The sequence below is a fragment of the Sphingomonas pollutisoli genome (genome assembly GCF_029167165.1).
In the GTDB taxonomy this organism is placed as follows: domain Bacteria; phylum Pseudomonadota; class Alphaproteobacteria; order Sphingomonadales; family Sphingomonadaceae; genus Sphingomonas; species Sphingomonas pollutisoli.
The window spans coordinates 57,502-172,844 of the sequence record NZ_JARFNJ010000007.1 but is presented as its reverse complement, the minus strand read 5'-3'; the positions used below and the strand labels follow the sequence as shown (position 1 = coordinate 172,844).

Here is a 115,343-nt window from a genome sequence, read left to right as displayed (position 1 = left end):
GGGCGAGAACACGCCAGAGGCGATCGCCGACAGCGCTTGGCTCAATTCGCGCGAGGCTTCGATCGTCTCGCGCGGATCATATCCGCCGGCGCGTTTGGCGGCGACCTCCTCGGCGGTGAGGCCGAAGATCATGATGTTCTCGTCGCCGACATGATCCTTGATCTCGATGTTGGCGCCATCGAGCGTGCCGATCGTCAACGCGCCGTTGAGCGCGAACTTCATGTTGCCGGTGCCCGAGGCTTCCATGCCCGCGGTCGAAATCTGTTCGGAGAGATCGGCGGCGGGCATCATCACTTCGGCGAGGCTGACGTTGTAATTGGGCACGAACACGACCTTGAGCAGCCCCTGCACCGCCGGATCGTGGTTGATGACGCGCGCGACGTCGTTCGCCAGCTTGATGATGAGCTTGGCATTGGCATAGCTCGGCGCGGCCTTGCCGCCGAACAGTTTCACGCGCGGCTGCCAGTCCTTCTCCGGATGCGAGCGGATCTGGTCGTAGAGCGCGACCGCCTCGATGATGTTGAGGAGCTGGCGCTTGTATTCGTGGATGCGCTTGATCTGGATGTCGAACAGCGCGTTGGGGTCGATCTTCAACCCCATCCGCTCGCGCAGCAGGTTGGAGAGCGCGGCCTTCTTGGCGATCTTGACCGCCTTGAACTTCGCCTGGAACGCCGTGTCGTCGGCGACGGCGTCGAGCGCGGCGAGCTGCTCGGTATCGTCGAGGAAGGCGTCGCCGATCGTCTCGCGCAGCAGCCCGGTCAGTTCGGGATTGCATTGCTGGAGCCAGCGGCGCGGGGTGACGCCGTTGGTCTTGTTGTTGATCCGCTCCGGGAACATGCGGTGCAGATCGGCGAAGACGGTCTGCTTCATCAGCTCGGTATGGAGCGCGGCGACGCCGTTGACGCTGTGCGACCCGGCGAAGGCGAGGTTGGCCATGCGCACGCGCCGCTCGCCGGTTTCGTCGATCAGCGAGATCGCGGCGATGGCGCGGCCGTCCATGCCCTTTTCGCGCCGCGCCTCGCCCAGCAGCCGGGCGTTGATCGCATAGACGAGCTGCATGTGGCGCGGCAGCAGGCGCTCGAACAGCGGCACCGGCCATGTCTCCAGCGCCTCGGGGAGCAGCGTGTGGTTGGTGTAGCCGAAGGTCGGCTGGGTCACCGCCCATGCCTCGTCGAACGACAGATCGTGCTCGTCGATCAGCAGGCGCATCATCTCGGCGATCGAGACCGCCGGGTGCGTGTCGTTGAGCTGGATCGCGGCCTTTTCCGGCAGCGTGCGGATATCGCCGAAATATTGGATGTGGCGGCGGATGATGTCCTGCAACGACGCCGAGGAGAAGAAATATTCCTGCCGCAGCCGCAGTTCCTGCCCGGCGGGGTTCGAATCGGCCGGGTAGAGCACGCGCGCGAGACTGTCCGCCTTGTTGCTCTCGGCGAGCGCGCCGAGATGATCGCCGGCGTTGAACCGGTCGAGCAGGATCGGATCGATCGGCGTCGCGGTCCACAGCCGCAGCGTGTTGACGCGCTCGGCACGCCAGCCGACCACCGGCGTGTCATAAGCGGTCGCGATCAGCCGCTCGCCGGGTTTCCACACGCGCGCGTCGCCATCTTCGACGCCGGGTTCCACGGTGCCGCCGAAGCCGATCTCGTAGCTCGATTCGCGGCGTTCGAACTCCCACGGATTGCCGTGGGCCAGCCAGGTCTCGGGCAGCTCGATCTGCCAGCCGTCGTGGATCTCCTGCCGGAACATGCCGTTCACGTAGCGGATGCCGTATCCGTAGGCGGGCACGTCGACCGTCGCCATCGATTCCATAAAGCATGCCGCGAGCCGGCCGAGGCCGCCGTTGCCGAGCGCGGCGTCGGGCTCCAGCTCGCGGATCAGATCGAGCTGGACACCCAGCGACGCCAGCGCCTGCCGCATCTCCTCCATCAGCCCCAGGTTCGAGACCGCGTCGCGCATCAGCCGGCCGATCAGGAACTCGAGGCTGAGATAATAGACGCGCTTGCCGCCCTGTTCGTACGTCTCCTGCGTCGAGGCGATCCAGCGGTCGATGATGCGGTCGCGGATCACGTTGATGACGGCGGCGAGCCAGTCGTGCGGCTTGGCGGCGACCGCGTTCTTGCCGATGCGATAGGTGAGCCGTTCGACGATCTCGGCGGCGAGCACCTCCGGATCGGTGGCGCGCGGCGCCGGCTTGGGAAGCGTGGACACGGCCTTGATCATCGAAAACCCCCGAGGACAACCCGAAATGAGCCTATCGCGGCGGATGCGCTTTGTAGAGAGCCAATTCGCGCGGCTGCGTAACGATTTCGCTCACGCGGGCGATGGCGACCGCGACGCCGCCGCCGTTTAGCCTTTGTTTGTCAATTTCTGCGACACGGCCCGGGCATGTCGGAATTGCTTACACATGCCACCGGGGCGACGCGACGATGATCAGGCTGTTCAAGCACTACATCCCCAACGCCGTGCTGCTGCTCGGGCTGCTCGACATCGCGCTGCTCGTGATCGCGGGCGAGGCCGGGTATGTGCTGCGCATCCATCAGCTCGGCAGCATCGTCGATCCGATCCAGCATCGCGTCCCGCAGCTCGCGACCTTCGCCCTGTGCGTCGAGGTCGCGATGATGGCCACCGGGGTCTATAGCGCGCAGTCGCTGCAATCACTGCGCTTCGCGCTGGCGCGGCTGGTGGTGGCGGTTTCGCTGGCGGTGATCCTGCTCAGCGTGGTGTTCTTCCTCGTGCCCGGCGCGACCTTCTGGCGATCCAACCTGCTCTATTCGATGGGCATCAGCGTGCTGCTGCTGATGGCGATGCGGATGCTGCTCGGCAAGGCGCTGGGCGGACAGATCTTCAAGCGGCGGATCGTCGTGCTCGGCGCGGGCGCGCGCGCGGCGCGGCTCAAGGCGCTGGCGGCGGCACCGGGCGCCGGCTTCGTCGTGGTCGGCTATGTCGCGATGAGCGAGGCCGCGCCGCGCGCCATTCCCGAGGCGATCGCGCGCGAGGCGATCTACAACCTGGCCGATCATGTCGTGCTGCTGAACGCGAGCGAGGTGGTGCTGGCGCTGGAGGAACGGCGCAACGCGCTCCCGCTCAAGGATCTGCTGCGCATCAAGACGACCGGCGTCCACGTCAACGAGATTTCGACCTTCCTCGAACGCGAGACCGGGCGGGTCGATCTGCAGAGCGTCAACCCGAGCTGGCTGATCTTCTCCGACGGCTTCTCGTCGGGCCGGATGTTCTCGAGCATGTTCAAGCGGTTGTTCGACATCTGCGCGAGCGCGACGTTGCTCGCGTTGATGGCGCCGGTGATCCTGCTCACCGCGATCGCGGTCAAGCTGGAGAGCCGGGGGCCGGCCTTCTACCGGCAACGCCGGGTCGGGCTGTTCGGAGTCGGGTTCGATTGCATCAAGCTGCGGTCGATGCGGCAGGATGCCGAACTCGCCGGGCAGGCGGTATGGGCGGAGAAGGACGATCCGCGCATCACCCGCGTCGGCCGCTTCATCCGCAAATGCCGGATCGACGAACTGCCGCAGACCTGGAGCGTGCTGAAGGGCGAGATGAGCTTCGTCGGCCCGCGCCCGGAACGGCCGCAGTTCGTCGAGGATCTCGAACAGCAACTGCCCTATTATGCCGAGCGGCACATGGTGAAGCCCGGCATCACCGGCTGGGCGCAGATCAACTATCCCTATGGTGCCTCGATCGAGGATTCGCGCCACAAGCTCGAATACGACCTGTATTACGCGAAGAACTATTCGCCCTTCCTCGATCTGCTCATCATCCTTCAGACGATCCGCGTCGTGCTTTTCCCCGAAGGCGCGCGGTAGGCCGATGTCGGCTGACCCATCCGACTTGCACCTGGAGCGTTCGGCGGGTCACGCTCCGGACGCGCGCGCGCGCACCCGATGATCGCGGGCGTGATCCTGTGGGGCCATGCGCTCGCCGCGCTGCTGTTCGCGGGCGTGGCGCTGTCGCTGCTGCGCGAACGGCCATCGGGGCTGCCGCGGCTGACCATGATGGCCGCGTTGGGCGGGACGGCCTTGTGGGGGCTGGCGGTGGCGGGCATCGGCGGCGCGGAGGTGGTGACGCGCCTCGCCGAGAGCGGCCGCGACCTCGCCTGGCTCGCATTCATGTTCGCGCTGGTGCGGCGCGGCCCCGCCGACGCGCGGCGGCGCGCGGTTTCGCTGATCTATGGCGCGGTGATGCTCGTCGTGGTGGCGGGGGGCGCGCTCGCCGTCGCGCAGGCGGCGATCGGCCGGGATGCCGCGGCCGATCTCGGCGCGGCGCGGGCGCTGTTCCGCGCGGTGGCGGCGATCGGCGCGCTGGTGCTGGTCCAGCATCTTCATGGCGCGGTGGTGCCGCGCGCGCGCGCCGGCGTGCGGCTGGTGGTGATCGCGCTGGCGGCGATGTGGGGCGTCGATCTGATGCTCGCCGCGACCGCTTATGCGGCGGGCGGCGCGCCGCAGCCCCTCCTCGCCGCGCGCGGCATCGTCATGGCGCTGACCGCGCCGATCCTCGCGGTGGCGGTGCAGCGTGGCGGCGACTGGACATTGCACCTGTCGCGCACGGTCGCGTGGCAGACGCTCTCGGCCGCGGCGACGATCCTCTATGCCGTCGCGATGCTGCTCGCGATCAGCGCGATCGCCACGCTGGGCGGAGACCATGCGCGGCTGCTCCAGACCGCGTTCGTGTTCGGCACCACCGCCGCCGGGCTGACCATGCTTTCCTCGCCGCGCGTGAAGGCGTGGACCAAGATCAAGCTCGCCAAACACGTCTTCGCGCACCGATATGATTACCGCGCCGAATGGATGCGCTTCACCGACACGCTCGGCCAGCCCGAGGGCGCAACGCCGCTCGCCGAGCGGATCGTCAAGGCGGTGGCGGATCTGACCGATTCGCCCGCCGGACTGCTGCTGGTACCCGAGGGCGCGGGGCTCGGCATCGGCGCAGGCTGGCGCTGGGCGCATCCGCCCGCGCAGGGAAGCGACGAGATGCTCGCCGCATATCTCGCCGCCAGCGGCCGGATCATCGAACTCGATGCGGTGCGCGGCGAGGGCAATAATCCGGCCGAGCGGGCGAGCGTGCCGGCGTGGATGCTCGCCAGCGACGCCTGGGCGCTGGTGCCGCTGGTGCATCTGGGCAAGCTCGCCGGCGCGATCCTGCTCGCGCGCCCGCCGATCGACCGCGCGCTCGACTGGGAAGATTTCGATCTGCTCCGCGTCGCCGGGCGGCAGGTGGCGAGCTATCTCGCCGAGGCGCGCGCGCAGGAGGCGCTGGCCGAGGCCGAGCGGTTCGACGAGTTCAACCGCCGCTTCGCCTTCATCCTGCACGACATCAAGAATCTGGTCAGCCAGCTCACGCTCACCGCGCGCAATGCCGAGCGGCACGCGGAGAACCCCGCCTTCCGCGCCGACATGATCGCCACGCTCAAGGATTCGGCGGGGCGGATGAACGACCTGCTCGCGCGGCTGTCGCAGCACCATTCGGGCCGCGCCGAGGAACCGAGCGTGGTCGATCTCGCCGACGTCGCCGAACGCGTGATCCGCCAGCGCCGCCGCCAGCATCCGATCACGCTCACCTGCGCGCCGCACGCGACCGCGCTCGCCGATCCGGCGCGGCTGGAGCAATTGCTCGCGCATCTGCTCCAGAACGCGATCGAGGCGAGCGGGCCGGACCAGCCGGTCGAGATTTCCGTCGCCGGCGGGGCGCGCCCGACGCTCATCGTCGCCGACAGCGGCTGCGGCATGTCGCCCGCGTTCGTGCGCGAGCAATTGTTCAAGCCGTTCGTGTCGTCCAAGCCGGGCGGGTTCGGCATCGGCGCGTTCGAGGCGCGCCAGCTCGCCGAGGCGATGGGCGGCGGCGTCGCCGTCACCAGCCGCGAGGGCGCGGGAACGCGCTTCGTGGTGACCCTCGCCCCCGCCCCCAACATGCCCGTGGAGCAGGCCGCATGACCGACAAGCCCAGGACGCTGCCCAAATTGCTCATCGTCGAGGACGATCCGGGGCTGCAACGCCAGTTGCGCTGGGCCTATGATGGCTATGAGGTGATCGTCGCCAGCGACCGCGCGAGCGCGATCGACGCGGTGCGCGCCGAGGAGCCGGCGGTCGTCACGCTCGATCTCGGGCTGCCGCCCGATCCCGACGGCGTGGCCGAGGGGTTCGCGACGCTCGCCGAGATTGTCGCGCTCAAGCCCGACACCAAGGTGATCGTCGCATCGGGCCACGGCGCGCGCGATTCGGCGCGGCAGGCGATCGCCGACGGGGCGTGGGATTTCTACCAGAAGCCGATCGACATCGACGCGCTCGGGCTGATCGTCGCCCGCGCCTTCCACGTTCACGCGCTGGAGGCGGAGAACCGCCGCCTCGCCGACCGCGCGAGCGGCACCACACTCGGCGGCATGATTACCGCCGCGCCGGAGATGCTCAAGGTGACGCGCACGATCGAGCGCGTCGCGGGCGCCGACGTGTCGGTGATGCTGCTGGGCGCGAGCGGTACCGGCAAGGAACTGCTCGCGCGCGGGCTGCACGACACCAGCCGGCGCGCGCGCGGCACCTTCGTGGCGATCAACTGCGCCGCCATTCCCGAGACGCTGCTCGAGAGCGAATTGTTCGGGCACGAGAAAGGCGCGTTCACCGGCGCGATCAAGACCACCGAGGGCAAGATCGAGCAGGCGAGCGGCGGGACGCTGTTTCTCGACGAGATCGGCGACGTGCCGCTGCCGTTGCAGGTCAAGCTGCTGCGCTTCCTGCAGGAACGCGTGATCGAGCGGATCGGCGGGCGCAAGCCGATCGCGGTCGATACGCGGATCGTCTGCGCGACGCATCGCGACATCGACACGATGGTGGCGGACGGCTCTTTCCGCGAGGATCTGTACTATCGTCTCGCCGAGATCGTCGTGCGCATCCCGACGCTTGCCGAGCGCAGCGGGGATGCCAGCCTGCTCGCCAGCCATTTCCTCAAGAAATACGCGCGCACGATGCACTCCGCCGTGACCGGCCTCGCCCCCGACGCGCGCGCCGCGATCGACGCCTGGGGATGGCCGGGCAACGTCCGCGAGCTGGAGAACCGGGTGAAGCGCGCGGTCATCATGGCGGAGGGCAAGCTCGTCACCGCCGCCGATCTCGATCTCGCCGGCGACGCGGAGGCGGCGCCGCTCAACCTGCGCGCCGCGCGCGAGGGCGCCGACCGCAAGACCATCCGCCAGGCGCTGGCCCGCGCGGAGGGCAATATCTCGAACACCGCCAAGCTGCTCGGCATCAGCCGGCCGACGCTGTACGACCTCCTGAAGAGCTACGATCTCCATGCCTGAGCGCCGCGCATCGTTTCGGATCGCGCGCCGCGCGCTGGTGGCGGGTGGCGCGCTGGCCGCCGTCGCGGGCGCCTGTGTCTTCGCGCTGGGGACGATCGCCCCGGCGCGCGCCGATGCGAAACACGCGCGCGGCGAGCTGGCCCAGAGCCTGACGCTGCTCGATGCCGGCAATTACAGCGCGGCGCGGCTGCACGCACAACGCGCGATCAAGGCCGATCCGGACTGGGGCCTCGCGCATGCGGTGCTGGCGCGCGCCTATCTCGCGCTCGGTGACGGCACGTCGGCGGAGGGTGAGCTCGACCGCGCGCGCGACGACGGCTTCGACCACGACCGCGCCCACCAGCTCTACGCCCATGCCGCCTTGCTCGAAGGCGATCCCGACCGCGCGCTGGCCGAGGCGGCGAAGGCGCAGCCGCGCTTCGCGGGCTATGCGCTGCGCGTCGCCGCGCTCGCGCTCGCCGCCAAGGGGCACGGGCCGGAGGGCGAGGCGCTGCTCGACCGGCTGCTCGACGTGAACCCGAACGATGGCGCGGCCTGGGCCGATCTCGGCCGCATCCGCTTCGCGGCGGGCAATGTCGCGGGCGCGATCGACGCCGCCGCGCGCGCGATCAAGGCCAGCCCGAACGATCTCGCCGCGCTGACGCTGCGCGGCGAACTGGTGCGCGCGCAATATGGGCTGGTCGCGGCCTTGCCGTGGTTCGAGGCGGCGCTGGCGCGCGACGCGTATTATTACGACGCGCTGATCGACTATGCCGCGACGCTCGGCGACATCGGGCGCTACCGGGACATGCTGGCGGCGACGCGCAAGGCGCTCGATGCGCGGCCGAACGACGCGCGCGCTTATTATCTCCAGGCGGTGCTGGCAGCGCGCGCGGGACACTATGACCTCGCGCGCACGGTGCTGGCGCGGGCGACGGGGACGCTCGGCGACGTGCCGGGGGTGCGGTTGCTGGGCGGGATGCTCGCCTATCAGGCGGGCGCGTATCAGCAGGCGATCGACCAGTGGAGCGCGCTCGCGAGCCAGCAGCCGATGAACCTCACCGCCAAGCGGCTGCTCGGGCTGGCGACGCTGCGCGCCGGGGACGCGCGCGGGGCGCTCACCGCGCTGCGCCCGGCGGCGCTGCGCGGCGATGCCGACAGCTATACGTTGACGCTGGCGGCGCGCGCGTTCGAACAATCGGGCGAACGGGATTGGGCGGCGCCGTATCTCGACCGATCGTTCTGGCCGGCGCGCCCGGGCGCGGCGCCGTTCGGGACCGACGACGCCCCGGCCGCGCTCACCGCCGCCGCCGCCGCGCAGCCGGACGAGCCGGTCGCGCGGCTGAGCGCGGTGCGCGGGTTGCTGGAGACGGGCGACCAGAAGGGCGCGCTCGGCGAGGCGCAGGCGATCACGCGCATCCTGCCCGGCGCGCCCGCCGCCTGGCTCGCGCTCGGCGATACGCTCGCCGCGATGGGTCGCGGCGTCGACGCGGCGCGCGCCTATACCCGCGCCGCCGACATCCGCTTCGACGAACCGACGATGCTGCGCATGGTCGACGCGCTCGAGCGCGCCGGGCAGCGCCCCGCCGCGCTCGATGCGCTCACCAAATTCCTGTCGCAAAACCCGCAGAGCATCGCCGGGCGCCGGATCGCCGCGCATTGGCAGATCGCCGCCGGGCGCTATGACGACGCGATCGAGACGCTGGAGCGCCTGCGCGGGGAACTGGGCAATCGCGACGCGGCGCTGCTCGCGGAACTGGCGGTCGCTTATACCGGCGACGGCGATGCCGAGACCGGGCGCAGCTATGCCAGGGCCGCCTATGCGCTCGCGCCGATGAACCCGGCCGCGACCGACGCTTATGGCTGGGCGCTGTACCAGCTCGGCAAGACTGCGCTGGCGCTGCAACTGTTCCAGAAGGCGGTGGCGATCGCGCCGGGCGACGCGACGCTGCACTGGCATCTCGGGCAGGCGCTCGGCGATCTCGGCCGAAACGGCGAGGCGGCGGCGCAGATCCGCGCCGCGCTCGCCGATCCGGGGTTCGGCGACCGGGCGGCCGCGATGGCGGCGTTGCGGCTGTTAGGCACCTAGTTCCCCCGAGTTCGCGGGGGAGCGTAAGCCCTCACAACCGTTCGTGCTAAGCTTGTCGAAGCACGTGTCCCAAGCGTCGCATTCCGGGCACGTGCTTCGACTTCGCTCAGCACGAACGATGGAAAAGATCGATCCGGCGCGATAGGAGCGATCGCATGACAGACCCGATCGAGCGGATCGCCGCCGCGTTGGAGCGGATCGCGCCGCCCCGCCCCACCCCCGCCGACCCGCTCGCGCAGCCGGCCTATGTGTGGCGCGGCGACACGCTCGCGGCGGCGCGCGCGTTCGCGCCGGTGCCGCTCGACCGTATCTTCGGGCTGGCGACGCAGAAGCAGGCGCTGCTCGACACGCTCCACCGGCTGGCACAGGGCGCGGCCGCGCATGACGTGCTGCTGTGGGGCGCGCGCGGCACCGGCAAGTCGGCGCTGGTCAAGAGCTGCACCGGCGCGGTGCAGGCGGATGGCGCGAACCTCGCGCTGATCGAGGTGATCGGCGCGGGGCTGGAAACGATGCCCGCGCTGTTCGCCTTCATCGCGCCCGTGCCGCGCGCGTTCGCGATCTTCATCGACGATCTCGGCTTCGACGCGGCGAGCGACGCACGCGCGCTGCGCTCGATGCTCGATGGCGGCGCGGAGGCGCGGCCCGCCAACGCGCGGCTGTTCGTCACCTCGAACCGCCGGCATCTGGTGCCGCGCAACATCGAGGAGCAGGAGAATGCGATCAACCCGCGCGATTCGGTCGACGACAATCTCGCGCTCGCCGACCGGTTCGGGCTGAGCCTCGGCTTCCATGTGATCGACCAGGATACGTATCTCGGCATCGTCGAAGGCTATGCGCGGGCGCTCGACCTGCCCTTCGACGCGCAGGAGGCGGTCGGCTGGGCGACGCGGCGCGGCAGCCGGTCGGGCCGGGTGGCGTGGCATTATATCGTCGATCTCGCCGGGCGGCACGGCAAGGCGGTCGCGTAAAGCGCCTCGGCGAAGCACACGCTCATACGCACAATACCGGGCGAAAGACCCATCCGTTCGTGCCGAGCGAAGTCGAGGCACCTGCGCAGGCGCCTCGACTTCGCTCGGCACGAACGGATGCGGCTTCGGTTTAACGGAACAACGCCAGCGGCACCGCCTCGCCCATCGCCTTGTAACCCGCCGGATTGGGATGGAGATGATCGCCCGAATCGAACGCAGGCGCGAGCCGCGAGGGATCGGCGGGGTCGCGCGTTACGCGATCGAAATCGACCACCGCGTCGAAATGGCCGGGCGCGCGGATCCACGCGTTGATCGCCTGCCGGTCGGCTTCGCTGCCGGCGTCGGGGTGGTAATAGCCGCTGCCCATGTCGGGGGTGATCGTCGCACCATAGACCTTGAGCCCGCGCGCATGCCCCCGCGCCACGATCTGCGCATAGCCGGCGGTGAGCTGGGTGACGAACGCCTTGCGCTCGGCAGGGGTCTTGGCTTGGAGACGGGTCAGCACGCCGAGATCGTTGATCCCCTCCAGCACCAGCACGTAGCGCACGCCCGGCTGTGCCAGCACGTCGCGATCGAGCCGCGCCAGCGCGTTGGGTCCGAGCCCGTCGAGCAGCACGCGGTTGCCGCCGATTCCTTGGTTGAGCACCGCCGCGCCGCCGCCGAGCCGGCGCGCGAGCACGTCGGGCCAGCGATCATTGCCGTTGGTGGTGGCGCCGTGCCCGTCGGTGATCGAATCGCCGAGCGTGACGATGCCGTTCGCCGGCGCGCAGCGCTCGACCTCGACGCCGGAGAGCATGTACCAATGATCGACCGGGGTCGCGCCGGTCAGCGTGGCCGCCGCGATCTGGTCACCCGCCGCGACATAGGATGTCGCGCGCGAGCCAGGGTGCGCGGTCTGGCTGGCGGGGTCGCCGCGCGCGCGCAGCGAGATGGCGAGGTCGTCGAACGCCTTCACATCGAGCGTCACGGGGTCGGAGAGCCAGTCGGCGCCGGGCGGGATGGTGATGCCCGCCGCGCCCGCGAAGGTCAGCATACGGCGGCTGGCCACGTCGATCCGGTCGCTGCGGTTGTCGGCGGAGCGCGCCAGCCCGGCGCCGAGGATCACCAGCGGCGTGCGGCCGAAGGCGTTGGAGAAGCGCACGCGCAGCTTGCCCGCGCCGAGCGTCGGGCGGACGATCTGGCGCAGCGTCGCGCCGTTCATCCCCGCCGCCGGCATCGCGTTGGCGGCATCGGGGCTCATCTGCGCCGAGGCCCAGGCGGCCTGCCACGAACAGGCCGGCGCGGCCTGCGCGCCCGGCGCGATGCCGGCGCCGCCCAGCGCCAGCAACAACGCCGTGAAGATGGTTCGCATGCCGCGGTCCTCTCTAGAAAAAAGGGGGCCGGCCGTGATGGCCGACCCCCGCAGGTCTACACTGGGGAGTGTATCTCTCAAAACTTGCCGCGGATGCCGAACAGGATCTGACGGCCCGGATAATAGACGCTGTAGGTCGCGTTATCGTAGCCGAAGGTCGTGCGGATCGGCGCGTTGGTGATGTTGAGCACGTCGAGCGTGAGCCGCGCCGCGTTGTTGAAGAACGGAAGCTGGTAGCCCGCCGACAGATCGAACTGGCCGCGCGCATCCGAGTTGAGCGACGCCGGCAGGCCGCTTTGCGGGCCGTTGGCGGCGATCAGCTTGTCGGTCCACACATAGTTCAGGCTGAGCGAGACGCCGTGGCCTTCGTAGAAGCCCTGCAGGTTGTAGCTCCACGGCGCGACGCCGGGGGCGACGAGCCCGCTGTCCGACGACTGCGAGATGTGCGTGCCGTTGACCGAATAGCCCAGACCCTTGACCAGGAAATCGAGCGGCTGGACCCAGGTCGCCTCGACGCCGCGGATACGCAGGTTCTGGAGGTTGACCGGCTGGCCGACCACGACCGTCGCGACATCCGGGCCGCCGCGCAGCATGATCGCCTGCTGCTGGGTGACGGTGAGATTGTCGAAGGCGAGGCCGAGCGACGTGAACGGAACGGTGTTCTGCTGCGTAACGGTGAAGCCCGAAATATCCTTCTGGAACAGATCGAAGCCGATATAGCCGATGCCACCGGTGTAATATTCGCCGCCGAAATCGATGTTGTTCGAATAATAGGGCTTCAGATTGGGGTTGCCCGCAGTGCCGATCTGCGCCGACGGATCGGAGAAGGTGAGGCCGGGCAGCAGCGAACCCGGATCGGCGCGCGTCATCGAGCGCGACGCGGCGAGCCGGACCTTGAGGTTATGCAGCACGTCGTAGCTCAGGTTGAACGACGGCAGGAAGTCGTCATACGACGCGTTCTGCGCGACATCGACGATGCCGTTGACGGTCGAGGTCGGGCCGGCGACGCGCTGGTCGGTGTGGAAGTAGCGGATGCCGGCGTTGATGCGCAGGTCGCGGTCGGCGAGCTGGAACACGCCGTTGGTCTCGACGTAGCCGCCATAGGTCTTCTCGTCGATCAGACCGGTCGCGCCGCCAGTGACCGCGCCGATCGCCTCGGGCGCGCTAGCGAGATACGACTGATAGTTCGTCGCCTGCTCGAGCGCGGCGACGTTGGGCTGGATGAACTGCGTGTAGCCGACGCTCGACCCGGCGAGATGGCCGAAGTTGCTGATGTTCATGCCCTGCAAATACTGGCCGAGCGCGCTGTTCGGCACCGATCCGCTCAACCCGTCGCAGGTCGCGCCGCAGACCGAGGTCTGGAACGCGGCGCTGTTGTCGAAGGCGCGGATGTCGCGATAGTTGGTGTCGTAGGCGAAGCCGCCCTTCAGGTTGAGGTTGGCATCGCCCCAGGTCAGATCGAGATGCGCGCCCTTGGTGTTGGTCTTGCGGCGCACGGTCTGGACGTTGACGCGGTACCAGCGCCAGCCGAGGTTGGGATCGTTGAGATCGCGGTTGGTGGTGATGATCGGCTGCGGATTGCCGCTGGTGTTGTCGAAATAGACGTCGAGGCCCGATTGCGCCGGCGTCTGGAAATCGAACTGCGGCTGTTCGCGGAAGAAGTCGCTCTTGCTGTAGTTGAGCGACAGATCGACGCGCAGGTTGCCGGTCGGCTTCCACGTCATGCTCGGGTTGATGTTCCAGAACGTCGTCGTCTGGTTGAAGATGTCCTGCTCGAGGAAGAAGGACGAGTTGGCGAACGTGCCCTTGGTGACGACGTTGTTGCCATCGACGCTGAGGCCGATCGGCACCATGCCGCCGGTCGAGGTCGGCGAGGTGCCCGGCCCCGAGTTGCGGACGTACCAGTTCATCGCCGAATGGATGTAATCGCGCTTGGACTTCGCCCAGATGCCATCGAGCGCGAAATGCAGGTCGTCGCTCGGGCGCCATTCCAGCGAGCCGACCACCGAGATGCGCGAGCGCGTGCCGTCGGTCAGCGCGTTGCGGCCGAGGCGCGGGATGGTGGCGGTGCGAAGCTGATCGAGCGTCAGGCCGGACGTCGCGGCGAGATCGACCGGGGCGCCGGGGACGAGACCGTGGCCGGCGTTGTTCGGCACGACCGACGCATAGGAGAAGCCGTTGTTGCCGAGATCGGCGATCGGCTTGCCGTTCGCATCGAAACGCGGGACGTTGCCGTCGGCCCAGCCGATCGTCTCGAAGCCGTCCACCCGCGTCTTGGTGCGGACGCCCGACACGCCGACCAGCACGCCCCAGGTATCGCCGGTGTGGCTCGCGACGATCGCGCCGCGCGGGCTCACGCGCATGTTGCTGTCGGTATATTGGCCCTGCGCGACGACGGTGACGTGGTCGCCGGGGTTATCGAACGGGCGCGCGTTGTGCAGGTTGACCGTACCGGCGATGCCGCCCTCGATCTGCGAGGCGTCGGCGCTCTTCGACACGTCGAGGCGGGTGAACAGTTCGGACGGGAAGAAATCGAGATCGACTTCGCGGTTGGTGCTGCCGCCGTTGGTGCCGCCGTCCGACGCGACCGCGATCTGGCTGCCGTTGAGCAGCACCTTGGAGAAGCTCGGGCCGAGCCCGCGGATCGCGACCTGCGTACCCTCGCCGCTGATGTCGCGGTTGAGGCGGACGCCGGGAATGCGGTTCAGCGTTTCGGCGAGGTTGGTCGCGGGCAGCTTGCCGATATCCTCGGCGAAGATCGAATCGCCGAAGCCGACCGAGTTCCGCTTGGCGTTGGTGGCGCTGCGCAAGCTGGCGCGGATGCCGGTGACGACGATGTCCTGCGCGGCATCGTCGGGGACGGCGGCGGCGGGCTGGCTCGTCGCGGCATCGGTCGGCGTGGTCTGCGCCGGTGTCTCGACGGGCGTGGTGACCGGCGTAGCGGCCGTCTGGGCCGAGGCAGCGGATGCGACCAGCGCGCCGAGCGCGGCGGCGTTCATCAGGCCGAACCGAACGGCCGTGCTGCGAGCAATGACTTTCATAAATCCCCTCAAAGCCCCGGTTAACCACCGGGCTACTTGATGATGCGCTGGTAGCGCTATCGGCGGGCGATTATGGGTCTGGCCAATTTGTGTCAAGTGACTTGCTGTTCACAAACCCTTGGCGCACCGAAATTTTCGTCGTGCCTTTCTGCCGCTTGGCCGCACAGTAAGCATGACGACGCCGCGAATGCGGCCAGGCCGGTTAGCGTCACCACGTCTCAGCTAAACGTGCATGTGCGGCCTTACCGCTCATGCTGACCGATTTCCGCCAGCCGAACTGCGGCGGGCTAAGCGTGGCTTTCGGCGAGCGTCGCGGCGGCGTAGCGCGGCACGAGCAGGTGGATGACCGCGAGCGCGATCAGATAGGCGCAGGCGGCGACGAGGAAGATCGGCTGATAGCTGCCGACGGTCGCGAGGATCGTGCCCGCGAACTTCGCCATCAGCATGCCGCCGAGCGCGCCGGACAGCCCGCCCAGCCCGATCACCGACCCCGAGCGCCCGCGCGGGAACAGATCGCCCGGCAGCGCGAAGACATTGGCCGAGAAGCCCTGATGCGCGGCGCAGGCGAGTCCGATCAGCAGCACCGCCCACCACATATTCGGCACGTGGGTGGCAAAGGCGATCGGCAAGGCGAACAAGGCGCACACGAACATCGCGGTCTTGCGCGCGCGCCCGACGTGCCAGCCGCGCAGCAACAGCCGCGACGACAGCCAGCCGCCCGCGATCGAGCCGATATCGGCGAGCACATACACCGCGACCAGCGGCGGCCCGAAATCGAGCATCTTCACATGATACTGGCGGTTGAAGAAATCGGGCAGCCAGAACAGGAAGGTCCACCACACCGGATCGATGAGGAACCGGCCGAGCATATAGGCCCAGGTCTGACGCATGCCGAGCAAGGTGCGCCACGGGATCGGCCGCGCCGCCTCGGCCGGCTCATGCTCGATCCACGCCAGTTCCTCGGCCGAGACGCGCTTGTGGTCGCGCGGGCGGCGATAGAAGCCGAGCCACGCGACCAGCCACAGCACCGTCAGCGCGCCGGTGGCGATGAACGCCATCCGCCAGCCGAAGGTCAGTGCGATCACCGGCACGATCAGCGGCGTGACGATCGCGCCGACGTTCGAGCCGGCGTTGAAGATGCCGATCGCGAGCGCGCGTTCGGACTTGGGGAACCATTCGTTGGTCGCGGAGATCGCCGCCGGGAACGCCCCCGCCTCGCCGATCGCGAGCGGAACGCGCGCGATCAGCATGCCCGCCGTCGAGGTGAACAGCGCGTGCGCGACGTGGCCGACCGTCCACAGCACCACCGCGACCGTATAGCCGATCCGCGCGCCGAACCGATCGACCAGCCGCCCGAACAGCACATAGGCAAGGCCGTACGCGCCCTGGAACCAGATCGCGAGATCGGCATAGCCCTGCTCGCTCCAGCCATATTCGGCCTGGAGCGAGGGCTTGAGCACCGGCAGCACGAGCCGGTCGATGTAGCTCAGCACCACCGCCGCGAACAGCAGTGCGCAGATCACCCAGCGGATGCGGCCGCGTGGCTTTCGCGGCGGGGCGGCGGACTCGCTCACCAGTTGAACATGGTGCCGTCTTCGAGCCGGTTCACCGGCAGGAAGGCGCGGTTGTATTCATAGCCCTTGGCGAGTTCCTCGTCGATATCGACACCGAGGCCGGGCGCGTCGCCCGGATGCATCGCGCCGTCCGCGAAGGTGTAGGCGTGCGGGAAGACCGCGTCGGTCTCGGGCGTGTGGCGCATATATTCCTGCACGCCGAAATTGGGCACCGACAGATCGAAGTGGAGCGCCGCCGCCATGCACACCGGCGACAGATCGGTCGCACCGTGGCAGCCGGTTTTCACCTGATAGAGATCGGCGAGCGCGGCGATGCGGCGCAGATGGGTGATGCCGCCAGCATGCACCACGGTCGCGCGGATATAGTCGATCAACTGGTTCTGGATGAGATCCTTGGCATCCCAGATCGAGTTGAAGATCTCGCCGACCGCGAGCGGGCTGGTGGTGTGCTGGCGGATCAGCTTGAAGGCTTCCTGATTTTCAGCCGGGGTCGCATCCTCGAGCCAGAACGGGCGGTATGGCTCGAGATCCTTGCCGAGCCGCCCCGCCTCGATCGGCGTCAGGCGGTGGTGGATGTCGTGGAGCAGATGCACGTCCCAGCCCAGCGCCTCGCGCGCGGCCTTGAACAGCTCCGGCACGACGCGCATGTACTTCGACGTGTTCCAGACGTTCTCGGTCGGCAGATCGGCGTCGGCCGGCTCGTAGAAATATTTGTCCTTCGACACGCCGTAGGTCGAGGCCATGCCCGGCACGCCGCACTGGATGCGGATCGCCTTATAACCCTGTTCCTGATATTCGAGCGCGACCTTGACGGTGTCCTCGATCGTGGTGCCGTTGGCATGGCCATAGACCATCACGCTCTCGCGGCTCGCGCCGCCGAGCAACTGATAGACCGGTAGGCCGGCGATCTTGCCCTTGATGTCCCACAAGGCGGTGTCGACGGCGGCGATCGCGCTCATCGTCACCGGGCCGCGCCGCCAATAGGCGCCCTTGTAGAGATACTGCCAGATATCCTCGATCCGGTGCGCGTCGCGGCCGATCAGGCACGGAATGACGTGATCGGTCAGATAGCTCGCGACCGACAGTTCGCGGCCGTTGAGCGTCGCGTCGCCGACGCCGGTGGTGCCGTCGTCACACGTGATCTTGAGCGTGACGAAGTTGCGGCCCGGCGAGGTGATGATGACTTTGGCGGATACGATCTTTGGCATGGGGCTCCTCAAGCGATTTCGAGAGTGACGGTTTTGAGATCGACGGAGTTCGGCCCCGCCATGATGTCGAACAGACCCGGTTCGACGACTTCGCGCATGTCCGCGTTCCACAGCCGGAAAGCTTCCGGGCCAAGTTCGAAGCGGAGCGTGCGGCGCTCGCCGGGCGCGAGCGTGACGCGTTCGAACCCCTTGAGCTCGCGCACCGGGCGCGTGACCGATGAGACCCGATCGCGGATGTAGAGCTGCACGACCTCGTCGCCCGCGCGGGCGCCGGTGTTGCGGACATCGACCTCGACCGTGACGGTCCCTTCGCGGGCGATGCGCGGCGCCGACAGACGCGGCGCGCCGATCTCGAAGCTCGTGTAGCTGAGGCCGAAGCCGAACGGGAACAGCGGCGCGGTGTCGGTGAAGAGATAGCCGCGCAGCGCGGTCGGCTTGTGATCGTAATAGAGCGGCACCTGGCCGACGTCGCGCACCACCGTCACCGGCAGCTTGGCGCCGGGGTTGATCGTGCCGAACACCGCCTCGGCGATGGCGGTGCCGCCCTCCTGCCCGGCGTACCAGCATTCGAGCAGCGCATTGGCCTGCGCGACGACCGCCGGCCAGGACGGCGGGCGGCCGTTGATCGCGATCACCACCACCGGCTTGCCGGTCGCCTTCATCGCGGCGAACAGTGCATTCTGCTCACCCAGCAGATCGAGATCGGTGCGGTCGCCGAGATGGTTGGCGGCATAGCCTTCGCGGCTGGTTTGTTCGGTGTCGCCGATCGCGAGCAGGATGACGTCGGCGGTCTTCGCCACTTCGACCGCTTCGGCGATCAGCGTGCGGTTGCGTGCGGGATCGGCGAGTTGCACGTCGTTCGCGGAGCGATCCTCACTGCGGGTGATGAACACGCCCTGCGCATGAACGACCTCCGCCTTGCCGGCGAGATGCGCGGTGACCCCGCCGAGCAGCGAGACGGTCGCCTTCGGCGTCGAGGAATAGCCGCCGAGCCGGGCGATGGCCGCGTTCGGGCCGATCACGGCCACGCGCTTGAGCGCCTTGGCGTCGAGCGGCAGCGTGCCGTCGTTGACGAGCAGCGCGATGCTCTTGCGCGCCGCCTCCAGCGCGATCGCGCGCGCCTCGGCATTGCCGGTGAGGCGGGCGGCGGCGCGCGGATCGAGCGGGGGCGCCTCGAACAGGCCGGCGCGAAACTTCATCGTCAGCATCCGCCGGCATGCCGCATCGACACTGGCGAGCGGCACCTTGCCGGCGCGGACCAGATCGGCGAGCGCGCCATAGGTCTTGCCGTCGGGCAGGTCGCAATCGACGCCGGCGTCGAGCGCGATCCGCGCCGCCTCCCCGGCATCGGCGGCGACGTGATGCAGCGTCGCCAGTTCGCCGATCGCGGCATAATCGCTGACGATCGCGCCGTCGAAACCCCATTCGCCGCGCAGCACATCGGTGAGCAGCCAGCGGTTGCCGTGGCTCGGCACGCCGTCGATCTCGTTATACGACGGCATCACCGCGCCGACGCCGGTGCGCGACACCACCGCGCGGAACGGCGGGAAGAACGCGGCGCGCAACTCACGCTCACCGAGCAGCGCGGGCGCGATATTGTCGCCGGCTTGCGGCTGGCCGTGGCCGGTCATGTGCTTGAGCGTGGCGTGGACCTTGTCGGGGCCGAGCTCGCGGCCTTGGCCCTGCAACCCGGTAACGGCGGCGACGCCCATCTCGCCGCATAGATAGGGGTCTTCGCCGAACGTCTCCTCGATCCGGCCCCAGCGCGGATCGCGCGCGATGTCGACCACCGGGGACAGCACCAAGGTCGAGCCGTGCGCGCGCACCTCGCGCGCGATCACGCTGTTCGCGCGTTGGACGAGATCGCGATCGAACGTGCCGGCAAGCGCGATCGCCTGCGGGAAGCTGGTCGCGTCGGGCGCCATATAGCCGTGCAGCGCCTCTTCGTGGAACAGGATCGGGATGCCGAGCCGGGTGCGGGTCCGCGCCCACGCCTGCGCGGCATTGACGAAGGCGATCGTGTTGGCGGGGGTGCGCCAACGCCCGGTGACATCGGCGCCGGTGTTGGTCGCGGTGGCGGCGCCGGCGAGATCGGACGGGCGGGTGATCTGGCCGATACCGGCGGGGTGGAGCGCGTCGGCGCGCGCGGCGTCGAACCCGCCCTCGGGCGTCATCACCGCGCGCTTGCGGGTGGAGAGCACATCGAGCTGCGCGACCTTTTCGTCGAGCGTCATCCGCGCCATCAGATCGCGCACGCGCAGATCGATCGGCGCGCGCGCATCCTTATAGACCGGCGGCGCGGCACGAGTCGCGGCGGGCAGCAGCGTCAGCATCGACACGCCCGCGCTCCAGCGCAGGAAATCGCGACGGCTGTTCACAGCCTTGCGCACCACGACATGACCATCTCCCCAGAATTGGTCAGATCATATGCAGAGACTGCGCGCAAATTGAAAGCGCGTTCTGACGACGGCGCCCGCGCCGCTTCATCGCCGCCCGCCCCGCCGGGATCCCCTGCCCGCATCACCGAACCTCTCCTGTTTTTCTGCTAAAACGCGGCATTGCTGTGCCGCCGTCGTGGTGATAGCGATATCACTCACGATACCGGGCGCCGTTGTCAATGGCGTGAACCGCAGGAGAGGCATGTGAAACTCGTAAGGACGCTGTGTGCGGGGATCGCCCTTTTTGGTATGACCACTGGGGCGGCGCAGGCCGAGGATGGCTATGATCTGTGGCTGCGCTACGGCCAGCCCGGCGCGGCGGCGATTTCGGTTCCACACGCTTCACCGACGCTGGACGCGGCGGCCGCCGAATTGCGGCGCGGGCTGCCGCGCGCCGCCCGCCCGATCGTGTTGGAGCGCGCGAGCGCGCCCGAGGTCGCCGCGCTCGGGCTCAAGCTCGGCGCGCTCGGCGACGAAGGCTATGCGGTGCGGCAGGTTCGGCTCGGCGGCCGCGCCGTCACGCTCGTCACCGGCAACAGCGACGTCGCGATCCTGTACGGCGCGTTCGCGCTGATCCGCCACGCCCACACCGGCGGCATCATCGAGAGCGCCTCGCTCACCTCGACGCCGCGGATCAAGCTGCGCATGCTCGATCATTGGGACAATCTCGATGGCTCGGTCGAGCGCGGCTATGCCGGGCAATCGCTGTGGGACTGGTGGACGCTGCCCGATTTCCGCGACCCGCGCTATGTCGATTATGCGCGCGCCAATGCCTCGATCGGCATCAACGGCACGGTGCTCAACAACGTCAACGCCAAGCCCGACAGCCTGACCGCGCCGTATATCGCCAAGGCGGCGGCGCTCGCTGACATCTTCCGCCCCTATGGCATCAAGGTCTATCTGTCGGCGCGCTTTTCAGCACCGATCGAGATCGGCGGGCTGAAGACCGCCGATCCGCTCGACCCGCAGGTCGCGGCGTGGTGGAAGGCCAAGGCGGACGAAATCTACCGCGCGATCCCCGATTTCGGCGGTTTTCTCGTTAAGGCCAACAGCGAGGGCCAGCCGGGACCGCGCGATTACCACCGCAGCCACGCCGACGGCGCCAACATGATGGCGGCGGCGGTCGCGCCGCACGGCGGCATCGTGATGTGGCGCGCGTTCGTCTATGCCGAGACCAACGCCGAGGACCGCGCGAAGCAGGCGTATAGCGAGTTCAAGCCGCTCGACGGCACCTTCGCCAGCAACGTCATCCTGCAAGTGAAGAACGGCGCGATCGATTTCCAGCCGCGCGAACCGTTCCATCCGCTGTTCGGCGCGATGCCGAAGACGCCGCTGATGATGGAATTCCAGATCACCAAGGAATATCTCGGCTTCGCGACGCACCTCGCCTATCTCGCGCCGCTGTTCAAGGAGACGCTCGACGCCGATACGTTCGAGCGCGGCCCCGGCTCGACCGTCGCGCGCGTGATCGACGGCTCGATCGAGGGGCATAAGCTCACCGGCATCGCTGGCGTCGCCAATATCGGGCGTGACCGCGACTGGTCGGGATCGACCTTCAACCAGGCAAACTGGTATGCATTCGGGCGGCTGGCGTGGGATCCGTCGCTGTCGTCGGAGGGGATAGCGCGCGAATGGGCCGAGCAGACGCTCGGCACCGATCCCAAAGTCGTCGATACCAGCGTGGCGATGATGCAGGGCTCGCGCGAGGCGGTGGTCGATTACATGACGCCACTCGGTCTTGCCCACCAGATGAGCACCTCGGGCCATTACGGGCCGGCGCCGTGGATCGCCGACCTCAAGCGCCCCGAATGGAACCCGGTCTATTACAACCGCGCCGACGCGAAGGGCATCGGCTTCGACCGCACCGCGACGGGCAGCGACGCGGTCGCGCAATATGCGCCGCCGGTCGCGAAGATCTTCGCCGATCCCAAGCTGACCCCTGAGCGCGACCTGCTATGGTTCCATCACGTCGCCTGGGACCGCAAGATGGCATCGGGCCGCACGCTCTGGGCCGAGATGATCGCGCATTACGATCGCGGCATCGATTACGTCACCGGCATGCGCGCCCGCTGGGACGGGCTGAAGCCGCTGGTCGATGCCGAGCGCTGGCAGAAGACCGCGACCTATCTCGCCATCCAGGAGCGCGAGGCGCGCTGGTGGCGCGACGCGAGCCTCGCCTACTGGATGTCGCTCAACCACCTGCCGCTGCCGGCGGGCGAGGCCGCGCCCGAGCACGATCTCGACTGGTACAAGCGGCAGACGTTCCCCTTCGCCCCCGGGCAGGGCAAATGATCGCCTGTCCGGAAATGGTAAGCTCTGCCGCGTCGCGATAGTTTCGGGTAAAGACCTGCGACATTCCCGAGCTTGCACATTGTTCGCGGGTGCGTAATCTGGTCTGCGAAAGGTATTGCATTGAAGGAACCCCGCGGCCCCCGTCGCCAGCGCAACGTGCCGACGATCAACGATGTCGCGGCGCAGGCCGGCGTATCACCGATGACGGTGAGCCGGGTTATCAACCATGAGGCGAACGTCCGCGACGAGACCCGCCGCCGGGTCGAGGAAGCGATCGCCGCGCTCAACTATCGCCCCAGCGCGGCGGCGCGCACGCTGGCGGGCGGCGACGAGATCCGCATCGGCCTGCTCCATTCGAACCCGAGCTTCGCGTATCTGAGTGCGTTCCTGGTCGGCAGTCTCGATCAGGCGAGCCGCAGCAACGTGCAGATCGTCGTCGAGAAGTGCGACGACGACCGAAGCGAGCAGGCTGCGATCGACCATCTGCTGCGCGGCCATGTCGACGGCATCGTGCTGCCGCCGCCGCTCAGCGACTCGCCATCGGTCCTCAAGGCGCTCGCCGCGACCGACCTTCCGGTGGTGGCGGTGGCGACGGGGCATGCGCCCGAATGGGCGATGTCGGTCAGCATCGACGATCGTCAGGCCGCCTATGACATGACGCGCCATCTCGGGGCGCTCGGCCACCGCCGGATCGGCTTCATCACCGGCAACCCGAATTTGACCGCGAGCGCCGAGCGGCTCGAAGGCTATCGCGCCGCGCTCGCCGACCTGAAGCTGGCCGAAGCGCCCGAACTGATCGCCGAGGGGCTGTTCACCTATCGCTCGGGTCTCGACGCCGCCGATCAACTGCTCGAACTCGCCGATCCGCCCTCGGCGATCTTCGCGTCGAACGACGACATGGCGGCGGCGGCGGTGGCGATCGCGCATCGGCGCGGGCTCGACGTGCCGGGCGACCTCACGGTCTGCGGGTTCGACGATACCGCGCTCGCCACGACGATCTGGCCCGAGCTGACCACGATCCGCCAGCCGGTCATCGATATGTCGCGCATGGCGATCGACATGCTGGTGCGCGAGATCCGCGCGCGCAAGGCGAACGAGGGGAACGCTTCGGGCGCGCATCTGGTCGCGGAGTATGAATTGATCCGGCGCCAGTCGGATGCCGCGCCGCGCCGCCGCCCGGCCGCCCGGCGCGGCTCCGGCGGGGCGCTGCCCTCCCGCGCGCACGAGCCGCTGTAAGCGCCGTCCGAGCCGCCGCCCTCGCGGCGTTGCCCGCACGCCAAAAGAAAACCGCCGCTCCGGGGCGATCCCGGAACGGCGGCTCTTGAAACCAGGTCTTGAGCGCGGCCCGGCACCGGCGAGACGCTTTCGCATCCCCCGGCGCCGGCGTGCGGCCTATCCCTCCATCGCTTCCAGCTCGCGGCCGCGCGTTTCCCGAACCATCTTCTGGACGAAGAAGAACGAGATCGCCGCGAACACGGCATAGCCGGTGTAGGTCAGCGCGAGGCCCGGCGACTTGGCGAGCGTCGGGAAGCTGACCGAGATCGCCGCGTTCGCGATCCACTGCGCGAAGCCCGCCACCGCGAGGCCTGAACCGCGAATCTGGTTCGGGAACATCTCGCCGAGCATCACCCACATGATCGGGCCCCAGCTCATGTTGAACGCGATCGTGTAGAGGTTGGCCGCGACCAGCGCGATCACGCCGTTGTGGCCGGGCAGCGTGACCGCGCCGTCGGCGCCGGTCACCGCGGTCGAGAACGCCCAGGCGACCGTGGCGAGCGTCACGGTCATCCCGGCCGATCCGATCAGCAGCAGCGGCTTGCGGCCGATCTTGTCGACCAGCGCCATCGCGGCGAGGCACGCGCCGATCGAGAGCACGCCCGAGAGGATGTTGGTCATCAGCGCGTCGTTCTCGGAGAAGCCGACCGCTTCCCACAAAGTCGCGCCGTAATAGAAGACGACGTTGATGCCGACGAGCTGCTGGAACACCGCGAGGCCGATGCCCGCCCACAGGATCGGGCGGATCTTGCCGGTGGTCTTGTCGATCAGATCGGAGAGTTTGGGCTTGTGGTGATCGGCGGCGAGGCTGGCGCGGATCTCCGAAACCTTGCGATCCGCCTCGGTGCTGCCGAGCAGCCGGGTGAGCACGCCGCGCGCATCCTCATCGCGCCCTTTGGCGACAAGGAAGCGCGGGCTTTCGGGGATGAAGAACAGCGCGACGAGATAGATCGCGGCGGGGATCGCCTGCAGCCAGAACATCCAGCGCCACGCCGAGAAGCCGAACCAGAAATCGGCGGTCGAGCCGCCGGCGAAGCGCGCCAGCGCGAAATTGGCGACGAACGCGCCGGTGAGGCCGGTGATGATCATCACCTGCTGCACGCTCGACAGCCGGCCGCGGATCGCCGCCGGCGTGACTTCCGAGATGTACACGGGCGAGATGACGCTCGCCGCGCCGACGCCGAGGCCGCCCATGATGCGCGCGAGGATGAACACGAGCGAACTGCCGGCGGCGCCGGCGAGCAACGCGCTGACGAGGAACAGCACGGCGGCGAGCATCATCACGCTGCGCCGCCCGATCCGGTCGGCCAGACGCCCGGCGGTGAACGCGCCGATCGACGACCCGATCAGGATCGCGCCGACGTTGATGCCGAGGCCGAGCTTGCCGAGATCGAACGCGGCCTCCAGCCCCTTCTGCGTGCCGTTGATGACGCCCGAATCATAGCCGAACATGAAGCCGCCGATCGTGGCGACCGCCACGATCGTGGCGATAAAGCCCATATTGAGCTTTTGCTCAGGGTTTAATCCCACCGAACCTGTCACACCCTGCTCCTTGTTGCGCCGCTATCGGCGTTCGTCCCACCCAATATCGTGTCGTGCTTATCCGATCAGCGCCAGCCGGCGTCGATGAAATAATCATGGCCGGTACACATACGCGCGTCGTCCGATGCGAGGAACAGCGCGAGCGCCGCGACATCGGCGGGCTGGATGCGCCCGTCGAGGCACTGCGCGGCGACGATCTCGGCCTCGCCCTCGGGCGTGTACCATTTCTCCTGGCGCGGTGTCTGGACGTTGCCGGGCACGATCGTCGAGACGCGGATGTTGTCGCGGCCGAAATCGCGCGCCATCGCGCGGGTCATGCCTTCGATGCCGGCCTTGGCGGTTTCGTACAGCATCAGTTCGGGCAGGCCGAGATGCCAACTGATCGACCCGAAATTGAGGATCACGCCGCCGCCATTGGCGCGCATGCCGGGGACGACCGCCTGCGCGGCGAACAGCAGGTGGCGCAGGTTGGTCGCCATCCGCTCGTCCCAATATTCGGGCGTGATCGCGTCGATCGTGTGGCGATCGTCGCTGGCGGCGTTGTTGATGAGCACGTCGATGCCGCCGAACTCGGCGATGATCGATTCGATCGTGGTCTTGAGCAACGCCAGATCGCGCAGGTCGCACGGCTTGAAGACCGCACCCTCGAACCGCGCGGCATGGGCCACGCCCGCCTCCGCATTGATGTCGAGGAAGGCGACGCGTGCGCCGGCGCGCGCGAACGCCTCGACGAGTCCGGCGCCGATGCCGGTCGCGCCGCCGGTCACCAGCACGCGCTTGCCCTTGAGGCTCGGATAGACGGCGCGATCTTCCGCGGGCAGGAGTGCGATGCTCACGCTGCGCCGCCGAGCAAACCGCGCGACGCGAGGTTGGCGATGAACGCGCCGATGCCGGTCTGCCACGGCGCGGCGTCACGCGAATAGACCACGCGGTTGACCAACTCGCCCAGCCGATCGCTTTCGATCCGCACGGTGTCACCCACCTTGTGGGTGAAGCCGCGGCCCGGCTCGTCGCGGTCCTGAACCGGCGCGAACAAGGTGCCGAGGAACAGCACGAAGCCGTCGGGATATTGATGCTCGCTCAGCGTCTGCCTGACGAGGTCGAGCGGATCGCGGCTGATCTCCGCCATGTTGCTCGCGCCTTCGAGGCGGTAATTGTCCTCGCCCTCGATGGTGAGGCGCACCTCGGCCTTGCGCACGTCGTCGATCGTGAAGCCGTCATCGAACAGCCGCACGAACGGCCCGAGGGAGCACGAGGCGTTATTGTCCTTGGCCTTGCCGAGCAGCAGCGCCGAGCGTCCTTCGAAATCGCGCAGATTGACGTCGTTGCCGAGGCACGCGCCAACTGCCTTGCCCTTGCTGTCGACGAGCAGCGCGATTTCCGGCTCGGGATTGTTCCAGCTCGAATCGGAGCGGATGCCGATCTCCACGCCCGTCCCGACGGTGGAGAGCACCGGCGCCTTGGTGAACACTTCGGCGTCCGGCCCGATCGCGACTTCGAGATATTGCGACCACAGGCCCGCTTCGACCAGCGCCGCCTTGAGTTCGGCGGCCTCGTCCGAGCCGGGCTTGACCGAGCGGATCGAGCCGCCGACGCGCGCCTCGAGGCTGTCGCGGATCGCACCGGCGGCGGCCCAGTCGCCGCGCGCGCGCTCTTCGATGACGCGCTCGACCGCCGACACCGCGAAGGTGACGCCGCACGCCTTGACGCATTGCAGATCGATCGGGCTGATGACCGTCACGTCGGACTGATCGAGCGCGCCGAGCGACACGCCGCCCGCGCCGGAGAAATCACCCGCCTCGACCAGCGCGGACACGGTCGGCGCGACCCGCGACATATCGAAAAGCTCGCCGCCGATGAGCAGCACCGGACTCGGGCCTTGCGCGGTCTGCACGCGGCCGAGGAAACGGCCCGCCTGCCAGTCGCTCGGCAGGCTGTTCTGAATTGCGGTTCCGCCCCTCATATCCACTCCGGTAGTCTATTGAATTTGATAGCGCTACCAGCACGGCAGGGCCAGCGCTGTCAATAGGACAGACCAATGGGGTGCGCCAGAACGCAGGTAAGTTATGCGCAAGCGAAATTCACCGGGCCGGAAAAGCCGGGTGAGCGCCGCCGCCGGAGCCCCCTCACCGCGCGAAATAGCCCGCGTTCACAAGATCTTCGAACAGGCCGGGCTGCTCGGGGCGCCAGCCCAGAATGTCGCGCGTGCGGGCGCTCGACGCGGCGATATCGGCGCCAGCGAACATCGCGAGCCAGCCGAAATGATCGGCGGCCTGCTCGGGTGTGACGGACACCACCGGCATGCCGAGCCCCTGCCCGATCGCCTCGGCGATCGCGCGGAAGGGCACCCCCTCCTCGGCGACCGCGTGATAGGTCTCGCCGCCCGCGCCGCGCTCCAGCGCGAGGCGGTACAGGCGCGCGGCATCGCCGCGATGTGTCGCCGCCCAGCGATTCGCCCCGTCGCCGACATAGGCGGCGATGCCTTTGCGCCGCGCGATTTCGATCAGGAACGGCACGAAGCCATGATCCCCCGCCCCATGCGTCGTCGGCGCCAGCCGCACGGTCGATGCCCGCGCGCCAGCCGCCGCGGCCGCCGCCGCCGCGGCTTCCGAACGGCGCGGGAGAGTCTCGGGCGAGCGGTCTTGTTCGGTCGCGAGCCGGCCGGCCGCGAGCATCGCCAGCCCCGAGGTGACGAGCATCGGGCGCGCCGATGCGGCCAGCACCGCGCCCATCGCCTCGATCGCACGCGCATCCTCGGCGGCGTTGGCGGCATATCGGGAGAAATCGTGGTTGAACGCGGTGTGGATCACGCCATCCGCCGCCGCCGCGCCGCGCCTCAAGCTGTCGAGATCGTCGAGCCCGCCACGGTGGACCTTCGCGCCCGCCCTTTCCAGCGCGGCCGCGCTCGCATCCGATCGCGCGAGGCCGAGCACCTCATGCCCCGCATCGAGGAGATCCCGCACCACCGCGCTGCCGACGAACCCCGTGGCACCCGTTACGAAAACACGCATCGCCAATCCTTCCTGATCGATGCGGCCTCTATCGGGGCTGCCGCTATCGGGTTAAATATGGGAGCATATCGGGGTATAATGGGTAACAGCATGGCGACGCGGACCGATGACAACCGGCTCGGCACCTATTTGCGGGACCGCCGCACGCGGCTCGATCCGGCGGTGCTGGGCTTCCCGCCGGGGCGGCGGCGGACGCCGGGCTTGCGCCGCGAGGAGGTCGCGCAGCGCGCGCATATCAGCGCCACCTGGTACACCTGGCTCGAACAGGGGCGCGGCGGCGCGCCGTCCGCCGACGTGCTCAACCGCATCGCGCGCGCGCTGATGCTGACCGACGTCGAGCGCGAGCATATCTTCCTGCTCGCGCTCGGCCGCCCGCCCGAGGTGCGGTATCAATCGGGCGACGGCGTCACGCCGCGCCTGCAACGCGTGCTCGACGCGTTCGGCAATTGTCCCGCGCTGGTCAAGACGCTGACCTGGGACGTGGTGGCGTGGAACCGCGCCGCCGCGCTGGTGCTGACCGATTACGGCGCGCTGCCGCCCGATCGGCGCAATATCCTGCGGTTCCTGTTCTGCGATCCGCGCGTGCGCGCCGCGCAACACGATTGGGAGAGCGTCGCGCGCTTCGTGGTCGCCGCCTTCCGCGCCGACGTGACGCGCGCCGGCGCCGCCGCGCAAGCGAGCGCGCTGATCGAGGAACTGTGCGCGACCAGCGCGGAGTTCGCGCGGCTGTGGGCGGACAATGACGTTCGGCAGTACGGCGGCGGCCTGAAGCAATTGCGGCACCCGGTGCTGGGGCCGATCGCGTTCGAATATTCGGCGTTCGCCGTTGACGGCCGCCCCGATCTCGGGCTGATCGTTTACAATCCCGCCACCGCCGAGGATGCGGCGCGCATCGACGCGATGCTCCACCCCGAACGCGGCGAGGCGCCGGGAATTTTCACGCGGTAGGTGGCGGCGGCGGCGGCGCGGTGGCAAGACACCCCCGATGCGCCGCCTGCTGCCCCTCGCTGTGTTGCTCGCCGCCGGCGGGTGCGATTCGCGGCCCGATGCGGGCGCGGTGGTGGTCAGCGCGATCGGCGGCGCCCCCGCGCTCGCCGATCCGGCGCGGGGCGCGCTCGCCACGCCCGGCCGGCTGCTGCTCGATTCGGCCGCGCAGGGGCTGGTGCGCTTCGATGCGGCCGGGCAGATCGAACCCGGCCTCGCCGAACGCTGGACCGTGCTCGACGATGGCCGCAGCTACATCTTCCGCATCCGCGAGGCGACGTGGAGCGACGGCAAGCCCGTAACCGCCGCCGAAGTGGTCGCGATCCTCAAACGCCAGCTCTCGCCCGCGTCGCGCAACCCGTTGCGCCCGTTCCTCACCGCGATCCACGAGATCGTCGAGATGACGCCCGAGGTGATCGAGGTGCGGCTGAGCCGCCCGCGCCCCGATCTGCTCAAACTGTTCGCGCAGCCCGAACTCGCCATCCTGCGGGCGCGGCCGCCCGGCGGGAGCGGGCCTTTCCGCGCCGGCGGTATCGGGCGCGACGGGGTGATGCTGCGCCCGGCGTCCGATCCGCGCCACGCCGACGACGACGATGCGGCCACGCCGTCGCCGCAAGCCTCGGTACGGCTGATCGGCGAGCGCGCGGCGAAGGCGATCCTGCGGTTCCAGCACCGCGACGCGGATCTCGTCGCGGGCGGCGGCTTCGCCGACTGGCCATTGCTCGCGCACGCGTCGATCGCGCCCGCCGCGGTGCGGGTCGATCCGGCGGCGGGCGTGTTCGGGCTGGCCATCGCCGACCGCACCGGCTTCCTCGCCGATCCCGGCAACCGCGCCGCGATCGCGCAGGTGATCGACCGCGATGCGATCGTCGCCGCGTTCGCGCCCGGCTGGGCGGCGACGCTGAGCATCCTGCCCGAACAGCTCGATTCCGCCGCCCCGCCCGCCGTGCCGACGTGGCAGCAGGCCGGCGCGATCAACCTCTCGCCGGCGGAACGGGTGCGGCAGTGGCGCCAGATGCACCCGCTGCCGCTGTACCTGCGCGTCGCGCTGCCCGCCGGGCCGGGCGCGACGATCCTCTACGGCCATGTCGCCGCCGCGCTGGTGCGGATCGGCATCGTGCCGCAGCGCGTGGGGCTGGCCGAATCCGCCGATCTGCGGCTGGTCGATGCGGTCGCGCCGTATGACAGCGCGCGCTGGTATCTGGCGACGGCGTGCCAGCCGTGCGGCGAGGCCGCGCGCAGCGCGCTCGACGCCGCGCGCGACGCGCCGACGCTCGCCGAGCGCGCGCGGCATATCGCGGACGCGGACGCAGCCCTTGCCGCCGACGTCGCGTTCGTGCCGATCGCGCGTCCGCTGCGTTGGTCGCTGGTGTCGGCGCGGCTCAAGGCGTGGACCGGGAACCCGCGCGCATGGCATCCGTTGAATCGGCTTCGCAGTGACACCAATTGAGGTGACATGACCCAGGCCACCCGCATCAAGCCCGAACCGCTCCACGGCTTCGCCTCCGGCTATGTCGGCCGTGACGCCGCGGCGGTGCGCAAACGCATCGAGGCGATGGAGCGGCTGCTCGAAGGGCTGTTCGTGATCCCCGGCATCAACCGGCGGATCGGCCTCGACGTGATCCTCGACCTGATACCGATCGGCGGAGACGCGGTCGGCGCGGCGATGGGCGCGTGGATGGTGTGGGAGGCGCGCAACCTCGGCATGTCCAAAGTGCAGATCGCGCGGATGCTGGGCAATGTCGGGGTCGATTTCGCGCTCGGGCTCATCCCGTTCGTCGGCGCGATTCCCGACGCGCTGTTCCGATCGAACACGCGCAATTTGCGGATCATCCACAAGCATCTCGACAAACATCACCCCGCGAGCGCGGTCGTCGAGCAGCGGTGACCGTCGCCCCGGCGCAGGCCGGGGCCGTTGCATGATCTGGCGGTCCGATCGCCCAAAACCCAGCGGCCCCGGCCTGCGCCGGGGCGACGTGTCTAGCGGCGGCCGCGCCAGATTTTCAGCGGCGTGCTCGCCGGAATCCCGCCCGAGTTCGGCTTGCACCGCTCGTACGCGAAGCTCTTGTCGAGGCACAGCCAGAGTTCGTCGAGCCAGCCCTTGCGGTTGGCGGTCACGCGGATCGCGCTCGCGGGCAGCCCCGGATTGACGGCCGCGAACGCCGCCGCGAAATCGCCCGCGGTGAGCGGCCGGCGCGAGAGCGCGTCCATGTCGGGGTAGCGCAGTTTTCCGTACAGCCCGGTCGAGCGTTTGAAATACTCCGCCGGCGTGGTCGGCATGCAGGTGCCGTGCTTGGCCCATTCGTGCTGGAGCAACTGCGCCGACGGGGTCGCGCACAGATGCTGCTTGATGAGCGCCGACGGCAGGATCGGTGTCGCCTGGCAATATTGCGGCCACTCCGCCCCTACCCCGTCGGGCCACAACCCATGCAGCGTGAAGCCGAAGCGATTGCCGCCGCCGCATTCCATCTGCGCGCCCGCGTCGCGGCGGTGCGCCTGGCAATATTCGGGCGCCCAGGTGAGCGCGAGCGTGTAGCCGCCGATCGGCAGGGTGCGCACCGGCTCCATGGCGGAGGGGAGTTCGGGGCGCGGACTCGGCACGAACGCGGGGATCGCGCATTGCAGCGCCTGTGCCTGCGCGACGCCGGGCAGCGCGATCGCGAGCAGCGGCAGGATGTACGACAGTTTCATGTGGCGTTCCCCCTCGTATCCGTGACCGCCATCGCCCTCAAAGCGCGGCGAAATCAAGCCCGATGTCGGCGGCGGGCGCGGATTGGGTGATGCGGCCTACGCTGACATAGGTGACGCCGCTTTCCGCGATCGCACGGATCGTGTCGAGCCGGACCCCGCCCGAGGCCTCGGTCGGCACGCGCCCGCCGACCAGGGCGACGGCCTCGCGCAGCATGTCGGGCGGCATGTTGTCGAGCAGCAGGTGCGTCGCGCCCGCCTCGAGCGCCGGCGCGATCTGCGCGAGCGTGTCGACCTCGGCGATGATGCTGGCGATCCCCGCCGCCTTCGCGCGCCGCACCGCCTCGCCGATGTCGCCAGCGACCGCGACGTGATTGTCCTTGATCATCGCAGAATCCCACAGCCCCATGCGGTGATTGGTCGCGCCGCCCATGCGGGTCGCATATTTCTCGAGCACGCGAAGACCAGGGATGGTCTTGCGCGTATCGAGCAGGGTCGCGCCGGTGCCGGCGATCGCATCGACATAGGCGCGGGTCAGCGTGGCGATGCCCGACAGATGCTGGACGGTGTTGAGCGCGGAGCGTTCGGCGGTGAGCATCGCGCGGGCCGCGCCTTCGAGCCGCAGCAGCTCGGTGCCGGGCGCGACCGAATCGCCGTCCTCGACCAGCCGGGTGATCGCCACCGCCGGATCGAGTGACCGGAAGAACGCCTCGGCGATGCCGAGACCCGCGACGACGATCGCGTCGCGGCTGTCCATCACGCCGGTGAAGCGCGCCTCCGCCGGGATCACCGCCGCCGCGGTGATATCCCCGGCGTCGCCGAGATCCTCGGCGAGCGTCGCCGCGACGAACGCATCCAGATCGAAACGGTCGAGGTGAAAGGCCATGCGGGCATCCGGCTGGTTGAACGATGCCCGCCCCTTGCCAGATCGCGCCGCGCACGAACAGCGCGCTTACAGCTCCTGCACGGTCGGGCGGAACAGAATTTCGTTGACGTCCATGTCCTCGGGCTGGCTGATCGCGAACGCGACGACGCGCGCGAAGCTGTCGGCCGAGATCGCGTTCTTCTCGTAGAAGTCGTTCATCCCCGCCGCGATATCCGGCTCGGTGATGCTCTGCGCCAGTTCGGAGGAGACCGCGCCCGGCGAAACGATCGTCGTGCGGATATTGTACGGCTTCACTTCCATCCGCAGCCCTTCGGACAGCATCCGCACCGCCGCCTTGGTCGCGGCATAGACCGCGCTGCCGGGGCGAACCTTGTGCCCGGCCACCGACGACACGTTGATGATATGGCCGCTCTTCTGCGCGGTCATATGTGGGAGCGCGGCGGCGATGCCGTACAGCGTGCCCTTGAGGTTGACGTCGATCATCCGGTCCCAATCGGCGATCTTGCGGCGTTCGAGCGGCGAATGCGGCATCAGCCCGGCATTGTTGATGAGCACATCGATACGGCCGTGGAGCGCGACCGCGCGATCGACCAGCGCCTGCACCTGCACCGCATCGGTCACGTCGGTCTCGACGGCGGCATCGTCGCCCAGCCCGAGGTCTGCGGCGAGCGCCTGGAGCCGATCGAGCCGCCGCGCGCCGAGCACGAGCTTCGCGCCCGCCGCCGCCAGATGGCGCGCGGCCGCTTCGCCCAAGCCGCTGCTCGCGCCGGTGATGACGATGATCTTGCCTGCGATATTCTCGGTCATGATGATCTCCTGTGCTGTGCGGATACGGTCAGTTGCCGGTCCTCGCCATCAACTGGGCTGGGTAGCGCTCGCCTTCGACGTCGATTTCGGCCAGCGCGGCGCGAATATCGGCAAGCTCGCCGTCGTCGAGCGTGACGGTGAGCGCGCCGAGATTTTCCTCGAGCCGGTGGCGCTTGGTGGTGCCGGGGATCGGCACGATCCACGGGCGTTGCGCGAGCAGCCACGCGAGCGCGATCTGCGCCGGTGTCGCCTGCTTGGCGTCGGCGATCGTCCTGATCCGGTCGATCAGCGCCTGGTTCTTCGCCATCGCCTCGGGGGTGAAGCGCGGCAGCAGCTTGCGGAAATCGCCTTCGGTCAGTTCGGTCCCGAGCGCGCCGGTGAGGAAGCCCCGGCCGAGCGGGCTATACGGCACGAAGCCGATGCCGAGTTCCGCGCACACATCGAGGATGCCGTTGGTCTCGGGCTCGCGCGTCCACAGCGAATATTCGTTCTGGAGCGCGGCGACTGGCTGGACCGCATGCGCGCGGCGCACCGTCGCCACGCCGGGTTCGGAAAGGCCGAAATGCTTGACCTTGCCTTCGGCAATCAGGTCTTTGACCGTACCCGCGACATCCTCGATCGGGACGGCGGTATCGACACGGTGCTGGTAGAACAGGTCGATCACCTCGACGCCAAGCCGCTTCAGCGAGGCGTCGCACACCGCGCGGATATGGTCGGGCTGGCTGTTGAGGCCGCCGGACACGCCCTGATCGGCGTTGAAGCCGAACTTGGTGGCGATCACCACCCGGTCGCGCACCGGGCGCAGCGCCTCGCCGACAACCTGCTCGTTGGTGAACGGGCCATAGATTTCGGCGGTGTCGAAGAAGGTGACGCCGAGATCGACCGCGGTGCGGAGCAGCGCGATCGCCTCATCCTTGCCGGGCGCGTGACCATAGCTGGACGTGAGCCCCATACAGCCGAAGCCGAGCGCCGAAACCTCGAGTCCGCTGTCGCCGAGCGTGCGTGTTTGCATGTGCGATCCTCCTGTGTGCCGATGACGCGCGCCATCGGTGGGTGGGAGATAGGGTCGAAGACGGCGGCGGATTAGGCCGTGAATGTGGGATGAGCCTATGCCGTACATTCATGAATGGCGACCACATTGATGCAAGCGGAGGCCGTTCGGGCGGAAGACTCCCGGTTCAGCCCACGGGGGCGAGCAACCGCACCGCGAGCGCGAGCCGGCTCGCGTCGCCACGCGCGACAGGCTCGGACGGCAACAGCCGCCCGGCACGATCGAGCGCCGCGACGACATCGCCGCGCGACACGCCGCGCGCGCACAGCAATTCGCCCAGATAGCGCACCCGGAACGGCGCGGCGCGGCCGCACGCCTGCGCGAGCACCTCGAGCCAATAGGCATCGAGATCGCAATCGGCATAGACTTCGCAGCCGGCGGCCTCGGCCATCAATTCGTCCAGGACTTGCTGCGGATGCTGCCCCCGCTCGGACAGCATCGTGCGGCTGATACCGTGGAGATGCTCGGCCTCGGGCGACCAGTCCCAATATCGCCACTCGGCGGCCGGGCGGATCAGCCAGCTTCGCGTGGTGCCATCGACCTTCGCCAGCGCGACCTCGATCGGATAGGATTCCCCCGCTTCGGGCAGGCACGACGCCGCGAAGTCGATGATCGCCACCGGCCGCGCTTCGGTGCGGGAGAGAGACTGAGTCGCCAAGATCACCTCCTGATGACAGTTTGGCGACACTCTCGGGACTTGTCACGCGCGGCGTGCGCGGTGCGGCGAGATCAGCCGATACCGAGCGACAGCAGCAGATCGTTGCTGATCGCGGGCGTGAGCGGCAGTTTCATCTTGGCGCGATAGCCGAGGATCGCGGCGCGCGTGGTCGCGCCGATCACTCCATCGGGATCGCCCGAATCGAACCCGGCGGCATCGAGCGCGGCCTGAACGCGGAATTCGGTCGAATGTTCGACCGGCGGTGCGCCGATCACGAACGGCCAGATCTTCGCGAACCATTTCCTGCGCCCGGCCAGCCCGACGAGCCCGCCGTTGACGAGCCTCGTCACCAGTTCGATGTCATTGTGATCGGCGGCGACATTGCAATGCTTGTCGTCCCATTCGGCGAGCGCGGGCTTGAGCGCGTGATCGCCCGACGCGACGAGATCGGGGTGGCCGACGAAATCGACGCCACAGCGCTTTCCGAAATCGGCATAGCTGGCGCGGCCCGTCGTCTGGAGAATGCCGCGCCCGCGATACGTCCAGCCGTCCTTCGAGGCCGGCGGCCCGTTGCCCATGCGATTGCCATAGACGAGGCTGAACAGAGCGACGCCGTGATCGCGCTTGCACTGCTCCGCCATCTCGACGCAGGCGGCGCGATTGGTGAAATATTTGTGCCAATTGCCCGAATCCCACATATCGCCGAGGTTCTTGGCGGAATAGTCGCCGCTTTCGACCAGGATGGTCAGCCCGCCGGTCTCATGCAGCACCTGCGCCATGAAATGCGCAAGTCTTAGCGGCGTGGTGATGCCGCTCTTGGCGAGCAGCGCATCGCCCTGTTGGAACGCCTGTTTATATGCATCCTTCGCGCTTGGCGCGAAACGCGAAACGATATCGCTCGCCCGAACGGCAGCGGCCACGCTCATCGACAGCCTCCCCCACAGTGACTGTCCCGCGTCTTCTGCCGATCAATCGCTGTAGGCAAGCCTTATTGTCGCCGATGTGACGATGACCTTGGCGAGATCTTCTCCCCTCCCCGGAAGGAGGGGAGCGTGTAGCATTATTGGGAGACTTTGAGCGGCCCCAGATCGCCCAGCCCGACCGTGCCCGAGGCCATCGCCAGCATCGCGTCGAGGCTCTTCTTGGCGCGCAGCCGCAGCCCTTCCTCGATCTCGACGCGCGGGGTGAGGTCGCGCAGCGCGATATACAGTTTCTCGAGCGTGTTGAGCGCCATGTACGGACAGATGTTGCAGTTGCAATTGCCGTCGGCACCCGGCGCGCCGATGAAGGTCTTGGCGGGCGCGGCCTTTTGCATCTGGTGGATGATGTGCGGCTCGGTCGCGACGATCAGCGTGTCGCCGGGCATCGAATCGGCGAAGGCGAGGATGCCGCTGGTCGATCCGACATAATCGGCGTGATCGAGGATATAGGGCGGGCATTCGGGATGCGCGGCGATCGGCGCGCCGGGGTGCTCGATCTGGAGCTTGAGCAGCTCGGTCTCGCTGAACGCCTCGTGGACGATGCACACGCCCGGCCACAGCAGCATGTCGCGCCCGGTCTTGCGCGCGAGATAGCCGCCGAGATTCTTGTCGGGGCCGAAGATGATCTTCTGCTCGGGCGGAATCTGGCTGAGGATCTTCTCCGCCGACGACGAGGTGACGATCACGTCGGAGAGCGCCTTCACCTCGGTCGAGCAGTTGATGTAGGTCAGCGCGATGTGATCGGGGTGCGCGGCGCGGAACGCGGCGAACTGCTCGGGCGGGCAGCTATCCTCGAGGCTGCACCCGGCATCCATGTCGGGCAGCACGACGATCTTCTCGGGGGAGAGGATCTTGGCGGTCTCGGCCATGAAGCGCACGCCGCAGAAGGCGATCACGTCGGCGTCCGTCGCCTGTGCCTTGCGCGACAGATCGAGACTGTCGCCGACGAAATCGGCGAGATCCTGGATCTCGGGCTTCTGATAATAATGCGCGAGGATGACGGCGTTGCGCTCCTTGCGCAGTCGGTCGATCTCGGCGCGCAGGTCGAGTCCTTGCAGGTCTTGAGTCTGGACGGTCATGCGCAAAGTCTCCCTCGCGCGCCCAGATAGGGAGTCGCGCGGCGGTTGTCAGCCGCGATCGCTCACCGCCCCTCGGCGAGAATCTCCTCGATCGATCGGCTGCGGTCCCATTGTTCGGTGTTGCGGCCGCCCTCGCCCTCGAACTGGACGACGACGTGCGCATCGACGCCCGCGATGGTCAACGGGCGCTGGTACAGATCGGCGATCTCGCGCCGGGCATTCTCGCGCGCGCGCACCATGTTCTTCGCGCTCCCCGCCTCGCCCCGCACGACCTGCGCGGCGCGCGACGAGGCGCGCTGGCGCAGCCGCGCCATCGCGCCGCGCGTGACGATGAGGCCGGTCGCCTGATCGACCGTCGCGCGGCCTTCGTCGACGTTGACGCTGTCGACGCGCACGTCGGGCGGGGTCACGATCAGCGTCTTGGTCTTGGCGTTCCAGAAGAAATGGCCGCGATCGAGCTTGGCGAGGTCGACGAAATAATCCGCCTCGAACGGCGCCTTGAACACCAGCCCCGAGGGCAGGATGCCACCCCAGCCCGTATCGGAGGCGGTCGCCTGCACCGTGCCGGTCAGGCGGCTGACGCGCAGATCGGTCGCGCCGGCGAGCCGCGCATCGACCACCTTGGAGACGACCAGCCCGTCGCTCTCGCGCTCGACCGTGTAGCGCACCGTATAGCGCTGATAGGCAAGATAGCCGCCGACCCCGAGCGCGATCACCACCGCCAGCACGACCGCGCCGGCCAGCGCGGGGATCAGCCAGGCGGCGGGGCGCGGCGATTCAACCGGCATAGGACCAGGTTTCGGAATCCTCGGTCACCAGCCCGCGCGCGCGCAGATCGATCAGATGCGCGAGCACCGAGCGGCCGGCGGCGGGGAACAGCCTGGGATCGAGCCCGGCGTACATCCGCTCGACCATGTCGGGCACCGGGCGCGACCCCTCGCGCAGTAGCCGGAGGATTTGCCCTTCGCGCTGCTTGCGGTGACCCATCATGCCGCGCACCAGCCGGCGCGGGTTTTCGATCGGGTCGCCGTGGGCGGGGTAATAGATACGGTCCTCGCGGTGCATCAGCCGGTCGAGGCTCGCCATATACGCGGCCATGTCGCCATCGGGCGGCGCGACGACGCTGGTCGACCAGCCCATCACATGATCGCCGGTGAACAGCGCGCCGGTCTCCTCCAGCGCGAAACACAGGTGGTTGGAGGTGTGGCCGGGGGTATGGACCGCGCGCAGCGTCCAGCCCTGCCCCGCCACCGCCTCGCCATCGGCGAGGATGCGGTCGGGCGCGTAATCGGGGTCGAACCCCGCTTCTAGGCGCGGCCCCGTATCGGCGACGACGAGCGGCGCGCAGCCGACGATCGGCGCGCCGGTCAGCGCGGCGAGCGGACGCGAGGCCGGGCTGTGATCGCGGTGGGTGTGGGTGATAACGATCGCTGTGACGGGCCGTCCGGCGATGGCGGCGACGATCGCGTCGAGATGCTCGGGCAGGTCGGGGCCGGGATCGATCACGGCGAGATCGGTGGTGCCGACCAGATAGGTCTGCGTGCCGGTATAGGTGAAGGGCGACGGGTTGGGCGCGAGCACCCGCGCGACGCGCGGCTCTAGCGCTTGCGAAGTGCCGGTGTGCTGCGCGTCCATGCCGGTCGATGTGGCGGCGCCGGACGCGGAACGCAAGTCCGCGCCCGGCGTGCCGGTCAATCGGCGCGGGCGATATCCGATTCCATCTCGGCGATCGAACCTTCGATCGACCGCAACGCGTCGCGGCGGGCATCGTCGGGCATGTGCGTGTTGCCCATGATGGTGACGCGCGCCCGGCGCAATCCGACGAGCGCGGAGCGATAGGCGTTGCGCTGGATCACCGCGCTCTTCGCGGCCAGTTCCGCGCCGCGCGCCGCCGCGCGCTCGATTCGGTCGGTGCAGATCGTGATGCTGCGCTTGCCGTCATGCTCTTCCCGGATGACGGTCGGCTTGTCAGGGCCGCCGCAGTTGGCGGAGATCACGCGCGGCACGTTGGCGGCGACATCGCCGATGCCGTGCCAATCCCGATCCGAAAGCGCGACCGGCGGTACGGGCGGCACGGGCCGCACCGGCGCGGCGGGGGACAATGGCGACACCGGCGGCACGACCGGCGCGATCGGCACGTCGGAAGACGCTGGCGGAACGACCGGCACATCCGACGAGGCCGGCGGAACAATTCGCACCTCCGCCGACGCTTGGGGAGCGACCGGCACGTTTGACGACTCCGGGGCGAGCGCGGCGATCGCCGGCATCGCAGGCATCCGGTCAAGCGAGGCGATATCGATCCCCGTCACCGTCTTCACCCGCGTTCGGACATGCTCGGCGGCCTGCGTGCCCGAGGCGGTCAGCCCCAGAGCGGCGGCGCCGAGCAGCGCGATGGTCGCGGCGCCGCCGGCCAGGCGGACGCGGGAAATGCGGCGGGTGGTCAGCATCCTCAGTCTCCCTTTCAGATCATCGATGGTGTGGAGGTGGCAGGCCGCCGAGACCGCGCCGCCATGCGCCGCTTTCAGGATCGCGCAGGCATAGGTGTGGCGGGTGATCGCGGGGCGGCCGGCGAGCACGCGCGCATCGTTCGCCACCTCCTGATCGCTGCGGAACGCGCGGAAGGCGTACCAGGCGAGCGGGTTGAACCAGTGCAGCGCGAGCACCGCCAGCGCGACCCAGTTGGAGATCAGATCGCCGCGCGCGTGGTGGCCGAGTTCGTGCGCCAGCGCGAGATCGCGCTCGGCGGGATCGTACAAGGCCCCGAAATCGGTCGGGAAGGCGACGTAGCGGCGCCGGATGCCGAAGGCGAGCGGCCCTCGCGCCGCCGGTGTCTCGATCACGTCCACGCCGTCACGCTCTTCGAGCGGCCGGGCAGCGGCGAGCAGATCCTTGCAGAAGCGGCGGTGCGCCAGAACATGCCAGCCGGCGAAACCGAGCGCGCCGACCAGCCACGCGGTCGCCAGTACCGGCACGATCGCCTCCCAGCCGATCGACTGCGCCGCGACCCGTGCCGGTGCCGCAAGCAAGACGGTGACCGGCTCGCCCGCCTGCGCGACCGGCAGGATCGCGGCGTGGCGCACGCTCTCGGACACGGTCCGGGGCAGCGGTGGCAGGCACAGCCGCAACACCGGCAGCGCCCACAGCGCATAAGCGACATCCGGCCCGAACGCGCGGCGCACCGGCCCGCGGATCGCCATCACCAACGCCATCAGCACGGCGGAGCCGGCGAGCGCCTCGAGTGCCCAGCCGATCATGGCTTGAGCGCCTTGAGCAGCGCCTCGATCTCGGTGATGTCCTGCGCGGACAGCGCATCCCGCTCGGCGAGATGCGCGACCAGCGGCGTGAGCCTCCCACCGAACAGCCGGTCGATCAGCCGCCGCGATTCGCCCGCGACATAGTCTTCGCGCGCGACCAGCGGGCGGTAGAGATAGCGCCGGCCATCGGCCTCGTGCGCGATCACGTTCTTGGCGAGCAGCCGGCCGAGCAGCGTCTTGACGGTGTTGGCGGACCAGTCGCGCCCCGGCGCGATCCGTTCGGCCACATCCTGCGCGGTGAGCGGGCTATCGTCCCACAGCACCTCCATCACCGCATGTTCGGCATCGCTGATCCGTTCGGCCACGACTCGCTCCCGTAATGACTACACGTGTAATCGCACTGACTACGTGTGTAGTCAAGATCGGCGGCGTGCCGTCGCGGCGAATCCTGCGCGCGTCTCTTGACCAGTGCTGCACCGCACCCCTATCCGCCGGATGTTGGAGGGACACGCATGCAGAAGCTCTACCCGAACGCCGCCGCCGCTTTAGAGGGGCTGCTTCAGGACGGCATGACGATCTGCGCGGGCGGCTTCGGCCTCTGCGGCATCCCCGAACGGCTGATCGACGCGATCCGCGACGCGGGCACCAAGGATCTCACCATCGCCAGCAACAACGCCGGCATCGACGGCGAGGGCCTGGGCAAGCTGCTGCGCACCCGCCAGGTCAAGAAGATGATCTCCTCCTATGTCGGCGAGAACAAGGAGTTCGAGCGGCAGTATCTTTCGGGCGAGCTCGAGGTGGAATTCTGCCCGCAGGGCACGCTCGCCGAGCGCTGCCGCGCGGGCGGTGCGGGCATTCCCGGCTTCTACACCAAGACCGGCGTCGGCACGCTCGTCGCCGAGGGCAAGGAAGTGAAGAGCTTCGACGGCGAGGACTATATCCTCGAGCGCGGAATCCGCGCCGATCTCGCGATCATCAAGGGCTGGAAGGCCGACAGCACCGGCAATCTGATCTTCCGCAAGACCGCGCGCAACTTCAACCAGCCAATGGCGACCGCGGGCAAGGTGTGCGTCGCCGAGGTCGAGGAGATCGTGCCGGTCGGCAGCCTCGGCGCCGATTCGATCCACCTGCCCGGCATCTACGTGCAGCGGCTGATCGTCGGCAGCCCCTATGACAAGAAGATCGAATTCCGCACCGTCCGGGAACGCGCTGCGTGAAGCGACTCCTCGCCCTCACGGGGTCGCTGGCGGCACTGGCGCTGTTGCAGGGCTGCGCCGCGGCGATCCCGATGGCGGCCGATATCATGGGGCGGCGCCATTATGACGCGCGCCTCAACGGACGGATCGAGACCGACACCGATCTCGCCGCCTATGCCAGCGCCGCCGCGAGCGCGCCGCCGGTGATCCCCGCCGCCTTCGCCGGCCCGGAGACCGCGCCCGCGCCGATCCACGCGGCGATGCTCCAGCCCGGCGGCGGCACCGACATCGCGCTCCAGCAGGCGTCCGCACAGGACGACGAGGCGCCCGCCGCGTCGCGCACCTATGTCGCGCCGCGCAGGCGCAAGCGCGGGGCCACGCCGCCGCCGCCACCGCCGCGTTCCGCGACGGCGGTGCCGGCGGGGATGCAGTATCTCTACGGCTCGGGCGAGGCGGCGGCGCAATATCTGCAGACCTATATCGCGCTCGAAAACTATCTGCTCGGCGTCACCTCGGATCGCGCGATCGGGCATATCGTCCATTCGGTCGTGCTCGCGCCCGGCGCGACGCTCCAGAATCCGAGCTTCCTGCCATGCGACCAGAAGCCGATGGCGGTCGTGTTCGATATCGACGAGACGGTGGTGTTCAACCTCGGCTTCGAACAGGCGAGCCTCGCCGCGGGCGGCGGCTACAGCGCGGCACGCTGGGAAGCGTGGGAACGCTCGGGCAGCAAGGCGGTGTCACTCGCGCCCGGCGTCGCGGAAGCGATCAAGGTCGCGCGCGACGCGCATGTCGAAGTGATCTTCAACAGCAACCGCTCGGGCGCGAACGCGGACAAGACCGCCGCGATGCTCAACGGCCTCGGCGTCGGCCCGGTCGCTTATGGCACCAACCTGTGGCTGAAAGGCGACAGCGGCAGCACCGGCAACGGCAAGGACGCGCGCCGGCAGGACATTTCGGTGCATTATTGCGTGATCGCGATGGTCGGCGATCAGCTCGGCGATTTCAGCGACCTGTTCAACGCTGGCGACATCACCCTGTCGGAACGGCGCCAGCTCACGGCGGGCCGCGAAATCTATCTGCTCTGGGGGCATGGCTGGTTCATGCTGCCCAATCCGGCGTATGGCACCGCCGTCAACGGCACGCAGGCGGACATCTTCCCCGCCGACAAACGCTGGACACCCGGCGCGGCACCGCCCCCCGACCCCGCTCCCACGGAGAAATAACATGGCCTGGACCCGTGACGACATGGCGGCGCGCGCCGCGCGCGAGCTGCAGGACGGCTTCTACGTCAATCTCGGCATCGGCATCCCGACGCTGGTCGCGAACCATATCCCCGAGGGCGTCGAGGTGACGCTCCAGTCGGAAAACGGCATGCTTGGCATCGGCCCTTTCCCCTATGCGGGCGAGGAGGACGCCGATCTCATCAACGCGGGCAAGCAGACGATCAGCGAACTGCCGCAAAGCGCCTATTTCTCGTCGTCGGACAGTTTCGCGATGATTCGCGGCGGGCATATCGATCTGACCGTGCTCGGCGCGATGGAGGTCGCCGAGAATGGCGACATCGCCAACTGGATGATCCCCGGCAAGATGATCAAGGGCATGGGCGGGGCGATGGATCTCGTCGCCGGCGTCAAGAAGATCATCGTCGTGATGGAGCATACAGCCAAGAACGGCGACCCCAAGTTCATCCCGGCCTGCACGCTGCCGCTGACCGGCAAGAACGTCGTCGACATGATCGTCACCGATCTGTGCGTGTTCCGCCGGCCCGACCATGACAGCCCGTTCGAGCTGATCGAACTCGCCCCCGGCGTGACCGCCGACGAGGTCGCCGCCAAGACCACCGCGCATTACACCAGCGCCATCGCGTGATCCTGCGCATCGCCGCGATCGGCCTGTTGGCGGTCGCGGTCGGGCTGGTGGCGGTGCTCAGGCTGCTCTCGCCACCGGGTCAGCTCAGCCTGCTCGACGGCGCGATGGGCGGCGGCTGGGGCACCGCTCGGCCCGGCGTCGCGGTGCCGTTCGGCGGCCACGGCCAGACGCTCGACGTGTGGCGGCCCGCATATCCGGCGCACGCGAAGCTGCCGGTGGTGATCTTCTTCTATGGCGGCGGCTGGGCGGCGGGATCGCGCGACGGCTATCGCTTCGCGGCGCGGGCGTTCGCCAGACGGGGGTTCGTCGTGGTGGTGCCCGATTACCGCAAGGTGCCGGCGGTGCGCTTCCCCGCCTTCGTCGAGGATGGCGCCGAGGCGGTGAAATGGACGCACGATCATATCGCGGCCTACGGCGGCGATCCCGATCGGATCGCGCTGGCGGGGCATTCGGCCGGGTCGCACATCATCGCGCTGCTCGCGCTCGATCGGCGCTATCTGGCGGCGCAAAAGCTGCCACCGAACACGATCAAGGCGGTGGTCGGCCTGTCGGGACCGTATGATTTCTATCCGTGGACCTCGCCGCGCGCGATCGCGGCGTTCAAGGGAACCGCCGATCCACGGACCACGCAGCCGATCGCCTACGCGCGCGCCGATGCACCGCCGATGCTGCTCGTCACCTCGTCCGGCGATACCGAGGTCGAGCCGCGCAATGCGATCAGCCTCGCGCAGCGACTCGATACGCTCGGCGCGCCGGTGACCTTGCGCAGCTACCCGAGGCTCAGCCATGAGGAGGTGGTGATGGCGCTGTCGGTGCCGTTCCGGCGCAAGGCGGCGGTGCTCGCGGACAGCGCGGCCTTTCTGCACGGGGTGATCGGGCGGTAAGGCCATGCCGGCGACCTGAACAGGGGGGAACTTCGAGATGCGCGTGCTGCTCACGGGATCGTCAGGCTGGCTCGGCCGCTTCCTCGCGCCGCGCCTGCGCGAAGCCGGGCACAGCGTCACCGGGCTGGACGTCGCGCCGGGCATCGACACCGACGTGATCGGCAGCGTCGCCGACCGCGCGTGCGTCGAGCGATTGTTCGCGGAGCATTGCTTCGACGCGGTGATCCACGGCGGCGCGCTCCACAAGCCAGACATCGTCCGCTATCCGCGTCAGGCGTTCATCGACGTCAACGTCAGCGGGACGCTCCACCTGCTCGAAGCGGCGGTGGCGCATGGCGCGAGCCGCTTCGTCTTCATCTCGACCACGTCGCTGATGATCTCCGCCGCGATCCGCGCGGGCACCGCGAACGAAGCGGTGTGGATAGACGAAAGCCTCGCCCCGCTCGAACCCCGCAACATCTACGGCATCACCAAGCTCGCCGCCGAGCAGATGTGTCGGCTGATCCATGACGAGCATCGCCTGCCCGTAGTGATCCTGCGCACCGGGCGCTTCTTTCCCGAGGATGACGACACGCACCGCGCGCCCGACGGCGAGAACATGAAGGCGAACGAACTGCTTCACCGCCGCCTCACCGTGGAGGATGCGGCGGACGCGCATCTGCTTGCGCTGGAGCGCGCGCCCGAGATCGGCTTCGGCACTTTCATCCTGTCGGCGCCCACGCCGTTCACACGTGCCGATTGCGCCGCGCTGAAGACGGACGCGGCGGCGGTGATCGCCCGCATCTTCCCCGATGCCCCGGCGCTGTATGCCGCACGCGGCTGGTCGCTGCCCGAGCGGATCGACCGTGTGTACGATGCCGGCCTTGCCGAGCGCGTGCTCGGCTTTCGCTGCCGCACCGGCTTCGCCGAGCAACTCGCCGCGCTGCGCGACCAGGCGCCCTCGCCGGTCACGCACGATCCGGCGTATCTCTCGCCCAAGGAGGCGGGTTGACCGCGGATTTCCGACTTGCGCAATGAACATGCAGTCTGAGGTTGCGATCGCGCATCAAAGCGTTAAAGCGCGCGCATGTCGAACCCGCAAACGCTGTACGAGAAAATCTGGAACGCGCATGTCGTCGAAAAGCGCGACGACGGGACGTGCCTCATCTATATCGATCGTCACCTCGTCCATGAGGTGACCAGCCCGCAGGCCTTCGCGGGCTTGCGCGCCAACGGCCGCACGGTGCGACGCCCCGATCTCACGCTCGCGGTGCCCGACCACAACCTGCCGACCACGCCGCGCGTCGATGCCACCGGCCACCGCCTGCCGATCACCGACCCGGAGAGCGCGCAGCAGCTCGACGCGCTCGAGCGCAACACGCGCGACTTCGGCGTCGATTATATCGACGCGGTCGCGCCCGAGCAGGGCATCGTCCATGTCGTCGGCCCCGAACAGGGCTTCACCCTGCCCGGCACGACGCTGGTATGCGGCGACAGCCACACCTCGGCGCATGGCGCGCTCGGCGCGCTCGCGTTCGGGATCGGCACCTCCGAGGTCGAGCATGTGCTCGCCACGCAGACCTTGCTGCTCAGCCCGTCGAAGACGTTCGAGGTGCGGATCGAGGGCAAGCTCGGTGTGGGCGTTACGCCGAAGGACGTGATCCTCCACGTCATCGGGCGGATCGGCACCGCCGGCGGCACCGGCCATGTCATCGAATATACCGGCTCGACGATCCGCGACATGTCGATCGAGGGCCGGTTGACGATCGCCAACATGTCGATCGAGGGCGGCGCGCGCGCCGGGCTGATCGCGCCCGACGAGACGACGTTCGCCTATCTCAAAGGTCGGCCGATGGCGCCGAAGGGCGCGGCATGGGATGCGGCGGTCGCCTATTGGCGCACGCTGCCGACCGATCCGGGCGCGCGCTACGACCGCACCATCCTGATCGACGCCACGCAGATCGCGCCGTCGCTGACCTGGGGCACCTCGCCCGAGGACGTCGTGCCGATCACCGGCGTGGTGCCCGATCCCGAGAGTTTCGCCGATCCGTCGAAGCGGGTCGCGGCGCAAAAATCGCTCGACTATATGGGCCTCGCCCCCGGCACGCCGATCGCCGAGGTGCCGGTCCAGCATGTCTTCATCGGCAGTTGCACCAACAGTCGCATCGAGGATCTGCGCGCCGCCGCCGCGATCGCGGGCGGCCGCCATGTCGCCGCGGGCGTGCGCGCGCTGGTCGTGCCCGGCTCGGGCCTGGTCAAGCGCCAGGCCGAGGCCGAGGGGCTCGATCGCATCTTCCGCGACGCCGGCTTCGAATGGCGCGAGCCGGGCTGTTCGATGTGCCTGGCGATGAACCCGGACAAGGTGCCGCCCGGCGAACGCTGCGCTTCCACTTCGAATCGGAATTTCGTAGGACGGCAGGGGCCGGGTGCGCGGACGCATCTGGTTTCACCGGCGATGGCGGCTGCGGCCGCGATCAACGGCCGGTTGAGTGACGTCCGCGAGTTCGATTTGGGGGTACAGGCATGAAGCGCGCACTTATCTTGCTGATCATGGGCACCATCGTCAGCGGCGTCGCGGCGTATGCCGCGACGGCGCGCCCGAACCTGACGCTGACCAGCGGCGAACGCTGACGCGCCGGCGGCGTCGGCGTCAAGCAGGCAGACACTTTCGTTCCTTGAAGGCACTCGTCCGATGAAGCCCGTCACCCAAGTCTCCGGCCGCGCCTATCCGTGGGGCGCGAAGAACATCGACACCGACGTCATCATCCCCGCGCACTGGCTGAAGACGGTCACGCGCGAGGGGCTGGGCAAAGGCGCGTTCGAGACGGTGCGCGCGGAGCCGGGCAACATCTTCGACGATCCGCGCTATGCCGGCGCGCCGGTGCTGATCGCGGGCGACAATTTCGGCTGCGGATCGAGCCGCGAACATGCCGCCTGGGCGCTCGCCGACATGGGGATCGCCGCAGTGATCGCGCCGAGCTTCTCGGACATCTTTTCCGGCAATGCGTTCAAGAACGGCATCGTCACCGTCGTGCTGCCGCAGGATGCGGTCGATCGGCTGGTCGAGGTGGCGAAGACCGACAGCGTCTCGGTCGATCTCGAAACCATGACCGTCACCACGCCCTTCCAGGACCGCTTCGCGTTCGAGCTCGATCCGTTCCGCCGCCAGTGCCTGATGGAAGGTCTCGACGAGGTCGGGCTGACGCTGGCGCGCGATGCCGCGATCGCAAGCTATGAAACTGCGGTGGCGCACGATCGCCCGTTCATGGCAGGCGAACGCTTCCACGCGAGCGCGGCGGCATAAACCAACCGTTCGTGTCGAGCGCAGTCGAGACACCTGCGCGCCGGGGATGTTCCTCGACGTCGCTCGGGACGAACGGATCGGCGGCCTAACGCCCAGTTGCGCCACCCCATCGCCTTCCCTATCTCGGTCAGGAGATTTTGCGGCCCGAGGGGAGAGCCAGATGACCACATTCGACGAGCGCGAGCGGGCGTTCGAGGCGAAGTTCGCACGCGACGAGGAGATGGCGTTCCGCATCGTCGCGCGGCGCAACCGCCTGCTCGGCTATTGGGCGGCGGAGCTGATGAAGCTGACCAAGGCCGAGGCCGACGCGTATGCCACCTCGGTCGTGCATGCAGACTTCGAGGAAGCGGGTGACGACGATGTCGTGCGCAAGCTGCTCGGCGACCTGACCGCCGCGGATATCGCGTGCGACGAGGCGATGGTGCGCCGCGCGATCGACGAGCATACCGTCGAGGCGCGCCGCCAGTTGATGGCCTCCGAATAATGCCGATGGCCGCCCATGAGATCGAGGCGCTGATCGTCGCGGCGATCCCCGATGCGCAGGTCGTGATGACCGACCTCGCCGGGGATGGCGACCATTGGGCCGCGCGCGTCACCAGCGAGACGTTCCGCGGCCTGCCGCGCCTCAAGCAGCAGCGTGCCGTCTATGCCGCGCTCGGTGAACGCATGGGCGGCGTTCTCCACGCGCTCCAGCTTACCACCGCCGTACCAGAGTGAAGGATATCCAGATGACCACCGAAACCAGTGGCGAGACCCAGGCTCGCCTCGCCGAGATGGTCGGCAAGAGCGACGTGCTCCTGTTCATGAAGGGCAGCCCGCTCTTCCCGCAGTGCGGCTTTTCGAGCCGCGCCGTGGCGATCCTCAACCATGTCGGCGTCGAGTTCGACAGCGTCGACGTGCTGCAGGACCAGGCCGTGCGCCAGGGCATCAAGGCGTTCTCGGACTGGCCGACGATCCCCCAGCTCTACGTGAAGGGCGAATTCGTCGGCGGTTCGGACATCATGATGGAGATGTACGAGAGCGGCGAGCTCACCCAGTTGCTGACCGACGCGGGGCTGGTGAAAGCCGCCTGATCGGGATCGACCGTCCGCATCGCGGGAAAGCCGGGTGCGGACGGGCCGACGCGAGATCGGGGGCAGCATCGGCCCGTCCTGCTGAAGCGTTTCCGCTCGGCTGATTAGTGTATTGCAGGGCGCGTGCCAATTGGCGCGAGATCGCGGATTTGCTCGCACGGCCTGGTTAACGCGGCGCGCCGGATCGCGGCGGTGTAAAGCTTCCCGACAGGTCCAATGACGTTCGGGCGAACCGATACGTCGCGGCTTTTCCCCATCCGCTCGCCCGAGCGGCAGACGTTTGAGAGACGTGCCATGACCCATCCGCGCACCGGCGGCCGCATTCTCGTCGATCAACTGCTCGCGCAGGGATGCGACCGGATCTTCACCGTCCCCGGCGAGAGCTTCCTCGCGGTGCTCGACGCGCTGCACGACACGCCCGTGATCGACCTCGTCGTCTGCCGGCAGGAGGGCGGCGTAAGCTTCATGGCCTGCGCCGACGGCACGCTGACCGGGCGGCCGGGGATCGCCTTCGTGACGCGCGGGCCGGGCGCGACCAACGCCTCGATCGGCGTCCATGCCGCGATGCAGGACAGTCAGCCGATGATCCTGTTCATCGGCGACGTCGATCGCGGCACGCGCGACCGCGAGGCGTTTCAGGAAATCAACTTCGAGGCGATGTTCGCGCCCGTCGCCAAATGGGCCGCGCGGATCGACGACGCCCGCCGCATCCCCGAATATGTCGCGCGCGCCTATGCCACCGCGATCAGCGGGCGGCCGGGGCCGGTGGTGCTGGCGCTGCCCGAGGACATGCTCAAGGATGTGGTCGAGGTAGTCGATCGGCCGCGCGTCACGCGGGTGACGCAGGCGGCCGATCCGATCCAGATGGCGGCGCTCGGCGGCGCGCTGGGCGGCGCCGAGCGGCCGATGCTGCTCATCGGAGGCGCCGGGTGGGACGATGCGGCGGCGCGCGACATCGCGCAATGGGCCGAGCGCAGCGGCGTGCCGGTCGCATCGGCGTTCCGGCGGCAGGATGCGCTGCCCAACACGTGCCCGGTCTGGGCTGGCAATCTCGGCTATGGCCCCAATCCGAAGCTCGTCGCGCGCATCCGCGCGGCCGATCTGCTGGTGGTGGTCGGCGCGCGGCTGGGCGAGGCAACCACCGATGGCTATACTGTGCTCACGCCCGAGCATCCCGGCCAGACGCTCGTCCACGTGCATCCCGATCCCGAGGAACTCGGCAGCGTCTATCGCGCCGATCTGGCGATCTGCGCGGACATGGCGTCGTTCGCGGATGGGCTGCTGTCGATCGACCTGCCGCCGCGCACCGCCGGCGCCGAAGCGCACGTCGAGTATCTCGCCTGGTCCACCCCCGCCCCGCGCCCCGGCCTCGCGCTGGATCTCGGCCCGTGCGTCGCGGCGATGCGCGCGCGGCTGCCCGCGGACACGATCATCTGCAACGGCGCGGGCAATTATTCGGGCTGGTGGCACCGCTACTGGCGCTACGAACTCCACAGCCAGCTTGCTCCGACCTGCGGCGCAATGGGCTATGGCGTTCCCGCCGCAACCGCCGCCGCCCTCCGCCACCCCGACCGGCAGGTCGTCGCGCTCGCGGGTGACGGCTGCTTCCTGATGAACGGTCAGGAACTCGCGACGGCCGTGGCGCACGGCGCCGATATGCTGGTGCTGGTGATCGACAATGCGGGCTACGGCACGATCCGCATGCATCAGGAGCGCGACTATCCCGGCCGGGTGAGCGGGACGCGGCTGCACAACCCCGATTTCGCCGCGCTCGCCCGCGCGTACGGCTGCTGGGCGGAGACGGTGGAGACCACCGAGGCGTTCGCGCCCGCGCTCGAACGCGCACTCGCGCATAGCGGTGTAAAACTGCTCCACCTCAAGACCGAGATGCGCGCGATCAGCGCGGGTGCGATGCTCGCGGGCGACGCCTAATGAAAACGCCGCCCCGGTCCCCCGGGGCGGCGTGTCTCTCCTAACGCTTTCGCGGCCTCAAATGTCGTCGCCGAGCGCGCCCTTGATCTTGCCCTTGACCTGCTCGCCCTTGCCTTTCAGCTCCTGCGCGGCACCTTCGTCGCGCGTGGCGGGGTCGTCGCTCTGCTGCTTGACCTTGCCGATCGCCTCGTTGATGTTGCCTTTGATCTTGTCGCCGAGTTCGCCCATGATCTGTCTCCTGCGTGGGTGAAAAGCGCGTCGTTGGCCGACGCTTACCACTCCCGCAGTATCAACGGACCAAGGCGGTCATGGTTCCGAAACAGTAACTTAGATCATATGCGGCGCGCGTGTCCGGCGGATCAGATCAGCCCGGACAGCGGGCTCGACGGATCGGCATAGCGCCGCTTGCCCATCCGCCCGGCGAGATAGGCGAGCCGCCCCGCCTCGACGCCCGCCTTCATCGCGGCGGCCATCATGATCGGGTCTTTCGCCTCGGCGATCGCGGTGTTCATCAGCACCCCGTCGCAGCCCAGCTCCATCGCCGCCGCCGCGTCCGACGCGGTGCCGACGCCGGCATCGACCAGCACCGGCACGCCCGCGCCTTCGACGATCAGCCGGATCGTCACCTGGTTCTGGATGCCCAGCCCCGAGCCGATCGGCGCGCCGAGCGGCATGATCGCGACCGCGCCGGCATTCTCGAGCCGCTTCGCCGCGATCGGATCATCGACGCAATAGACCATCGGCAGGAAGCCTTCCTTGGCGAGCACCTCGGTCGCCCGCAACGTCTCGACCATATCGGGATACAGCGTCTTCGCCTCGCCCAGCACCTCGAGCTTGACCAGATCCCAGCCGCCCGCCTCGCGCGCCAGCCGCAGCGTGCGGATCGCACTTTCCGCATCGAAGCAGCCGGCGGTATTGGGGAGGTACGTCACCTTCTTCGGGTCGATATAGTCGGTCAGCATCGGCGCGTTCGGGTCGGAGACGTTGACGCGCCGCACCGCGACGGTGACGATCTCGGCGCCCGATGCCTCGAGCGCGGCGGCGTTCTGCGCGAAATCCTTATACTTGCCGGTGCCGACGATCAGCCGCGAGCGGAAGGTGCGGCCCGCCACGCTCCATGTATCCTGCGCGACCGCGCGGGCATGGTCGCCGCCGCCCACGAAATGCACGATCTCCAGCTCGTCGCCATCCTCCACCAGCACATCCTTGAGCGTCGAGCGCGGTACCACCGACAGATTGCGCTCAACCGCGACCTTTTCGGGCGCGAGGCCGAGATCGGCGGCCAGATCGGCCAGCGTCAGCCCGGCACGCACGCGGCGATGCTCGCCATTGACCTGAATCGAGAGAGTTCCGTCTGTATGCATATATCGAATCCTGCGTTACGGTGGCGCGCCGCGCCCTGTGCCGTTCGTGTCGAGCGAAGTCGAGCCGTGTGCGCGGGTCTCTCGACTTCGCTCCGCACGAACGGATAAGGATGGTCGTCACGATATAGGCGTGCGCGCCGTGCCCGCAATTGAAAGCGTCCGATGCCCGACACCATCTTCGTCCTCAACGGCCCCAATCTCAACCTGCTCGGCACGCGCGAGCCGGACATTTATGGCCACGACACGCTCGACGACATCGCCGGCATGCTCGAGGATCGCGCCCGCGAGCTCGACCTGACGATCGACGTGCGGCAATCCAATCACGAGGGGCATCTGGTCGATTGGCTGCACGAGGCGCAAGCGGTGGGCGCCAGGGCGGTGCTGCTCAACGCCGGCGCGTTCACCCATACGTCGGTCGCGGTGCATGATGCGATCAAGGGGATCAGGACGCCGGTGATCGAGGTCCACCTCTCGAACCCGCACACGCGCGAGACATTTCGGCATCACAGCTACGTCGGAATGGCCGCGAAGGGCACCATAGCGGGGTTCGGTGCGTATTCGTATATGCTGGCGCTTGAAGCCGCCGCGCGCTTCTGACAGGACGCGCCACCGAATTCAGGGCAAGAACAGGATAACAGGGGTCGTATGACCGATAGCACAGAAACCTCCGGCGCGATGCGGATCGATGTCGATCTGGTCCGCCAGCTCGCCGAGATGCTCGACGCGACCGATCTCACCGAGATTGAGGTCGAGGACGGCGACCGCAAGATCCGCATCGCGCGCAAGGCGCCGCCCGTCGCGGCCGCGCCGATGCATTATGCCGCGCCGGCGGCCGCCGCACCCGCTGCCGCCGCCACCGCAGCGGCCGAGATCGTCGCGTCGCCCGCGCCGAGCGCGGCCAACGCGGTCAAGTCGCCGATGGTCGGCACGGCCTATCTCTCCGCCGAGCCGGGCGCCAAGCCGTTCGTCGGCATCGGCGACCGCGTCGCGGCGGGCGAGACGCTGCTGATCGTCGAGGCGATGAAGGTGATGAACCCGATCGTCGCGCCCTCCGCCGGCACGGTGAAGGCGATCCTGGTCGAGAATGGCCAGCCGGTCGAGTTCGATCAGCCGCTCGTCGTGGTGGAATGAACCACCCCACCGCCGTTCGTGCCGAGCGTGTCGAAGCACATATTCTGACGCCTGCCGTTTTCGCTGCACGCCCTTCGACAGGCTCAGGGCGAACGGCTGGCCTTTTCATGGTCTCGATCAACAATGGCTGAAATCAAGAAGCTCCTGATCGCCAATCGCGGCGAGATCGCGCTCCGCATCCACCGCGCCTGCCACGAAATGGGCATTCAGACGGTGGCGGTGCATTCGACCGCCGATGCCGATGCGATGCACGTGCGGCTCGCCGATCAGGCGATCTGCATCGGGCCGCCGGCGGCGGGCGAGAGCTATCTCAACATCCCCAACATCATCTCGGCGGCGGAGATTTCGGGCGCGGACGCGATCCACCCCGGCTACGGCTTCCTCTCGGAGAACGCCAAGTTCGCCGAGATCGTCGAGGCGCACGGGCTGATCTTCGTCGGTCCGAAGCCCGAACATATCCGCACGATGGGCGACAAGGTGGAGGCAAAGCGCACCGCCGGCGCGCTCGGGCTGCCGCTGGTGCCCGGCTCCGACGGCGCGGTCAGCGACATCGCCGAGGCGCGCGAGATCGCAGCGCGGATCGGCTATCCGGTCATCATCAAGGCCGCGTCGGGCGGCGGCGGGCGCGGCATGAAGGTGTGCGCGTCCGAGGACGAGCTCGAAACGCTGATGCAGCAGGCCGGCAGCGAGGCGAAGGCCGCGTTCGGCGACGCCACCGTCTATCTCGAAAAATATCTCGGCAACCCGCGCCACATCGAGTTCCAGGTGTTCGGCGACGGCAAGGGCGAGGCGATCCACCTCGGCGAGCGCGACTGCTCGCTCCAGCGCCGCCACCAGAAGGTGCTGGAGGAAGCCCCCTCGCCCGTGCTCGGCCCCGAGGATCGCGCGCGGATGGGCGGGATCGTCGCGAAGGCGATGGCGGACATGGGCTATCGCGGCGCGGGCACGATCGAGTTCCTGTGGGAAGACGGCGAGTTCTACTTCATCGAGATGAACACGCGGCTCCAGGTCGAGCATCCCGTCACCGAAGCGATCACCGGCATGGATCTGGTGCGCGAGCAGATCCGTATCGCCGAGGGGCATCCCTTGTCGGTGCGGCAGGAGGAGCTGGAGTTCCGCGGCCACGCGATCGAATGCCGCATCAACGCCGAAGACCCGCGCACCTTCGCCCCGTCGCCGGGGCGGGTGGACTATTTCCACGCGCCGGGCGGCATGCACGTCCGCGTCGATAGCGGACTGTACGCCGGCTATCGCATCCCGCCCTATTACGATTCGATGATCGCCAAGCTGATCGTCTATGGGCGCACGCGCGAGGGCTGTATCCTGCGGCTGCGGCGCGCGCTTGAGGAGTTCGTGATCGACGGCGTCAAGACGACGATCCCGCTCCATCAGGCGCTGCTCGACGATCCCGAATTCCGCGCGGGGGATTATACGATCAAGTGGCTCGAAGACTGGCTCGCGCGGCCCGAGAATCAGGACTGACGGACACGGATGAGCTCGGGTTGATAAGCCCGGCTTATCTGCCCCCCGCCACGCTTTGCTTGGCGCCCGCGCGCGATGCGGGCACAAGCGGCGCGGCATAGGGGGCGACCATGACCGATCTGATCCTGCACGAATATGCGCCATCGGGGAATTGCTACAAGATCCGGCTGACCGCCGCGCATCTCGGCGTTCCGCTCGGGCGGCGCGATTATGACATCCTCACGGGCGAGACGCGCTCCGAAACGTTCCTGCGCGACGTCAACGCCAATGGGCGCATCCCCGTCCTCCAGATCGGCGACCGCTTCCTGCCGGAAAGCAATGCGGCGTGCGTGTGGCTCGCCCACGGTTCGGCGCTGATCCCCGAGGACCGCTTCGACCACGCCGACATGCTGCGCTGGATGTTCTGGGAACAGTATAACCATGAACCCAACGTCGCGACGCTGCGCTTCTGGCGCGCGATGATCGGCGAGGCCAACCTCACCGACGCACAGCGCGCGCAGATTCCCGCCCGGACGGCGGCGGCGGAAGCGGCACTGACGCTGATGGAGGATCACCTCGCCCGCGCCGACTGGTTCGCCGGCGGCCGCTTCACGCTCGCCGATATCGCGCTCTACGCCTATACGCATGTCGCGAGCGAGGGCGGGTTCGATCTCGCACGCTGGCCCGCCGTATCGGCATGGCTGGCGCGAGTCGCGGCGCAGCCGGGGCATGTCGCCATCACCGCGTAACGCGGCTGTCATCCCGCCCGACTCAAGGTGTAACAAAACCCGGCCATAGCACGGTCTCAGCCGATATCCGGGCCGGGGAATGCGCATGGACGCCGTCACCAAGATTGCGATGGATCTGCTGCCGGGAGACGGCTCGGTCACGGACCTGTTCGATTTCGCGAACTCCACGCCGGCGATCCCCGAGCGCACTCCGCCCGAACGGCTCCGCTACCGCACGATCTGGATTTCGGACATCCATCTCGGCACGCGCGGCTGCAACGCGGAGATGCTGATCGACTTCCTCGACCATGTCGACAGCGACACGATGTATCTGGTCGGCGACATCATCGACGGCTGGCGGCTGAAGAAGAAGTTCTACTGGCCCGCCGCGCACAACGACGTGGTGTGGCGCATCCTGAAACGCGCCAAGCGCGGCACCGACGTCATCTACATCCCCGGCAACCATGACGAGGTGATGCGCCAGTTCAGCGGACTGAGCTTCGGCGGCGTCTCGATCCGCCGCAAAGCGATCCACACCACCGCCGACGGGCGCCGCCTGCTGGTGCTCCACGGCGACGAATTCGACGCGATCACGCTCGCGCACAGATGGCTGGCGCATGTCGGCGATGTCGCATATGAAACCTTGATGGCCCTGAACCGGCTGGTGAACGCCTATCGCCGCCGTTTCAACCTGCCATATTGGTCGCTCTCGAAACATGCGAAGGCGAAGGTGAAGAACGCGGTCGAATTCATCTCGAATTACGAGCAGGTGATCGCGGAAGCGGCGGGCGCGCGCGGTGTCGACGGCGTCGTGTGCGGGCATATCCACACCGCCGAAATCCGTTATATCGGCGGCGTTGAATATTATAACGATGGCGACTGGGTGGAGGGCTGCACGGCCTTGGTCGAGCATTTCGACGGTCGCATGGAGGTGTTGCACTGGGCCGACGAAATTGCCGCCCGCAAGCCGCCCGAGGCGGTGACCGAGGCGCCCGCGGAGATCGAGATGATGGCGGCCTGAGCGCGGTGCGGATCGCGATCGCCACGGACGCATGGAGCCCGCAGGTCAACGGGGTCGTCCGCACGCTGCAATCCGTTCGCGCCGAACTTGAGCGCCAGGGGCATCAGGTGCTCGTCGTCTCGCCCGATCTGTTCTATTCGCTGCCCTGCCCGACCTATCCCGAAATCCGCCTCGCGCTCGCCAGCACCGGCGGCGTCGGCAAGATGCTCGCCGATTTCAACCCGCACGCCATCCACCTCGCCACCGAAGGACCGGTGTGCCTCGCCGCGCGGCGCTGGTGCCTGACGCAGAATTTTCCGTTCACCACCGCCTATCACACCCAATTCCCCGACTATGTCTCGGCGCGAACGGGCGTGAACCCCGAATGGGTCTGGCGCTACATCCGCTGGTTCCATGCCCCCGCCCAGGCGATTCTCGCCTCAACGCGCTCGATCGAGGCGACGCTCAAGGATCACGATCTCACGCGGGTGCGCGAATGGGGGCGCGGCGTCGATCTGTCGCTGTTCTCGGCCACCGCGCCCGACGCCGAACTGCGCGCGCTGCCCGGCCCGGTGATGCTCTACGTCGGGCGGGTCGCAATCGAGAAGAATATCGAGGCGTTCCTGACCGCGTCGCACCCCGGCACCAAGGTCATCGTCGGCGACGGCCCGGCGCGCGCCGCGCTCGAAGCGCGGTTTCCCGATGCGAGGTTCCTCGGCGCACGCTTCGGCGCGGAGCTCGCCGCCGCCTATGCCGCCGCCGACGTCTTCGTCTTTCCGAGCCGCACCGACACGTTCGGGCTGGTGATGATCGAGGCGATGGCATGCGGCACGCCGGTCGCCGCCTATCCGGTGACGGGGCCGCTCGACGTGCTCAAACCCGGCGTCGGCGTGATGGACGAGGATCTCGACACCGCGATCGCGCAGGCGCTGACGCTCGACCGCGCGGCCTGCGCCGCCTACGGCCAGAGCTTCACCTGGGAGGCGAGCGCGCGGCAATTCCTCAAGGCGCTCGCCCCGGTCGGGCTGGACGACGCGGCGATCGCGGCCTGATTACGCGCCCGTCGCACGGCGCTTGCCCCGGCGGGGCATAAGCATTAAGTCATATGCATTACTGCGGCCGCTCCGAAAGGGGCGGCCCTTTCCGTTTTTGAAGGAGTATTTCGTGGCCCAGCCGCTTATGCCGCACGCGACCGCGTCCTGGCTCGTCGACAACACCTCGCTTTCGTTCGAGCAGATCGCCGAGTTCTGCGGGCTGCACATCCTCGAGATCCAGGCGATCGCCGACGATACCGCCGCGACCAAGCTGACCGGCCGCGATCCGGTGCGCGCGCACGAACTGACCCAGGAAGAGATCGACAAGGGCCAGGCGAACCCCGATTATCGCCTGCAGATCCTCAAAGGCCCCGAGCAGGTCCGCCGCACCAAGGGGCCGCGCTACACGCCGGTTTCGAAGCGTTCGGACAAGCCCGACGGCATCGCCTGGATCATCCGCAACCATCCCGAGATTTCGGACGGCGCGATCGGCAATCTGATCGGCACCACCCGCACCACGATCGCCGCGATCCGCGACCGCAGCCACTGGAACATCGCCAACATCACGCCGAAGGATCCGGTCACGCTGGGCCTGACCACGCAGCGCGAGCTCGACGCGGCGGTGGCGAAGGCGGCCAAGGCGGCCGGTATCGAGGCGCCGGTCGATACCCGGCTGGAGGGTGACCGCGAGGCGCTCATCACCGAACTGCGCGCGCAGCGCGAGCAGGCCGCGCGCGGCGAGAACGGCGAGAGCGGCGGCATCACGCCGTCCGAGCCGACCGCCGAGACGCTGTTCCGCCGGTAATCGCCCGCCTCCGCCGAATTATCTTCCTCCCGTTCGTGCTGAGCTTGTCGAAGCACGTGCCAGGCAATGCAGCACCTGGGGCGCGTGCTTCGACAAGCTCGGCACGAACGGCGCAGGGAGTGTTCAACGATAGCACTGCAAGGGTCGCCGGCAAGCGACCGGGATTTTTGTACCGTCCGGTCTGGTAAGCCGTCCCGCGCCTCCCCACATCCGGCGCATGACAGCTTATTCGCTTCTCGATCTCGTGCCCGTCGTTCAGGGCGGTTCCGTCGCGCAAAGCCTCGCCAACGCCGCCGATCTGGCGCGGACGGCCGAGCGACTCGGCTTCACGCGCTATTGGACCGCCGAGCATCACGGCATGCCCGGCATCGCCAGCGCGGCCACCTCGGTGGTGATCGGACACGTCGCCGCGGCGACCTCGACGATCCGGGTCGGCGCCGGCGGCATCATGCTGCCCAACCACGCGCCGCTGGCGATCGCCGAACAGTTCGGCACGCTCGACGCGCTGTTCCCCGGCCGGATCGATCTTGGCCTCGGCCGCGCGCCCGGCTCCGACCAGCGCGTCGCGCGCGCGATGCGCCGCACCCTGGCGAGCGACGCCAACGCCTTCCCGCGCGACGTGCTCGAATTGCAGAGCTATTTCGCCGACGACGGCCAGACCGGCATCACCGCGACGCCGGGCGCGGGTGCCGACGTGTCGCTATGGATTCTCGGATCGAGCACGTTCGGCGCGCAACTCGCGGCGATGCTCGGCCTGCCCTATGCCTTCGCATCGCATTTCGCGCCGGATTCGCTGATGGAGGCGATCGCGATCTATCGGCGCGACTTCAAGCCGTCGGCGGCGCTCGCCAAGCCCCATCTGATGGCCGGTTTCAACGTGATCGCCGCCGAAACCGATGACGAGGCGGAATATCTCGCCTCCTCCCAGCAGCAGGCGTTCATCGCGCTGCGCACCGGCACGCCCGGCCGGCTGCCGCCGCCGATCCACGGCTATCGCGCCGGGCTCGGCGCGCAGGGCAATGCGATGCTCGACCACGTGCTGCAATGCTCGGCGATCGGCGGCCCTGCCAAGGTCGCCGAGGGGATCGCGGCGTTCATCGCCCGCACCGGCGTCGACGAGATCATGGTGACGAGCATGATGTACGATCACGAAGCGCGCAAACGCAGCCTCGAGATCGCGGCCGGGGCGATGCAGGCGCTCGGCAAAGAGGCTGTCGCGGCCTGAATCCTTCAAGCTGACGACCGTTCGCCCTGAGCCTGTCGAAGGGCGCACCCCAGGCGGTGGCGCGCGGGGTACGTGCTTCGACTTCGCTCAGCACGAACGGGGAAAAGGTGGCGGCCCGTTCGTGCCGAGCGCAGTCGAGGCACCGTGAACCACCGTCCTTCGACTTCACCCGGACGAACGGGACTTAGTTCGCGGCGGGCAGCCTCAGCCGCACCAACAATCCGCCGAGATCCTCGCTCTCCTCCAGCGCGACGGTGCCGCCGTAGATTTCCGCCACGTCGCGCACGATCCCCATACCGAGCCCGGTGCCGGGCTTGCCGCTGTCGAGCCGCACGCCGCGATCGAAGATGCGCGCGCGCTGCTCCTCGGGGATGCCCATGCCGTCGTCTTCGATCAGGAACTCGACGAAGCCGGCCTGCGCGCCCACCGTCACGAAGACGCTGCCGCCGCCATATTTGGCGGCGTTCTCGACGAGGTTGCCGAGCATCTCGTCGAGATCCTGCCGCTCGACATGCACCTGCAAGTCCTTCGGGCCGGCGATGTCGATGCGCACATGGCGGTACAGCCGCGCGACCGCACGCTCGACCGATTCGAGGCTCGGCCACACATCGGCGCGGCTGTGCGCCGATCCGCGCCGGCCGACCGCGCGGGCGCGGGCGAGGTGATGATCGACCTGCCGCCGCATCGTCCGCGCCTCACGAATCACCGTCTCGCCGAGATCGTCGGCCTGCGCGGTCGCGGCGTTCATGATGACGGTGAGCGGGGTCTTGAGCGCGTGCGCGAGATTGCCGGCGTGGCGGCGCGCTTCCTCGGCCTGTTTCTCGTTATGCTCGATCAGCGCGTTCAGTTCCTCGACCATTGGCGCGACCTCGATCGGCATCGCGCGTTCGATCTGGCGCGCCTTGCCCGCGCGCATCCGCGCGATCTCCTCGCGAACCTTGCGCAGCGGCCACAGCCCGTAGAAGGTCTGGAGCGCCGCCATCACGATCAGCCCGAAGCCGAGGAGCGCGAAGCTCTTGAGCATCGTGCTGCGCAGGATCTTGATCTGCGCGTCCAGGCCGGCGCGGCTCTGCGCGACCTGGAAGCGCCAGCGCACCGGCGATCCGGGTAGTTTGATATCGCGCTCGACGATGCGCAGCCGCTCGTCGGGGAATTGATCGCTGTCGTAGACGTGGACGCCGAGATCGTTGTGCTGCCCGCCATAAGCCAGCCGCCGGTCCCACAGCGAGCGCGACGGGAACGCCTCCTGCCCCGGTGCGCTCACCTGCCAGTAAAGCCCCGAGCCGGGTTCGAGAAAGCGCTGGTCCGCCGCCTCGCGGGTGAACATCACCTCGCCGTCGGGGCCGATCTCGGACGAGACGATCTGCGCCTTGAGCACATATTCGAGCTGGTCGTCGAAATTCTGCGTGATCGCGGTTTTGAGCACGCGATCAAGCGCGAACCCGCCGGCGGTGAGCAGGATGAGGATCCAGGCCGCCGCGATGACGATCATGCGCCGGCTGAGCGATCCGGTGGTGCGCACGCGGGGAACGGGCGCGGAGATGTCAGGCGCGGTGTCTTCAGTCATGCGAACCGGATCCTCCCCCGCCAGGGGGAGGGCTGCGGCGCCTCTCGACCGTTCCGTAGCCCTCCCCCTCCGTCACGCTGCGCGTGCCACCTCCCCCTGGCGGGGGGGGATGTGGGGAACGCCTTAGCCATTGGGTTCTTCGAGGCTGTAGCCGAGCCCGCGGATGGTGGTGATGACATCCTGCCCGAGCTTCTTGCGGATGCGCGTGACGAACACCTCGATCGTGTTCGAATCGCGATCGAAATCCTGATCGTAGATATGCTCGATCAGTTCGGTGCGGCTCACTACCTTGCCCTTGTGGTGGAGCAGATAGCTGAGCAGCTTGTATTCCTGCGCGGTCAGCTTGACCGGCTCGCCCGCGAGCGTGACCTTGCCGCTGCGCGTGTCCAGCCGCACGTCGCCCGCGATCAGCTCGGACGAGGCGTTTCCGCTCGCGCGGCGGATCAGCGCGCGCAGCCGCGCGATCAGCTCCTCGGACTGGAACGGCTTGGCGACATAATCGTCGGCGCCCGCATCGAGCCCGGCGACCTTGTCCGACCAGCTATCGCGCGCGGTGAGGACGAGGACGGGCATCACCTTGCCCTCCTTGCGCCAGCGGTCGAGCACGGTCAGCCCGTCGATCTCGGGCAGGCCGAGATCGAGCACGACCGCGTCGTAATTCTCGGTCGAGCCGAGGAAATGCCCTTCCTCGCCATCCGTGGCGAGGTCGATCGCGTAACCGGCGCCCTCGAGCGTGTTCTTGAGCTGCTGGCCCAGATTGGGTTCGTCCTCGACGATCAGCACGCGCATCTTAGTCCCCTTTTGGAAATCAGCGGATTTAGGCTCAGTGGCCGGTACGGCCGATGATCTGGCCGGAGCGGCCATCGACATCGACCCAGATGACGACGCCATCGCGCAGGAACTTGAGCGTGTAAATCCCGCTGTCCCCCTCGAAATCGAAGCCGAGATACTGGCTGCCGCGCATCGCCGGCAGCACCCTTGCCTCGATTTCGCGTAACGGGAGGATGCGGCCCTGCTGGCGCTGGCGCCACGCCTGTTGCTGGTCGCGCTGCTGCTCGGGCGCGGGCGCCGCGAGGGCGGCGGCCGGCGCGGCGAGCAACAGGGGCAATGCAAAGGCGGCGAGCATCTTCATAAGGTGTTGCATAGTGGCCGGGCCTTGAACAGCCTGTGAATGCCGCAGCGCGGCAGCGGCAACGCTGAGCTCGCGCTGCGGCCGGCCGGCGGGTCGGCTAAGCCGAACCCGTCCGGCGACGCGGGATTACTCCCGCGTCGGTCACCCACCCCCACCGTTCGCCCCGACCGAAATCGAGGGGCGATCCGGAGTGCAGGCGCCTCGACTTCGCTCGGCACGAACGGGTGGGGAAATGCGTGGAGAGAAGGCTCGACGCGGCAAAGCCGCGTCGGACGGCGCTATAGCGCCGCCGGCCGAGCGTGCGCGAAGCCCTCGCTTTAGCTGCGCTAAAGCGTTAGGGCGCGCACGCTATGGCAGCACCTATCCTCGCATATGAAAATCTCGGCGTCATCCAGGGGTCGGGCTGGTTGTTTCGTGGCCTCGACATCAACGTCGGCCCGCGCGACCGGCTCGCGCTGATCGGGCGCAACGGCGCGGGCAAGACCACGCTGCTCAAGCTGCTCGCCGGCGTGATCGACAGCGACGAGGGGCGCCGCAGCGTCGTGCCGGGTACGCGCGTCGTGATGCTCGAACAGGAACCGGACCTGCGCACCTTCCCAACGCTGCGCGACTACGTGCAGGGCGGCGACGATGCGCCGCAGCCCTATGAGGCCGATGCGATCGCCGACCAGCTCGGCATCGACCTGTCGCGCGAATCCGCCTCGGCCTCGGGCGGCGAGCGCCGCCGCGCCGCGATCGTGCGCGCGCTGGCGATGGACCCGGACGTGCTGCTGCTCGACGAGCCGACCAACCATCTCGACATCGCCGCGATCGACTGGCTCGAGGAATGGCTCAACCGCTTCCGTGGCGCCTTCGTCGTCATCAGCCATGACCGTACCTTCCTGACACGCCTCACCAAACAGACCCTGTGGCTCGATCGCGGCGCGATGCGACGCGCCGAGATCGGCTTCGGCGGGTTCGAGGCGTGGACCGAACAGGTCTATGCCGAGGAGGAGCGCAACGCGCAGCGGCTCGACGCCAAATTGAAGATCGAGGAGCATTGGCTGTTGCGCGGCGTGACCGGGCGGCGACGGCGCAACCAGGGCCGACTCACCAAGCTGCACGAGATGCGTGCCGAGCGCGCGGCGATGGTCGGCCCGCAAGGCTCGGCCAACCTCACGATCGGCACCGATGACGCGCGCAGCAAGGTGGTGATCGACGCGAAGCACATCTCCAAGAGCTTCGGCCCGCGCAAGATCATCGACGATCTCACGCTGCGCATCACGCGCAAGGACCGGATCGGCATCGTCGGCGCAAACGGTGCGGGCAAATCGACCCTCATCAAGCTGCTCACCGGCACGCTCGCGCCAGACAGGGGCGAGATCAAGTTCGCGCAGACGATCGAAGCGATCGTGATCGACCAGCAGCGCACGAAAATGGAGCCGCAGAAGACCGTGCGCGAGGTGCTCGCCGACGGCGGCGATTGGGTCGATGTCCAGGGCGTGCGCAAGCACGTCATCGGCTACCTCAAGGACTTCCTGTTCGACGGCCATATGATCGACGCCAAGATCGGCACGCTCTCCGGCGGCGAACGCTCGCGGTTGCTGCTGGCACGCGAATTCGCGCGACCGTCGAACCTGCTGGTGCTCGACGAGCCGACCAACGATCTCGACCTCGAGACGCTCGATCTGTTGCAGGACGTGATCGGCGATTTCGACGGTACCGTGCTGATCGTCAGCCACGACCGCGACTTTCTCGATCGCACCGTGACGGTGACGCTCGGGCTCGACGGATCGGGGAAGGTCGATGTCGTCGCGGGCGGCTATGAGGATTGGGAGAGGCAGCGCCGGGCGAAGGCGGGTGGCGGCAAGCGCGAGAACCCGCGCAAGGTGCAGCCGACCGCGCCGCCGGTCGCCGCGCCCAAGGTCAAGCTGACCTACAAGGATCAGCGCGATTACGAACTGCTGCCCAAGCGGATCGAGGAACTGGAAGCGCAGATCGCGCGCGACGAGGCGCTGCTCGCCGATCCCGCGCTCTACGCGAAGGATTTCGCGCGGTTCGAGGCGCTGACCAAAGCGGTGGCGAAAGCGCGCGACGACAAGGACGCGGCGGAAATGCGCTGGCTCGAACTGGCGGAGATGGTCGAGGGGTAACGGGTTCGCAGGGGACTGGCGCTCCTCCGTTCGCACTGAGCGAAGTCGAAGTGCGTGCGCCAGGCGCCTCGTCCGGGGCCACGTGCTTCGACTTCGCTCAGCACAAACGGTAGGTTTGGCGCAGGGCCACCTTTCTCCTCAGGAATATGGATTGCGCAGCGTGACAAAGGCGCTACGCTCGACGGCATCCCATCCAAATCGAGGTGCCGATGCTCAACCGCCGTTCCCTGCTCGCGACCGCAACCGCCGCCGGGCTTGCCGCCCCGTTTGGACGCGAAGCTTTCGCCGCGGCGCTGACGCCGGTCGCGATGCCGGCGCCCGGCCTCTACGATACCAATGAGGACGCCTATTGGGCGTCCTTGCGCAAGCAGTTCCTGATGCCGGCCGATCTCGTCAACCTCAACAACGGCACGGTCGGTTCCTCGCCGCGCCCGGTGCTCAAGGCGGTGTTCGACAGCTATGAGCAGACCGAGCAGATGATGCAGGCGGCGCCGGAGGATTATCCGATCTGGGGCTATGGCCCGTGGCCCGAGTTCCGCAAACCCTTCGCCGACCTGATGGGCGCGCGGGTCGATCAGATCGCGATGGTGCGCAATTGCACCGAGGCGAACAGCTTCGTCGGCAACGGCTTCGAGATGAAGCCGGGCGACGAGGTGCTGATGTCCGACGAGGAACATGGCAGCGGCATCGCGCCGTGGGAGCTACGCGCCAAGCGCTACGGCATCGTCATCAAGACCTTCGCGATGCCCAAGCCGCCCAAAAGCACCGACGAGATCCTCAACCGAATCAACGACGCGATCACCCCGCGCACCCGGATCATCTTCGTCAGCCATATCAGCACCAGCACCGGCGTGGTGCTGCCGGCCAAGCAGATCTCGGCGCTGGCGCGCTCGAAGGGCATCGTCTCGGCGTTCGATGGCGCACACGCGGCGGGGATGATGAAGGTCGATCTCAACGACATCGGCTGCGATCTCTACACCGGATCGATGCACAAATGGCTGTTCGCGCCCAAGGGCACGGGGTTCCTGTATCTGCGCGACGACAGCATCATCAACCGCGTCTGGCCAACGACGGTGACGCATTCGTGGGATGACCTGTCGCTCAAGGCGGGGCGCTATCAGCAGTTCGGATCGTCCAACATCCCGACCATGATGGGGCTGAACGCGTCGATCGCACTCGCGCAAGGCATCGGCATCGACCGGATCGAGAAGCGCCATCGCCAGATGGCCGATTACCTCCACGCCGAGATGGTCAAGCGCGGCGCGGAAAGCTGGACCTCGCCCGATCCGACGCTGCGCTGCGCGATCACCACCGTCAACGTGCCGCCGGTCTCGCGCATGGAACTCGAAACGTGGCTGTGGAACAACCACAAGATCCGCATCCGCGGCGGCGAGCCGAGCAAGCTGCGGCTCTCGACGCCCTATTATCTGTCCAAGGCCGATCTCGACCGCTTCCTCGACCGCTTCGATGCGTTTCGGAAGATGAAGGGGATCGCGTGATCTATCCTCGTTCATGTCGAGCGAGGTCGAGACACCTGTCGTCGCGCTCGCGGCCACCCCTCGACTTCGCTCGGGATGAACGGGGAGGTGGTGTTTCGCCTCTCTCGCCAAGATGGAGGTGCGCTGATCTGGCCGCGGCTTCACCCACCCCCCGTTCATCCTGAGCGAAGTCGAAGGACGTGCCCGGAGCGCAGCGCTTAGGGCACGTGCTTCGACAGGCTCAGCACGAACGGGGTGGGCGAAGCGGCCGAGCGATGTATTCCGGAAGATGAAGAGACTCGCCCGATCCCCACCCGTTCGTGTCGAGCGCAGTCGAGACACCTCCCGCAGCGCTTGCGGAACATCCCTCGACTTCGCTCGGGACGAACGGGGCGGTGGTATTGCACCTTCTTCGCCGAGATGAAGGAATCACTTGATCCGGCCGCCCCCCCCACGCCGTTCGTCCTGAGCGAAGTCGAAGGACGGGCCCGGAGCGCAACGCTTGGGGCGCGTGCTTCGACAAGCTCAGCACGAACGGGGCGGGCACATCCCTGCGTTATTTCGCCTCCTTCGCCGCCGCCGCCGCCGCGTTGGCGGCGAGGATATAGGCCGAGGTCGTGCTGACGGTATATTCGTTCTCGAACCACAGGAACGGCCAGTCGGTCTTCACCTCGGGGAAGTCGGGCTTGATGACGATCACGCCGGGCGTCATCCCGCCGGGGATGAAGCTATAGTCGGCGCGGTTGTGGCCGTAGCCGATCAGCCGCGATTGCGTGCCGACCGTCGAGACCAGCGACAGGTTGTTGGCGGGGTGCCGGCCGAGCATGTAATCGAGCGCGCGCAGCGAATATTCCGGCCCGACGATCTCGGGGAAGGCGGTGTGGAGCATGTACATCGTGCTGCCGAACGTCGCCACGTCGTGCGACCCGGCCCAGGTTCCCAGGCTCACCGGCACGCCGAACGGGTTCTTGGCCATGTCGGCGTCGATCTTCGCCTTGGCCGCCTGCACCAGCGGCACCAGCTTGGCGCGATAGTCGGCGTCCATGAACGGAATCGCCCGCACCGCCGCGCTGCCGATGAAAGCGAAGCGCTCGCTGATCGTCGGCAGCAGCGCCTTCAGCTTGGCGGTGTAGGTCGGGTCGCCCTTGGTGGTGATGACCAGTTCGACCGTCGCCGCGACGTTCGCGACATCGGGGAAGCGCGAGGCGAAGCTGTTCTCGCGCCCCTCGCTGCTGTCAACGAGCCGCGGCTGTTGCTTGGCCCATAGCGCCTTGGCGGTGGCGAGCGCCTCGGCCGACATCTGGGGGTCGAGCGTGGCGAGCGCGCGGCTCGCCCCGGCCAGCGCGCCGACGACATAGAGGTTGGTCGCCGGGATGTCGGTGGTGAACGCCCAGCGGTCGTCGGGCTTGCCCGAGGTCGCGCCGGTATCGCCGAGCGGCCCGAGCTTGGGATCGTAGAGCTTGCCGTCGGTCTGCGAACCGGCATCGCCGAGATGGGCGTATTGCCGCAGCGTCGGATCGATGATGCCGACGATGGCGTGCCCGAATACCTTGTACTGCGCGAGCAGTTGCAGCGTGCCGTGGCGGATTTGCTGGAGCGAATCCTCGATCCCGTCGGGCTTGCGGATTTCGACCGCGCGCGCCGCCTCGTCGACGCTGGTCTGGTCCCACTTCAGCCCGAACAGCTCGTGCGCCCAGACGAGGTCGCGCACCACCCAGGCATTGTCGGGGGTCTGGATGTCGTAATCGCCGGCATCCTGCCAGCCGCCGACCGCGAGGCCGGGGATATGCTCGCCCGCCTTGAACGGTGAATCGAGGTTCGGCCCCATCCGGTAGCCGTCGAAATGGACGTGGTTGGCGGGCGCCTGCCGTGCGTCGTCGAGATGGGAGGGCGACTGCCAAACGCGATACTGCTCGCGCACACCGACATGGTCCATCTGCTCGGCGAGGAAGGTGTCGAGCGAGGTCTGCCAGACATGGTCATATACGTCGGGCGAGATGCGGAACGGGTTGGTAGTGTTGCCCGCATAGGTGATCGCGTAAATGCCGGGATCGCGCACACTCGAGAAGTCGAACGCGGCATAGTCATAGCGCAGGAAGCGGCCGCGCGGCTGCGTCTTGGCGCGCAGCACGACCTGACGGCTGCCGTCGGGCGCGAGCTTGACCAGTTCGGCCTCGCCTGGCGCCTTGAAGGCGGGATCGAGCTCGATCAGCGCGACTTTGTCGCGCGCGGGCGTATAGCCGGCCTGGTTGAACGAGACGACCGGCGCGCGCGTCCAGCCCTTGATGACGTTGGGGCGGACATGCCAGACGACGGCATTCTCCTTCGCCCCTTCCGCGATCAGCGAACGCACCACGAACCAGCCGTTCTGCGCACGCGCCCGCGCGTCGTACAGCGACAGCGCGCCGGCATCCGAGGTGATCGAGACGCGCGTGAGCGGGTCTTCGGGCGCGAGCGTGATCGATGTGCCGCCAGTGGCGAGCGGCAGCGGATCGCCCGATCCGTCGAGCGCCATTTCGCCCGTCGGGTGGCGCGGGAACAGGCCGGGGGCGGCATCTATCAGATAGGTCTTGCCGAAATAGGCGGTGGGCAGGAAATCGAGGTTGAACTCGGCCTTGCCGGCGAGCGCGTGCGGCAACGGCTGATCGAGATCGACTGCGATGCGGAAGCCAGTGCCCTCGGCGGTGACCTTCACGCGATAGGCGAGGTTCTGATCCTTGTACGCCGAGCGCACGACGATCTGATTGGGCTCGCTGCCGCGCTCGCGGCTGATGAAGGCGGGGACCGGCGCCCATTGCTCGGGGGTGCGGTCGAGCCGGACCGCGCCGTCGGTGGCGATGCGGTCGCCGTGGAGGACGAGCTGGATGCCGGCATTTTTCTCGTCGAAGAAGATCGGGCTGAACTGGTTCTGGTCGATGATGACGCTGAGGCCCTGCGTCTCGAGCGTATCGTTGGGGCCGGTCTTGAGCGACTGCGCCGAGGCGGCGTGGAGGGTGGCGACCAGACTGACGGTCGCAAGTAGCTTGGCACATACACGGTAACGCATCGACGCCTCTCCTGTTAGCGTTATCATCTTTGCCCCACATTTCGCGTCTGGAACGATCGCGCGATTATTGCGGGGATACGGACGACCCGGCTAACGCCATGTGACCGCTACCTTTCTTGTGGACGAAAGGCGGGCGGCGGGCAACAGGATTTGTCGTTCAAATCAATATCATCGCCGCCACGAGGGGCGGCCCGGCGTTGCTGCGCTCAGATCAACCCTTCGGCCTCGCGCCGGCGCCGCGCCGCGCCGATCTCGAACAGCCCCCAGCCCGCGAGCGCGAGCGGGAAGACCCAGCCCCAAACATGCTCCCACCAAGCGAATGACTGGCGCGACAGCGGCTTCGGCCCCGGCAGCCCGACCTTGCGCATATAATCGTCGGTCACCGGCGCGTAGACATATTCGCGCAGCGTTTCGTAATAAACGACGTAGCCGTCATCCTTGCGATACCAATACGGCGCGCCGAGGATGCTCGTCTCGACGATCGAATAGCCGAAACGCAGCCGCTCGACCGTGAGCGGGGCGCGCTCCGCCAGCGCCGGCGCGTGCCCCTGTTTGGGCAAATGCACGCCATATTGGTCGAGCGCTTCGACATAGCCTTTCGGTGCGGCCGACACCGGGATGCTGGCGCCGGGCAACACCAGCGCGCGGCTGCCGATCACCACCGGACGGTCGGTGACCATCAGCACGATCGCCGCGTAGAGCACGATGACGCCGAGAATCGCGCTGCGGATATGCTGGTCGCGCGCGACTATCGGGTCGGCGTGCGCCATGGGTCAGTCGTCCATCGTCAGCACGATCTTGCCGATATGGTCGCCCGCCTCCATCCGGCGATGCGCGGCGGCGGCTTCGGCGAGCGGGAAGCTGCGGTCCATCACGGGGCGCAGCTTGCCGGCCTCGACATGCGGCCATACGGTCCGGTGCAGCTCGTCGGCGACGAGCGACTTGAACGCGGTGTCGCGCGAGCGCAGCGTCGATCCGGTCAGCGTCAGCCGGCGGCGCATGATCTCGAAGATCGGGATTTCGGCGGTGGCGCCGCGCTGCACCGCGATCGAGACGTGGCGGCCATCATCGGCGAGGCATTTGAGGTTGCGCGGCAGGTAATCGCCACCGACCATGTCGAGCACCGCCGCCACCCCGGCGCCGCCGGTGATCGCGCGGACCTGCTCGACGAAATCCTGCGTGGCGTAATTGATCGCATGATCCGCGCCGAGCGCCAGCGCCGCCGCGCGTTTCGCATCGTTGCCGACGGTGACGATGATCGTCAGCCCGAACAGCTTGGCGAGCGAGATCGCCATCGTGCCGATGCCGCTGGTGCCACCATGCACCAGCACCGTATCGCCTTCGATCGCATAGGCGCGCTCGAACAAATTGGTCCACACGGTGAACAAAGTCTCGGGCAGCGCCGCCGCCTCCGCCATCGACAGCGACTCGGGCACCGGGAGGCACTGCCCGGCCGGCACGCTCGCATAGTCGGCATAGCCGCCGCCGGCGAGGAGCGCGCAGACCGGCTGGCCGAGCAGTTCGGACCCGACCCCCTCGCCCGTGGCGACGATCGTGCCGGAGATTTCGAGACCGGGAATCGAGGGCGCGCCACGCGGCGGCGGATAACCGCCCTTGCGCTGGAGCACGTCGGGGCGGTTGACGCCCGCCGCCGCCACGCGCACCAGCACCTCGCCCGCGCCGCACGCGGGAACCGGCCGCTCGACGACGCGGAGCACCTCGGGCCCGCCGGGCGCGTCCGGGTCGATCGCCCGCATCGTCACTGGTATCGCATCCGTCGCCACGCCCGTCCCCCGCCGGGGGATTGGCGCCCCGTCGCCGGCCTTATTGACATCGCCCGCGCATCGGTCAACGATCCGCACATGGACTTCGACGAGATTCTCGCGAAAAACCCGGCCGATCCGCTATCCCAATTGGTGCGGCAGGATCTCGAGCGCCTCTCGCTCGACGAACTCGCCGCGCGGATCACGGTGCTCGAAAGCGAAATCACGCGCAGCCGACAGCAGATCGAACGCGCCAGCAAGCACCGCGCCATCGCCGACGATCTCTTTCGGAGATGACCGCGCCCGCCAGACCGGGCGGCGAACGCGAAACAGGGCGGGCAGGCGCATTTCAAGTGCTTGATGCGAACCCCTCGCCTTCCAACATAGTCGGAAAGGGCCGCGCGTCTGCTTGCGGCCCGCATGGAGTACCATAATGCCCTCTTTCGCCTCCGCGCTGGAAACCACGCTCCACAAGGCGCTTGAAGCCGCGTCGTCGCGGCGCCACGAATATGCCACGCTCGAGCATCTGCTGCTTGCCCTGGTCGATGACGAGCACGCCTCGAAGGTGATGGCGTCATGCGGGGTCGAGCTCGGCGAACTCAAGACCACCGTCGCGCACTATCTCGATACCGAACTCGAAGCGCTCAAGGTCGACACCGCGACCGATCCGTCGCCGACCAGCGGCTTCCAGCGCGTCGTGCAGCGCGCGATCCTGCACGTCCAGTCGTCCGGCCGGGACGAGGTGACGGGCGCCAACGTGCTCGTCGCCCTGTTCTCCGAACGCGAGAGCTATGCCGTCTATTTCCTCCAGCAGCAGGACATGAGCCGTCTCGATGCCGTCAGCTTCATCTCGCATGGCGTCGGCAAAGGCGGCGCCGCCCCCGAGCCGCGCGAAGTGAAGGGCGCCGAGGAGGAAAAGCCCAAGGCCGAGGCCAAGGGCAAGGCGGAGAGCGCGCTGAAGCAGTTCACCGTCGATCTCAACGAGAAGGCGAAGAGCGGCAAGGTCGATCCGCTGATCGGGCGCGGCCCCGAGGTCGATCGCACGGTGCAGATCCTGTGCCGCCGCTCGAAGAACAACCCGCTCTATGTGGGCGATCCCGGCGTCGGCAAGACCGCGATCGCCGAGGGCCTGGCGCGCAAGATCGTCGAGGGCGACGTGCCCGAGGTGCTGCTGCCGGCGGTGATCTATTCGCTCGACATGGGCGCTTTGCTCGCGGGCACGCGCTATCGCGGCGATTTCGAGGAGCGGCTGAAGGCGGTCGTCAACGAACTCGAGAAGCTGCCGCATGCGGTGCTGTTCATCGACGAGATCCACACCGTCATCGGCGCGGGCGCGACCAGCGGCGGCGCGATGGACGCGTCGAACCTGCTCAAGCCGGCTTTGTCGGGCGGCACGATCCGCTGTATCGGCTCGACCACCTACAAGGAGTTCCGCAACCACTTCGAGAAGGATCGCGCGCTGCTGCGCCGGTTCCAGAAGATCGACGTCAACGAGCCGACGATCGAGGATACGATCAAGATCCTCGCCGGGCTGCGCTCCGCGTTCGAGGACCATCATAAGGTCAAATACACGCCCGACGCGATCAAATCGGCGGTGGAGCTCAGCGCGCGCTACATCAACGACCGCAAGCTGCCCGACAAGGCGATCGACGTGATCGACGAAGTCGGCGCGATGCAGATGCTGGTGCCGCTCGGCAAGCGCAAGAAGACGATCACCAGCCGCGAAATCGAAGCCGTGATCGCGACGATGGCGCGCATCCCGCCGAAATCGGTCTCGACCGACGACACCAAGGCGCTCGAATCGCTCGAAATCGATCTGAAGCGGGTGGTGTTCGGCCAGAATGAGGCGATCGAGAAGCTCGCCTCGGCGATCAAGCTCAGCCGTGCGGGCCTGCGCGATCCCGAAAAGCCGATCGGCAACTATCTGTTCACCGGCCCGACCGGCGTCGGCAAGACCGAAGTCGCCAAGCAGCTCGCCACGATCATGGGCATCCCGCTCCAGCGCTTCGACATGAGCGAATATATGGAGCGGCATTCGGTCTCGCGGCTGATCGGCGCGCCTCCGGGCTATGTCGGCTTCGATCAGGGCGGCCTGCTCACCGACGCGGTCGATCAGCAACCGCATTGCGTGTTGCTGCTCGACGAGATCGAGAAGGCGCATCCCGACCTGTTCAACATCCTGTTGCAGGTGATGGACAACGGGCGCCTGACCGACCAGCATGGCAAGACGGTCGATTTCCGCAACGTCATCCTCATCATGACGACCAATGCGGGCGCCTCCGACATGGCGCGCGAGACATTGGGCTTCGGCAATCTCACCCGCGAGGGCGAGGACGAGCAGGCGGTGCAGAAGATGTTCAGCCCCGAGTTCCGCAACCGGCTCGATGCGATCGTGCCGTTCGGATACCTTCCGACCGAGGTGGTCGCGCGGGTGGTGGACAAGTTCATCCTCCAGCTCGAACTGCAGCTCGCCGATCGCGGCGTCCACATCAACCTCGACGACGAGGCGAAGACGTGGCTCACCGCCAAGGGCTATGACAGGCTCTACGGCGCGCGCCCGATGGGCCGTTTGATCCAGGAGAAGATCAAGCAGCCGCTCGCCGAGGAACTGCTGTTCGGCAAGCTGGTGCACGGCGGCGAGGTCAGCGTGAAGATGAAGGACGGCGCGCTCGCCTTCGAGATCGTGCCGGCCGCGCCGAAGAAGCCGAAGAAGGGCAAGTCGGCGCCGAAGGCGGTGACCCCGACGGAGTGAACATGGACGGGCCCGGTCGCGAGACCGGGCCTGTTTTCTGCGGTCCCACGTCAACCCAAGCCGTTCGTGGATCGTACTCTAATCCAAACCGCTCGTGCCGAGCGAAGTCGAGGCACCTGCGTTCCGGACTCGCCCCTCGACTTCGCTCGGGGCGAACGGAGAGTTACTTCCGGGACATCTCCCGCACCATCAGCGCTTCGAGCCGCTTGGGATCGACCGCGCGCACCACCTCGGCCTTTTGCTCGCCCAGGCCCGGCTGATAGCCGTCGCGCCATGACTGCATATCGCCATAGCCGGCCGAGAAGACGGTGTCGTAATCCACGAACAACGTCTCCCGTTCGGTCACGATCGACGGATCGAGCCACACCGCCGCCGCCGTCTCATCCCACAGCGGAAAACCCGGCTCCATCCCCGCGATGAATTTCGCCACGTCGGGCGGCGCCACCTTCGCCAGCCGCGCGAGCAGCGCCGCGCTGAGCTCGGTCGCGGTCGAGGGATCGACCGGCACCGCGACGATCTTCCGCCACGGCGCGCGCGCGACGATGCTCGCCGCCTCGGGATCGAAGCGCGCATTGAACTCGCGGCGCGGCGTGTTGGTATATTCGCGCGCGAAATCGCTCGCCGAGGTGCCGGTCAGCACCTGATGCGGGTTGAGGCTGCCGCCCATATAAACCAATTCCTTGGCCAGCCCCGCGAACGCCGGATCGAGCCGCTGCGCCAGCGCCAGGTTGGTGAACGGCCCCGCCGCCAGGATCGTCACCTCGCCGGGGTAACGATGCACCATGCGGATCAGGAAATTGGCGGCGATCTCGTCGGCCGCCTTGTGCGTGGGGTTGCCGCCGCGCAGATCGACCGGATCGTTCGGGCCGAAATAGGCGGGCGTGCTTTGCTGGGTCGGCTCGACCCAATGCTTCATCCACGCGCCCTTCCAGGTGAGCTTGCCGTACAGCGTCTCCCACCGCTCCGTCGCCGCCTCGGTGTTGATGAGCGGAAAGGTCGCGCCCTGCACCACCGGCACGTCGGTGCGGTGCGCGATCTCAAGCCCGCGCAGCGCCATCGCGGTCGCGCGATTCGCCCAGACATTGCCGGAGACGGTGGTGAGGCCGAGCACTTCGACATCAGGATCTTCGAGCAGCATCAGGTGCATCAGCCCGAAACCCTCGTCGTCGATGATGACCTTGCGCTTGGGCGTATCGGCGTGCGCGGAGCCGATGGCGAAGAGCAACGCCAGCGCCACACATACCAGTTCCCCCGCGAAAGCGGGGGTCCAGAGCCACGAACGCTGGCGCTGTTTGGCCCTGGGCTCCCGCGTTCGCGGGAGAACAGACACTGGAGGCATCACTGCGCCGCCACGAACGCATCGATCCGCGCGAGGTGCGCCGCCACCGCCTCCGCCGGCAGGAACGATCCGGTGAAGCTGTTGCGCGCCAGCGTTGCCAATGCGGCGCGGTCCAGACCGCGTCCGCCCGCGATCGCGCGGTAATTGTCAGCGACATAGCCGCCGAAATACGCGGGATCGTCCGAGTTGACGGTGGCCTTGAGGCCAAGCGCGAGCATCCGGTCGATCGGGTGGGCTGCGATCTCGGGCACGACGCACAATTTGAGGTTGGAGAGCGGGCAAACCGTCAAAGTCATCCCCTCCGCCGCGAGCCGCGCGACCAGCGCATCGTCTTCGAGCGCGCGGTTGCCGTGGTCGATGCGATCGACATTGAGCAGATCGAGCGCCTCCCAGACATAGGCGGGCGGCCCTTCCTCGCCGGCGTGCGCGACCAGCTTGAGGCCCTTCGCGCGCGCTGCGGCGAAGACGCGCGCGAACTTCTCGGGCGGGTGGCCAACCTCGGACGAATCGAGCCCCACCGCCGCGATCCGATCAAGCCACGGCCCGGCCTCGGCGAGCGTCGCGAATGCCTCCTCCTCGCTCAGGTGGCGCAGAAAGCTCATGATGAGGCTGCTGGTGATGCCGTGCTTCGCCTCGGCCTCGGCCATGCCCGCGAGCAGCCCTTCGATCACCGTCGCGAACGCGACGCCGCGCGCGGTGTGCGTCTGCGGATCGAACATGATCTCCGCGTGGAGGACGCCATCGGCGGCGGCGCGATCGAAATAGGCGGCGGCGAGATCGTGGAAATCTTGAGCCGTGCGCAGCACGTCCGCCCCAGCATAATAGATGTCGAGGAAATCCTGAAGGTTGCCGAACGCATAGGCCGCGCGAACCTCCTCGACCGACGCATACGGGATCGTCACCCCGTTGCGCTTGGCGAGCGCGACCATCAACTCGGGTTCGAGACTGCCCTCGATATGGAGGTGGAGTTCGGCCTTGGGCAAGCCGGTGATGAAGGTGTCGAGATCGGTCATGCGGGCAGCTTAGGGTCGCTGCGGTGCGGCATCAAATGCAATGATTGTGCGACGGCGTTGCGCAAAACCATGTCCCTCTCCCTGTGGGAGAGGGAGGGAGCCGGCGTAGCCGGCGGAAGGGTGAGGGCAGGATCACCCTCACCCTTCCCACCGCTGCGCGGCGGCCCCTTCCCTCTCCCAAGGGGAGAGGGATTCACGCGGAACGACTCCACGCGCAGTTCCCCATCACATAGGTCCGCGCGATCGCACGATCATCGCCGAGGATCTGGAGCGCGAACAGCCGCTCCGCCAGCCCCACCCCCGCCGTGCGGCGCGCGAGCAGCGGGGTCGCGGCGCAGTCGAGCACGACGAAATCGGCTTCCTGCCCGATCTCCAACGCGCCGACGCGATCGGCGATGTGGAGCAGCGCTGCACTCCCCGCCGTCGCCAGATACAGCGCGCGAAACGGATCGAGCGGGTAATCGCGCGCCAAAGCCGCCTGATAGGCAAGGCCCGCCGTGTGAAGCATCGAGAAGGTCGTCCCCGCCCCGACATCGGTGCCAAGGCCCAGCGTAACGCCATGGGCGTCGGCCTGCCCGAAATCGAAAAAGCCCGAGCCGAGGAACAGGTTCGAACTCGGGCACACCGCGATCCCCGCGCCGGTCTGGGCCAGCCGTGTGCAGGCTCGGTCGGAGAGGTGAACGCCATGCGCGAACACCGAACGCGGCGTCACCAGCCCGAAGCGATCATAAGCGTCGAGATAATGATAGGCATCGGGGAAGCGCGCGGCGACCGCCTCGCATTCGCGCACATTCTCGGCGAGGTGCGTGTGCAACAACACGTCCGGGTGGGCGGCGAGCAGATCGCCCGCGACGTGCAACTGCGCGTCCGACGACGTGAGCGCGAACCTTGGCGTCACCGCATAGCCGAGCCGCCCGCGCCCGCGCCAGCGCGCGATCAGCGCTTCGCTCTCGGCGCGCGCGGTCTCTGGCGTGTCGGCGAGACCCGTTGGCCCGAGGTCCATCAGCACCTTGCCCGAGACGATCCGCATCCGTCGCGCCAGCGCCGCCGCGAACAGCGCATCGACCGACTGTTCGTGGACGGTCGGGAACACCAAGGCGCTGGTCGTGCCGTTGCGCAGCAGCTCAGTGAGAAACGCATCGGCCACGGCGTCGGCGTGGGCGCGATCGGCGAAGGCCGTCTCGGCGGGGAAGATGTGGCGAGTCAGCCAGTCGAGCAACTGCTCACCGTGCGACGCGATCCGGTCCATCTGCGGATAATGGACGTGCGCGTCGATGAACCCCGGCACGATCAGTCCGGGGAGCGACTCGACAACGATACCGGCGAAGCGTTCGGCGAGCGCGGCGTACGCTCCGCGCGCGACGACAATCCCGTCCTCGACGAGGAGCAGCCCGTCGGGCTCGTGGCGCACGGCATCCACATCGTGGCGCGGATCGCGCGGCACCGACAGCAGTTCGCCGCGAAAGGCTTTGAGCGTCATCTCAACTGCCGCGATAGGTCGAATAGCTATAGGGCGAGACGAGCAGTGGCACATGATAATGGCCGCCCGCAGCGACGCCGAAGTCGATCGCGATCACGTCGAGGAACGGCGGATCGGCAAGCGTCACCCCCTGCCCCCGGAAATAGGCGGCGGTCGCAAATTCGAGACGGTAGCGGCCGGCATCGACGGCGGGGAGGCCGGGGCAGCGGCCATCGGCGTTGGTTTCGCCGGTGAACAGCACGCCGCCGCCCGCGCCGAGCAGCCGCAGCGCGACGCCGGCGGCGGGGCGACCGTGCGCGGTATCGAGCACGTGCGTCGACAGGCTGGTCATGCGGTGGGCCTTTCGGGCGGCCATTCGCCGAGGAACTCGGCTTCCTCATAAGCGATCAGATCGGCGACGAGTTGCTCCCGATCATCGAGGAACAGTTGATCGGCGACCCCCTTCACCACGCGCGGCAGCGCGGTCTGGAGGCCCGAGAGCGCGGATGCGGACAGACCTAGGCTGATGAGCGCGGAATAGTTGAACGCGAACAGGCCGTGGAGCGCGTCGGCATCGGCGGCGTCGCGCGGCAGCAGTTCGAAGCCGGGCCCGAGATAGGGATGCGCGTCGATCAGCGCGTTCTCGGCACCCGGCGCGGGCGCGAAGCGATCCGCCCAGCGCGCGATCTTGTCCGCCACCAGCCGCAGTTCGGGGCGCAGGCCGGGATCGCTGACGAGACCGGTCGAGAGCACGACGAAATCGAAATCGTGGCTGCCGTGCGGCGTCGTCACGCGGACCACGCCGCCTTCCTCCGCCACCGACAGCCACGGCGCGCCGAGATGGAGTTCGAAACCCGGCCATGCGGCGGCCCGCGTGAACGTGTCGTTGGTCGGCGGCTGGTTATGCCCGAGGAAGCTCGCCATCACCGCATATTTCTCGGCGTCCGAAAGCGCCGGATAGCGGCCGGTGAAGCCCACCCGCTCCATGAAGCGGATCGGGTTGATCCGCGGCAGCGCCCCGCGCCGGATGAACACATGCGCTGCGGCCACGCCCATCGTCAGCGCGGCATTGGCATTGTCGAACGCCGATGCGCCGCCGCCGAGGATGCCGATGCGCTTGCCGGCGAGCGCGGCGTAATCGATCGGCTCGCTGGTGTGCGCGTAGCGGCCGCGCGGCAGGGCGTCGCGGATCATCGCGGGCGTGTGCCATTCGCCGCCACCCTGGATGCCGGTCGCCAGCACGACCTTCCTTGTGAGGAGCGGCGCGCCTTCGGCGAGGTGGAGGCGGTGCAATCCGCCGCCGAGCGGCTCGATCGTCGCGAGCCGGCACGCGTTGCGCACCGGCAGCGCGAGCACGCGGCGATACCAGCGCAGATACGCCATCCAGTCGCCACGCGCGATCTTGTCGACCGCCGCCCAGCCCGCCGCGCCGTGCTGCGCCTCCCACCATGCCCGGTAGGTGAGCGCGGGCACGCCGAAGTCGATCGGGTTGAGCCCCTTGGGGGTACGCAGCGTCAGCATCCGCGCATAGGTTTCCCACGGGCCTTCGAGGCCGGGCGGATTCTCGTCGAGCACGAGGATGTTCGAGACCCGCTCGCGCAACAGCCCGAATGCGGCGGCAAGCCCGCTCTGGCCGCCGCCGACGATCACCACGTCATAGACATGGCCGTCGGGATGCGTGCGCGGGCGCGTCCAGTCGGCGCCGCCGTGGCCGATGAGCGCGAGCTGGCGCGCGAGATCGGCCTCGAGCGCGGCGAGGGTCACGCTTCGTCTTCCATCCGCAGCAGCACGATCTTGCCGATCTCGGCGATGGCGGTGGCGATTTCGGTCTCGCGATCATGCGCGAGCCGGCGCTCCATCGCGGCGAGGATGCCGGCCTTGTCGGTCAGCCGCACGCAGATCACGAAGGGGAAGTCGAATTTCTCGCGATAGGCGGCGTTGAGCGCGTGGAAAAGCTCGAACTCGCCGGGCGTGAGCCGGTCGAGCCCCGCCGACGCCTGCTCGGCCGCCGAAGCCTCGCTCAGCGTGCCGTCGATCGCGGTCCTGCCGGCAAGCTCGGGGTGCGCGCGGATCAGCGCCACCTTCTCGGCTCGGGTGGCATCGTACACCACTTCCATCAGGTCATGGTAGCGGTTGCCGGTCGAGGGCCGCGCATCGGCGCGCGCCTCCACCCAAGGGCTATGTTCGAAGAGCGGCTCATGATGGGTGCTCAATGTGTGCTCCCCTCCAGGCTGACATGCGCCGAAACGACCTTCCAGCCATCGGCGAACTTGACCCACGCCTGCGTCTGGCGACCGCGCCGGTCGCTGTTCTCGCGGAAGAATTCGGCGTCGGCGGTGGCGAAGCTGTCGCCATAGACGGTGATCGCGACCCGCCCGAGCCTGCGCTGCGGCGAGCCGCCCCGGCCTTTGCGGAATTCGCGGATCTCGTCGATGCCGTACAGCACCTCGCCGACACCATAGCGGTTGGTGGTCGGCGCGTCGTGGAACAGTGCGTCCATCGTCGGCACGTCGTCGGCCATCAGCGCGCGTTCATAGGCGTGGAACGCTTCGGTCACTTCGGCGAGCAGAGCCGGATCATCGATTTTCATACGGGTGAACCTCCAGCCAGTGACGGGCGATGTCGATGCGGCGCGCGACCCAGGCGTCGCCGCTCGCGAGGACATGATCGAGGAAGCGCGCCAGCGCCCGCGCGCGGCCCGGCCGCCCGGCGACGCGCGCATGCAGCCCGACCGACATCATCCGCCCACCTTCCTCACGAAGCTGGTCGAACGTGTCGCGCAAATAGCGGAAGAACTGCTCGCCCTCGGTGAAGCCGTTCAAGGCGACGATCTTCATGTCGTTGACGTCGAGCGTATAGGGCACGATCAGTTGCGGCGCGCCGAAGCGGGTGTCGTAATAGGGCAGGTCGTCGGCGTAGCTGTCGGCATCATAGACGAAGCCGCCTTCCTCGACGATCAGCCGCGCGGTGTTGGGCGAAGTGCGGCCCTGATACCAACCGAGAGGGCGGCTGCCGGTCAGCCGCGTATGCAGCGCGATCGCCTCGGCGATGTGGGCGCGTTCGGTGGCTTCGGGCACGTCCTGATAATCGATCCAGCGCAGCCCGTGGCTGGCGATTTCCCAATCCGCAGCTAGCATCGCTTCGATGGCCTGTGGGTTCATCTCCAGCGCCTTGGCGACGCCGAACACGGTGACGGGCAGGTTGCGCGCGGTGAACAGCCGGTGCAGCCGCCAGAACCCGGCGCGGCTGCCATATTCGTAGAGGCTCTCCATCGCCATCGCGCGCGCGGGGTGGCTGGCCGCACCGACCATTTCGGAGAGGAATTTCTCGGATCCAGCATCGCCGTTGAGCACGCTGTTCTCGGCGCCCTCCTCGTAATTGACGACGAACTGGACGGCGACGCGCGCGCCGCCGGGCCAGCGCGGATCGGGCGGGGTGGCGCCATAGCCGATCAGATCGCGCGGGGCGGTCATGCCCCGCCCGCCCGCATCCGTTCGGGCCGAGCGCAGTCGAGGCCCCGATGTGGCGTATGTCCCTCGACTTCGCTCGGGACGAACGGACGTAGCGCCCTCACGCCTCCCAAGCCTCAAGCGCTGCCGTCACCGCCGCCCCCGCCGGCAGCACGAACCCCTCCGCGCGCAGGCACGCCTCGAGCGCGCCCAAGGTAATCAGCACCTTATGCTTCATCGCATTGTAGCCCATCGCACCGATCCGCCAGATTCGGCCGGCTAGCGGGCCGAAGGCGGTGCCGATCTCGATCTCGAAATGGTCGCGCATCGCCGCGCGGACGCGTTCGCCGTCAACGCTCTCGGGGATGTAGACGCCCGTCACGTTGGTCATGCGGAAGCGGTCGTCGCCGAACACGGTGAGCCCCATCGCGCGCAGCCCCGCCGTCACCGCCCGGCCCGCAGCGGCGTGGCGGGCATAGCGCGCCTCGAGCCCCTCGCCGAGCGCAACGCGCGCGCATTCGCGTGCCGCATACAGCATCGAGGTCGCCTCGGTGTGGTGGTTGAGCCGCTTTTCGGACCAGTAATCCATAATCATCGCGAGATCGAAATAGTTCGAGCCGATGCGCGGACCGTTGCCATCCACCATATCCGCCGCGCGAATGCCCGCCTCGGTATGGCGGCGCGCGAAGATGTGCTCGGCGGCGGCATCGGAGATCGTGATCGGCGCCGAGCCGGACGGGCCGCCGAGGCATTTCTGCAAACCGCCGGTGACGATATCCGCCCCCCAGTGATCGGTGGCGATCGCCATCCCGCCGAGCGTCGCGGTGGCGTCGACATAGAGCAGCGCCCCCGCCGCGTGGCACAGCGCGCCCAGCCCATCGAGCGGTTGCGCCATCGTGGTCGAGGTGTCGCCGTGGACGGTCGCGACCAGTTTCGGCGCGGTGCGCGCGATCGCGGCGGCGATCGCGTCGAGCGGAACGGTCTCACCCCAGGGTGCATCGACCGTCTCGATGCGTGCGCCGATGCGGCCGAGGATCTCCTGGAGCAGCAGCCCGAACCGGCCGAAATCGACCACGAGCACGGTATCGCCCGGCGCGACGAGGCTGACCAGCGCCGCCTCGATCCCCGCGCGCGCGGTGCCGTCGATCAGCATCGTCCAGCGGTTCTGCGTCCCGAAGATCGGGCGATAGAGCGCCATCACCTGGTTCATATAGCCGGTCATCTCGGGATCGAACTGGCCGAGCAGATCCGCCGACATCGCGCGCAGCACGCGCGGATGCGCGTTGACCGGGCCAGGCCCCATCAGCAGCCGCTGCGGCGGGTCGATCTCGCCGAACAGGAGGGGGTCGAGGGTCACGCGGCATCTCCGAGGCGTTCGATGAAGCCGAGCATCACCCGCAACGCGATCTCGGCGTCGGCGGGGTCGACATGCTCGGCGGGGTTGTGGCTGATGCCGCCCCTGCAACGGACGAACAGCATCGCGGTCGGGCACAGCGCCGCCATCACCATCGCGTCATGCCCCGCACCCGAGACGAGCCGGCGCATCGGCTGGCCGGCAGCGGCGGTGGCCGCATCGAGCAGGTCCATCAACGCGGGATCGCACGGACTGGCGGGGAGATCGTGGATATGATCGACGTCGAAGTCGAGGCCGCGTGCATCCGCGATGGCGGCGATCGCATCCAGAATCGCTTCGGCGGCGCGGTCCCGCCGCGCGGGATCGCCTGAGCGGATATCGATCGTGAAGCGCACCGTGCCCGGGATCACGTTGGCGGCGCCGGGCAGCGCCTCGATCCTGCCCACGGTCGCGACGAGATCGGAGGCGTCGGCGCGGGCGATGCGCTCGATCGCGAGCATCATTTCGGCCGCACCGGCGAGCGCGTCGCGGCGCAGCGGCATCGACGCCGTGCCGGCGTGGCCGGCGACGCCGATCACGCTCGCCTGCAAACGAAGCTGCGCGGCGATGCCGGTGACCGTGCCGACCGCGAGCCCCTCGGCTTCGAGGACCGGGCCTTGCTCGATATGGGCTTCGAGATAGGCGAGCGCTTCCGGGATGCGTGCCTCTCCGAACGCCGTCACCCCAGCGGAAGCTGGGGTCTTTTGCGGCGCGGACGCGCCCTCCCCCGGGAGACCCCAGCTTGCGCTGGGGTGACGGTTTGCGGCGAGGGCATCCTCGTCCCCGTTCGTGCTGAGCGAAGTCGAAGCACGGGCCGCGAGCGCTGCGCCTGGGATCTGTGCTTCGACTTCGCTCAGCACGAACGGCGGGAGGGTGGCCAGCGCCTCGGCCAGCGTCACTCCATCCGCATCCGCCACCTCCAGCGCGGCCACATCCAGCGTCCCCGCCACCGCCCGGCTGGTCAGCATCGCGGCGGGGAAGCGCGAGCCTTCCTCGTCACCGAACGCGATCACCTCGATCGGGAAGCGCATGCGTCGCCCGGCGGCGTGCAGCGCCGCGACCGCCTCGATCCCCAGCAGGATGCCGAGCGGCCCGTCGTAGCGCCCGCCATCGCGCACGCTGTCGAGGTGGCTGCCGATCAGCAACGCCGGCGCCTGCACGTCGGTGCCCGCATAGTGGCCGATCAGATTGGCGGCGGGGTCGCGGCGCACCGTCATGCCAGCGTCCGCCATCCAGCCGGCGAGTGCGTCCTGCGCGGCGGCGTAAGCGGGCGTCAGATAGCCGCGATACAGCCCGTCCGGCATGTCGCTGTATGGTGCGCCCCCCAGCGCGTCGCAGCGCGCCACCGCGCGTGCGCCGCCTACCATGCCACCACCCCGCCGTCGCTGCGCGGATCGGTCGCACCCTCGAGCGCGCCGTCGCCGTGGCGGACGATCGCGCCGGCATGGCCCATCATCGCGGTCAGCGCGCCGACGCGCTCGACATCGTGCCCCGCCGCCGCGAGCGCCGCGTAGAGCGTGTCGTCGAAACCGTCTTCCAGCTTGAGCGTGGTCGATTGCTCGCCCCAGGTGCGCCCGAGCAGCCAGCGCGGGGCGCGGATCGCGGCCTGCACATCCACACCGTAGCGTGCATAGCGCGTGAACAGCGCGGCCTGGGTCTGCGGCTGGCCCTCGCCGCCCATGGTGCCATAGGCCATCACCCGGCCATCGTCGAAGCGCGCGAGTGCCGGGTTGAGCGTGTGGAACGGCTTGCGGCCGGGCTTCAATGCGTTCCAGCCACCCTCGGCAAGCCGGAACGAACTGCCGCGATTCTGCCAGGTGATGCCGGTCTGCGGCAGCACCAGCCCCGATCCGAACTCGAAATAGGTCGATTGGATGCAACTCACCACGCGCCCCTCGGCATCGGCGGCGCCGAACCAGCAGGTATCGCCCCACTGCGGCGGCTGCGGCCATGACAGCGCATGCGCGGGGTCGATATCGGCGGCCAGCGCGTCGAGCGCGTCGGCGTCGTCCAGCAGCGCCTGCGGCTCGCCCTGCATCCAGTCGGGATCGCCGCAATGCTGGTCGCGCCATCGGAACGCCCGCTTGGTCGCCTCGACCAGCGCGTGAACATGGTCGAACCCGTCGGCCTCGGTCGCCTCCAGCCGGTCGAACAGCGCGAGGATCAGCAGCGAGGCGATCCCCTGCGTCGGCGGCGCGGTGTTGTAGAGCGTCGCGCCGGCGATCTTCACCGACAGCGGCGCGGGGGCCGTCGCACGGTGCGCCGCCAGATCGGCGCGCGACACCGGGCTGCCGAGCGCGGCGAGATCGTCGGCGATCCGCTCGGCAAGCGCGCCATGGTAGAAGTCGTCGAGGCCATCCGCCGCCAGCGTGCGCAGTGTCTCGGCGAGCAGCGGCTGGGTGAAGATATCGCCTTGGGCGAGCGGGCGCCCCGCGGGCTCGAACACGCTGGCATAGGCGCCGGGCTGGGCGCGCAGTTCGGCACCCTTGGCGGCGGCAATGGCGGCACCGCCCGCCGTCACCGCGACGCCCGCCTCGGCATGGCCGATCGCGTCGCGCAGCAGCCGCGCGAGCGGCAGCGTGCCGCCGCTCGCCGCCAGCGCCGCTGCCCAGCCCGAGACCGTGCCCGCCACGGTGTTCGCCGCGAGGCCCCCACGCGTCGGCACCGCCGCCAGTCCGGCATAGAGCGACAGATCGGCGCGCGCCGCCGCCGCGCCGCAGCCATGCACCGTATGGACGCAGCCACCCGGTTCGGCGATCAGCCAGAAGCCGTCACCGCCGAGTCCGGTCATGTGCGGATAGACCACCGCCAGGCAGGCCGCGACCGCGACGCACGCCTCGACCGCGCTGCCGCCGTCGCGCAGCACCGCCACCCCCGCCTCGGCGGCGAGATGGTGTGGCGCGGTGACGACGCCGCGCGTGCCGGTGACGGTCGTGAGGCTCATGCCCCCGCGCTCATCCACACGAACCGCACCACGAACAGCGCGGCGAGCACGAACAGGAACCAGTCGCTCCGCCGGATCGTGCCGCGCAGCAGCTTCAGCGCGGCGTGCGCGGTGATCCCGAAGGCAAGCCCGTTGGCGATCGAGAAGGTGAGCGGGATCATCGCCACGGTCAGGAACGCCGGGATCGCCGAGAGCGGGTCTTCCCACTCGACCTCGGTCAGCGGCAGCAGCATCAGCCCGCCGACGATGATGAGCGCGGGCGCGGTCGCCGCGAGCGGCACGATCTGCGCGTAGGGCGCGACGAACATCGTCGCGAAGAACAACAGCCCGGTAACGACCGCCGTCAAGCCGGTGCGCCCGCCCGCCTGCACCCCCGCCGCGCTCTCGACATAGGAGGTGACGGTGCTGGTTCCCGCCATCGATCCGACGATCGTCGCAGTCGCGTCGGCGATGAGGATGCGGTTGAGGCCGGGGATGCGCCCGGCGGCATCCATCAGCCCGGCGCGCTTGGTGACGGCGACGAGCGTGCCGATATTGTCGAACAGATCGACGAACAGGAACACGAACACGATCTCGAACACCCCGCCCGAGAGCTTGAAAACGCCGGGCAGATCGAGCTTGAACGCGGTGCCGGTCAGCGCCGACAGGCTGTACGGATCGGGCTTGAACGCGACCAGCCCGGCCAGCCAGCCGAGGATCGTCGTGCCGACGATGCCGATCAGCATCGCGCCGCGCACCCCCCATACGCTGAGCGCGCCGATCAGCAGCAGCCCGAACAGCGCCACCGCCGCAGCCGGCTCGCGCAGGTTGCCGAGCGCGACGAAGGTCGCCGGATTGGCGACGACGATGCCGGCGTCCTTCAGCCCGATGAAGCCGATGAACAGACCGATGCCACCCGCGACGGCGGCGAACAGATAGGTCGGGATCACCGCGACGATCAACTGGCGGACCCCGGTCAGCGTCAGCACCAGGAAACAGACGCCCGAGATGAACACGCAGCCGAGCGCGACCGGCCAGGGCACGTGCATCTGCTGGACGACGGTGAAACTGAAATAGGCGTTGAGCCCCATGCCCGGCGCGAGCCCGAGCGGGGTGTTGGCGACCAGCCCCATCAGGATCGAGGCGAAGGCGGCGGCGAAACACGTCGCCGCCGCGACCGAGGCGACCGGCATGCCCGCAAGACCGAGGATCGCCGGGTTGACCAGCACGATATAGGCCATTGTCAGGAAGGTGGTGAACCCGGCCAGCACCTCGGTGCGCACCGTCGTGCCGCGCTGCGCGAGCGCGAAATAGCGCTCGAGCGGGCCCGCCGATGCCGGCGCCGCCGCCTGTGGTTCGCTCATGCCAATTCCCCCTGCAACACCCCCGTCGGCGCCGAAACACCGACCACCCCTTGCGCCTCCAGCCGCGCGGCGAAGCGGAACAGCGTCCGCTCGCTGCCGGCGCGGCCGATCACCTGCAACCCGAGCGGCAGCCGCCCCGGCCGCAGCAGCGGCACCGCCAGCGACGGCAGGCCGAGGAAGCTGATCGGCTGGCTGTGAATGCCGAGATCGGCGCGCGCCGGACTGAGCGCGCCGTCGATCAGGATGCGCGGATCGGCGATCGGCGGCGCGACGCACGGCGTGGCGGGCGCGAGCAGCACGTCATACGGCGCGATCAGATCGGCGATGCGCTGCTTGAACGCGGCGCGGAACGCCTGCGCTTCGTCATACAGCGCTTTCGGAAGCAGCGCGCCCGCGATCAGCCGGTCGCGGACTTGCGGATCGAACGCCATCGCATGTTCGGCGAGCGCGGCGCGGTGGAGCCTGCCGCCCTCATACGCGGTGATGACGAACGCCGCCGAGCGCGCGCGGGCGATGTCGGGAAGCTCGACCACCGGCGCATCGGGCGCGATTGCGGCCATCGCGGCGAGCTGGTCGGGATCGACATTCTCGCGGAAACGCCCGCCGAGCAGCGCGATGCGGAGCGGTTCGTCGGTCGGCTCTGCGGTGGTTCCGCTCAGCACGTCCCAGACCAGGCGCATATCGGCGACCGAGACTGTGAACGGCCCAATATCGTCGAAACTCTCCGCGAACGGGAACACCCCCGCCATCGGCAGCGCATCATGCGTGGCCTTGATGCCGTACACGCCGGTCAGGCTGGCGGGGACGCGGATCGAGCCGTTGGTGTCCGATCCGAGCGCGAACGGCAGCAGCCCGGCCGCGACCACCGCCGCCGATCCGCCCGACGAGCCGCCTGCCAGCCGGGCGGGATCGTGCGGGTTGCGCGTGGTGCCATAGGCCGCGTTGATCGTCGCGAAGCCATAGGCGAATTCGTCCATGTTGAGCGTGGCGACCAGCACCGCGCCGGCTTCACGCAGGCGCCTGATCGCTTCGGCGTCGTCGCGCGCCGGTGCGGCATCGGCGTAGAGCGTCGAGCCGGCGGTGGTGGGCAGACGCGCCACGTCGAACAGATCCTTGACGCCATAGGGCACCCCCGCGAGCGGCCCCGGATCGCGCCCGGCGGCGATCTGCGCATCGACCGCCGCCGCTTCGGCACGCGCACGATCGGCGAGAATACGCGTGACGGCGACGAACCCCTCCCGGCCAAGCGCGCCGAGGCATGCCTCGACGACCGCCGATGCGGTGAGTCGCCCGGCGCGGACATCGGCCGCGATGTCGATCGCCTGCCTCATGGTTGCGCGCCGCGCAGCGTCGCCGCATGCCGATCGAGCAAGGCGAGGTTGGCGGTCACGCCGGGCAGGCATGCCTCGGGGATCGCCAGCCCGGCCGCCTGCGCCGCCGCCGCGATCTCGGCCTCGCTGCGGGGGATCGCCACTGCGGCCTCGCGCGCCTCGGCGGCGCTGCGGAACCGCCCGGCCAGCGCCGCGCAGACGAACAACTGCAACTGGTGGAAGATCATCAGCGGCAGCACGATCATCCCGACATGCGCCGGCGCGAACAACGCGCCCGCCATCGGCACGCCCGAGGCAAGGCTCTTCTTCGATCCGCAAAACAGCAGTACGATGAAATCCTCGCGCGACAGTCCCGCGATGCGCGCGGCCAGCACGTTCACGCCCATCACCGCCCCAAGCAGTACCGCACTTAACCCGAGCAGTTCGGCAAGATCGGCGACGTTCACCTGGGTCCAGATGCCGTTCACCACCGCCGCGCTGAACGCCGAATAGACGACGAGCAGGATCGACCCGCGATCGACCGGTTGCAGCACCGTCTTGTTGCGATCGACGAACCCGCCGATCACCGGGCGCAGCAGATGCCCTGCGACGAACGGCAGCAGCAATTGCACCGCGATCGTCCAGATCGAATGCCACGACGACACCGCACCCGTGCCATCGACCTGCATGAACAGCGCGACCAGCAGCGGGGTCAAGAAGATGCCGAGCAGATTGGACAACGACGCGCTGCACACCGCGGCGGCGACATTGCCACGCGCGATCGCGGTGAACGCGATCGAGGATTGGACGGTGGATGGCAGCAACGTCAGGAAAAGCAGCCCGGACAACAGCAGCGGATTGCCCCAGCCGTGCAACAGCGCGACCAGCGCCAACCCGAGCAGCGGGAACAGCAGATAGGTCGAGGCGAGCACCAACGCGTGCAGCTTGAGATTGCCGATCCCCTGCACGATCGCCGCGCGCGACAGCTTGGCACCATGCAGGAAGAACAGCAGCGCGATCGCGAGATCGGCGGCGAGATCGACCCAGCCCGCCGCCGCGCCGCGCACCGGCACCAGCGACGCCGCCACCACCACCGCGATCAGCAGCAGCAGAAACCGATCGATCGACACTAACAGCTTGAACGCGCGCCCCATCATCGCGCTATGCCCGCTCCCGCCCTACCGATCCAACACAATGACGGACACGGATCGTTGCAAAAAAGCGTGCAGCCCGCTCCGACATCCAGGCGCCTCTTCAAACCCGTTCGCACTGAGCGTCACGTTCGCTACACGCGTCGCCACGCCCGGAAGGAACGGCAGGACGCTAGGCGAAGCGATGCGACGTCCAGGTTATCAGCACCGACACCGCCATCACACCCAGATCGACCGCAGCCTGAATGCGGTGCGGCGCGAGGTCTGCGGGATCGTGGAGCAGAACGCGAAGATCGGCCGACGGATGCCGCGCGACCGCGACCGCCACCAGCGCCAGGGCAACGAAAACAGCGATCCGTCGATTGCGCATGGCCTCATCTCCTGCGGCGCGTTTATCGTAAACGCCGCCGGGCGACAAGCATGGCTCAGGCCGCGAAGCGGCGGAGCGCGGGGGCGCCCCGCACCCGGTCGCGGCCAGCCTTCTTCGCCTCGAACAGCGCGGTGTCGGCGCAGCGGTACAGCGCCTTCCAGTCCGCCTCGCGCGCCAGCGGGCCGCAGCACTGGCCGATGCTCGCCGTCACCGTGATGTCGAAGGGCATGCGGGCATGCCGCAGCCGGTCGAGAATGTCCTCGGCGAGCGCCTCATCCGGGTCTGCGATCACCACCGCGAATTCCTCGCCGCCGAGCCGCGCGGCCAGGGCGCCGGCGGGCAGCGCCTGACGCAAGGTGCGCGCGAAGATGCGCAGCACCTCGTCGCCGCCGTCGTGGCCGATCGTCTCATTGACGTGCTTGAAATGGTCGAGATCGACGAGCAGCAAGGTGAAATCGCCCTCGTGCCCCACCGCGCCCCGCAGGAAGGCGCGGCGGTTGAGCAGGCCGGTGAGCGAGTCGGTATCGGCGAGCAGCCGCGCGGCGATCTCCTGCTCGCGCGCCTCGTCGCGCTCGCGGGTGAGGAGCAGCACGCGGTGGCCGATCGCGAGACTCGACAGCAGCGCTTCCACCGTCATCGAGATGACGGAACTGTTGTCGATCCAGAAATGATATGGCCAGCCGAACAGGCCCGACGCCGTGCGCACCGCCGCGAACGCGATCGGCAGCGACCAGGCGATCGTGAAGAACGGCAGGAAGGCGCTGTTCCGACGCCAGGCGTTGACGAGGATCGGCACGATCGAGCCGAGCAGGAACAGGAAGCCGATCCCATAGATCGTGTCGAACAGGCGCAACCCGATCGGCGCGAACAGCGCGATCGCGATCGCCGGGACGCCGACCGACACTGCGGCCGCGACGCAGACCCGCCTGAGCCAAAGCGTCATCACCCGCTGTTCGAAGAAGTTGCGCAGGAACGCGAGCGCGGACACCGCCACCAGCGCGAGCAGCACATAGTTGATCCGCATCCGCGCCGTGTTGGCGATATCGGGCAGCAGCCACGCGAGCGTGCCCGACGAACTCAGATCATAGGCGAGCAGCGCGACCATCATCAGGCAGTAGAACGGCATGAAGCGGTGGCGCAGCGCATAGGCCAGCCCGAGATTGAACAGCAGCAGCGCCGCGCACGCCCCGCCGACCCCGGCATATAACGCGGCGAGGTGGGTATCGGATCGCGTCACCTCCCCGCCCGTCGCGAGCGTCGGCGCGAGCAGGATGCTGCGCAGGTTGGCAGCGCCTTCGACATGCCAGAGCAGGCGCACCAGCGGCGCCGACCGACGCGGCAACCAGCGCTGGAAGATCGCGCCGAGCCTTAGGTGGCGCGAGACCGCGACATCGTCACTGCGGATCGAGACGATCGTGCCATCGGCATACAGCGCGTGAATGGTCATCGCGCGCTGCCACACGCTCGACGAGCGCACCGCCAGCCGGCTTTCGGCGGCGGGCAGGTCCAGCGGCTGGCTGAGCAGCCAGAAGTCGCCGCCGCCGAACCGCGCTTGCGGCGTCGCGCAATCGAACCGTCCGGCCGCGTGGAACAGTTTCGCCGCGCTCAGCCCCGGCGCGTCGCGCAGCACGCAGGTCCGGATCGGGATGCCGACCGGCCCGACCTGCGCGTTCGCCGCGCCCGCGCACAGCGACACCAGCATCGCGAGGAGCCAGGCAAGACAGCGAAGGGGCGAGCGCGACCGCATTGCGCAACCGCATTAGCCGATTATGGACAATAATCGGTAAATTTTTGCGCGTGAGGGAACCGGAACGGGTCGGCTACGTTTTGTCGCGCTTACGTCGTCCCCAGCCAGTCGCGTAGCGCGGCGTTGACCGGCGCCGCCGCAGCCCAGGGGGTGAAGTGGCCCGCATCGAGTTTGACCAGCGTCAGATCGGTGACGAGCGCGTCCAGCCCTTCGATCTGCGCCGGCAGCAGATACCGGTCGCGCATCCCCCAGATCACCAATGTCGGCTGGGTCACGACCGGCGCGGGCGACAGCGCCATGCCTGCGCGCGGCGCGGCGCGATACCAGTTGAGCATCGCCGTCATCGCGCCCGGCTGGCTCCATTCCTCGAGATGCGCGGCGCGATCGCCCCCCACCGCCAGCGCCGCCAGCCGCTGCACGGCGCGGTTGCCGAACGTCGCCGCGAGCAGCCGCGACCGGTCGATCCGGGTGCCGCGAATGAAGCCGATATAGCCGCTCGCACGCCGCTGCGCGGCGTCGTCGCGCAGGGTCTGCTGGAAGCGATAGGGGTGCGGCGCGTTGAGAATCACCAGCCGCCCGACGCGGTCGGGCCGCGTCATCGCCGCGCCCCAGGCGATCGCGCCGCCCCAATCGTGGCCGATCAGCGTGAAGCGCTCGCGCCCGAAATGATCGGCCAGCGCGAACACGTCGGCCATGATCTTGTCCGGCGCATAGTCCGCCACCTCCGCTGGTTTGGACGAGCGCGCATAGCCGCGCTGGTCCGGCGCGATCACGAAATGGCCACGCGCGAGTTCGGGGATCTGATGCCGCCAGGTGCGGTGCGATTCGGGAAAGCCGTGGAGCAGGATAATGGCGGGATGCGCGGGATCCCCTGCCACCGCGACATCGAGCTCGACACCGGTGGCGAGGGATGCGCGGATCACGGGTAGCTGACCGTGAGCGGCACCTCGGGAAGCGGGATCCACTCCTTGTCGTCGCCCGGCACCTTGGGGAATTGCTGCGCCTTCCATGCGCGCTTGGCATCGTTGATGCGCTCGCGGCGCGACGAGACGAAGTTCCAGAACACATGGCGCGGCGTGGCGAAGGCTTCGCCGCCCGCCAGCATCACGCGCCCCCCGCGTTCCGAGCGCAAGGTCGGCGTCGTGCCGGGGCGCAGCACGTAGAGCGTCATCGGTTCGAGCGTCATCCCGTCGAGCGTCGCCTCGCCGAGCGCCACGTACAGCGCGCGTTCGTCGGCCGACGCGTCGATCGGGATGCTGCCGCCCGCGCCCAGCGCGATGTCGGCATAGATCGTCTGCGCATAGGTCGTGGTCGGCGCGCTCGCCCCCCACAGATCGCCCATGATGATCCGCGCCCGCGCCCCACCGTCCTCGAACACCGGCAGCGTGGCCTCGGGCACATGCTCGAACGCGGGGTCCATCTCCTCGTCCTTCTCGGGCAGGGCGAGCCAGGTCTGGATGCCCGACAGGTCGGGGCCGCCCGCGCGCTCGTCGGCGGGCGAGCGCTCGGAATGGACGATGCCGTGGCCCGCCGTCATCAGGTTGACCGCGCCCGGCTCGATCCGCGCGTCGCTGCCGATCGAATCGCGATGCTCGATCGCGCCGGCGAACAGATAGGTGACGGTGGCGAGGTTGATGTGCGGGTGCGGCCGCACGTCGATGCCCTGCCCCGCCGGCAGATGCGCCGGCCCCATCTGATCGAAGAAGATGAACGGCCCGACCATCGTGCGCGGCTTGGCGGGCAAGGTACGGTGGACCTTGAAGCCGCCGAGATCGTGCGTCGTCGGCAGCAGCGTCTGGATGATGAGATCGTCGGTCATAGGGCCTCTCGCGTCGCGATCATGTCGAGCAGATCCTCGGGGAAGATCGGCTCGTGGAAGGTGGCGATGTCCTCGCGCGCGAACCAGCGCCATTCGCGCATCACGCGCTGTTCGAGCGGGGTGTGGCCGCTGGTGTCGACCTCGACCGCGCCGGCGTCGATACGGAAATAGCGTTCGTCGGCGATGACGGGAACGCCTTCCAGCGTGACGAACTCGACGACGCGGCGCGCCACCTCCTCGCCGGGATCGGCGACGATGCCGGTTTCCTCGAACAATTCGCGCCGCGCCGCAGCTTCATAGCTCTCGCCGGGGTCGACCGCGCCGCCCGGGGTGCACCAGAACGGCGGCCGGTCGGCGGGATCGAAGCGGAACAGCAGGATACGCCCCGCACCATCGAGCAGCAGGATGCGCGCGGCCGGGCGCGGCACGCGTGCCGTCATGCTGCGTCCAGTTCGGGATAGTGGCGGAAGATGCCTTGCGTGTTGAACGCGATCCGGCGCTTGCTGGCCAGATACGCCTTGATGCCGTCCAGCCCGGCGACGCGGTCGTGCAGCGCGATCAGCTTCGGGTAATCGCCTTCGATCGCCGCCATCCGCTGCGGCAACATGTAGCGCAGCCCGGCGACGATCTGGAACAGCGAGGTGTCGCCGTGGCTCCACGTCTCCCCCATCAGCCAGTCGCCCGGATTGGCGCCGAGCGCGGCTTCGAAATAGCCGAGGAACTTGGGCATGCGTCCGCCACGGAACTGGGCGGCGGCGCGCGCCGCCTCGGGCTTCTGATCCTCGTAATAATCCATCATCGCGACCGGATGGTGGACGTTATGCACCTCCGCGACGAGATCGGCGATGGTGAGCTGGATGCCGTTCAGCCACTGCCGGTCCGCCAGCGCCAGCGGCGCGATGCCGTGCGCCTGGCCGAGATAGGCGAGGATGTTGGCGACGTGCGAAACGATGCCGTCAGGAGTTTCCAGATAGGGCGGCGCGAAGGCGCCGCGCCCGCCGGCCCGGCCGTCGAGGTCCGCGATCAGCGCCTCGGCGCCCTGCTCGCGCGCGCAATCCTCATACGCGATGCCGCCCGCTTCCAATGCGAGCCGCACGAACTCGCCGCGCCCCTGTATGCCAGGCCAGTACCACAGCCGATAGGTCATCTCACTCTCCCGGGGCGCGCGCCCGGATCGCGAGCGCATGAATCCGCGCGGCGAGCAGATCGGCGAGCGCGGTGTTGACGAGCCGCTGGCGTTGAACGCGCGAGACGCCGGTAAAGGCCGCGCTCTCGACGATCACGGTGAAATGCGATTCGCCCGAACGGTCGTCCCCCATATGCCCGGCGTGGTGGTGGCTGTCGTTGATGACCTCGAGATGCGACGGCGCGAGCGCGGCGGTGAGACGGGCGGCGATCTGATCCGCGACGGGAGTGGTGGCGAGCGTGTTCATCGACCCTATATACGCCGTTTCGCCAATTCAGGGAGCCGGCGTGGCACGCCAGACCGAAAAGAAAGATCGTCCCAATGTCCGCTTCCACGGTCGCGTCGAGGGGAGCGGCCGGGTGTGCGACGAACCCGGCTGCGACCTGCCCGGAGAGTTCCGCGCGCCGGCGGACGGCCCGAGCAACGATTTCGAGGGACCGCGCCCGTACCGCTGGTTCTGCCTCGATCATGTCCGCGCGTTCAACGCCCGCTACAATTTCTTCGCGGGTATGAGCGCTGACGAAATCCACGATGCCCAACGCCCGTTCTCGGGCTGGGAGCGCGAGACGCGCGCGTTCACCGGCAATGGCGGCGCAGACCGCCCGCCGCGCTGGGCCGATTTCGCCGACCCGCTCGACGCGATCGGCGCGCGCTTTCGCGGCGCGACGGCGGCGGCGGCGGCGCGCAAGGACGGCCGCCCGCTGTCGGACGGGGACCGGCGCGCGCTGAAGGTGCTCGACCTGCCGACCGACGTTGACCGGCGCGGCTTGCGCCAGCGCTATGCCGAACTGGTGCGGCGCTATCACCCCGATCGCAACGGCGGCGACCGCAGCTTCGAGACAAAGCTGCAGGACGTGATCGCCGCCTATACCCAGCTCAAAAGCGCAGCGGCGTTTGCCTGAAGCCGTCGCCCCGGCCTGCGCCGGGGCGACGGCTTGGATCAGCCCTCCGCCAGCGCCGCGAGCTGATCCGCCACCGCGCCCCAGCCTTGCGCGAAGCCCATCGCCTCGTGCCGCGCCTTGGCCTCGGCGGTCCAGTGGCGCGCGGTGGCGGTGTAGCGCGTCTGGCCGCCTTCATCGGCAAGTTCGCTTGCGGCACCCAGCCGGCGGCATAGGCATCGGTGAAGACGAAGCGTTCGCCCGGCACCACCTCCAGGAACACGCCCTCCTGCGCGTGGCGCTCGCCGTTCGGGCCGTGCATCACCATCGCCGAACGGCCACCGGCGCGCCAGTCCAGCTCGACGATCTCGGTCGTCCAGGGCCTCGGGCACCACCATTCGGCGAGCCGTTCGGTGGCGATGCTCCACACCCGCGCGACTGGCGCGTCGATCAGCCGGGTGACCGACAGGTCGTTGTCCGCGCTCATGCCACCGCCTCCCCGGCGACCGCCGCCTCGATCGCGGCGATATCGATCTTGCGCATCGTCATCATCGCCTCCATCGCGCGCTTCGCCGCCGCCGGATCGGGATTGGCGAGCGCCGCCGTCAGCACGCGCGGCACGATCTGCCAGGCGAGTCCGTAGCGGTCACGGCACCAACTGCACGCGCTTTCGCTGCCTCCGTTCGACACGATCGCGTCCCAGTAGCGATCGGTCTCGGCCTGATCGTCGGTGAAGATCTGGAACGACACCGCGTTGGTGAAGGGATTGCCGCCGCCCGCGTTGAGCCCGACGAACGGCTGCCCGCAGACCGTGAACTCGACCGTCAGCACATCGCCCGCCTTGCCCGCCGGATAGTCCGCCGGCGCGCGGTGGATGGCGGTCACGCCTGAGTCGGGAAAGACGCTCGTGTAGAAGGTCGCGGCCTCCTCGGCGTTGCCGTCGAACCACAGGCAGGTCTTGATCTTGCTCACTGCCGTTCCCCCGAGACGAAACCGATCGACGCGCCGGTCGGATCGCGCACGACCACGATGCGCTCGCCGCCGGGCACGTCCATCGGCGCCATCAGCACGGTGCCGCCCGCCGCCCGCACCTGCTCCGCCGCTGCATCGACGTCGGGTACGCGGAAGTAGAAGCTCCACCCGACCGGCTGGTCGGGCGCCGCACGGTTCATCATCGCGCCGATGCGCGTCTCGCCCACATCAAGGAAGCGATAGTCGCCGAGCGGCCCCATCGACATCGCCTCGGTGGAGGCCATCCCGAGCAGATCGCCATAGAAGGGCAGCGCCGTGGACGTGTCGAGCGTGGTCAGTTCGTTCCACGCGCAGCGCATCGGCAGCGTCGGCGAGAACGAAGTGCTGTCCTGATCGCCCATCGCCGGAGCGGGCGTCATCAGATACAAAGGCGCGCCTTGCGGATCGGCGATCAGCGCGATGCGGCCGACATCGGGCAGATCGAGCGGCCCCATATGCGTCTTGCCGCCCGCCGCCGTGTTCGCGGCGACCTTGGCATCGACATCGGCGACATGGAAATAGGCGAGCCACGTGGGACCGCCGGGCGCGTCCGCCATTTCGACGAGCCCGCCCACGCCGACGCCGTCCGCGTTCCAGATCGTATAGGGCATCGTGCTTCCGGTCGACGTGAATTCGCTGGTCGTCCAGCCGACGATCCCGCTGTAGAAGGCTTTGGCGACAGCGGCATCGCCGGTGATGAGTTCGTACCAGATCGGCATTCCGTAAGGCGTCGGCATCGTCTCTCTCCCGTTCGCTCCATCAAGCTCCTGCGTCGCCGCTCTCAAACAGCGGCTCGAACCCGCCCCAGAACATGCGCTTGCCGTCGAAGATCGGCGGTTCGGGCGATTTCATGCGCTCATCCTCGAGCATCGCCGCCCAGCCCGCGTCGCGCGCCGCCTTCGACGGCCATACCACCAAGGAGAACACGATCGCCTCGCCGTCCTCGGCCTTCACCGCCTTGTAGAAATCGGTGTGGGTGCCGTGCGGGACATCGACGCCCCAGGTCTCGACGATGCGGAGCGCACCGTGATCGTGGAACAGCGGCGCCACCCTCGCGGCCATGTCGCGATAGGCTTGCTTGTTCGCCGCCGGCACCGGACAGACATATCCGTCGATATAGGCCATGATGCTCTCTCCCGGAATCGAACCCGTTCAAAGCGACACGCGACTCGTGCGGCCACGTGCCGCCCGATATACACGTCGCGCGACGCGAAGCCGAGCGCCGGATCAGCGCGCGGGATGGCACGCGTTTGCGCCCGTAAGGGTCGATGGCGCTTGACGTGCCCCGCGTTCATTCGCACTGAGCGTCGCACGAAGTGCCGTTCGTTCGCGTCATGCGTTATCGGGGCTTCTCGACAGCCCATAAGACGGTACGCACGCCCATGACCGATATCCCCAACGCCCAGCCCGACAGCCGCGAGACCACGATCCTCGACGCGCCCGATCGCATGGTGAAGGTCCGCGATCTGTTCGGGATCGATTCGGACATGGAAGTCCCCGCGTTCAGCGAGGCGGACGAGCGCGTGCCCGATCTCGACCCGGCCTATGTGTTCGACAAGGACACCACGATCGCGATCTGCGCGGGCTTCGCATACAACCGCCGCGTGATGGTGCAGGGCTACCACGGCACCGGCAAGTCGAGCCATATCGAGCAGGTCGCGGCGCGGCTCAATTGGCCGTGCATCCGCATCAACCTCGACGCGCATATCAGCCGTATCGATCTGGTCGGGCGCGACGCGATCGTGCTCAAGGACGGCCAGCAGGTCACCGAATTCCGCGAGGGGCTGCTGCCCTGGGCGCTCCAGACGCCGACCGCGTTGGTGTTCGACGAATATGACGCCGGCCGCCCCGACGTGATGTTCGTCATCCAGCGCGTGCTCGAGACCGAGGGCAAGCTGACCCTGCTCGACCAGAACCGCGTCATCCGCCCGAGCCCGTGGTTCCGCCTGTTCGCCACCGCCAATACGATCGGCCTCGGCGATACCAGCGGGCTGTATCACGGCACCCAGCAGATCAACCAGGGCCAGATGGACCGCTGGAACATCGTCGTCACGCTCAACTATCTGCCCGCCGCGGTCGAAGCGCGGATCGTGCTCGCCAAGTCCGGCGAGTATGACAAGCCGGAGGGCAAGCAGACCGTCGATCAGATGGTCAAGGTCGCCGATCTTACCCGGCGCGGCTTCATGAACGGCGACATTTCGACGGTGATGAGTCCCCGCACCGTCATCACCTGGGCGCAGAACGCGCTGATCTTCGGCGATGTCGGCTTCGCGTTCCGGCTTTCGTTCCTGAACAAGTGCGACGAGGCGGAACGGCCGCTGGTGGCGGAATATTACCAGCGCGTGTTCGGCAAGGACTTGCCCGAGAGCGTGGCGGCGAAGGGTTGAGGTTTCGCCCCGATACCGATTGCGGTACGATGTGAGACATGACCCGAGCCGAAGCCCTTGCCCTTCTCAAGCGCCGCGAGAGTGATATTCGGCAACTCGGAATTCGTGCGCTGTCGATCTTCGGCTCTACGGCACGTGGCGATGAAAAGCCGGATTCCGATGTGGATCTCGCCGCGTCACTTGATCCTGACCGTCCAATCGGACTTTTCGAGTTCGTGGATATGGAGCAGCAACTCGCGCGAATGCTCGGCAAGACGGTGGACCTCGTAACGGAGCCATCGCGCAAGCCCCGCCTGCAGGCTCAGATCGACCGGGACCGCGTGCGTGTTTTCTGAGCGAACCCAGTTGAGACTTCGCGACATCGCGGAAAATATCACCGCGATCCAGGAGTATGCCGGCGGCATGACCCTATCGCAGTTCGAGAGCGACCGCCGCACCAGTGACGCGATTGAGCGCTGCTTACAGCGGATCACCGAGGCCGTCATCCAGATCGGCGCCGAGGATATGGCGAGGATCGCGCCCGGCGTGCCGTTCGAAAAGGTCAGAGGTTTGTGCAACATGCTTCGGCACGAATATCACCGGATCGACCCGAAGCAGGTCTTCGTTACGGTTCACGACGAGTTGCCTGCGCTTCAGGCGGCGATTACGCAGGCTTTGCAGGACTGATGACCACCGAAACCCCGCTCGAACGTTTCAAGACCGTGCTCGGCGGCGCCGCGCGCGCGCTGGCGCGTGAACCCGAGATCGAACTCGGCTTCACCTCCGATGCGCCGAGCCAGTCGGGCAAGCACATCAAGGTGCCGATGCCCGCCCGCACGCTGCCGGCCGATCAGGTCGCCGAGGCGCGCGGATTCGCCGACGGGTTCGCGCTCCGGCTGCGCCACCACGACGTCAAACTCCATGCGCGGCAGGCGCCGGCGGAGGCGGTCGCGCGTGCGGTGTTCGACGCGGTGGAGGATGCTCGGGTCGAGGCGCTGGGCGCGCGCGGCTATGCCGGCATCACCGACAATCTCGCGACCGCGCTCGACGCGCGGCTGCGTTCCGACCCGATCACACGCGCGCGCAACCGCGACGAGGTGCCGCTGTCGACCGCGCTCGGCCTCGTGGTGCGCGAGCGACTCACCGGTGCGCTACCGCCCGCCGCCGCCGCGCCAGCGATGGCGCTGGTGCGCGACTGGATCGAACAGAAGGCGGGTGCCGATCTCGATTCGCTCGCGCTCGCGATCGACGATCAGCGCGCCTTCGCGACGCTGACGACGCGCTTGCTCGAAGACCTCGATCTCATCGAAGGTGAGTTGATCCCCGAAGAAACCGACGAGGGCGGCGAAGAGGACGAAGGCGCCGACCAGCAGGAGCAGACCGACGACGCGGACGAGGGCGACGGCGATACCGAGCAGGGCCAGGGTGAGATCGAGGCGCGCGGCTCCGAGAGCGAAAGCGAACAGCAGGACGGCGAGGGCGAAGAGCGCAGCGACGATCCGTTCGAGGACGGCGACGGCGAACCGGGGGACGACGGCGAGGAGGGCATGCTGCCGGTCCGGCCCAACCGCCCGACCTCCGATTTCCCGCCGCAGTTCGAGTACAAGGCGTGGACGACGCGCTTCGATGAAGTCGTCGCCGCCACCGATCTGTGCGACGCCGACGAACTGGTGCGGTTGCGCGCCTATCTCGACCAGCAGCTCGTCCATTTACAGGGCGCCGTCACCAAGCTCGCCAACCGGCTGCAACGCCGGCTGATGGCGCAGCAGAGCCGAAGCTGGGACTTCGATCAGGAGGAAGGCATTCTCGATGCGGCGCGGCTGGCGCGGATCGTCGTCAATCCGATGCTGTCGCTCAGCTACAAGGTCGAGCGCGAGACCGAGTTTCGCGATACCGTCGTCACCCTGCTGATCGACAATTCGGGCTCGATGCGTGGGCGGCCGATCTCGATCGCGGCGATCAGCGCGGACATCCTCGCCCGCACGCTCGAGCGGTGCGGGGTCAAGACCGAGATCCTCGGCTTCACCACCCGCGCCTGGAAGGGCGGGCAGAGCCGCGAGGCGTGGCTCGCCGCGGGCCGCCCCGCCCAGCCCGGCCGCCTCAACGACATCCGCCACATCGTTTACAAACAGGCCGACGAGCCGTGGCGGCGCGCCAAGACCAACCTCGGGCTGATGATGCGCGAAGGGTTACTCAAGGAGAATATCGACGGCGAGGCGCTGCTGTGGGCGCACCAGCGGCTGATCGCGAGGGCCGAGGAGCGCAAGGTTCTGATGGTCATCTCCGACGGCGCGCCGGTCGATGATTCGACGCTCAGCGTCAATTCGGGCAGCTATCTCGAACGCCATCTGCGCCAGGTGATCGGCTGGATCGAGAATCGCTCGCCGGTCGAACTCGTCGCGATCGGCATCGGCCATGACGTGACGCGCTATTATGCGCGCGCGGTCACGATCATGGATGCCGAACAGCTTGGCGGCGCGATCATCGAGCAGCTCGCGGCGCTGTTCGATACGCCCTGATCGCTTGAGCGGGATCGCGATGCCGCCGGGCGGGTTTGCCGGCCCGGTCAAGCGGTCGGTGACGATCGCCGGGCATCCGACCTCGATCAGCCTCGAACCAATTTTCTGGCGCGCGCTGGAACAAGCCGCGCGCGCGCATGCGCTGCCGCTCAGCGCGTTGATCGCGGAGATCGACGCGGTGCGTATCGCCGCCGCCGACCCGCCCAATCTCGCCAGCGCGATCCGAAGCTGGCTGTTCACGAAATCGCTCACTGAAAGTGAGAACAACTCTCAATAACGTTGACAGTGCGACTGACTCGCAATAGCTGACCCCGCAACGAACAAGGGGGACATCCATTGCCGAGCCACGTTATCCGCACCGCCGCCAAGCCCGCCTTCCTCGCGCTGTCCTGCGTCGGCGCCTTCGCCGGGCTGCCGGCCTGGGCCGACGACGCGACCGCCCCGGTCGCGAACGAGGATCAGAGCCACACCGATGTCATCGTCAACGGCCAGCGCGACGCCTCCCCGCGCGATCCCAAGCAGGTCGCGCCGCTCATCAACACGCCGCGGTCGATCGTCGTCCTGCCAAGCGAAGTGATCGAGCAGACCGGCTCGACCAGCCTGCAGGATGCGCTGCGCACCGTGCCGGGCATCACCTTCGGCGCGGCCGAGGGCGGCAACCCGATCGGCGACCGCCCCTTCATCCGCGGCTTCGACAGCCAGGGCAGCATCTATATCGACGGCGTGCGCGATCTCGCCTCGCAGAGCCGCGAGGTGTTCGCGATCGATTCGGTGCAGATCGTGCGCGGTTCCGATTCGACGCTGGGCGGGCGCGGCAGCGCCGGCGGCACGATCAACATCATGACCAAGCTGCCTAAGGCGGCGGATTTCGGATCGCTCAGCGCGAGCTTCGGCAATGCGGATTACAAGCGCGTCGCCGGCGACCTCAACCTCAAGATCACCGATACGATCGCCTTCCGCCTCGAAGGCATGTGGCACGACCAGGATTTCGCCGGCCGCGACGCGATCTGGAGCCGCCGCTGGGGCGTAGCCCCCTCGGTGACGATCGGCCTCGGCACGCCGACACGGTTGACCGCGAGCTATTACCACATGGAAAGCCATGAGCTTCCCGACAGCGGCATCCCCTATCTCTATGCCTGCTCGACCAATGTCTGCAACGCGCCGACCGGCAACGTCTTCACCACGCCCGCGATCGGCCGCATCACGCTGGCGGACGGCACCACCGGCACCGTCGATCGCTCGGCCTTCTACGGCCTCAAGGACCGCGATTTTCGCGACACCAAGACGCAGACCGCGATGGTCCGCGCCGAGCATGATTTCGGCGGGATCACGCTGCGCAACACCGCGCGCTACAATTTCAGCCAGCAATCCTACATCTTCCTGCTGCCCGACGATTCGAACGGCAACGTGTTCGGCCTGCTCAACCGCGCGACCGGCGCGATCAGCCCCGCACCCGGCACGATCAACCCGGCCACTGGCGGCAGCGAACTGACCGGCGGCGGCTATGTCTGGCGGCGCGGCAACACGCGCTACGGCTACAGCAAGGCGCTGGTCGATCAGATCGATCTGTCGGGCAAGTTCAGCACCGGCGCGATCGAGCACAGCTTCGCGGCCGGCGCCGAATTCTCCTGGGAGAAGACCCGGCGCGGCGCCTTCGTCGAGGCGACGGGATCGACGATCTCGCCGCGCTGCGACAGCACCACGCTCGCGCGCTATTATTGCACCAGCCTGTTCAACCCCAATCCCAACGATCCGTGGGTGAATTACACCACCGATACCTCGAATGCGCGGACGCCGATCGTGAAGGGCGCGCTCAACAGCGAGACGCAGAACGACGCCAACACCGTCGCCGTGTACGGCTTCGACTCGATCACGCTGATGCCGTCGCTGATCCTCAATCTCGGCGCACGCTACGACCGCTATAAATCGACCGTCACGTTGCCGTTCGCCACCGGCACCACCGGCATCCGCTATTCGCGCACGGACGAACTGTTCAACTGGCAGGCCGGCCTCGTCTTCAAGCCGACCAAGGACACCAGCCTCTACGCGAGCTACGCCACTTCGGCGACGCCTCCCAACGCGCTGCTCGGCGAGGGCAGCGAACCCAATGCGCTGCCGACCACCGCCGCCACCGCCAACGTCCTTGCGCTGCTCAAGCCGACCAAGACCAAATCCTACGAGGTCGGCGCCAAGGCCAATCTGTTCCACGAGCGGCTCGGCATGAGCGTCGCGGTGTTCCAGACCGATATCGACAACGCGCGCGTGCTCGACGACAGCAACACCGTCGCGTTCATCGGCAAGTCGCGTATTCGCGGCGTCGAGTTCTCGGTCTCGGGGCAGATCCTGCCCGGCTGGTCGGTGTTCGGCGGCTACACCTATCTCGACCCCAAGATCATCGACGGCGGCACCACCGCGCTGACGGCGGCGGCGATCACCCAGACCGTGGGCGGTGTCGCCACCACGATCCAGAACGCGAAGACCGTCTCGGTGCAGTCGGTCAACACCGGCAAGCAGATGCCGCAGACCGCGAAGAACAGCTTCACCGCGACCTCCAGCTATCAGATCACCAGCCGCCTCTCGTTCGGCGGCACCGCGATCTACATGGACAAGCAATATGGCGGCTATGCCGACAACCGCAGGGCGACACAGAATGCCGCCGGCGTGGTCACGGTCACGCCCGCCACGACCGTCCTGTCGCGCGGCATTCCCGATTACTGGCGCTTCGATCTCAACGCCCAGTACAAGCTCACCCGCAACCTCCAGGTGAGCGTCAACGTCCAGAACCTCACCGACAAGGTCTATTTCACCCAGGCCTATGCCTCGCACTACGCCACGATCGCAGCCGGGCGGACGGTGTTCGGCACGGTGACGGCCAAGTTCTAGTCGTGAGGTAATGGCCGCTACGCCGGCCGCTCCATCGCGAGCGCGGAGGCTACGCAGCGGCCTAGCAGCGGTATCCGCACGACCATCCGGAACCAACCTTAGCGTATATCTACGGGTTCCGGATCGTCTCTGCGCCAGCCTAGAAAGCTGGCGGGAGAGGCGAGATGTTTCATGGTCGGATCGTTGCGACGAACCACATCGATTTGCCCGAGACCGCTCGGGCGGGGCCGATCGCGGGCATCGCACACGCGCTGCCGGTCAGTATGTGCTTGTGGGCGATGATCTTCGGCATGCTGCGGCTCTGGTTCTGAGCGGAGCCGCAGCCCCCTCACCCCGCGTCGCGCACGCGCTCATGATGGCGAATCACCTCGTCGATGATGAAGCGCAGGAATTTCTCGCTGAAATCGGGGTCGAGATCGGCCTGTTTGGCGAGGCCGCGCAGTCGCGCGATCTGCGCTTCCTCGCGCCCCGGATCGGCCGGGGGCAGCCCGGCGGTGGCCTTGTAACGGCCGACCGCCTGCGTCACCTTGAAACGCTCGGCGAGCAGGAAGACCAGCGCCGCGTCGATATTGTCGATGCTCTGGCGATATCCCGCCAGCGTGCCGTCGCTCATCAAACCCTCCATCCGCGGTTCGCGCGCCTTTTGCGCAGCCCTTGAGCGGCGCGCAAGTCCATTGCGGGCTTGCCTTTGCGCGCCCTTGCCGCCACATCGCCACGGACATGAGCGCAACGATCCACCGCCTCGACCAGCGCCCGGCCCCATCGCTCGACCCGATGGTTGCGCTGATCGCCGCCGACATGAACCTCGTCAACGCGGTCATTCTCGATCGCATGCAGTCCGACATCCCGCTGATCCCGACGCTCGCCGGGCATCTCATCGCCGGCGGCGGCAAGCGGATGCGCCCGATGCTGACGCTCGCGAGCGCGAAGCTGCTCGGCTATACCGGCACCCGCCATCACCGCCTGGCGGCGGCGGTCGAGTTCATCCATACCGCCACCCTGCTCCACGACGATGTCGTCGATGGCTCCGATCTGCGGCGCGGCAAGCGCACCGCCAATCTGATCTGGGGCAATCCGGCGAGCGTGCTGGTCGGCGACTTCCTGTTCAGCCGCTCGTTCGAGCTGATGGTCGAGGACGGCAGCCTCAAGGTGCTCAAGATCCTGTCGAGCGCGAGCGCGATCATCGCCGAGGGCGAGGTCAACCAGCTCACCGCCGCGCGGCGCGTCGATACGCCCGAGGAGCGCTATCTCGACATCATCGTCGCCAAGACGGCGGCGCTGTTCGCCGCCGCCTGCAAGATCGCGGCGGTGGTGGCGGAGCGCAGCGAGGCCGAGGAAGCCGCGCTCGATGCTTATGGCCGCAACCTCGGCGTCGCTTTCCAACTCGTCGATGACGCGATCGATTATGTCTCCGACGCCGACACGATGGGCAAGGACGCCGGCGACGATTTCCGCGACGGCAAGGCCACCCTGCCCGTCATCCTCGCCTATGCGCGCGGCAGCGCCGAGGACCGCACGTTCTGGAAGGCCGCGATCGAGGGGCATCGCAGCGGCGACGCGGATTTCGCCCATGCGCTCGATCTGGTCCGCGCCACCCGCGCGATCGACGACACGCTCGCCCGCGCGCGCCACTACGGCCAGCGCGCGATCGACGCGCTCGCGATCTTCCCCAACGGCAAGGCCAAGGACGCGATGATCGAAGCGGTCGACTTCGCGATCGCGCGGGCGTTTTAAGCTCCCGCCGGGGCATCGCCCCTTCTACCGTTCGTGCTGAGCGAAGTCGAAGCACGTGCCACGCACGGCTCACCGAGAACACGTGCTTCGACTGCGCTCAGCACGAACGGGAGGCGGCGGCGAGGACTGTCCGGCTTACCGCCCCGCCCGCTCGCCACCCGCCGCCTTCGCCACCACCGGCGCGCCCCAGCCGCCGCCCAGCGAACGGAACAGGTCGACCTGCGCGTCGGCGATGCGCACGTCGGCGCTCGCCAGATCGGCGTCGGCGTCGGCGAAGGTCCGCTCGGTATCGAGCACCGCGAGGAAATCGATCGTGCCCTCGCGCTGGCGGGCGCGGGCGATCTTCGCCGCGCGTTCGGCGCCGTCGCGCGCCGCGACGAGCGCCTGCCGCCGGTCGATCTCGCGCGCATAGGTGGACAGTGCCGTCTCGGTTTCCTCGAGCGCCTGCAGCACCGTGCCGTCGAAGCTGGCGAGCGCGCCACGGCTGTCCGCTTCCGCCCCGGCAATCCGCGCGCGCGCGGCGCTGGTGTTGGGGAACGACCAGTTGATGAGCGAGCCGACCAGCCAGCGGAACGGCCCGCCGCCGAAAATGTCGCTGAAGCTGGTGCCGGTCGAGCCGACCGATCCGCCGAGCGTGATGCGCGGATAGAGGTCCGCGGTCGCCACGCCGATCCGTGCGGTCGCCGCCGCCAGCCGCCGCTCGGCGGCGCGTACGTCAGGCCGGCGCGCGAGCAGGGTCTGGCCGTCGCCGACCGGAATCGGCTGATCGAGCCGGGGCGGATCAGCGCGCGAGGCCGCATCCGCCGGCAGCTCGCGCGGCGTATGCCCGGTCAGCGTCGCCAGCCGGAACAGCGCCGCCTGCCGCTCGGCCGCGATCGCGGGCACCAATGCGGCGCGCTGGTCGCGCAGCGTCTGGATGCGGATCACGTCGAGCTTCTCGGCGCGGCCCGCGTCGAAACGCTTGCCGGTCAACGTCACCGACTTGTCGAGCAGATCGACGATGCGCCGCGCCACCGCCAGCCGCTCGGCCGCGCCGGCGGCATCGACATAGGCCCGGATCGTCTGCGCCACGATCGCGACGCGCACCGCATCGGCATCCGCCGCCGCTGCGCTGACATCGCCCTTCGCCGCCTCGATATTGCGGCGAACGCGTCCGGCGAGATCGAGCTCATACGAAACGTCGAGCCCGAGCGCGATCTGTTCAGTCTCTCGCGCCCCGCCCGTGCCGCTTTGCAGCGCCGGCAAGCGGCCATAGCCCGGCTGCGCGCTCAGTTGCGTCTGCGGCAGCAGATCGTTGCGCGCACCTTTGAGCGACGCGCGCGCCGCATCGAGCCGCGCCACCGCGACGCGGATGTCGGTATTGGCGGCGAGCGCATCGCCGACCAGCCGGTCGAGCACCGGATCGTTATAGAGCTTCCACCACTGGTCGTCGGGCGCGGTCGCCACCACCGCCGGGCTGGCGGCGCCGGCGAACCCGCCGACCGCGCCTGGGGTCGGCACGGGCGCCACGTAATTGGGGCCGACCGCGCAGGCGGAGAGCGTGAGCGCCGAGATCGTGGCCAACAAGATGTTCTTCATGACGGTCCGCTCCTATTCGGCGGGATGAAGCTGGGGATGGTTCGGCTCGGCGGCAGCGGCGGGCCGGCGCCGGGCGAGGCGTATCGCCAGCGCCCGACACACCACGTAGAAGGTCGGCGTGAAGATCAGGCCGAACGCCGTCACCCCGATCATCCCGAAGAACACCGCCGTCCCGAGCGCCTGGCGCAGTTCGGAGCCCGCGCCGCTCGCCGTCACCAGCGGCACCGCGCCGAGGATGAACGCGAACGAGGTCATCAGGATCGGCCGCAACCGCGTCCGCGCCGCCTGCACCGCCGCCTCGATCGGCGACAGGCCCTGCAACTCCTCGGCCTGCTTGGCGAATTCGACCACGAGGATCGCGTTCTTCGCCGCCAGCGCGATCAGCACGACGAGGCCGATCTGGGTGAGGACATTGTTGTCCATGCCGCGCAGGTTCACCCCCGCCATCGCGGCGAGCAGGCACATCGGCACGATCAGCACGATCGCGAGCGGGAGCGTCAGGCTCTCATATTGCGCCGCCAGCACGAGGAAGACGAACACCACCGCCATGCCGAACACGATGCCCGCCGTGCTCCCCGCCGCCTGCTGCTGATAGGCGATGCCGGTCCACTCGGTCGTATAGCCCTTGGGCAGCGTATCGTCGGCGAGCTTCTGCATCGTCACCAGCGACTGGCCCGAGGAGAAGCCCGGCGCGGTATCGCCGTCCACCTCGACCGCAGGGGCGAGATTGTAGCGCGTCACCCGGTACGGCCCGGTCTTGTCCTCGAAGGTCGAAACCGATCCGATCGGCACCATCTGCCCCGAGTTGGAGCGCGTCTTGAGGTTGGCGATATCGGCGGGCGTGCGGCGGAACGGCGCGTCGGCCTGCGCGGTCACGCGGTAGGTGCGGCCGAGCAGGTTGAAATCATTGACGAACGCCGAGCCGAGATAGACCTGCAACGCCTCGAACACGCGCTCGGGCGGCACGCCCAGCATATTGGCCTTGGCACGATCGACATCGGCGAAGATGCGCGGGGTCGAGGTTTCGAAGAAGGTATAGACCTGCTTGAGCCCCTTGGTCTGGTTGGCCTTGCCGATCAGCCCATAGGCCGCGGTCGCCATTTGCGTATAGCCGCGCGCCTCCTGGTCCTTGACCATGATGCGATAGCCACCCGCCGAGCCGATCCCCTGGATCAGCGGCGGCGGCACGATCAGCAGCCGCGCTTCGTTGATGTCGGCGGTCGCCTTGCCCGCCTCGGCCATGATGCTGCCGAGCGTCACGCCCAATTTGGCGCGCTCCTCGAAGCTCTTGAGCGGGATATAGGCGGCGGCGGCATTGGGGGCGAGCGTCTGCGATGGGCCGTCGAACCCGGCGAGCATCACCGCGCCCTTGACGCCCGCGAGCGGCAGGATGCGCGCGGCGACCTTGCGCATCACCGTGTCGGTGCGCTCGACCGAGGAGCCGGGCGGCAACTGGATGACGGTGAGGAAATAGCCCTGGTCCTGCGCCGGAATGAACCCGGTCGGCGTCGCCCAGAACACGCCCACGGTGAGCGCGATCATGCCGGCATACGCCAGCATCATCTTGCGCGGCGCCCGCACCAGCCGGAGCGTCAGCGCGGCATAGGCGTTGCTCAGCCGCTCGAAGCCGCGGTTGAAGGCGTCACCGGCGCGCGTCACCGCACGGCCGAACCGCCCTTCGCTCCGGGCTTCACTCGGCTTGAGCAGGATCGCGGCGAGCGCGGGCGACAAGGTCAGCGACAGGATCAGCGAGATGATCGTCGCAGTCGTGATCGTCACCGCGAACTGGCGGTAGAACGCGCCCGACAGTCCGGTGAGGAACACCGTCGGCACGAACACCGCGACCAGCACCAGCACGATCGCGACGAGTGCGCCCGAAACCTCGTCCATCGACACGCGCGCAGCCTCGAGCGGCGACAGCCCGTGTTCGAGGTTGCGCTCGACGTTCTCGACCACGACGATCGCGTCATCGACGACGATGCCGATCGCCAGCACCAGCCCGAACAGCGACAGGTTGTTGAGCGAATAGCCCATCGCCGCCAGCACCGCGAAGGTGCCGATCAGCGACACCGGAATCGCCACCACCGGGATGATCGCGGCGCGCCATTTCTGCAGGAACACGAGGATGACGATGACGACGAGGATGATCGCCTCGATCAGCGTGTGCTTCACCGCATCGATCGACTGCGAGATGAACTCGGTCGGGTTGTAGATGACGCGGTAGGCGAGGCCCTTGGGGAAATGCTTCTGCGCGTCGTTCATCGTCGCGGTGACCGCCTGCGCGGCGGCGAGCGCGTTCGAGCCGGGCCGCTGGAACACCGCGAGGATCACGGTCGGCTTGCCGCTCATATAGGTGTTCGAGCCATAGTCCTGCGCGCCGAGTTCGACGCGGGCTACATCCGACACGCGCACCTGCCGGCCATCGGCGTCGGTGCGGATGACGACGTCGGCGAACTGCTTGGGGTCGGTCAGCCGACCCTGCGTCTCGACGTTGAGCTGATAGGCGTCCCCCTGCGAATAGGGCGGCTGGCCGAGCGTGCCCGCTGCGACCTGGACGTTCTGCGCGCGCAGCGCGGCGACGATCTCGCCGGCGGTCAACCCAAGCGCGGCGGCGCGGCCGGGGTCGATCCACACGCGCATCGAATAGTCGCGATTGCCGAACAACTGCACGTCGCCGACCCCATCGATGCGGGTCAGCCGGTCGCGGATCTGCGTCAGCGCGTAATTGGAGACATAGCCGCGATCGAGCGAGTCGTCGGGCGAGATCAGGTTGACCACCATCAGAAAGTCGGGCGAGGTCTTGCGCGTCACCACGCCGAGCCGCTGCACGTCTTCGGGCAAGCGCGGCACCGCGATCGCGACGCGGTTCTGCACCAGCACCTGCGCGGCATCGAGGTTGGTGCCGATCTTGAAGGTGACGGTGATCGTCAGCTTGCCGTCGCCGGTCGATTGTGACGACTGGTACAGCATGTTGTCGACGCCGTTGATCTCCTGCTCGATCGGCGTGGCGACCGTCTCGGCGACCGTCTCGGCGCTGGCGCCGGGGTAGACCGCCGTCACGGTGACGGTCGGCGGGACGATATCGGGATATTGCGACACCGGCAGGCCGACATAGGCGATCGCCCCGACCAGCGTGATGACGACCGCGATCACCGCGGCGAAGATTGGCCGCGTGATGAAGAAGCGCGAGAGGCGCATGAGTGTTCGTCCTTGATTAAAGGAAACGGTTTCGGTCGTGCGGTGCCCACCACGCGCACCCGTCCCGTTCGCCCTGAGCTTGTCGAAGGGCGTGTGCCGAGCGCAGCGCTTGTGGCACGTGCTTCGACAAGCTCAGCACGAACGGGAGCTTGGACTTACCGCCCGAAAGTCGCCTCGCCAGCGAGCGGCGCGGCCACCGGCGTGGCTGCGGCCTGCGCCTCGGGCGCGATTTTGCCGGGGTGCGGCGCGACCTTGGTGCCCGGCACCGCCATCTGCACGCCGGTAATGACCACCCGGTCGCTCGGCGCGAGACCCGAACGCACGACGCGCAGCCCGTTGACGACCGGCCCGAGCACGACCGGCTTGGCGACGACCTGATCCTGCCGATCGACCGTCAGCACGATCTTGCGCGCCTGATCGGTCTGCACCGCCGCGTCGGGCACGAGCAGCGCGCGGGTGGTGCCGCCGTTGGCGAGCCGCATGTTGCCGAACATGCCGGGGGTGAGGAAATAGTTGGGATTATCGAGCACCGCGCGGCCGCGAATGGTGCCCGAACGCTGGTCGAGCGCATTGTCGGTGAAGTCGAGCCGGCCCTTCCACCGATGCTCGGCCTCGTCCTGCAACTGGATCTCGACCGGCGCCGGCCCCGCGCCGGGCTGGCGGTTGCGCTGCGTCTTGAGATACAGCGCTTCGGAGCCGTCGAACTCGAAATAGATCGGGTCGAGCGCGTTGATCGTGGTCAGCACGGTGCCGCCCGTCCCCTCGCCGCCCGCGACCTGGTTGCCGGGGTCGACGCGGCGGTCGGAAATGCGGCCGGCGATCGGCGCGCGCACCTGGGTGAACTCGACATCGAGCGCACGCGCACGCACCCGCGCCTGTGCCGCCGCGAGCGCGGCGCTCGCCGCCTGAACCTTGGCGCGCAGCGAATCGACTTCGCCCGCCGACACCGCCTCGTCATCGACCAGCCGGGTCGCGCGGCCGAGATCGGACTTGGCCAGCGCCAGCGCGCTGGCGGCACTGGCGACGTTGGCCTTGGCTTCGGCGAGTTGCGCTGCGAACGGCCGCGCGTCGATCGTGAAGAGGAGTTGGCCCTTGCGGACGATATCCCCATCGCGGAAATGCACGCCGGTGACTTCGCCATTGATGCGCGGGCGGATTTCGACCGTGCGGCTGGCGGCGAAGCGGCCGATATAATCGTCCCATTCGTTGACATCGCGCACCAGCGGCGGCGCGACCGTCACCGAGGCGGGCGGCATCGCCGCGACGGTGGGCGCGGGCGCGGCGAGCCTGGTGCCGGCATAGCCGATCACCGCGATCGGCAGCAGGATCGCGGCGCCGCGCTGCCAGCCCGGCATCCGCGACCATCGTCGGCTGACGGGGGTAGACCCCTCGACCGTGATCGGGGTTTCCATGTTCATGCGGCGATCTTCCACGCGAGCGAGCCCATCGTACCGCCGGTGACGCTCGCCACCAGCAGCTCGGCCTGCGCCATGGTGAAGCCCGCCTTCAGGAAATTGCCGACCTCGGATGCGGGCAACGCATAGCCACGCCGCCACGCATGCACCGCCAGCCGACGCAGCGTCTCCAGCTTGGGCTCGGCGAGCCGCGACGCCTTGCCGAAGCCGAACAGGCCGCCGAACGCGCGCGCGATCGCGCCGGGTTCGTCGAGGCTGCTGATCCGGTCACGCCGCGCGACCGCGATGACGCTCCATTCGAGCGCGGAGAAGCTCGGCGCGGTATCGGCGGGCTTCGCGGTGTCGCGGCTGGCGCCGGGTGCGGCGAACGGATGTTCGAGATCGAGATAAGCCATCATATGTCCCCTTGGACGGCCGCGCGCCAGCGGCCCCGCGGACGCATTCCTGCGACGCGGCGAGACCGGCGGTTCGGGCAAAGTTCGGGCGGCGCCGGAAAGCGAAAACCGCCTGCCCGCGTCTACGATTACGGAAGATGTGATACGCGAGGCAGCCGCGTACATGCGGCTGCCGGCATTCAGCAGGTCGGTCTAATCATCGGCGGTTCCCTCGCCTCGATGCCAGGCTGACTTACCGACCCAGCTTCAATACCAGTCGGTATATAATGGTGTGCCGCACTGCGTCAACAGCATTCTATACCGATGGGTAATTATTTCGTCGGCCACACCGCGAGGCTGGTCTCGACGAGCTGCGACAGCTCGGCGCAGGTCGCGCCCGCGCCCGCCTGAACCGACAGGCCCTGCATGATGGCATACAGGAACCGCGCGAGCGCGGCGGGCTCGAGCCCCTCCGGAAACTCGCCGTCGTCCTTCGCGCGCTGGAAGCGTGCGATCAGCGCGGCTTCGGATGAGGCCCGGCGCGCGATCACGTCGGCGCGGATCGATTCGGCCTCGGCGCCGCAGGAGATCACGCTCATGATCGCCATGCAGCCCTTGGGGTCATAGGGGTTCATCTGCAGTTCGAGCGAACCGCGCAGCAGGCGTTCGGCGACCCCGCGCGCGGTCGGCGCCGCCAGCGCTTTCTCGGTGTAGGCGAGCTTGTCGCGCTCGTAGAGGTCGAGCGCCTTGTGGAACAATTGCTCCTTGTTGCCGAACGCGGCGTACAGGCTCGGCTTGGTGATCCCCATCGCGGCGGTCAATTCCGCCATCGACGCGCTCTCATAGCCGTTGCGCCAGAACACGCGCAGCGCCGCGGCGAGCGCGGTGTCGACGCAGAACTCGCGGGGCCGTCCCTTTGCGGGCGCAATCGTGTCAATCTGTTCCATACCGATCGGTATATAGGTACGGCGTACAGTGGAGTCTAGGCGTGGCGACCGCCGCGTCAGCCGTGGTTGCGCGGATAGATGATGATCGAGAGATAGCGCATCGGAAACTGGACGAGTTCCTCCGGCCCGTGCTGCGCGCCCGAATCGAACATCATCGTGTCGCCGGGCGTCAGGTGGAAGGTCTCGCCGCCGTGGCGGTATTTCATCTCGCCTTCGAGCATGTGGATCAGCTCGACGCCCGAATGGCTGAAGCTGGTGTGCGGCGTCGCCCGCTCGTCGAGCGTGATGAGATACGGCTCGACGACGACGTCACCGCGCGAGAGGTGGCCGAGCAACTGATAATTATGCCCCGCCTTGGTGCCGCGCCGCTCGATATGGACGCCGCGCCCGGCGGGCACGAACGAGCAATCCTGCCGCTCCTCGACGCTTTCGAACAGCGACGAGATCGGCACCGACAGCGCATGGGCGAGCGACTGCACCGTCGTCAGCGACGGCGAGATCTGGCCGTTCTCGATCTTCGAGAGCATGCCGAGCGAGATGCTCGCCGCCGTCGCGAGATCGGACACCGAGAGATCCTGCCGGCGGCGCAGCAAGCGGATCTGCGTCCCCAGGGCACGCTCCAGCGTGCGCGCTTCGGTGGTCGGCGCGCTCGATACGGTGCGCAGTTCCTCGATCTCGGCGGCCGCTGTCTCGATATCGTTGACCAACTTGGGCATTCGCATACTCCGTTACTGGCGGCCCGCGCGGGTCGAGCCGGGAGCCGCTTCGTCCAGGAACATCGTAGCGGCTCGCGCCCCAATCGCGCCATTGCGAGCGATGCGCAACACCGTTGTCGGGGTCAGCGCCCGTAGATGCGGTCGAGCACCTCGGCGCAACGGACGAACTGTTCCGCCAGCGGATCGAAACCGGGCGCGCGCGCGAGCTGCCCGGCCCAGGCGGCGGCGGCGCGGCCGCCCCAGTCGTCGGGCGGATCGGCGAGGCGCGTGGCGGCGGTGCCGTCGAAGCGTTCGGCGGTGAAATCGTAGAACGAGCCGCCGACATTGCGCAGCGCCGCGCCGCCTTCCGTCCCATAGAACGCCGCCTCGATCACCGCGTCGCGCCCGGCATTGAGGCGCCACGAACAGGCGAGCCGCACCTGCGCGTCACCGGCCGCGAACCGCGCGACGGCGTAATCCTCGACCGCGCCGGCGGCGAGCGGCAGGCCGCCGCGCGTCAGCCGCGCATCGACATCGGCGACCGGCGGGAAGCCGAGCGTCCACAAGGCGAGATCGACCAGATGCACGCCGAGATCGACGACACAGCCGCCGCCCGATTGCGCGGCGTCGTAGAACCACGGCTTGTCGGGGCCGTACGCGTTGTGGAAGGTCAGATCGATCGCGAACACCCGCCCGAGCGCGCCCGAGCGGACCAGATCGGCGATCTGCCGCATCGCCTCGGTATGGCGATACGACAGATCGACGCCGAGCAGCCGGTCCGCCGCGCGCGCCGCGTCCACCACGCCCCGCGTCTCCGCGGCGGTGCGGCCGAGCGGTTTCTGGCAGAACACCGCCTTGCCCGCCGCGAACGCCTCGATCGACTGCGCGGCGTGGAGTGCGCTCGGCGTCGCGATCACCACGCCGTCGATGTCGAGCGCGAGCATCTCGGCAAGGCTCTCCACCACCCGCGCGTCCGGCGCGAGCGCGCGTGCCTCGGCGACGCAGTCCGGCGACGGATCGCAGATCGCGACCGCATTGACCGCGCCGGTCGCGAGCATCGCCGCCATCCGGTGGCGGCCGATCCAGCCGGTGCCGAGAAACCCGATCCGCGGCGTCATGCCAGCACCACCAGCGCCTTGACGAACGCCCCCGGCTTGTCGCGGGTGGCGTCGAGCGCCTCGCCGAGCTGATCGAGGCCGTAGCGATGCGTGTAGAGCGGCGCGGGATCGAGCCGCCCGCTCGCGACCGCGTCGATCGCCTCGCGAAGCCCGCGCATCTGCACCCTGGGGTCGCGTTCGTGCGCGTTGATGACGTCGATGCCCTTCCAGTTCCAGCTCTGCATGCTCACCTGGCGCGGACCGTCCTGATGATAGCCCGCGATCACCAGCCGTCCGCCGAAGCCGACCAGCTCACCCGCCAGATCGAGCGGCCATTGCTTGCCGACCGCCTCGATCACGCGCTCGCACATCGCCTCGCCGGTCAACGCCTTGACCTCATCGATGATCGCACAATGATCGTGCATCGCGATCGTCGCGGCCGCACCATAATGCCGCGCGAGATCGAGCGACTCTTGCCGCCGCGAGATTGCGATCACGCGTGCGCCGGCGTCGCTCGCGAGCTTGGTGAGCACCGCGCCGAGGAAGCCGATGCCGATGATCGCCACCGTCTGCCCCGCGCGGATGTTGCTGCGGTGGAAGATATTGAACGCGCAGCCGAGCGGCTCGCCCGGAAACGGCTGGCCGGCGAGCGCGGGCGGCAGCTTGGCGACCATGTCCGCCGCCGCGACGTCATATTCGGCGAAGCTGCGGTAGGAGAGCGCCGCGACGCGGTCGCCGGGCGCCAAGCCATCGACGCCCGCGCCGACCGCGTCGATCGTCCCCCAGCCCTCATGCCCGAGGCCGCCCGC

At 68.2% G+C, this 115,343-nt stretch carries 104 protein-coding genes and 1 pseudogene (2 of these 105 only partly in view); 42 read left to right on the top strand and 63 right to left on the bottom strand.

Annotation, left to right across the window (positions count from 1 at the left end):
- Positions 1-2,223, bottom strand: partial view of a glycogen/starch/alpha-glucan phosphorylase gene (locus PX554_RS16620; protein ID WP_275503610.1) — the 5' portion only. 234 nt of this gene lie to the left of the window's left edge; only the first 2,223 of its 2,457 coding nucleotides appear in the window; the start codon lies at positions 2,221-2,223; the stop codon falls past the left edge of the window.
- A 206-nt stretch (positions 2,224-2,429) separates the two neighbouring features.
- Here PX554_RS16620 and PX554_RS16615 point away from each other — a divergent pair, with 206 nt between their 5' ends.
- The 5 genes from PX554_RS16615 to PX554_RS16595 all read left to right on the top strand — a co-directional run bounded on the left by PX554_RS16615 (position 2,430) and on the right by PX554_RS16595 (position 10,339).
- Positions 2,430-3,821 (top strand): TIGR03013 family XrtA/PEP-CTERM system glycosyltransferase, encoded by a 1,392-nt coding sequence (locus tag PX554_RS16615; RefSeq protein ID WP_093224458.1) that lies wholly within the window; start codon positions 2,430-2,432, stop codon positions 3,819-3,821.
- Between the two features lie 78 nt (positions 3,822-3,899).
- Positions 3,900-5,945 (top strand): XrtA/PEP-CTERM system histidine kinase PrsK, encoded by a 2,046-nt coding sequence (gene prsK, locus PX554_RS16610; protein WP_275503607.1) that lies wholly within the window; start codon positions 3,900-3,902, stop codon positions 5,943-5,945.
- Entirely contained in the window at positions 5,942-7,303 is a 1,362-nt protein-coding gene (gene prsR / locus PX554_RS16605) for a PEP-CTERM-box response regulator transcription factor (RefSeq protein ID WP_275503605.1), read from the top strand. The genes prsK and prsR overlap by 4 nt, the downstream gene beginning before the upstream one ends.
- Positions 7,296-9,371, top strand: a complete 2,076-nt coding sequence (locus tag PX554_RS16600) for a tetratricopeptide repeat protein (RefSeq protein WP_275503604.1) — start codon at positions 7,296-7,298, stop codon at positions 9,369-9,371. The genes prsR and PX554_RS16600 overlap by 8 nt, the downstream gene beginning before the upstream one ends.
- Positions 9,372-9,526: 155 nt before the next feature.
- The gene (locus PX554_RS16595) at positions 9,527-10,339 is read left to right on the top strand and encodes an ATP-binding protein (RefSeq protein WP_275503602.1); all 813 of its coding nucleotides are present in this window, start codon (positions 9,527-9,529) and stop codon (positions 10,337-10,339) included.
- A gap of 130 nt (positions 10,340-10,469) precedes the next feature.
- On the opposite strand, the gene PX554_RS16590 is transcribed toward PX554_RS16595, so the two are convergent.
- The 5 genes from PX554_RS16590 to PX554_RS16570 all read right to left on the bottom strand — a co-directional run bounded on the left by PX554_RS16590 (position 10,470) and on the right by PX554_RS16570 (position 19,846).
- Positions 10,470-11,690, bottom strand: coding sequence for an SGNH/GDSL hydrolase family protein (locus tag PX554_RS16590; RefSeq protein ID WP_275503601.1), 1,221 nt, complete (start codon positions 11,688-11,690; stop codon positions 10,470-10,472).
- 77 nt (positions 11,691-11,767) lie between these two features.
- Positions 11,768-14,731 (bottom strand): TonB-dependent receptor, encoded by a 2,964-nt coding sequence (locus PX554_RS16585; protein ID WP_275503598.1) that lies wholly within the window; start codon positions 14,729-14,731, stop codon positions 11,768-11,770.
- 287 nt (positions 14,732-15,018) lie between these two features.
- Positions 15,019-16,305, bottom strand: a complete 1,287-nt coding sequence (locus PX554_RS16580) for an MFS transporter (RefSeq protein WP_275503596.1) — start codon at positions 16,303-16,305, stop codon at positions 15,019-15,021.
- Positions 16,302-17,513, bottom strand: a complete 1,212-nt coding sequence (manD, locus tag PX554_RS16575; protein WP_275503595.1) for a D-mannonate dehydratase ManD — start codon at positions 17,511-17,513, stop codon at positions 16,302-16,304. Before manD ends, PX554_RS16580 begins: the two co-directional genes overlap by 4 nt.
- Before the next feature lie 8 nt (positions 17,514-17,521).
- Positions 17,522-19,846, bottom strand: a complete 2,325-nt coding sequence (locus tag PX554_RS16570) for a glycoside hydrolase family 3 N-terminal domain-containing protein (protein ID WP_275503839.1) — start codon at positions 19,844-19,846, stop codon at positions 17,522-17,524.
- A gap of 354 nt (positions 19,847-20,200) precedes the next feature.
- Here PX554_RS16570 and PX554_RS16565 point away from each other — a divergent pair, with 354 nt between their 5' ends.
- Together PX554_RS16565 and PX554_RS16560 are read left to right on the top strand one after the other, a co-directional pair.
- Complete coding sequence (locus tag PX554_RS16565; protein WP_093224448.1) at positions 20,201-22,243, top strand: alpha-glucuronidase family glycosyl hydrolase; 2,043 nt, start codon at positions 20,201-20,203, stop codon at positions 22,241-22,243.
- A gap of 120 nt (positions 22,244-22,363) precedes the next feature.
- The gene (locus tag PX554_RS16560; protein ID WP_256326226.1) at positions 22,364-23,479 is read left to right on the top strand and encodes a LacI family DNA-binding transcriptional regulator; all 1,116 of its coding nucleotides are present in this window, start codon (positions 22,364-22,366) and stop codon (positions 23,477-23,479) included.
- 156 nt (positions 23,480-23,635) lie between these two features.
- Here the strand turns inward: PX554_RS16560 and PX554_RS16555 are convergent, their stop codons facing one another.
- From PX554_RS16555 to PX554_RS16540, 4 genes are all read right to left on the bottom strand, one after another.
- A complete protein-coding gene (locus PX554_RS16555; RefSeq protein WP_093224446.1) occupies positions 23,636-25,018 on the bottom strand; it encodes a sugar porter family MFS transporter in 1,383 nt (460 codons plus the stop codon).
- A gap of 107 nt (positions 25,019-25,125) precedes the next feature.
- Complete coding sequence (gene xylB, locus PX554_RS16550) at positions 25,126-25,896, bottom strand: D-xylose 1-dehydrogenase (protein ID WP_218123128.1); 771 nt, start codon at positions 25,894-25,896, stop codon at positions 25,126-25,128.
- On the bottom strand, positions 25,893-27,023 hold the full coding sequence (locus tag PX554_RS16545) for a fumarylacetoacetate hydrolase family protein (protein WP_093224445.1): 1,131 nt from the start codon (positions 27,021-27,023) through the stop codon (positions 25,893-25,895). The genes xylB and PX554_RS16545 overlap by 4 nt, the downstream gene beginning before the upstream one ends.
- Positions 27,024-27,186: 163 nt before the next feature.
- Positions 27,187-28,071 (bottom strand): SDR family oxidoreductase, encoded by an 885-nt coding sequence (locus PX554_RS16540; protein ID WP_275503588.1) that lies wholly within the window; start codon positions 28,069-28,071, stop codon positions 27,187-27,189.
- 90 nt (positions 28,072-28,161) lie between these two features.
- Here PX554_RS16540 and PX554_RS16535 point away from each other — a divergent pair, with 90 nt between their 5' ends.
- The 3 genes from PX554_RS16535 to PX554_RS16525 are packed head-to-tail and all read left to right on the top strand — an operon-like array spanning position 28,162 to position 30,943.
- Positions 28,162-29,019: a helix-turn-helix transcriptional regulator gene (locus tag PX554_RS16535; protein WP_218123127.1), complete on the top strand. Its 858-nt coding sequence runs from the start codon at positions 28,162-28,164 to the stop codon at positions 29,017-29,019.
- Positions 29,020-29,056: 37 nt separating this feature from the next.
- A complete protein-coding gene (locus PX554_RS16530; RefSeq protein WP_275503584.1) occupies positions 29,057-30,505 on the top strand; it encodes an ABC transporter substrate-binding protein in 1,449 nt (482 codons plus the stop codon).
- Between the two features lie 6 nt (positions 30,506-30,511).
- Positions 30,512-30,943, top strand: a complete 432-nt coding sequence (locus PX554_RS16525) for a DUF4112 domain-containing protein (protein WP_093224438.1) — start codon at positions 30,512-30,514, stop codon at positions 30,941-30,943.
- Positions 30,944-31,035: 92 nt separating this feature from the next.
- Here the strand turns inward: PX554_RS16525 and PX554_RS16520 are convergent, their stop codons facing one another.
- From PX554_RS16520 to PX554_RS16470, 11 genes are all read right to left on the bottom strand, one after another.
- The gene (locus tag PX554_RS16520; RefSeq protein WP_275503581.1) at positions 31,036-31,746 is read right to left on the bottom strand and encodes a ribonuclease T2 family protein; all 711 of its coding nucleotides are present in this window, start codon (positions 31,744-31,746) and stop codon (positions 31,036-31,038) included.
- Positions 31,747-31,783: 37 nt separating this feature from the next.
- Complete coding sequence (nadC, locus tag PX554_RS16515; RefSeq protein WP_275503579.1) at positions 31,784-32,629, bottom strand: carboxylating nicotinate-nucleotide diphosphorylase; 846 nt, start codon at positions 32,627-32,629, stop codon at positions 31,784-31,786.
- 66 nt (positions 32,630-32,695) lie between these two features.
- A complete protein-coding gene (locus PX554_RS16510; RefSeq protein WP_275503576.1) occupies positions 32,696-33,436 on the bottom strand; it encodes an SDR family oxidoreductase in 741 nt (246 codons plus the stop codon).
- A gap of 28 nt (positions 33,437-33,464) precedes the next feature.
- Positions 33,465-34,448: an aldo/keto reductase gene (locus tag PX554_RS16505; protein WP_093224432.1), complete on the bottom strand. Its 984-nt coding sequence runs from the start codon at positions 34,446-34,448 to the stop codon at positions 33,465-33,467.
- A 166-nt stretch (positions 34,449-34,614) separates the two neighbouring features.
- The gene (locus PX554_RS16500; protein WP_275503573.1) at positions 34,615-35,145 is read right to left on the bottom strand and encodes a hypothetical protein; all 531 of its coding nucleotides are present in this window, start codon (positions 35,143-35,145) and stop codon (positions 34,615-34,617) included.
- Positions 35,146-35,216: 71 nt separating this feature from the next.
- Complete coding sequence (locus tag PX554_RS16495; RefSeq protein ID WP_275503572.1) at positions 35,217-36,071, bottom strand: hypothetical protein; 855 nt, start codon at positions 36,069-36,071, stop codon at positions 35,217-35,219.
- Positions 36,072-36,205: 134 nt separating this feature from the next.
- Complete coding sequence (gene nadA / locus PX554_RS16490) at positions 36,206-37,204, bottom strand: quinolinate synthase NadA (protein WP_275503570.1); 999 nt, start codon at positions 37,202-37,204, stop codon at positions 36,206-36,208.
- A 62-nt stretch (positions 37,205-37,266) separates the two neighbouring features.
- A complete protein-coding gene (locus tag PX554_RS16485) occupies positions 37,267-37,992 on the bottom strand; it encodes a DUF4230 domain-containing protein (protein WP_093224428.1) in 726 nt (241 codons plus the stop codon).
- Complete coding sequence (locus PX554_RS16480) at positions 37,982-38,839, bottom strand: MBL fold metallo-hydrolase (RefSeq protein ID WP_275503838.1); 858 nt, start codon at positions 38,837-38,839, stop codon at positions 37,982-37,984. The genes PX554_RS16485 and PX554_RS16480 overlap by 11 nt, the downstream gene beginning before the upstream one ends.
- Positions 38,840-38,895: 56 nt before the next feature.
- The gene (locus PX554_RS16475) at positions 38,896-40,458 is read right to left on the bottom strand and encodes a M56 family metallopeptidase (protein ID WP_275503565.1); all 1,563 of its coding nucleotides are present in this window, start codon (positions 40,456-40,458) and stop codon (positions 38,896-38,898) included.
- The gene (locus PX554_RS16470; RefSeq protein ID WP_275503563.1) at positions 40,455-40,823 is read right to left on the bottom strand and encodes a BlaI/MecI/CopY family transcriptional regulator; all 369 of its coding nucleotides are present in this window, start codon (positions 40,821-40,823) and stop codon (positions 40,455-40,457) included. The genes PX554_RS16475 and PX554_RS16470 overlap by 4 nt, the downstream gene beginning before the upstream one ends.
- 147 nt (positions 40,824-40,970) lie before the next feature.
- Here PX554_RS16470 and PX554_RS16465 point away from each other — a divergent pair, with 147 nt between their 5' ends.
- From PX554_RS16465 to PX554_RS16415, 11 genes are all read left to right on the top strand, one after another.
- Complete coding sequence (locus tag PX554_RS16465; protein WP_093224422.1) at positions 40,971-41,675, top strand: CoA transferase subunit A; 705 nt, start codon at positions 40,971-40,973, stop codon at positions 41,673-41,675.
- Positions 41,672-42,880 carry an HAD family acid phosphatase gene (locus PX554_RS16460; RefSeq protein WP_275503558.1) on the top strand — a complete coding sequence of 403 codons (1,209 nt, stop codon included), beginning with the start codon at positions 41,672-41,674 and terminating at the stop codon, positions 42,878-42,880. The genes PX554_RS16465 and PX554_RS16460 overlap by 4 nt, the downstream gene beginning before the upstream one ends.
- Before the next feature lies 1 nt (position 42,881).
- On the top strand, positions 42,882-43,526 hold the full coding sequence (locus tag PX554_RS16455) for a CoA transferase subunit B (protein ID WP_093224419.1): 645 nt from the start codon (positions 42,882-42,884) through the stop codon (positions 43,524-43,526).
- On the top strand, positions 43,523-44,410 hold the full coding sequence (locus PX554_RS16450; RefSeq protein WP_371128284.1) for an alpha/beta hydrolase: 888 nt from the start codon (positions 43,523-43,525) through the stop codon (positions 44,408-44,410). Before PX554_RS16455 ends, PX554_RS16450 begins: the two co-directional genes overlap by 4 nt.
- 37 nt (positions 44,411-44,447) lie before the next feature.
- The gene (locus PX554_RS16445) at positions 44,448-45,401 is read left to right on the top strand and encodes an NAD-dependent epimerase/dehydratase family protein (RefSeq protein ID WP_275503553.1); all 954 of its coding nucleotides are present in this window, start codon (positions 44,448-44,450) and stop codon (positions 45,399-45,401) included.
- Between the two features lie 75 nt (positions 45,402-45,476).
- Positions 45,477-46,916: a 3-isopropylmalate dehydratase large subunit gene (gene leuC, locus PX554_RS16440; RefSeq protein WP_275503551.1), complete on the top strand. Its 1,440-nt coding sequence runs from the start codon at positions 45,477-45,479 to the stop codon at positions 46,914-46,916.
- Between the two features lie 165 nt (positions 46,917-47,081).
- Positions 47,082-47,693, top strand: a complete 612-nt coding sequence (gene leuD / locus PX554_RS16435) for a 3-isopropylmalate dehydratase small subunit (RefSeq protein WP_275503549.1) — start codon at positions 47,082-47,084, stop codon at positions 47,691-47,693.
- A 160-nt stretch (positions 47,694-47,853) separates the two neighbouring features.
- Positions 47,854-48,177: a DUF1476 domain-containing protein gene (locus PX554_RS16430; RefSeq protein WP_093224415.1), complete on the top strand. Its 324-nt coding sequence runs from the start codon at positions 47,854-47,856 to the stop codon at positions 48,175-48,177.
- Positions 48,177-48,410: a BolA/IbaG family iron-sulfur metabolism protein gene (locus tag PX554_RS16425; protein WP_093224414.1), complete on the top strand. Its 234-nt coding sequence runs from the start codon at positions 48,177-48,179 to the stop codon at positions 48,408-48,410. Before PX554_RS16430 ends, PX554_RS16425 begins: the two co-directional genes overlap by 1 nt.
- 11 nt (positions 48,411-48,421) lie before the next feature.
- On the top strand, positions 48,422-48,766 hold the full coding sequence (gene grxD / locus PX554_RS16420) for a Grx4 family monothiol glutaredoxin (RefSeq protein WP_275503543.1): 345 nt from the start codon (positions 48,422-48,424) through the stop codon (positions 48,764-48,766).
- Between the two features lie 294 nt (positions 48,767-49,060).
- Positions 49,061-50,698 (top strand): thiamine pyrophosphate-binding protein, encoded by a 1,638-nt coding sequence (locus PX554_RS16415; protein ID WP_275503540.1) that lies wholly within the window; start codon positions 49,061-49,063, stop codon positions 50,696-50,698.
- Positions 50,699-50,755: 57 nt separating this feature from the next.
- On the opposite strand, the gene PX554_RS16410 is transcribed toward PX554_RS16415, so the two are convergent.
- The gene (locus PX554_RS16410) at positions 50,756-50,926 is read right to left on the bottom strand and encodes a CsbD family protein (protein ID WP_093224411.1); all 171 of its coding nucleotides are present in this window, start codon (positions 50,924-50,926) and stop codon (positions 50,756-50,758) included.
- 131 nt (positions 50,927-51,057) lie between these two features.
- On the bottom strand, positions 51,058-52,062 hold the full coding sequence (gene thiS / locus PX554_RS16405; RefSeq protein ID WP_093224409.1) for a sulfur carrier protein ThiS: 1,005 nt from the start codon (positions 52,060-52,062) through the stop codon (positions 51,058-51,060).
- A gap of 162 nt (positions 52,063-52,224) precedes the next feature.
- On the opposite strand from thiS, the gene aroQ reads away from it, so the two are divergent.
- The 8 genes from aroQ (at position 52,225) to PX554_RS16365 (ending at position 59,446) form a co-directional block, all read left to right on the top strand.
- A complete protein-coding gene (aroQ, locus tag PX554_RS16400; protein ID WP_275503538.1) occupies positions 52,225-52,659 on the top strand; it encodes a type II 3-dehydroquinate dehydratase in 435 nt (144 codons plus the stop codon).
- Positions 52,660-52,707: 48 nt separating this feature from the next.
- On the top strand, positions 52,708-53,193 hold the full coding sequence (gene accB / locus PX554_RS16395; protein ID WP_275503536.1) for an acetyl-CoA carboxylase biotin carboxyl carrier protein: 486 nt from the start codon (positions 52,708-52,710) through the stop codon (positions 53,191-53,193).
- Between the two features lie 123 nt (positions 53,194-53,316).
- A complete protein-coding gene (gene accC, locus PX554_RS16390; protein ID WP_275503535.1) occupies positions 53,317-54,675 on the top strand; it encodes an acetyl-CoA carboxylase biotin carboxylase subunit in 1,359 nt (452 codons plus the stop codon).
- Between the two features lie 110 nt (positions 54,676-54,785).
- Positions 54,786-55,403 carry a glutathione S-transferase family protein gene (locus PX554_RS16385; protein ID WP_275503531.1) on the top strand — a complete coding sequence of 206 codons (618 nt, stop codon included), beginning with the start codon at positions 54,786-54,788 and terminating at the stop codon, positions 55,401-55,403.
- A gap of 85 nt (positions 55,404-55,488) precedes the next feature.
- Positions 55,489-56,403 carry a UDP-2,3-diacylglucosamine diphosphatase gene (locus tag PX554_RS16380; protein WP_275503529.1) on the top strand — a complete coding sequence of 305 codons (915 nt, stop codon included), beginning with the start codon at positions 55,489-55,491 and terminating at the stop codon, positions 56,401-56,403.
- Between the two features lie 5 nt (positions 56,404-56,408).
- Positions 56,409-57,434 carry a glycosyltransferase family 4 protein gene (locus tag PX554_RS16375; RefSeq protein WP_275503526.1) on the top strand — a complete coding sequence of 342 codons (1,026 nt, stop codon included), beginning with the start codon at positions 56,409-56,411 and terminating at the stop codon, positions 57,432-57,434.
- A gap of 112 nt (positions 57,435-57,546) precedes the next feature.
- Positions 57,547-58,221, top strand: a complete 675-nt coding sequence (locus PX554_RS16370) for a DUF1013 domain-containing protein (protein WP_093224686.1) — start codon at positions 57,547-57,549, stop codon at positions 58,219-58,221.
- 217 nt (positions 58,222-58,438) lie between these two features.
- Entirely contained in the window at positions 58,439-59,446 is a 1,008-nt protein-coding gene (locus tag PX554_RS16365) for an LLM class flavin-dependent oxidoreductase (RefSeq protein WP_275503521.1), read from the top strand.
- A 184-nt stretch (positions 59,447-59,630) separates the two neighbouring features.
- On the opposite strand, the gene PX554_RS16360 is transcribed toward PX554_RS16365, so the two are convergent.
- The 3 genes from PX554_RS16360 to PX554_RS16350 form a co-directional block, all read right to left on the bottom strand.
- Positions 59,631-61,013, bottom strand: a complete 1,383-nt coding sequence (locus PX554_RS16360) for a sensor histidine kinase (protein ID WP_275503518.1) — start codon at positions 61,011-61,013, stop codon at positions 59,631-59,633.
- A 123-nt stretch (positions 61,014-61,136) separates the two neighbouring features.
- Complete coding sequence (locus tag PX554_RS16355; RefSeq protein ID WP_093224396.1) at positions 61,137-61,802, bottom strand: response regulator transcription factor; 666 nt, start codon at positions 61,800-61,802, stop codon at positions 61,137-61,139.
- A gap of 34 nt (positions 61,803-61,836) precedes the next feature.
- A complete protein-coding gene (locus tag PX554_RS16350) occupies positions 61,837-62,157 on the bottom strand; it encodes a hypothetical protein (RefSeq protein WP_093224394.1) in 321 nt (106 codons plus the stop codon).
- Positions 62,158-62,495: 338 nt separating this feature from the next.
- On the opposite strand from PX554_RS16350, the gene PX554_RS16345 reads away from it, so the two are divergent.
- Positions 62,496-64,277 (top strand): ABC-F family ATP-binding cassette domain-containing protein, encoded by a 1,782-nt coding sequence (locus PX554_RS16345; RefSeq protein ID WP_275503513.1) that lies wholly within the window; start codon positions 62,496-62,498, stop codon positions 64,275-64,277.
- A 209-nt stretch (positions 64,278-64,486) separates the two neighbouring features.
- Positions 64,487-65,776 (top strand): aminotransferase class V-fold PLP-dependent enzyme, encoded by a 1,290-nt coding sequence (locus PX554_RS16340; RefSeq protein WP_275503511.1) that lies wholly within the window; start codon positions 64,487-64,489, stop codon positions 65,774-65,776.
- Between the two features lie 535 nt (positions 65,777-66,311).
- Here PX554_RS16340 and PX554_RS16335 read toward each other — a convergent pair.
- The 3 genes from PX554_RS16335 to PX554_RS16325 form a co-directional block, all read right to left on the bottom strand.
- Positions 66,312-68,801, bottom strand: a complete 2,490-nt coding sequence (locus tag PX554_RS16335; RefSeq protein ID WP_275503508.1) for a glycoside hydrolase family 9 protein — start codon at positions 68,799-68,801, stop codon at positions 66,312-66,314.
- A 206-nt stretch (positions 68,802-69,007) separates the two neighbouring features.
- Entirely contained in the window at positions 69,008-69,571 is a 564-nt protein-coding gene (locus PX554_RS16330) for a hypothetical protein (protein ID WP_093224388.1), read from the bottom strand.
- Between the two features lie 3 nt (positions 69,572-69,574).
- A complete protein-coding gene (locus PX554_RS16325) occupies positions 69,575-70,558 on the bottom strand; it encodes an NAD(P)H-quinone oxidoreductase (protein WP_093224684.1) in 984 nt (327 codons plus the stop codon).
- A gap of 105 nt (positions 70,559-70,663) precedes the next feature.
- Between PX554_RS16325 and PX554_RS16320 the strand changes: the two genes are divergently transcribed.
- Positions 70,664-70,861 carry a DUF1192 domain-containing protein gene (locus PX554_RS16320; RefSeq protein WP_275503503.1) on the top strand — a complete coding sequence of 66 codons (198 nt, stop codon included), beginning with the start codon at positions 70,664-70,666 and terminating at the stop codon, positions 70,859-70,861.
- Positions 70,862-70,997: 136 nt separating this feature from the next.
- Entirely contained in the window at positions 70,998-73,316 is a 2,319-nt protein-coding gene (clpA, locus tag PX554_RS16315; protein WP_275503501.1) for an ATP-dependent Clp protease ATP-binding subunit ClpA, read from the top strand.
- Between the two features lie 163 nt (positions 73,317-73,479).
- Here clpA and PX554_RS16310 read toward each other — a convergent pair whose 3' ends face one another.
- From PX554_RS16310 to PX554_RS16210, 21 genes are all read right to left on the bottom strand, one after another.
- A complete protein-coding gene (locus PX554_RS16310; protein ID WP_275503499.1) occupies positions 73,480-74,541 on the bottom strand; it encodes a nucleoside hydrolase in 1,062 nt (353 codons plus the stop codon).
- 113 nt (positions 74,542-74,654) lie between these two features.
- On the bottom strand, positions 74,655-75,668 hold the full coding sequence (locus PX554_RS16305; protein WP_275503497.1) for an adenosine deaminase: 1,014 nt from the start codon (positions 75,666-75,668) through the stop codon (positions 74,655-74,657).
- A 193-nt stretch (positions 75,669-75,861) separates the two neighbouring features.
- Entirely contained in the window at positions 75,862-77,148 is a 1,287-nt protein-coding gene (guaD, locus tag PX554_RS16300) for a guanine deaminase (protein WP_275503496.1), read from the bottom strand.
- 1 nt (position 77,149) lies between these two features.
- Positions 77,150-77,479, bottom strand: coding sequence for a hydroxyisourate hydrolase (gene uraH, locus PX554_RS16295; RefSeq protein ID WP_275503494.1), 330 nt, complete (start codon positions 77,477-77,479; stop codon positions 77,150-77,152).
- The gene (locus PX554_RS16290; RefSeq protein WP_275503492.1) at positions 77,476-78,891 is read right to left on the bottom strand and encodes an FAD/NAD(P)-binding protein; all 1,416 of its coding nucleotides are present in this window, start codon (positions 78,889-78,891) and stop codon (positions 77,476-77,478) included. The genes uraH and PX554_RS16290 overlap by 4 nt, the downstream gene beginning before the upstream one ends.
- On the bottom strand, positions 78,888-79,340 hold the full coding sequence (uraD, locus tag PX554_RS16285) for a 2-oxo-4-hydroxy-4-carboxy-5-ureidoimidazoline decarboxylase (protein ID WP_093224379.1): 453 nt from the start codon (positions 79,338-79,340) through the stop codon (positions 78,888-78,890). Before uraD ends, PX554_RS16290 begins: the two co-directional genes overlap by 4 nt.
- Positions 79,337-79,717 carry an oxalurate catabolism protein HpxZ gene (gene hpxZ / locus PX554_RS16280; RefSeq protein ID WP_275503488.1) on the bottom strand — a complete coding sequence of 127 codons (381 nt, stop codon included), beginning with the start codon at positions 79,715-79,717 and terminating at the stop codon, positions 79,337-79,339. Before hpxZ ends, uraD begins: the two co-directional genes overlap by 4 nt.
- Positions 79,704-80,600, bottom strand: a complete 897-nt coding sequence (gene puuE / locus PX554_RS16275; RefSeq protein ID WP_275503487.1) for an allantoinase PuuE — start codon at positions 80,598-80,600, stop codon at positions 79,704-79,706. The genes hpxZ and puuE overlap by 14 nt, the downstream gene beginning before the upstream one ends.
- 97 nt (positions 80,601-80,697) lie before the next feature.
- The gene (locus PX554_RS16270; RefSeq protein ID WP_275503837.1) at positions 80,698-81,879 is read right to left on the bottom strand and encodes a pyridoxal-phosphate-dependent aminotransferase family protein; all 1,182 of its coding nucleotides are present in this window, start codon (positions 81,877-81,879) and stop codon (positions 80,698-80,700) included.
- A 50-nt stretch (positions 81,880-81,929) separates the two neighbouring features.
- Complete coding sequence (locus PX554_RS16265; RefSeq protein WP_275503482.1) at positions 81,930-83,336, bottom strand: Zn-dependent hydrolase; 1,407 nt, start codon at positions 83,334-83,336, stop codon at positions 81,930-81,932.
- A complete protein-coding gene (locus tag PX554_RS16260) occupies positions 83,330-84,913 on the bottom strand; it encodes a gamma-glutamyltransferase family protein (RefSeq protein ID WP_275503479.1) in 1,584 nt (527 codons plus the stop codon). Before PX554_RS16260 ends, PX554_RS16265 begins: the two co-directional genes overlap by 7 nt.
- A complete protein-coding gene (locus PX554_RS16255; RefSeq protein WP_275503477.1) occupies positions 84,910-86,256 on the bottom strand; it encodes an NCS2 family permease in 1,347 nt (448 codons plus the stop codon). The genes PX554_RS16260 and PX554_RS16255 overlap by 4 nt, the downstream gene beginning before the upstream one ends.
- A complete protein-coding gene (locus PX554_RS16250) occupies positions 86,253-87,587 on the bottom strand; it encodes an AtzE family amidohydrolase (protein ID WP_275503475.1) in 1,335 nt (444 codons plus the stop codon). Before PX554_RS16250 ends, PX554_RS16255 begins: the two co-directional genes overlap by 4 nt.
- The gene (locus PX554_RS16245; protein ID WP_275503473.1) at positions 87,584-88,720 is read right to left on the bottom strand and encodes a bile acid:sodium symporter family protein; all 1,137 of its coding nucleotides are present in this window, start codon (positions 88,718-88,720) and stop codon (positions 87,584-87,586) included. Before PX554_RS16245 ends, PX554_RS16250 begins: the two co-directional genes overlap by 4 nt.
- A gap of 169 nt (positions 88,721-88,889) precedes the next feature.
- A complete protein-coding gene (locus PX554_RS16240; protein WP_275503469.1) occupies positions 88,890-89,087 on the bottom strand; it encodes a hypothetical protein in 198 nt (65 codons plus the stop codon).
- 55 nt (positions 89,088-89,142) lie between these two features.
- The gene (locus tag PX554_RS16235; RefSeq protein ID WP_275503468.1) at positions 89,143-90,789 is read right to left on the bottom strand and encodes a GGDEF domain-containing protein; all 1,647 of its coding nucleotides are present in this window, start codon (positions 90,787-90,789) and stop codon (positions 89,143-89,145) included.
- A 134-nt stretch (positions 90,790-90,923) separates the two neighbouring features.
- Positions 90,924-91,757 carry an alpha/beta fold hydrolase gene (locus PX554_RS16230; protein WP_275503465.1) on the bottom strand — a complete coding sequence of 278 codons (834 nt, stop codon included), beginning with the start codon at positions 91,755-91,757 and terminating at the stop codon, positions 90,924-90,926.
- Positions 91,754-92,653 (bottom strand): pirin family protein, encoded by a 900-nt coding sequence (locus tag PX554_RS16225; RefSeq protein ID WP_093224362.1) that lies wholly within the window; start codon positions 92,651-92,653, stop codon positions 91,754-91,756. The genes PX554_RS16230 and PX554_RS16225 overlap by 4 nt, the downstream gene beginning before the upstream one ends.
- The gene (locus PX554_RS16220) at positions 92,650-93,093 is read right to left on the bottom strand and encodes an NUDIX hydrolase (RefSeq protein WP_093224361.1); all 444 of its coding nucleotides are present in this window, start codon (positions 93,091-93,093) and stop codon (positions 92,650-92,652) included. The genes PX554_RS16225 and PX554_RS16220 overlap by 4 nt, the downstream gene beginning before the upstream one ends.
- Positions 93,090-93,800, bottom strand: a complete 711-nt coding sequence (locus tag PX554_RS16215) for a glutathione S-transferase (RefSeq protein ID WP_093224359.1) — start codon at positions 93,798-93,800, stop codon at positions 93,090-93,092. The genes PX554_RS16220 and PX554_RS16215 overlap by 4 nt, the downstream gene beginning before the upstream one ends.
- 1 nt (position 93,801) lies before the next feature.
- Positions 93,802-94,086 (bottom strand): BolA family protein, encoded by a 285-nt coding sequence (locus PX554_RS16210; protein WP_093224358.1) that lies wholly within the window; start codon positions 94,084-94,086, stop codon positions 93,802-93,804.
- 40 nt (positions 94,087-94,126) lie between these two features.
- Between PX554_RS16210 and PX554_RS16205 the strand changes: the two genes are divergently transcribed.
- Entirely contained in the window at positions 94,127-94,741 is a 615-nt protein-coding gene (locus PX554_RS16205) for a J domain-containing protein (protein WP_093224356.1), read from the top strand.
- Between the two features lie 38 nt (positions 94,742-94,779).
- Here the strand turns inward: PX554_RS16205 and PX554_RS16200 are convergent.
- From PX554_RS16200 to PX554_RS16185, 4 genes and pseudogenes are all read right to left on the bottom strand, one after another.
- Positions 94,780-95,204: pseudogene (locus tag PX554_RS16200) on the bottom strand (SRPBCC family protein).
- Entirely contained in the window at positions 95,201-95,689 is a 489-nt protein-coding gene (locus PX554_RS16195; RefSeq protein WP_093224353.1) for a VOC family protein, read from the bottom strand. The pseudogene PX554_RS16200 and the gene PX554_RS16195 overlap by 4 nt, the downstream one beginning before the upstream one ends.
- Entirely contained in the window at positions 95,686-96,465 is a 780-nt protein-coding gene (locus PX554_RS16190; protein ID WP_275503452.1) for a VOC family protein, read from the bottom strand. The genes PX554_RS16195 and PX554_RS16190 overlap by 4 nt, the downstream gene beginning before the upstream one ends.
- Positions 96,466-96,487: 22 nt before the next feature.
- The gene (locus PX554_RS16185; RefSeq protein ID WP_275503450.1) at positions 96,488-96,853 is read right to left on the bottom strand and encodes a DUF1428 domain-containing protein; all 366 of its coding nucleotides are present in this window, start codon (positions 96,851-96,853) and stop codon (positions 96,488-96,490) included.
- Positions 96,854-97,110: 257 nt separating this feature from the next.
- Between PX554_RS16185 and cobS the strand changes: the two genes are divergently transcribed.
- From cobS to PX554_RS16150, 7 genes are all read left to right on the top strand, one after another.
- A complete protein-coding gene (gene cobS, locus PX554_RS16180; protein ID WP_275503449.1) occupies positions 97,111-98,115 on the top strand; it encodes a cobaltochelatase subunit CobS in 1,005 nt (334 codons plus the stop codon).
- Between the two features lie 38 nt (positions 98,116-98,153).
- Complete coding sequence (locus PX554_RS16175; RefSeq protein WP_093224347.1) at positions 98,154-98,450, top strand: nucleotidyltransferase family protein; 297 nt, start codon at positions 98,154-98,156, stop codon at positions 98,448-98,450.
- Between the two features lie 10 nt (positions 98,451-98,460).
- On the top strand, positions 98,461-98,781 hold the full coding sequence (locus PX554_RS16170) for a HepT-like ribonuclease domain-containing protein (RefSeq protein WP_275503446.1): 321 nt from the start codon (positions 98,461-98,463) through the stop codon (positions 98,779-98,781).
- Positions 98,781-100,613, top strand: a complete 1,833-nt coding sequence (gene cobT, locus PX554_RS16165) for a cobaltochelatase subunit CobT (protein ID WP_275503444.1) — start codon at positions 98,781-98,783, stop codon at positions 100,611-100,613. Before PX554_RS16170 ends, cobT begins: the two co-directional genes overlap by 1 nt.
- Positions 100,614-100,617: 4 nt before the next feature.
- Complete coding sequence (locus tag PX554_RS16160) at positions 100,618-100,890, top strand: ribbon-helix-helix domain-containing protein (protein ID WP_420833461.1); 273 nt, start codon at positions 100,618-100,620, stop codon at positions 100,888-100,890.
- A gap of 59 nt (positions 100,891-100,949) precedes the next feature.
- Positions 100,950-103,496 (top strand): TonB-dependent receptor, encoded by a 2,547-nt coding sequence (locus tag PX554_RS16155; protein WP_275503442.1) that lies wholly within the window; start codon positions 100,950-100,952, stop codon positions 103,494-103,496.
- A gap of 164 nt (positions 103,497-103,660) precedes the next feature.
- Positions 103,661-103,807, top strand: a complete 147-nt coding sequence (locus PX554_RS16150; RefSeq protein WP_275503440.1) for a hypothetical protein — start codon at positions 103,661-103,663, stop codon at positions 103,805-103,807.
- A 17-nt stretch (positions 103,808-103,824) separates the two neighbouring features.
- Here PX554_RS16150 and PX554_RS16145 read toward each other — a convergent pair whose 3' ends face one another.
- A complete protein-coding gene (locus PX554_RS16145; protein ID WP_093224342.1) occupies positions 103,825-104,109 on the bottom strand; it encodes a chorismate mutase in 285 nt (94 codons plus the stop codon).
- A gap of 107 nt (positions 104,110-104,216) precedes the next feature.
- Here PX554_RS16145 and PX554_RS16140 point away from each other — a divergent pair, with 107 nt between their 5' ends.
- Complete coding sequence (locus PX554_RS16140; protein WP_275503438.1) at positions 104,217-105,230, top strand: polyprenyl synthetase family protein; 1,014 nt, start codon at positions 104,217-104,219, stop codon at positions 105,228-105,230.
- A gap of 135 nt (positions 105,231-105,365) precedes the next feature.
- Here the strand turns inward: PX554_RS16140 and PX554_RS16135 are convergent, their stop codons facing one another.
- The 8 genes from PX554_RS16135 to PX554_RS16100 form a co-directional block, all read right to left on the bottom strand.
- Complete coding sequence (locus tag PX554_RS16135; RefSeq protein WP_275503435.1) at positions 105,366-106,808, bottom strand: efflux transporter outer membrane subunit; 1,443 nt, start codon at positions 106,806-106,808, stop codon at positions 105,366-105,368.
- A gap of 12 nt (positions 106,809-106,820) precedes the next feature.
- Positions 106,821-110,006 carry an efflux RND transporter permease subunit gene (locus PX554_RS16130; protein ID WP_275503433.1) on the bottom strand — a complete coding sequence of 1,062 codons (3,186 nt, stop codon included), beginning with the start codon at positions 110,004-110,006 and terminating at the stop codon, positions 106,821-106,823.
- A 155-nt stretch (positions 110,007-110,161) separates the two neighbouring features.
- The gene (locus tag PX554_RS16125) at positions 110,162-111,424 is read right to left on the bottom strand and encodes an efflux RND transporter periplasmic adaptor subunit (RefSeq protein ID WP_275503431.1); all 1,263 of its coding nucleotides are present in this window, start codon (positions 111,422-111,424) and stop codon (positions 110,162-110,164) included.
- Positions 111,421-111,816 (bottom strand): hypothetical protein, encoded by a 396-nt coding sequence (locus PX554_RS16120; protein ID WP_275503429.1) that lies wholly within the window; start codon positions 111,814-111,816, stop codon positions 111,421-111,423. Before PX554_RS16120 ends, PX554_RS16125 begins: the two co-directional genes overlap by 4 nt.
- Before the next feature lie 311 nt (positions 111,817-112,127).
- The gene (locus PX554_RS16115) at positions 112,128-112,742 is read right to left on the bottom strand and encodes a TetR/AcrR family transcriptional regulator (protein WP_275503427.1); all 615 of its coding nucleotides are present in this window, start codon (positions 112,740-112,742) and stop codon (positions 112,128-112,130) included.
- A 56-nt stretch (positions 112,743-112,798) separates the two neighbouring features.
- Entirely contained in the window at positions 112,799-113,458 is a 660-nt protein-coding gene (locus PX554_RS16110) for a helix-turn-helix domain-containing protein (protein ID WP_218123126.1), read from the bottom strand.
- Between the two features lie 122 nt (positions 113,459-113,580).
- Positions 113,581-114,555, bottom strand: coding sequence for a Gfo/Idh/MocA family protein (locus PX554_RS16105; RefSeq protein WP_093224331.1), 975 nt, complete (start codon positions 114,553-114,555; stop codon positions 113,581-113,583).
- Positions 114,552-115,343 carry the 3' portion of an MDR/zinc-dependent alcohol dehydrogenase-like family protein gene (locus tag PX554_RS16100; RefSeq protein ID WP_093224329.1) on the bottom strand. 168 nt of this gene lie beyond the right edge of the window, so 792 of the gene's 960 nt are visible here — the last part of the coding sequence; its start codon lies beyond the right edge, outside the window — the gene reads right to left on this strand; it ends in the stop codon at positions 114,552-114,554. The genes PX554_RS16105 and PX554_RS16100 overlap by 4 nt, the downstream gene beginning before the upstream one ends.

Excerpts from the sequence above, each read along its gene's own strand:
- PX554_RS16430 (WP_093224415.1), top strand. The coding sequence starts at position 47,854 with ATGACCACATTCGACGAGCGCGAGCGGGCGTTCGAGGCGAAGTTCGCA.
- PX554_RS16110 (WP_218123126.1), bottom strand. The coding sequence starts at position 113,458 with ATGCCCAAGTTGGTCAACGATATCGAGACAGCGGCCGCCGAGATCGAG.
- nadC (WP_275503579.1), bottom strand. The coding sequence starts at position 32,629 with ATGGCCTTTCACCTCGACCGTTTCGATCTGGATGCGTTCGTCGCGGCG.
- PX554_RS16570 (WP_275503839.1), bottom strand. The coding sequence starts at position 19,846 with ATGCTGACGCTGCTGCCCGCCGCGACTCGTGCCGCGCCGCCGGTCTAT.
- PX554_RS16250 (WP_275503475.1), bottom strand. The coding sequence starts at position 87,587 with ATGAGGCAGGCGATCGACATCGCGGCCGATGTCCGCGCCGGGCGACTC.
- PX554_RS16210 (WP_093224358.1), bottom strand. The coding sequence starts at position 94,086 with ATGAACACGCTCGCCACCACTCCCGTCGCGGATCAGATCGCCGCCCGT.
- PX554_RS16410 (WP_093224411.1), bottom strand. The coding sequence starts at position 50,926 with ATGGGCGAACTCGGCGACAAGATCAAAGGCAACATCAACGAGGCGATC.
- PX554_RS16485 (WP_093224428.1), bottom strand. The coding sequence starts at position 37,992 with ATGCCGGTTGAATCGCCGCGCCCCGCCGCCTGGCTGATCCCCGCGCTG.
- manD (WP_275503595.1), bottom strand. The coding sequence starts at position 17,513 with ATGCCAAAGATCGTATCCGCCAAAGTCATCATCACCTCGCCGGGCCGC.
- PX554_RS16505 (WP_093224432.1), bottom strand. The coding sequence starts at position 34,448 with ATGCAAACACGCACGCTCGGCGACAGCGGACTCGAGGTTTCGGCGCTC.
- PX554_RS16600 (WP_275503604.1), top strand. The coding sequence starts at position 7,296 with ATGCCTGAGCGCCGCGCATCGTTTCGGATCGCGCGCCGCGCGCTGGTG.
- PX554_RS16415 (WP_275503540.1), top strand. The coding sequence starts at position 49,061 with ATGACCCATCCGCGCACCGGCGGCCGCATTCTCGTCGATCAACTGCTC.
- cobS (WP_275503449.1), top strand. The coding sequence starts at position 97,111 with ATGACCGATATCCCCAACGCCCAGCCCGACAGCCGCGAGACCACGATC.
- PX554_RS16330 (WP_093224388.1), bottom strand. The coding sequence starts at position 69,571 with ATGGCGCACGCCGACCCGATAGTCGCGCGCGACCAGCATATCCGCAGC.
- PX554_RS16150 (WP_275503440.1), top strand. The coding sequence starts at position 103,661 with ATGTTTCATGGTCGGATCGTTGCGACGAACCACATCGATTTGCCCGAG.
- puuE (WP_275503487.1), bottom strand. The coding sequence starts at position 80,600 with ATGACCGCCCCGCGCGATCTGATCGGCTATGGCGCCACCCCGCCCGAT.
- prsK (WP_275503607.1), top strand. The coding sequence starts at position 3,900 with ATGATCGCGGGCGTGATCCTGTGGGGCCATGCGCTCGCCGCGCTGCTG.
- PX554_RS16535 (WP_218123127.1), top strand. The coding sequence starts at position 28,162 with ATGGCGACGCGGACCGATGACAACCGGCTCGGCACCTATTTGCGGGAC.
- PX554_RS16525 (WP_093224438.1), top strand. The coding sequence starts at position 30,512 with ATGACCCAGGCCACCCGCATCAAGCCCGAACCGCTCCACGGCTTCGCC.
- PX554_RS16345 (WP_275503513.1), top strand. The coding sequence starts at position 62,496 with ATGGCAGCACCTATCCTCGCATATGAAAATCTCGGCGTCATCCAGGGG.
- grxD (WP_275503543.1), top strand. The coding sequence starts at position 48,422 with ATGACCACCGAAACCAGTGGCGAGACCCAGGCTCGCCTCGCCGAGATG.
- PX554_RS16565 (WP_093224448.1), top strand. The coding sequence starts at position 20,201 with ATGACCACTGGGGCGGCGCAGGCCGAGGATGGCTATGATCTGTGGCTG.
- PX554_RS16520 (WP_275503581.1), bottom strand. The coding sequence starts at position 31,746 with ATGAAACTGTCGTACATCCTGCCGCTGCTCGCGATCGCGCTGCCCGGC.
- PX554_RS16355 (WP_093224396.1), bottom strand. The coding sequence starts at position 61,802 with ATGCGCGTGCTGATCGTCGAGGACGAACCCAATCTGGGCCAGCAGCTC.
- PX554_RS16185 (WP_275503450.1), bottom strand. The coding sequence starts at position 96,853 with ATGGCCTATATCGACGGATATGTCTGTCCGGTGCCGGCGGCGAACAAG.
- PX554_RS16615 (WP_093224458.1), top strand. The coding sequence starts at position 2,430 with ATGATCAGGCTGTTCAAGCACTACATCCCCAACGCCGTGCTGCTGCTC.
- hpxZ (WP_275503488.1), bottom strand. The coding sequence starts at position 79,717 with ATGAAAATCGATGATCCGGCTCTGCTCGCCGAAGTGACCGAAGCGTTC.
- PX554_RS16455 (WP_093224419.1), top strand. The coding sequence starts at position 42,882 with ATGGCCTGGACCCGTGACGACATGGCGGCGCGCGCCGCGCGCGAGCTG.
- nadA (WP_275503570.1), bottom strand. The coding sequence starts at position 37,204 with ATGACCGTCCAGACTCAAGACCTGCAAGGACTCGACCTGCGCGCCGAG.
- PX554_RS16130 (WP_275503433.1), bottom strand. The coding sequence starts at position 110,006 with ATGCGCCTCTCGCGCTTCTTCATCACGCGGCCAATCTTCGCCGCGGTG.
- PX554_RS16235 (WP_275503468.1), bottom strand. The coding sequence starts at position 90,789 with ATGCTGGTGTCGCTGTGCGCGGGCGCGGCGAACGCGCAGGTCGGGCCG.
- PX554_RS16305 (WP_275503497.1), bottom strand. The coding sequence starts at position 75,668 with ATGACCGATCTCGACACCTTCATCACCGGCTTGCCCAAGGCCGAACTC.
- PX554_RS16255 (WP_275503477.1), bottom strand. The coding sequence starts at position 86,256 with ATGAGCGAACCACAGGCGGCGGCGCCGGCATCGGCGGGCCCGCTCGAG.
- accB (WP_275503536.1), top strand. The coding sequence starts at position 52,708 with ATGACCGATAGCACAGAAACCTCCGGCGCGATGCGGATCGATGTCGAT.
- leuD (WP_275503549.1), top strand. The coding sequence starts at position 47,082 with ATGAAGCCCGTCACCCAAGTCTCCGGCCGCGCCTATCCGTGGGGCGCG.
- PX554_RS16545 (WP_093224445.1), bottom strand. The coding sequence starts at position 27,023 with ATGAGGGGCGGAACCGCAATTCAGAACAGCCTGCCGAGCGACTGGCAG.
- PX554_RS16465 (WP_093224422.1), top strand. The coding sequence starts at position 40,971 with ATGCAGAAGCTCTACCCGAACGCCGCCGCCGCTTTAGAGGGGCTGCTT.
- PX554_RS16360 (WP_275503518.1), bottom strand. The coding sequence starts at position 61,013 with ATGACTGAAGACACCGCGCCTGACATCTCCGCGCCCGTTCCCCGCGTG.
- PX554_RS16350 (WP_093224394.1), bottom strand. The coding sequence starts at position 62,157 with ATGCAACACCTTATGAAGATGCTCGCCGCCTTTGCATTGCCCCTGTTG.
- thiS (WP_093224409.1), bottom strand. The coding sequence starts at position 52,062 with ATGCATACAGACGGAACTCTCTCGATTCAGGTCAATGGCGAGCATCGC.
- PX554_RS16115 (WP_275503427.1), bottom strand. The coding sequence starts at position 112,742 with ATGGAACAGATTGACACGATTGCGCCCGCAAAGGGACGGCCCCGCGAG.
- PX554_RS16320 (WP_275503503.1), top strand. The coding sequence starts at position 70,664 with ATGGACTTCGACGAGATTCTCGCGAAAAACCCGGCCGATCCGCTATCC.
- PX554_RS16555 (WP_093224446.1), bottom strand. The coding sequence starts at position 25,018 with ATGGGCTTTATCGCCACGATCGTGGCGGTCGCCACGATCGGCGGCTTC.
- leuC (WP_275503551.1), top strand. The coding sequence starts at position 45,477 with ATGTCGAACCCGCAAACGCTGTACGAGAAAATCTGGAACGCGCATGTC.
- PX554_RS16265 (WP_275503482.1), bottom strand. The coding sequence starts at position 83,336 with ATGGTAGGCGGCGCACGCGCGGTGGCGCGCTGCGACGCGCTGGGGGGC.
- PX554_RS16225 (WP_093224362.1), bottom strand. The coding sequence starts at position 92,653 with ATGACCGACGATCTCATCATCCAGACGCTGCTGCCGACGACGCACGAT.
- accC (WP_275503535.1), top strand. The coding sequence starts at position 53,317 with ATGGCTGAAATCAAGAAGCTCCTGATCGCCAATCGCGGCGAGATCGCG.
- PX554_RS16220 (WP_093224361.1), bottom strand. The coding sequence starts at position 93,093 with ATGACGGCACGCGTGCCGCGCCCGGCCGCGCGCATCCTGCTGCTCGAT.
- PX554_RS16245 (WP_275503473.1), bottom strand. The coding sequence starts at position 88,720 with ATGGGGCGCGCGTTCAAGCTGTTAGTGTCGATCGATCGGTTTCTGCTG.
- PX554_RS16140 (WP_275503438.1), top strand. The coding sequence starts at position 104,217 with ATGAGCGCAACGATCCACCGCCTCGACCAGCGCCCGGCCCCATCGCTC.
- PX554_RS16175 (WP_093224347.1), top strand. The coding sequence starts at position 98,154 with ATGACCCGAGCCGAAGCCCTTGCCCTTCTCAAGCGCCGCGAGAGTGAT.
- PX554_RS16510 (WP_275503576.1), bottom strand. The coding sequence starts at position 33,436 with ATGACCGAGAATATCGCAGGCAAGATCATCGTCATCACCGGCGCGAGC.
- PX554_RS16135 (WP_275503435.1), bottom strand. The coding sequence starts at position 106,808 with ATGAAGAACATCTTGTTGGCCACGATCTCGGCGCTCACGCTCTCCGCC.
- PX554_RS16260 (WP_275503479.1), bottom strand. The coding sequence starts at position 84,913 with ATGAGCCTCACGACCGTCACCGGCACGCGCGGCGTCGTCACCGCGCCA.
- PX554_RS16445 (WP_275503553.1), top strand. The coding sequence starts at position 44,448 with ATGCGCGTGCTGCTCACGGGATCGTCAGGCTGGCTCGGCCGCTTCCTC.
- cobT (WP_275503444.1), top strand. The coding sequence starts at position 98,781 with ATGACCACCGAAACCCCGCTCGAACGTTTCAAGACCGTGCTCGGCGGC.
- aroQ (WP_275503538.1), top strand. The coding sequence starts at position 52,225 with ATGCCCGACACCATCTTCGTCCTCAACGGCCCCAATCTCAACCTGCTC.
- PX554_RS16365 (WP_275503521.1), top strand. The coding sequence starts at position 58,439 with ATGACAGCTTATTCGCTTCTCGATCTCGTGCCCGTCGTTCAGGGCGGT.
- PX554_RS16240 (WP_275503469.1), bottom strand. The coding sequence starts at position 89,087 with ATGCGCAATCGACGGATCGCTGTTTTCGTTGCCCTGGCGCTGGTGGCG.
- PX554_RS16480 (WP_275503838.1), bottom strand. The coding sequence starts at position 38,839 with ATGGACGCGCAGCACACCGGCACTTCGCAAGCGCTAGAGCCGCGCGTC.
- PX554_RS16475 (WP_275503565.1), bottom strand. The coding sequence starts at position 40,458 with ATGATCGGCTGGGCACTCGAGGCGCTCGCCGGCTCCGCCGTGCTGATG.
- PX554_RS16385 (WP_275503531.1), top strand. The coding sequence starts at position 54,786 with ATGACCGATCTGATCCTGCACGAATATGCGCCATCGGGGAATTGCTAC.
- PX554_RS16215 (WP_093224359.1), bottom strand. The coding sequence starts at position 93,800 with ATGACCTATCGGCTGTGGTACTGGCCTGGCATACAGGGGCGCGGCGAG.
- PX554_RS16380 (WP_275503529.1), top strand. The coding sequence starts at position 55,489 with ATGGACGCCGTCACCAAGATTGCGATGGATCTGCTGCCGGGAGACGGC.
- PX554_RS16590 (WP_275503601.1), bottom strand. The coding sequence starts at position 11,690 with ATGCGAACCATCTTCACGGCGTTGTTGCTGGCGCTGGGCGGCGCCGGC.
- uraH (WP_275503494.1), bottom strand. The coding sequence starts at position 77,479 with ATGACCAGCCTGTCGACGCACGTGCTCGATACCGCGCACGGTCGCCCC.
- PX554_RS16425 (WP_093224414.1), top strand. The coding sequence starts at position 48,177 with ATGCCGATGGCCGCCCATGAGATCGAGGCGCTGATCGTCGCGGCGATC.
- PX554_RS16585 (WP_275503598.1), bottom strand. The coding sequence starts at position 14,731 with ATGAAAGTCATTGCTCGCAGCACGGCCGTTCGGTTCGGCCTGATGAAC.
- PX554_RS16105 (WP_093224331.1), bottom strand. The coding sequence starts at position 114,555 with ATGACGCCGCGGATCGGGTTTCTCGGCACCGGCTGGATCGGCCGCCAC.
- PX554_RS16530 (WP_275503584.1), top strand. The coding sequence starts at position 29,057 with ATGCGCCGCCTGCTGCCCCTCGCTGTGTTGCTCGCCGCCGGCGGGTGC.
- PX554_RS16540 (WP_275503588.1), bottom strand. The coding sequence starts at position 28,071 with ATGCGTGTTTTCGTAACGGGTGCCACGGGGTTCGTCGGCAGCGCGGTG.
- PX554_RS16340 (WP_275503511.1), top strand. The coding sequence starts at position 64,487 with ATGCTCAACCGCCGTTCCCTGCTCGCGACCGCAACCGCCGCCGGGCTT.
- PX554_RS16125 (WP_275503431.1), bottom strand. The coding sequence starts at position 111,424 with ATGAACATGGAAACCCCGATCACGGTCGAGGGGTCTACCCCCGTCAGC.
- PX554_RS16270 (WP_275503837.1), bottom strand. The coding sequence starts at position 81,879 with ATGGGGCCTGGCCCGGTCAACGCGCATCCGCGCGTGCTGCGCGCGATG.
- guaD (WP_275503496.1), bottom strand. The coding sequence starts at position 77,148 with ATGACGCTCAAAGCCTTTCGCGGCGAACTGCTGTCGGTGCCGCGCGAT.
- PX554_RS16595 (WP_275503602.1), top strand. The coding sequence starts at position 9,527 with ATGACAGACCCGATCGAGCGGATCGCCGCCGCGTTGGAGCGGATCGCG.
- PX554_RS16190 (WP_275503452.1), bottom strand. The coding sequence starts at position 96,465 with ATGCCGACGCCTTACGGAATGCCGATCTGGTACGAACTCATCACCGGC.
- clpA (WP_275503501.1), top strand. The coding sequence starts at position 70,998 with ATGCCCTCTTTCGCCTCCGCGCTGGAAACCACGCTCCACAAGGCGCTT.
- PX554_RS16325 (WP_093224684.1), bottom strand. The coding sequence starts at position 70,558 with ATGCGGGCGATCGACCCGGACGCGCCCGGCGGGCCCGAGGTGCTCCGC.
- prsR (WP_275503605.1), top strand. The coding sequence starts at position 5,942 with ATGACCGACAAGCCCAGGACGCTGCCCAAATTGCTCATCGTCGAGGAC.
- PX554_RS16495 (WP_275503572.1), bottom strand. The coding sequence starts at position 36,071 with ATGAGCGTGGCCGCTGCCGTTCGGGCGAGCGATATCGTTTCGCGTTTC.
- PX554_RS16145 (WP_093224342.1), bottom strand. The coding sequence starts at position 104,109 with ATGAGCGACGGCACGCTGGCGGGATATCGCCAGAGCATCGACAATATC.
- PX554_RS16335 (WP_275503508.1), bottom strand. The coding sequence starts at position 68,801 with ATGCGTTACCGTGTATGTGCCAAGCTACTTGCGACCGTCAGTCTGGTC.
- PX554_RS16120 (WP_275503429.1), bottom strand. The coding sequence starts at position 111,816 with ATGGCTTATCTCGATCTCGAACATCCGTTCGCCGCACCCGGCGCCAGC.